75 protein-coding genes and 3 pseudogenes are annotated in these 87,139 nt (G+C 71.7%); 45 read left to right on the top strand and 33 right to left on the bottom strand.

Features of this window, described 5'->3' with window-relative positions:
* Window positions 1–121: 121 nt before the first annotated feature.
* Window positions 122–1,162, bottom strand: coding sequence for a medium chain dehydrogenase/reductase family protein (locus ABZ904_RS23735; protein WP_359396541.1), 1,041 nt, complete (start codon window positions 1,160–1,162; stop codon window positions 122–124).
* A gap of 198 nt (window positions 1,163–1,360) precedes the next feature.
* On the opposite strand from ABZ904_RS23735, the gene ABZ904_RS23730 reads away from it, so the two are divergent.
* From ABZ904_RS23730 to ABZ904_RS23720, 3 genes are all read left to right on the top strand, one after another.
* The gene (locus ABZ904_RS23730; protein ID WP_359396538.1) at window positions 1,361–2,011 is read left to right on the top strand and encodes a TetR/AcrR family transcriptional regulator; all 651 of its coding nucleotides are present in this window, start codon (window positions 1,361–1,363) and stop codon (window positions 2,009–2,011) included.
* A gap of 91 nt (window positions 2,012–2,102) precedes the next feature.
* Window positions 2,103–3,332 carry a sensor histidine kinase gene (locus ABZ904_RS23725; RefSeq protein WP_360993950.1) on the top strand — a complete coding sequence of 410 codons (1,230 nt, stop codon included), beginning with the start codon at window positions 2,103–2,105 and terminating at the stop codon, window positions 3,330–3,332.
* On the top strand, window positions 3,329–3,994 hold the full coding sequence (locus ABZ904_RS23720) for a response regulator transcription factor (protein WP_359396534.1): 666 nt from the start codon (window positions 3,329–3,331) through the stop codon (window positions 3,992–3,994). The genes ABZ904_RS23725 and ABZ904_RS23720 overlap by 4 nt, the downstream gene beginning before the upstream one ends.
* Here ABZ904_RS23720 and ABZ904_RS23715 read toward each other — a convergent pair.
* Window positions 3,955–4,265: pseudogene (locus tag ABZ904_RS23715) on the bottom strand (DUF6332 family protein). The gene ABZ904_RS23720 and the pseudogene ABZ904_RS23715 overlap by 40 nt on opposite strands.
* Before the next feature lie 72 nt (window positions 4,266–4,337).
* Window positions 4,338–5,816, bottom strand: a complete 1,479-nt coding sequence (locus tag ABZ904_RS23710) for an MFS transporter (protein WP_359396532.1) — start codon at window positions 5,814–5,816, stop codon at window positions 4,338–4,340.
* 85 nt (window positions 5,817–5,901) lie between these two features.
* Here ABZ904_RS23710 and ABZ904_RS23705 point away from each other — a divergent pair, with 85 nt between their 5' ends.
* The gene (locus ABZ904_RS23705; RefSeq protein WP_359396530.1) at window positions 5,902–6,294 is read left to right on the top strand and encodes a MarR family transcriptional regulator; all 393 of its coding nucleotides are present in this window, start codon (window positions 5,902–5,904) and stop codon (window positions 6,292–6,294) included.
* 226 nt (window positions 6,295–6,520) lie between these two features.
* Here ABZ904_RS23705 and ABZ904_RS23700 read toward each other — a convergent pair whose 3' ends face one another.
* The 4 genes from ABZ904_RS23700 to ABZ904_RS23685 form a co-directional block, all read right to left on the bottom strand.
* The gene (locus tag ABZ904_RS23700; protein ID WP_360993946.1) at window positions 6,521–7,261 is read right to left on the bottom strand and encodes a maleylpyruvate isomerase family mycothiol-dependent enzyme; all 741 of its coding nucleotides are present in this window, start codon (window positions 7,259–7,261) and stop codon (window positions 6,521–6,523) included.
* Window positions 7,262–7,421: 160 nt separating this feature from the next.
* Window positions 7,422–8,588, bottom strand: coding sequence for an MFS transporter (locus ABZ904_RS23695; protein ID WP_359396577.1), 1,167 nt, complete (start codon window positions 8,586–8,588; stop codon window positions 7,422–7,424).
* A gap of 211 nt (window positions 8,589–8,799) precedes the next feature.
* A complete protein-coding gene (locus tag ABZ904_RS23690; protein WP_360993943.1) occupies window positions 8,800–10,635 on the bottom strand; it encodes a glycoside hydrolase family 15 protein in 1,836 nt (611 codons plus the stop codon).
* 387 nt (window positions 10,636–11,022) lie between these two features.
* Window positions 11,023–12,165, bottom strand: coding sequence for a methyltransferase (locus tag ABZ904_RS23685; protein ID WP_360993940.1), 1,143 nt, complete (start codon window positions 12,163–12,165; stop codon window positions 11,023–11,025).
* A 196-nt stretch (window positions 12,166–12,361) separates the two neighbouring features.
* On the opposite strand from ABZ904_RS23685, the gene ABZ904_RS23680 reads away from it, so the two are divergent.
* The 5 genes from ABZ904_RS23680 (at window position 12,362) to ABZ904_RS23660 (ending at window position 18,393) form a co-directional block, all read left to right on the top strand.
* Window positions 12,362–13,051 carry an alpha-ketoglutarate-dependent dioxygenase AlkB gene (locus ABZ904_RS23680; RefSeq protein ID WP_359396520.1) on the top strand — a complete coding sequence of 230 codons (690 nt, stop codon included), beginning with the start codon at window positions 12,362–12,364 and terminating at the stop codon, window positions 13,049–13,051.
* Window positions 13,048–14,289, top strand: a complete 1,242-nt coding sequence (locus ABZ904_RS23675) for an ROK family protein (RefSeq protein WP_360993935.1) — start codon at window positions 13,048–13,050, stop codon at window positions 14,287–14,289. Before ABZ904_RS23680 ends, ABZ904_RS23675 begins: the two co-directional genes overlap by 4 nt.
* Window positions 14,290–14,714: 425 nt before the next feature.
* A complete protein-coding gene (locus ABZ904_RS23670; protein ID WP_359396515.1) occupies window positions 14,715–15,008 on the top strand; it encodes an SHOCT domain-containing protein in 294 nt (97 codons plus the stop codon).
* Window positions 15,009–15,109: 101 nt separating this feature from the next.
* On the top strand, window positions 15,110–15,835 hold the full coding sequence (locus tag ABZ904_RS23665) for an ABC transporter ATP-binding protein (RefSeq protein ID WP_360994140.1): 726 nt from the start codon (window positions 15,110–15,112) through the stop codon (window positions 15,833–15,835).
* Window positions 15,832–18,393 carry an ABC transporter permease gene (locus tag ABZ904_RS23660; RefSeq protein WP_360993932.1) on the top strand — a complete coding sequence of 854 codons (2,562 nt, stop codon included), beginning with the start codon at window positions 15,832–15,834 and terminating at the stop codon, window positions 18,391–18,393. Before ABZ904_RS23665 ends, ABZ904_RS23660 begins: the two co-directional genes overlap by 4 nt.
* A gap of 51 nt (window positions 18,394–18,444) precedes the next feature.
* Here ABZ904_RS23660 and ABZ904_RS23655 read toward each other — a convergent pair whose 3' ends face one another.
* On the bottom strand, window positions 18,445–18,969 hold the full coding sequence (locus ABZ904_RS23655; RefSeq protein WP_359396510.1) for an ATP-binding protein: 525 nt from the start codon (window positions 18,967–18,969) through the stop codon (window positions 18,445–18,447).
* 241 nt (window positions 18,970–19,210) lie between these two features.
* On the bottom strand, window positions 19,211–19,534 hold the full coding sequence (locus tag ABZ904_RS23650; RefSeq protein ID WP_360993929.1) for a hypothetical protein: 324 nt from the start codon (window positions 19,532–19,534) through the stop codon (window positions 19,211–19,213).
* 408 nt (window positions 19,535–19,942) lie between these two features.
* On the opposite strand from ABZ904_RS23650, the gene ABZ904_RS23645 reads away from it, so the two are divergent.
* Window positions 19,943–21,067, top strand: coding sequence for a PLP-dependent cysteine synthase family protein (locus ABZ904_RS23645; protein ID WP_359396506.1), 1,125 nt, complete (start codon window positions 19,943–19,945; stop codon window positions 21,065–21,067).
* Here ABZ904_RS23645 and ABZ904_RS23640 read toward each other — a convergent pair.
* Window positions 21,035–21,547 (bottom strand): SRPBCC family protein, encoded by a 513-nt coding sequence (locus ABZ904_RS23640; protein ID WP_360993925.1) that lies wholly within the window; start codon window positions 21,545–21,547, stop codon window positions 21,035–21,037. The genes ABZ904_RS23645 and ABZ904_RS23640 overlap by 33 nt on opposite strands.
* Before the next feature lie 81 nt (window positions 21,548–21,628).
* A complete protein-coding gene (locus tag ABZ904_RS23635; protein ID WP_360993922.1) occupies window positions 21,629–22,459 on the bottom strand; it encodes a DeoR/GlpR family DNA-binding transcription regulator in 831 nt (276 codons plus the stop codon).
* A 394-nt stretch (window positions 22,460–22,853) separates the two neighbouring features.
* Here ABZ904_RS23635 and ABZ904_RS23630 point away from each other — a divergent pair, with 394 nt between their 5' ends.
* The gene (locus ABZ904_RS23630; protein ID WP_360994137.1) at window positions 22,854–25,130 is read left to right on the top strand and encodes a hypothetical protein; all 2,277 of its coding nucleotides are present in this window, start codon (window positions 22,854–22,856) and stop codon (window positions 25,128–25,130) included.
* Here ABZ904_RS23630 and ABZ904_RS23625 read toward each other — a convergent pair.
* The 4 genes from ABZ904_RS23625 to ABZ904_RS23610 form a co-directional block, all read right to left on the bottom strand.
* Entirely contained in the window at window positions 25,100–27,538 is a 2,439-nt protein-coding gene (locus ABZ904_RS23625) for a right-handed parallel beta-helix repeat-containing protein (protein ID WP_360993919.1), read from the bottom strand. The two genes, ABZ904_RS23630 and ABZ904_RS23625, sit on opposite strands and share 31 nt — an antisense overlap.
* A 119-nt stretch (window positions 27,539–27,657) precedes the next feature.
* Complete coding sequence (locus ABZ904_RS23620; RefSeq protein WP_360994134.1) at window positions 27,658–28,263, bottom strand: hypothetical protein; 606 nt, start codon at window positions 28,261–28,263, stop codon at window positions 27,658–27,660.
* Between the two features lie 233 nt (window positions 28,264–28,496).
* Window positions 28,497–29,324 (bottom strand): MOSC N-terminal beta barrel domain-containing protein, encoded by an 828-nt coding sequence (locus tag ABZ904_RS23615; protein WP_360993916.1) that lies wholly within the window; start codon window positions 29,322–29,324, stop codon window positions 28,497–28,499.
* Between the two features lie 48 nt (window positions 29,325–29,372).
* Complete coding sequence (locus tag ABZ904_RS23610; RefSeq protein ID WP_359396494.1) at window positions 29,373–29,819, bottom strand: DUF6643 family protein; 447 nt, start codon at window positions 29,817–29,819, stop codon at window positions 29,373–29,375.
* Window positions 29,820–30,112: 293 nt separating this feature from the next.
* Here ABZ904_RS23610 and ABZ904_RS23605 point away from each other — a divergent pair, with 293 nt between their 5' ends.
* Window positions 30,113–31,501 carry a TerD family protein gene (locus tag ABZ904_RS23605; protein WP_360993913.1) on the top strand — a complete coding sequence of 463 codons (1,389 nt, stop codon included), beginning with the start codon at window positions 30,113–30,115 and terminating at the stop codon, window positions 31,499–31,501.
* A 33-nt stretch (window positions 31,502–31,534) separates the two neighbouring features.
* Here ABZ904_RS23605 and ABZ904_RS23600 read toward each other — a convergent pair whose 3' ends face one another.
* Window positions 31,535–32,710, bottom strand: a complete 1,176-nt coding sequence (locus ABZ904_RS23600; RefSeq protein WP_360993910.1) for a glycosyltransferase — start codon at window positions 32,708–32,710, stop codon at window positions 31,535–31,537.
* 57 nt (window positions 32,711–32,767) lie between these two features.
* On the opposite strand from ABZ904_RS23600, the gene ABZ904_RS23595 reads away from it, so the two are divergent.
* Both ABZ904_RS23595 and ABZ904_RS23590 read left to right on the top strand, forming a co-directional pair.
* A complete protein-coding gene (locus ABZ904_RS23595; protein WP_359396488.1) occupies window positions 32,768–33,556 on the top strand; it encodes an aspartate/glutamate racemase family protein in 789 nt (262 codons plus the stop codon).
* Window positions 33,557–33,648: 92 nt separating this feature from the next.
* Window positions 33,649–34,182, top strand: coding sequence for a hypothetical protein (locus tag ABZ904_RS23590; RefSeq protein WP_359396486.1), 534 nt, complete (start codon window positions 33,649–33,651; stop codon window positions 34,180–34,182).
* Between the two features lie 114 nt (window positions 34,183–34,296).
* On the opposite strand, the gene ABZ904_RS23585 is transcribed toward ABZ904_RS23590, so the two are convergent.
* Window positions 34,297–35,283 carry an O-antigen ligase family protein gene (locus ABZ904_RS23585; protein ID WP_361825366.1) on the bottom strand — a complete coding sequence of 329 codons (987 nt, stop codon included), beginning with the start codon at window positions 35,281–35,283 and terminating at the stop codon, window positions 34,297–34,299.
* A gap of 296 nt (window positions 35,284–35,579) precedes the next feature.
* On the opposite strand from ABZ904_RS23585, the gene lnt reads away from it, so the two are divergent.
* The 4 genes from lnt (at window position 35,580) to ABZ904_RS23565 (ending at window position 40,564) form a co-directional block, all read left to right on the top strand.
* The gene (lnt, locus tag ABZ904_RS23580; RefSeq protein ID WP_360993902.1) at window positions 35,580–37,241 is read left to right on the top strand and encodes an apolipoprotein N-acyltransferase; all 1,662 of its coding nucleotides are present in this window, start codon (window positions 35,580–35,582) and stop codon (window positions 37,239–37,241) included.
* A gap of 9 nt (window positions 37,242–37,250) precedes the next feature.
* Window positions 37,251–37,730, top strand: a complete 480-nt coding sequence (locus ABZ904_RS23575) for an NUDIX domain-containing protein (protein ID WP_360993899.1) — start codon at window positions 37,251–37,253, stop codon at window positions 37,728–37,730.
* A gap of 54 nt (window positions 37,731–37,784) precedes the next feature.
* Window positions 37,785–38,567: a 3-hydroxybutyrate dehydrogenase gene (locus ABZ904_RS23570; protein WP_359396477.1), complete on the top strand. Its 783-nt coding sequence runs from the start codon at window positions 37,785–37,787 to the stop codon at window positions 38,565–38,567.
* Between the two features lie 68 nt (window positions 38,568–38,635).
* Window positions 38,636–40,564, top strand: a complete 1,929-nt coding sequence (locus ABZ904_RS23565; RefSeq protein WP_359396475.1) for a helix-turn-helix domain-containing protein — start codon at window positions 38,636–38,638, stop codon at window positions 40,562–40,564.
* 125 nt (window positions 40,565–40,689) lie between these two features.
* Here the strand turns inward: ABZ904_RS23565 and ABZ904_RS23560 are convergent, their stop codons facing one another.
* Together ABZ904_RS23560 and ABZ904_RS23555 are read right to left on the bottom strand one after the other, a co-directional pair.
* Window positions 40,690–42,075 (bottom strand): MFS transporter, encoded by a 1,386-nt coding sequence (locus ABZ904_RS23560; protein WP_360993894.1) that lies wholly within the window; start codon window positions 42,073–42,075, stop codon window positions 40,690–40,692.
* Between the two features lie 134 nt (window positions 42,076–42,209).
* Window positions 42,210–43,013 (bottom strand): CAP domain-containing protein, encoded by an 804-nt coding sequence (locus ABZ904_RS23555; protein ID WP_361825362.1) that lies wholly within the window; start codon window positions 43,011–43,013, stop codon window positions 42,210–42,212.
* Window positions 43,014–43,733: 720 nt separating this feature from the next.
* Between ABZ904_RS23555 and ABZ904_RS23550 the strand changes: the two genes are divergently transcribed.
* Window positions 43,734–44,177: a Fur family transcriptional regulator gene (locus tag ABZ904_RS23550; RefSeq protein WP_359396469.1), complete on the top strand. Its 444-nt coding sequence runs from the start codon at window positions 43,734–43,736 to the stop codon at window positions 44,175–44,177.
* Window positions 44,178–44,201: 24 nt separating this feature from the next.
* Window positions 44,202–46,424, top strand: a complete 2,223-nt coding sequence (gene katG / locus ABZ904_RS23545) for a catalase/peroxidase HPI (RefSeq protein ID WP_359396465.1) — start codon at window positions 44,202–44,204, stop codon at window positions 46,422–46,424.
* A 101-nt stretch (window positions 46,425–46,525) separates the two neighbouring features.
* Here the strand turns inward: katG and ABZ904_RS23540 are convergent, their stop codons facing one another.
* The gene (locus ABZ904_RS23540; RefSeq protein ID WP_359396463.1) at window positions 46,526–47,980 is read right to left on the bottom strand and encodes a glyceraldehyde-3-phosphate dehydrogenase; all 1,455 of its coding nucleotides are present in this window, start codon (window positions 47,978–47,980) and stop codon (window positions 46,526–46,528) included.
* 274 nt (window positions 47,981–48,254) lie between these two features.
* Complete coding sequence (locus ABZ904_RS23535) at window positions 48,255–49,253, bottom strand: NAD-dependent epimerase/dehydratase family protein (RefSeq protein WP_359396461.1); 999 nt, start codon at window positions 49,251–49,253, stop codon at window positions 48,255–48,257.
* A 277-nt stretch (window positions 49,254–49,530) separates the two neighbouring features.
* Here ABZ904_RS23535 and ABZ904_RS23530 point away from each other — a divergent pair.
* From ABZ904_RS23530 to ABZ904_RS23515, 4 genes and pseudogenes are all read left to right on the top strand, one after another.
* Window positions 49,531–50,043 (top strand): annotated as a pseudogene (locus tag ABZ904_RS23530) (hypothetical protein); the annotation flags it as partial.
* 154 nt (window positions 50,044–50,197) lie between these two features.
* Complete coding sequence (locus tag ABZ904_RS23525) at window positions 50,198–50,839, top strand: DUF308 domain-containing protein (RefSeq protein ID WP_360993888.1); 642 nt, start codon at window positions 50,198–50,200, stop codon at window positions 50,837–50,839.
* Between the two features lie 14 nt (window positions 50,840–50,853).
* Window positions 50,854–51,003, top strand: coding sequence for a hypothetical protein (locus tag ABZ904_RS23520; protein WP_361825376.1), 150 nt, complete (start codon window positions 50,854–50,856; stop codon window positions 51,001–51,003).
* A 136-nt stretch (window positions 51,004–51,139) separates the two neighbouring features.
* Window positions 51,140–51,616, top strand: a complete 477-nt coding sequence (locus ABZ904_RS23515; RefSeq protein WP_359396455.1) for an SHOCT domain-containing protein — start codon at window positions 51,140–51,142, stop codon at window positions 51,614–51,616.
* 188 nt (window positions 51,617–51,804) lie between these two features.
* On the opposite strand, the gene ABZ904_RS23510 is transcribed toward ABZ904_RS23515, so the two are convergent.
* The gene (locus ABZ904_RS23510) at window positions 51,805–52,740 is read right to left on the bottom strand and encodes a Ku protein (protein WP_361825359.1); all 936 of its coding nucleotides are present in this window, start codon (window positions 52,738–52,740) and stop codon (window positions 51,805–51,807) included.
* Between the two features lie 289 nt (window positions 52,741–53,029).
* Between ABZ904_RS23510 and ABZ904_RS23505 the strand changes: the two genes are divergently transcribed.
* The 6 genes from ABZ904_RS23505 (at window position 53,030) to pqqB (ending at window position 60,689) form a co-directional block, all read left to right on the top strand.
* Window positions 53,030–54,232, top strand: a complete 1,203-nt coding sequence (locus tag ABZ904_RS23505) for an EfeM/EfeO family lipoprotein (protein ID WP_359396451.1) — start codon at window positions 53,030–53,032, stop codon at window positions 54,230–54,232.
* A complete protein-coding gene (gene efeB / locus ABZ904_RS23500; protein ID WP_359396448.1) occupies window positions 54,229–55,461 on the top strand; it encodes an iron uptake transporter deferrochelatase/peroxidase subunit in 1,233 nt (410 codons plus the stop codon). Before ABZ904_RS23505 ends, efeB begins: the two co-directional genes overlap by 4 nt.
* A 175-nt stretch (window positions 55,462–55,636) precedes the next feature.
* Window positions 55,637–57,478 carry an alkaline phosphatase family protein gene (locus ABZ904_RS23495; RefSeq protein ID WP_360993876.1) on the top strand — a complete coding sequence of 614 codons (1,842 nt, stop codon included), beginning with the start codon at window positions 55,637–55,639 and terminating at the stop codon, window positions 57,476–57,478.
* A gap of 616 nt (window positions 57,479–58,094) precedes the next feature.
* Complete coding sequence (locus tag ABZ904_RS23490) at window positions 58,095–58,496, top strand: SseB family protein (protein ID WP_359396444.1); 402 nt, start codon at window positions 58,095–58,097, stop codon at window positions 58,494–58,496.
* 135 nt (window positions 58,497–58,631) lie between these two features.
* Complete coding sequence (locus tag ABZ904_RS23485; protein WP_361825356.1) at window positions 58,632–59,744, top strand: hypothetical protein; 1,113 nt, start codon at window positions 58,632–58,634, stop codon at window positions 59,742–59,744.
* Between the two features lie 60 nt (window positions 59,745–59,804).
* The gene (pqqB, locus tag ABZ904_RS23480; RefSeq protein WP_359396440.1) at window positions 59,805–60,689 is read left to right on the top strand and encodes a pyrroloquinoline quinone biosynthesis protein PqqB; all 885 of its coding nucleotides are present in this window, start codon (window positions 59,805–59,807) and stop codon (window positions 60,687–60,689) included.
* Here pqqB and ABZ904_RS23475 read toward each other — a convergent pair.
* Window positions 60,679–61,098 (bottom strand): MarR family transcriptional regulator, encoded by a 420-nt coding sequence (locus ABZ904_RS23475; RefSeq protein ID WP_360993869.1) that lies wholly within the window; start codon window positions 61,096–61,098, stop codon window positions 60,679–60,681. The two genes, pqqB and ABZ904_RS23475, sit on opposite strands and share 11 nt — an antisense overlap.
* 95 nt (window positions 61,099–61,193) lie before the next feature.
* Window positions 61,194–61,544: a VOC family protein gene (locus ABZ904_RS23470; RefSeq protein WP_359396435.1), complete on the bottom strand. Its 351-nt coding sequence runs from the start codon at window positions 61,542–61,544 to the stop codon at window positions 61,194–61,196.
* Between the two features lie 275 nt (window positions 61,545–61,819).
* Between ABZ904_RS23470 and ABZ904_RS23465 the strand changes: the two genes are divergently transcribed.
* From ABZ904_RS23465 to ABZ904_RS23430, 8 genes are all read left to right on the top strand, one after another.
* Window positions 61,820–62,107: an ArsR family transcriptional regulator gene (locus tag ABZ904_RS23465; protein ID WP_359396433.1), complete on the top strand. Its 288-nt coding sequence runs from the start codon at window positions 61,820–61,822 to the stop codon at window positions 62,105–62,107.
* Between the two features lie 314 nt (window positions 62,108–62,421).
* A complete protein-coding gene (crcB, locus tag ABZ904_RS23460) occupies window positions 62,422–62,898 on the top strand; it encodes a fluoride efflux transporter CrcB (RefSeq protein ID WP_359396431.1) in 477 nt (158 codons plus the stop codon).
* Between the two features lie 35 nt (window positions 62,899–62,933).
* On the top strand, window positions 62,934–63,314 hold the full coding sequence (locus tag ABZ904_RS23455; RefSeq protein ID WP_359396568.1) for a DUF190 domain-containing protein: 381 nt from the start codon (window positions 62,934–62,936) through the stop codon (window positions 63,312–63,314).
* A complete protein-coding gene (crcB, locus tag ABZ904_RS23450) occupies window positions 63,311–63,685 on the top strand; it encodes a fluoride efflux transporter CrcB (protein WP_359396429.1) in 375 nt (124 codons plus the stop codon). The genes ABZ904_RS23455 and crcB (ABZ904_RS23450) overlap by 4 nt, the downstream gene beginning before the upstream one ends.
* Before the next feature lie 85 nt (window positions 63,686–63,770).
* Window positions 63,771–64,604, top strand: coding sequence for an undecaprenyl-diphosphate phosphatase (locus ABZ904_RS23445; protein ID WP_359396427.1), 834 nt, complete (start codon window positions 63,771–63,773; stop codon window positions 64,602–64,604).
* A gap of 137 nt (window positions 64,605–64,741) precedes the next feature.
* Window positions 64,742–65,674, top strand: coding sequence for a glutaminase (locus tag ABZ904_RS23440; RefSeq protein WP_360993860.1), 933 nt, complete (start codon window positions 64,742–64,744; stop codon window positions 65,672–65,674).
* Between the two features lie 148 nt (window positions 65,675–65,822).
* The gene (gene mptB / locus ABZ904_RS23435; RefSeq protein ID WP_360993857.1) at window positions 65,823–67,211 is read left to right on the top strand and encodes a polyprenol phosphomannose-dependent alpha 1,6 mannosyltransferase MptB; all 1,389 of its coding nucleotides are present in this window, start codon (window positions 65,823–65,825) and stop codon (window positions 67,209–67,211) included.
* The gene (locus ABZ904_RS23430; protein WP_360993854.1) at window positions 67,208–68,572 is read left to right on the top strand and encodes a glycosyltransferase family 87 protein; all 1,365 of its coding nucleotides are present in this window, start codon (window positions 67,208–67,210) and stop codon (window positions 68,570–68,572) included. Before mptB ends, ABZ904_RS23430 begins: the two co-directional genes overlap by 4 nt.
* A 35-nt stretch (window positions 68,573–68,607) precedes the next feature.
* On the opposite strand, the pseudogene ABZ904_RS23425 reads toward ABZ904_RS23430, so the two are convergent.
* Both ABZ904_RS23425 and rho read right to left on the bottom strand, forming a co-directional pair.
* Window positions 68,608–69,483, bottom strand: a pseudogene (locus ABZ904_RS23425) (serine hydrolase); the annotation flags it as partial.
* A 109-nt stretch (window positions 69,484–69,592) separates the two neighbouring features.
* A complete protein-coding gene (gene rho / locus ABZ904_RS23420; protein WP_360993851.1) occupies window positions 69,593–70,732 on the bottom strand; it encodes a transcription termination factor Rho in 1,140 nt (379 codons plus the stop codon).
* A gap of 427 nt (window positions 70,733–71,159) precedes the next feature.
* Between rho and ABZ904_RS23415 the strand changes: the two genes are divergently transcribed.
* On the top strand, window positions 71,160–72,398 hold the full coding sequence (locus ABZ904_RS23415) for a cytochrome P450 (protein ID WP_359396417.1): 1,239 nt from the start codon (window positions 71,160–71,162) through the stop codon (window positions 72,396–72,398).
* Window positions 72,399–72,479: 81 nt separating this feature from the next.
* On the opposite strand, the gene ABZ904_RS23410 is transcribed toward ABZ904_RS23415, so the two are convergent.
* On the bottom strand, window positions 72,480–73,607 hold the full coding sequence (locus ABZ904_RS23410) for a glycoside hydrolase family 19 protein (RefSeq protein ID WP_360993848.1): 1,128 nt from the start codon (window positions 73,605–73,607) through the stop codon (window positions 72,480–72,482).
* Between the two features lie 313 nt (window positions 73,608–73,920).
* Window positions 73,921–75,507 carry an alpha-amylase family glycosyl hydrolase gene (locus ABZ904_RS23405; RefSeq protein WP_360993845.1) on the bottom strand — a complete coding sequence of 529 codons (1,587 nt, stop codon included), beginning with the start codon at window positions 75,505–75,507 and terminating at the stop codon, window positions 73,921–73,923.
* A gap of 128 nt (window positions 75,508–75,635) precedes the next feature.
* Between ABZ904_RS23405 and ABZ904_RS23400 the strand changes: the two genes are divergently transcribed.
* Window positions 75,636–76,388, top strand: a complete 753-nt coding sequence (locus ABZ904_RS23400; RefSeq protein WP_360993842.1) for a class I SAM-dependent methyltransferase — start codon at window positions 75,636–75,638, stop codon at window positions 76,386–76,388.
* A 223-nt stretch (window positions 76,389–76,611) separates the two neighbouring features.
* On the opposite strand, the gene ABZ904_RS23395 is transcribed toward ABZ904_RS23400, so the two are convergent.
* From ABZ904_RS23395 to ABZ904_RS23385, 3 genes are all read right to left on the bottom strand, one after another.
* The gene (locus ABZ904_RS23395) at window positions 76,612–77,346 is read right to left on the bottom strand and encodes a GntR family transcriptional regulator (RefSeq protein ID WP_361825350.1); all 735 of its coding nucleotides are present in this window, start codon (window positions 77,344–77,346) and stop codon (window positions 76,612–76,614) included.
* 209 nt (window positions 77,347–77,555) lie between these two features.
* On the bottom strand, window positions 77,556–78,521 hold the full coding sequence (locus tag ABZ904_RS23390; protein ID WP_360993839.1) for an acetylxylan esterase: 966 nt from the start codon (window positions 78,519–78,521) through the stop codon (window positions 77,556–77,558).
* 111 nt (window positions 78,522–78,632) lie between these two features.
* The gene (locus tag ABZ904_RS23385) at window positions 78,633–79,217 is read right to left on the bottom strand and encodes a hypothetical protein (protein WP_359396404.1); all 585 of its coding nucleotides are present in this window, start codon (window positions 79,215–79,217) and stop codon (window positions 78,633–78,635) included.
* 635 nt (window positions 79,218–79,852) lie between these two features.
* Here ABZ904_RS23385 and ABZ904_RS23380 point away from each other — a divergent pair.
* Window positions 79,853–80,779 carry an NADP-dependent oxidoreductase gene (locus ABZ904_RS23380; protein WP_359396402.1) on the top strand — a complete coding sequence of 309 codons (927 nt, stop codon included), beginning with the start codon at window positions 79,853–79,855 and terminating at the stop codon, window positions 80,777–80,779.
* A complete protein-coding gene (locus ABZ904_RS23375) occupies window positions 80,776–81,492 on the top strand; it encodes a GNAT family N-acetyltransferase (RefSeq protein ID WP_359396400.1) in 717 nt (238 codons plus the stop codon). The genes ABZ904_RS23380 and ABZ904_RS23375 overlap by 4 nt, the downstream gene beginning before the upstream one ends.
* A 50-nt stretch (window positions 81,493–81,542) precedes the next feature.
* Here the strand turns inward: ABZ904_RS23375 and ABZ904_RS23370 are convergent, their stop codons facing one another.
* Window positions 81,543–81,962 carry a MarR family winged helix-turn-helix transcriptional regulator gene (locus ABZ904_RS23370; RefSeq protein ID WP_359396565.1) on the bottom strand — a complete coding sequence of 140 codons (420 nt, stop codon included), beginning with the start codon at window positions 81,960–81,962 and terminating at the stop codon, window positions 81,543–81,545.
* Window positions 81,963–82,325: 363 nt separating this feature from the next.
* Here ABZ904_RS23370 and ABZ904_RS23365 point away from each other — a divergent pair, with 363 nt between their 5' ends.
* The 3 genes from ABZ904_RS23365 to ABZ904_RS23355 all read left to right on the top strand — a co-directional run bounded on the left by ABZ904_RS23365 (window position 82,326) and on the right by ABZ904_RS23355 (window position 85,840).
* Window positions 82,326–83,102: a putative protein N(5)-glutamine methyltransferase gene (locus ABZ904_RS23365; protein ID WP_360993832.1), complete on the top strand. Its 777-nt coding sequence runs from the start codon at window positions 82,326–82,328 to the stop codon at window positions 83,100–83,102.
* A gap of 139 nt (window positions 83,103–83,241) precedes the next feature.
* Window positions 83,242–85,257, top strand: coding sequence for an NADPH-dependent 2,4-dienoyl-CoA reductase (locus ABZ904_RS23360; protein WP_360993829.1), 2,016 nt, complete (start codon window positions 83,242–83,244; stop codon window positions 85,255–85,257).
* Window positions 85,258–85,288: 31 nt separating this feature from the next.
* Complete coding sequence (locus ABZ904_RS23355; protein WP_360993826.1) at window positions 85,289–85,840, top strand: PadR family transcriptional regulator; 552 nt, start codon at window positions 85,289–85,291, stop codon at window positions 85,838–85,840.
* A gap of 35 nt (window positions 85,841–85,875) precedes the next feature.
* On the opposite strand, the gene ABZ904_RS23350 is transcribed toward ABZ904_RS23355, so the two are convergent.
* Complete coding sequence (locus ABZ904_RS23350; RefSeq protein WP_360994131.1) at window positions 85,876–86,838, bottom strand: fibronectin type III domain-containing protein; 963 nt, start codon at window positions 86,836–86,838, stop codon at window positions 85,876–85,878.
* Window positions 86,839–87,139 lie beyond the last annotated feature (301 nt).

Genomic DNA, 87,139 nt, shown 5'->3' with positions numbered 1-87,139 from the left:
CGTTTCGTACCTTCAGCAGTCGAAACGTATCCCGGGTACGGCGTGTTCTCTGCATCAGCCCTGGTCAGCGACCCACGGAAGCGACAGGAGAGCCATTTTTTTTGAGTGGACCCAGGCTGATCTACGAAGAGGCGGGGATCAGGACGACCTTTCCGGCGACCGTGCCGGACTCGGCCAGCCGCATGGCCTCGGCGACGTCGGTGAGCGGGAGCTGGGCGGCGATCCGGGCGGTGACCTCACCGCGCTGAAGGGCACCGAACACCGCGGTGAGGTCGTCGCGCAGCCGTGCCCGGAAGCGGTCCTTGCTGAGGGCGCGGCCCGCCCAGACGTTGAAGAAATACGCGTGGCGGCCGTTGGGCAGCGCGTTCCACCACCACACCCGGCCCAGGATCTTCAGTACCGGCCACTGCTTCGAGCCCGTGTCGTCCCTGGTCGCGGCACTGCCGTAGGAGACCAGCGTGCCGCCGGGGGCGAGCAGCCGCCATGAGTCGATCACGCTTCGGCCCCCGACGTGGTCGAAGACCGCGTCCACTCCGCCCGGAGCCAGCGCGCGGACCCGGGCGGGAACGTCCTCGGTGCGGTAGTCGACGGGAATCACTCCCATCTCCCTCAGCGCGTCGTGGTGGCGTGCGGACGCGGTACCGATCACCGTCAGGCCCGCCGCCTGGGCGAGCTGTACGAGGGCGGTGCCGACACCGCCGTTCGCGCCATGGACCAGGACTGTCCCGCCGGTGCTGACGCGGGCCTTGCGGTGCAGCATCTGCCATGCGGTGATGCCGTTGACCACCAGGGTCTCTGCCTCCGCCGCGCCGACACCGACGGGCACCTCCACCGCGTCGGCCGCGTCCAGGAGCACATGGCTGGCCCAGCCTCCGACCTTGACCAGCGCCGCCACCCGCTTCCCGACGAGTCCCGGCCCAACCCCCGTACCGGCCGCGAGCACCGTCCCCACGAGGTCGTACCCGGGCACGAACGGGAAGGGCGGCTGGTCGTAGTACCGGCCGCGGCGCATCTGCTGCTCGGCGAAGGAGACCCCGGTGGCCTCCACCCGGACCACGATCTGGCCGGCACCCGGGTCCGGAACGGCCCGGCGCCGGAACTGAAGCCCCTCGGGCTCGACCGTTCCCGGCAGGACGACCTCGACGAGTTCCTTGCTTCCCATGACGACCTCCGCTTGGTGACTTCGTGTGGCTCGGTGGGTGAGCCGGCTTGTCTGCTTATCAACTCTCGCTAGCGTTAGAGCTTATAACGAAAATGACGCACTCTCGCGCCAGTGTCAAGCGCTCGCGAGGTTCGCTGTTAGTGGCTCTTACGAAGGTGATACCTTGGAACAACCCGGTCGTAGAGGAGCGTTGAGGTGATGGCGGCAGGCGCGGCAAGTCCCCGTGAGCGGTACCGCAGTCAGGTACGCGAGGAGATCAAGGCGCGGGCGTGGCAGCAGATCGCCACCGCGGGAGCGTCCGGGCTCTCCCTCAACGCCATCGCCAAGGAGATGGGCATGAGCGGCCCGGCGCTCTACCGGTACTTCGCCGGCCGGGACGAGCTGATCACCGAACTGATCCGTGACGCCTACCGCGGCCTGGCCGACACGATCCGCGCCGCAGCCGATTCGGGCTCCGGCCTGACCGGTCTCGCGCACGCGATGCGTGGCTGGGCGCTCGAGGACCCTCAGCGGTACTTCCTGATCTACGGCACGCCCGTCCCCGGTTACCACGCGCCCGACGACATCACCTCGATCGCCCGCGAGATCATGGCTGCCTTGCTCGAGGTGTGCGCGGCGACATGGACCAGGACCTCGGCCGCCGACCCGTTCGATGCCCATCTCGCCGACCACCGGCAGTGGGCCGAGGGCCATCCGGCGCCTCCCGCGGTCCTGCACCGGGCGCTGTCCTTCTGGACCCGTCTGCACGGGGTGCTGTCACTGGAGCTCGCCGGCCACTTCACCGGCATGGGGTTCGATCCCGCCCTGCTGTTCGCCGCCGAGGCCGACGCCCTGGCCGCCGAGCACTGAGAACGGCGGCGGACGTACTCCCAGGGGAGTACGCGTGATCACCTCGCCGGGCCGACGCCGCTTCCGGCCGGGGACGTCTAGCGTGAACCCCATGGAGGAGCAGCGCGCAGACGTCCCGTGGCGGTGGCACGGACCGCCGTGGTGGAGCAATGCGTCCCGCTCCTCTCATCTGCCCTGGCGGTCCACGCTGTTGTTCACCGTCTTCGTGGTCTTCGGTACGCACGTGGCGTCCGTCAACCAGAAGAGCGACCGCGCTCACCTCGACGCCTTGGCCTACATCCTTCTGCTCGTGGCTTCGGGGGCGCTGCTGTGGCGGCAGCGGTATCCGGTGCCGGTGGCGTTCGTGACCGCCGCGGCCGCCACGGTCTACCTGGGTGCCGGCTACCCGTACGGTCCGGTCTTCCTGACTGTCGCCGTCGGCTGTTTCAGCGCGCTGGTCGCCGGGCGCCGCAAGGCCGCGTGGGCGGCCGTCGGGATGTTCTGGGCCGGGCACGTCCTGGTGTCGCACTGGTTGTACCGATGGCTGCCACCGGCCGGGGATTCGGCGACTTCCTGGGGAGGGGAGCTGGTCATCGCCGCCTGGGTGGCGGCGATCGTCGCCGTGGCGGAACTGGTGCGGGTGCGGCGCGAGCAGTGGGCGCGTGAGCGGGCCGAACGGGCGCAGGCCGCGCGCCGGCGCGCGGACGAGGAGCGGCTGCGGATCGCCCGCGAACTCCATGACGTGCTCGCCCACAGCATCTCCGTGATCAATGTCCAGGCGGGTGTGGGCCTCGCACTCCTCGACTCGGACCCGGAGCAGGCGCGTACGGCGCTCACCACGATCAAGGCCGCCAGTAAGGAGGCGCTCGGAGAGGTACGGCAGGTGCTCGACACCCTGCGCACGCCCGGCGAGGCGCCGCGCACCCCCGCGCCCGGGCTCGACCGGCTGCCGGAACTCGTCGAGCAGGCCGCGAGCGCCGGTCTCACGGTCACAGTCGAAGGCGGCGCGCCGAAGCTCGCGCCGGCAACGGACCTTGCCGCGTTCCGCATCGTGCAGGAAGCGCTCACCAACGTCGTACGGCACTCGAGGTCGCGGCAGGCGCGTGTGCACGTCGACAATGCCGAGGGGGCGCTGCGCCTTCGTATCGACGACGACGGGCCGGCGACCGGCGCCGACGCGGGCGGCAGCGGCAACGGCCTGGCGGGGATGCGCGAGCGTGCCACCGCCCTCGGCGGCACCATCGAGGCCGGCCCGCGCGCCGACGGTGGTTTCAGCGTGCTCGCGGTCCTGCCGCGGAAGGCGTCGTCCCACGAGTTGATCGAGCGCAAGGAGGACGTGTGATCCGGGTACTGCTCGCCGACGACCAGTCGCTCGTCCGGGCGGGGTTCAAGGCGCTGCTCGACGCCCAGCCGGACATTGAGGTGGCCGGGGAGGCCGCCGACGGCGAGCAGGCGTTGCGCCTGGTGCGCGAGCTGCGGCCAGACGTGGTGCTGATGGACATCCGGATGCCCCTGCTCGACGGGCTGGCCGCGGCCCGCCATATCGGTGAGGACCGGGAACTCGAGGGCGTGAAGGTGGTCATGCTCACCACCTTCGAACTGGACGAATACGTCTTCGAGGCGATCCGCGCGGGCGCTTCCGGCTTTCTCGTCAAGGACACCGAGCCGGAAGAACTCCTGCGCGCGGTACGGGCGGTGGTCCAGGGCGACGCCCTGCTCTCGCCCAGTGTGACCCGGCGGCTCATCTCGGAGTTCGCGGCGCGTTCCAAGGAGCCCTCGGCCGCCGCCTCGCTCGCCGCACTCACCGAGCGGGAACGCGAGGTGATGGCCCTGGTCGGCATCGGCCTGTCCAACGACGAGATCGCCCGCCGCCTGGTGGTGAGCCCGCTCACGGCCAAGACCCACGTCAGTCGCACCATGGTGAAGCTGGGCGCCCGCGACCGGGCCCAACTCGTCGTCCTGGCCTATGAGTCGGGGCTGGTACGGCCGGGCTGGCTGGGCTGAGTCCCGGTACCGAGCCCGAAGCGGAACAGTACGGCGACGACACGTGCGACGAAGATCAGGGCGGCCACCGCCACCCCGGCGGCGACGAACGCAATCCGCGTGCCCCCGAGAGGCCGAAGGCGAACGCCGGCCCCGCCACGGCCCCCAACGCGAGCGCAGCCGCGACGGTCGCGCTCAACAGGGCGTATCCGATCTCGACGGTGATCGCGTCGCGTTCGGCCTGACTGCGCCGGGCGCGGGCACGGAGTGAACGTCTCCACGGCTTCGCCATGCGCCGAGTCAAACAGGCGTGCGCCCAGCCGGGCAAGGAAGCCCGCCGGGCGCACGCGTGGAGGCGTCCTCCTCAGTCGCGGACCGCGACCGGCTCCGCGTCCGCCTCCTGAGGAAGGGACCTCGCGACCACGAGGGACCTCTGGACCCGGCGCGTGCGCAGTCCGGTGAGCGTGAGCAGGAGCCCCACCAGCGCGATACCGGTGACCACGACCAGGCCGGGCCGGTAGCTGTCCAGGACCGCCTGCGGTGAGGCGTGCGCGGGCGCGTGTGCGGTCACCACCGCCGTCACCACCGCCAGGAAGATCGCGCCGCCCACCTGGACCGAGGTGTTGAGCAGACCGGAGACCATGCCCTGCTCGTGGTCCTCGACACCGTTGGTCGCCTGGATGTTGAGCGAGGGGAAGACCAGGGCGCAGGCCGCGCCGATCAGCAGCATGCTCGGCAGGATGGCCGCGGCGTAGGAGGGGTTCAGGCTGACGCGCAGGAACAGCCCGTATCCGACGGCCATCAGCGTGAAGCCCACCGCGATCAGCCGGGCGGTGCCGAAGCGGTCCACGATCGCGCCCACCTTCGTCGAGGACACGGCCACCAGCGCGCCGGCCGGCAGGAAGGCGAGCGCCGTGTGCAGCGCGGACCAGCCGAGCAGGGACTGCATATAGAGCGTGGCCAGGAACTGGAAGCCGACGTAGGAGCCGAAGAACGCCATCGCCCCGAGCTGGGCACGGATCTGGTTGCCGGAGCGGAGCACTCCGAGGCGGATCAGCGGGCCGGCCGAGCGCCGCTCGACACGGACGAAGACGGCGAGGAGCACGGCCACGGCGAGGAAGGACAGCAGCGTCCGGGCGGACGCCCAGCCGGCCTGCGGCGCCTGGACGACGGTGAAGACGAGCAGCAGCATCGAAGCGGTGCCGAGGACGGCGCCGGGGATGTCGTAGCCGTTGTGGTCCTTCTCCCGTTCGCTGCGCGGCAGCAGCTTCAGGCCCGCGAGCAGGGCGATGAGGGCGATCGGCGCCGGCAGCAGCATGGTGAGGCGCCAGCTGGCCTCGGTGAGCAGACCGGACAGCACCAGGCCCATCGAGAAGCCGGTGGCCGCGCAGGTGGTGTAGATCGACAGGGCGCGGTTGCGCAGCGGGCCCTCGGCGAACGTCGTGGTGATGATGGACAGTCCGGCGGGCGCGGTGAACGCGGCGCTCAGACCCTTGATGAACCGGCTGGCGATCAGCAGCGGACCGGAGTCCACGAGTCCGCCGAGCACTGAGGCGAGCGCGAAGATTCCCAGCGCCACCAGGAAGACCTGACGGCGGCCGAGCAGGTCCGCGGTGCGTCCGCCGAGGAGGAGCAGCCCGCCGTATCCCAGGATGTAGCCGCTGACGACCCATTGCAGGGTCGACGTCGTCAGGTGGAGGTCGGAGCCGATGGACGGCAGCGCGACGCCGACCATGGAGACGTCGAGAGCGTCCAGGAACATCGCGGCGCAGAGCACCAGCAGGGTGCCCCACAGCCGGGGAGTCCAGCGTTCGGACAAGGGGGTGGTGAGCGGAGAGGTCATGCACCAGAGGCTACATGCACTTGCATTCAATGCAAGCGCATTTAATTCGGATGCATCGATCGCGGATCTTTGCTACGGTGCGGCCATGGCGGCTGTGGAAAGGGCCGAGCGGGCGCTCGTGGACCAGTGGCGCGACATCCTGGGGCTGCACGCGCGCATCCAGTGCGAGCTCGACCGTGCCCTGCATCCCCATGGTCTGTGCGCCAGTGACTTCGAGGTGCTCGACCTCCTCTCCGAGGCGGAGGCGCAGGGCTCGTGTTCCTGTCGCGTGCAGGAGATCTCCGAGCGGGTCCATCTGAGTCAGAGCGCGCTGTCGCGGCTCATCGCCCGTCTGGAGAAGGACGGCCTCGTCGACCGGGCGATGTGCGCGGAGGACCGGCGGGGTGTGCGTGTGGCGCTCACGGCGAAGGGACGCACGCTGCACGGCGAGATGTTGCCGGTACAGCGCGCGGTGCTCGGGAGAATGCTGGAGGGCTGACACCTCGGCCGCGACCCGAGTCATGTCGCCGGCTACGGCCCAACTCCGAGTGGCTTGGCTCGACTCCGGTTGGCCCAGGCGCAATTCAGATGGCCCAGGCCCGACTCGGGGTGGCCGCGGCCCAACTCCAGACGGCCCCGGCCCAACCCCGGATGGCCCAGGCCCGACTCGGGGTGGCCCCGGCCCAACACCGGACGGCCCCGGCCCAACCCCGGATGGACTCGGCTCAGCTCCAGGTGACGGCGGACTTCTCGCGCCACAGTGCCGCGACCGCGGCGTCACCCGTGACTTCCGGGAACGGCGCCCGGTTCCACAGCGACAGGTACAGCCGCGCCGCCGGTCCGCTCACTTCGCAGTCCGCCTTCCCGGCGGCGCCCCGCTCGGTGACGGGCGCCTCGGTGGACAGCCGTACCGTCCATACGGCGTCGTCGGCATCCGTGGCCCGCAGCCGTAGGACGCGCGGCTCCTCGCTGCGTACCCGGCTCCGGTTGCGGGCGTGGAAGCCGCCCAGCAACTCGTCGATGCCGTCGAGGGCGACGTCCTGGTCGATGCCGGTGGGCGTGCCGCCGCGCGCCGACTCCGCGTCGCTCCGGTGCACGGTCGTCTCGTGCGCCTGCCGGCGGGCCCAGAAGGCGAGCGGCGAGGGCGCGGGCAGGAAGTGCCAGCACCGCACGTCGGGCGCTGCCGAGGAAAGGCTGTCGACCAGGTGCTGGTGCCCCTCCCGGAACCACCCCACCAGCTCGGCACCGTCGAGGTCGGGCAGCCCGTCGTCGGGGTGGTACGCGGTGTGCCCGTCGACGACGAAGGCCGCGGCCCAGCGGTGCACCATGCCCGTGTGTCGCAGCAGGTCCCGTACCTGCCAGTCCGGGCAGCACGGTACGTCGGCTTCGGCGCCCGCCTCCTCGGCCGCGGCGGCCAGCAGCCGGCCCTCACGGTCCAGGACCTTCACGAACTCGGCAGTCTCCATGAGGCGAGTGTGCCGGATGTGGTGCGGCCTACGGGAGAGCGGGGACCGCACCGGGCAGAGCCGGGCGATGTTTCGTCTCGGCCGCCCTGGTGCCCGGTTCGAAGCCGCACCGCAATCAGCGGCAGGTGGACGCCGCATCGGTTGGTCTCTCCCCGTGGCGTCACCGGGGGCCTGAGGACGCGTGGCGCGTTCCGTAGCCGATGGCCGAGGCGATCGCCGCCAGGACGGCCACACTGGTGAGCGCCACGGGCAGCGAGTACCACTCCGCCATGAACCCGATCGCGGGCGGGCCGAGCAGCATGCCGCCGTAGCCGAGCGTCGAGGCGACCGCCACCCCGCTGGGCCCCGCGAGCGCGCCGGCGCGTTCCACCGCGACCGGGAAGAGGTTGGCGAGGCCGAGCCCGGTGATCGCGAAGCCGAGCAGGGCTCCCCACACGGAGGGCGCGAGCGATCCGAGCAGCATCCCGGCCGCGGCCGTGGCGCCGCCCGCCACCACCGTACGGACCCGCCCGAGGCGTTCCAGCAGTCTGGTCCCGCCGGCCCGGGCCACCGTCATGGCGAGCGCGAAGCACGAGTAACCGGCCGCCGCCACACCCGGGTGGGCGTGGAGATCCTGCGCCAGATGCAGCGCACCCCAGTCGGCCATGGCGCCCTCGCCGTACGCGGTGCAGAGCGCGATCAGGCCGAAGACGGTGACCAGGCCGCGGGTGCGTATGTCCGGGTGGTGCGATGTGCGTTCGGGCCGGGCGCGCTCGGGCGGCACCGCAGGCTCCTCCCGAAGGAGCGTGCGCCCGGCGACCGCGGTCACCAGTAGACCGATCACGGTGAGGCCGAACAGGTGCACGGTGGGGGACAGGGATCCCGCGACGAGGCCGCCGAGCCCGGCGCCCACCATGCCGCCCAGGCTGAACGCGGCGTGGAAGCCCGGCATGATCGGCCGGCGGAGCGCCGCGACCAGATCGACGGCGGCGCTGTTGAAGGCCACATTGATGCCGCCGTAAGCCGCTCCGAAGACCAGCAGTACGAGCCCGAGCGTGAGCACCGAGTGCGTCAGAGGGGGCAGGGACACGCTCAGTGACAGCAGGACGGCGCAGACCACGGTCACCGGATGGCTGCCGAAGCGGCGGCAGAGCCGTCCGGTGAGCGTCATGGTGATCACCGCGCCGGCGGAGACCCCGAGCAGTGCGAGCCCGAGGGCCCCGGCCGAGGCGCCCGTCTGCTCCTTGACCGCCGGAATGCGGACGACCCAGCCCGCGAAGATGAAGCCGTCAAGGGCGAAGAAGGCGGTGAGGGCGATGCGCAGACGGGTGAGGTCACTGCCCGGCACGGCGCTGTGCGGGGTGAGTTTGTTTAGTAGCGGCACAAATGCAGGTTAGGTGGCTGTCCCGAGTGGTGCAAGGGAGCTGACAGAGCGCGGGTGCGGGCACCCGGAATCCCGAATCCCGGATGACCCGTCCCGCCGGTCGTGTGGTCGCGGCGCATGTCAGTGGTCGCGGTGCATGCCAGGGAGACACGGGTGCCGGGCGCGACGCGTGCCCTCAGCCCAGCGCCCGGTCCAGATTGAACGCCGCGCTGATCAGCGACAGATGCGTGAACGCCTGTGGGAAGTTGCCCTGCTGTTCGCCGGACTGGCTGATCTCCTCGGCGTACAGGCCCAGGTGGTTGGCGTAGGTGAGCATCTTCTCGAAGGCCAGCCGTGCCTCGTCCAGGCGCCCGGCCCGTACCAGCGCCTCGACGTACCAGAACGAGCAGATGGAGAACGTGCCCTCGTCGCCCCGCAGCCCGTCCGGACTCGCCTGCGGGTCGTAGCGGTAGACCAGCGAGTCGGACACCAGGTCCTGGGTGAGCGCGTCGAGCGTGGACAACCACTTGGGATCGGTGGGCGCGATGAACTTGGCCAGCGGCATCATGAGCAGCGCCGCGTCGAGCACGTCGTCGTCCTCGTGCTGGACGAAGGCGGAGCGTGCCTCGGACCAGCCTCGTTGCATGATCCGCCGGTAGATCGTGTCACGGCACTGCCGCCACCGCGGCAGGTCGGCCGGCAGCCCCCGGTGGGTGGCGATCCGGATGGCGCGTTCGATCGCCACCCAGCACATCAGCCGTGAGTAGAGGAACCTCTTGCGGCCGCCGCGGGTCTCCCAGATGCCCTCGTCGGACTGTTCCCAGTGGGCGCAGACCCAGTCGACCAGCTTGCAGACGTCGTCCCACTGGTCGCTGGAGATGGGCTGCGCCCACTTGTCGTACAGATAGATCGAGTCGATGAGCGCGCCGTAGATGTCCAGCTGGAGCTGGTCGGCGGCGGCGTTGCCGATCCGTACCGGCGCGGATCCCTGGTGACCCTCCAGGTTGTCCAGTTCATACTCGGGCAGGTCGGTGCGGCCGTCGATGCCGTACATGATCTGCAGCGGGCCCGAGGGACCGCCGTCGCCCGGAATGATGTGCCTGGTCACGAAATTCATGAAGGCCGCCGCCTCGCCCGGGAAGCCCAGGCGCAGCAGGGCGTAGACGCAGAAGGCCGCATCGCGTACCCAGACGTACCGGTAGTCCCAGTTGCGCTCGCCGCCGAGCTTCTCCGGCAGGCTGGTGGTGGGCGCGGCCACGATGGCGCCGGTCGGGGCGTAGGTGAGGAGCTTCAGCGTGAGGGCGGAGCGGTGCACCATCTCCCGCCACCGGCCGCGGTAGCGGGACGCGGACAACCAGCGCCGCCAGTACTCCACCGTGGTGGCGAACTGCCGCTCCGCCTCGGCGCGCGCACACATGCGGGGTGCCAGATCAGCGGCGACCTGGTCGAGCGCGAACACCGCCGACTCGCCCTCGGACAGCTTGAAGTCCGCCCATACGTCGACGTCGTCGCCCTCGAGGGGGATGGTGGAGGTCAGCGCCAGCGACAGATCGGCGGACTCGAAGACGGCCACGTCGCCGAGCAACTGGACGGTGTGCGGCTGCCTGCCGTAGTCGAACCGCGGAGCCACCCGGACCCGGAAGGGCAGGGAGCCGCGCACGCACAGGACTCGGCGGATCAGGCGGTGCCGCTCGCACTCGACACAGTTCTCGCCGACGGGCATGAAGTCCTGTACCTCGCCGACGCCGTCCTCCGTGAAGAACCGTGTGATCAGGACGTTGGTGTCGGGGAAGTAGAACTGCTTGGTCCGCGCGGGTACGGTCGCGGCCAGCTCGAAGCATCCGCCCCGATCGGCGTCCAGGATCGCCCCGAAGACACTGGGGCGGTCGAAGGCCGGGCAGCAGTACCAGTCGATGGTGCCGTTGGTCCCCACCAGGGCCACCGTGCGCAGATCACCGATCAGCCCGTGGTCCGCGATCGGCAGGTAGCGGGAGCCCCCGGGGACATACTGTTCGAAAGTCGTCTCGGCCATTTCAGCCTCCTGTGCGCCCGCTCAGCCTCCTGTGAGCGCCCGGCGCGGGCACCGCACGTACAGCTTAGGCGCAGGGGAAGAGGGGGGCACGGGAAGCGAGGTGCTCGTGGGACGGCCCGCCTCGGTGCGTACGGAGCGGCCGTCGCCGGGTGTCGTGACGCTGATCCTCTGTCCTGGCCATGGGCGCCGGCTCGATCGGTACAGATCGTCGTGGGCCGAGATCGGCGGGTTCCGGGAGGAGATGGTCGCGGCTGGAGCACCGGGGACGGGCGGATACCGGGGGACGGGCCGATACCGGGGACGGCGGACACGTCCGGCCGGAGGCGGGGCGCGTCGCGTCCAGCGCGCCGTCGCGTGCCGTACGGGGTGGCCCGGTCGACGGACCGGCTACTTCTTGACGGCCTTCAGGACCACGAACTTCGCGTCGCTCGCGACCAGTTCGCTGTTGCCGAAGAGGCGGCGCAGCTTCACGTGGTAGCCCAGATGGCGGTTGCCGATCACCCAGAGCTCGCCGCCCGGGCGCAGGGCGCGCCGTGCTCCGGTGAACATGCGCCAGGCCGTGGCGTCCGTCGTCGCCTGGTGGGAGTGGAACGGCGGGTTGTTCAGGACCAGGTCGACGCTCGCGGCCGGCACCCCGGCCAGGCCGTCGCCGACGCGGAACTCCGCCGGCCGCCCGGCGTTGTCCCGGTATGTCTCCTCCGCCGAGGCCACTGCCTGGTAGGACTCGTCGACGAACACCAGCTCGGCTTCCGGGTTGGCCAGCGCGACGGCCAGCCCCACGACCCCGTTGCCGCAGCCCAGGTCCACGACCCGCTCGGCGCCCCGGCTGCGCGGCAGATGGCGCAGAAAGAAACGGGTTCCGATGTCGAGGCGGTCGGCGCAGAAGACCCCCGCGTGGTTGGTGACGGTGCGGCCGGACAACAGGCCGATGTCCCCGGGGAGTTCATAGCGGTACGGCCATGGGTCGGCACCCCGGCCGAGTGCCGGGTCGGGGGTGCAGAAGACGAGCCGGGCCTTCTGCTCGGCCAGCGAGGTGCGCGTGGGGCCGATGATCCGCTCGAACAGCCGCAGCGTCGAGGTGTGAATCTCCTTGACCATCCCGGCGCCGACGACCACCGACTTCTCGTGCAGCGCGGGCGCCAGTCGGTGCAGCTGGTCCTCCAGGAGCGCGAGGCTCTTCGGCACCCGGACGAGGAGCACGTCGATCCGGGCGGGCGGTGTGTCGCGCGTGGTGAGCAGCCGTACCGCGTCGGCGTCGACGCCGTTGCGTGACAGATTCTCCCGGGTCGCCTCGTGGGCCAGGAACGAGTCGGTGATCTGTGTCGGGCGATGCGTCGCGAGCGCCGTGGTGAGGGCCCCCCATCGGTCTCCGAGGACCACGACCGTGCCGCCCAGCGGGGTGCCGTTCGCCGCGAGGTGCCGCAGCAGATACGCGTCCGATGCGTCCCAGGCGCGCAGCCGGTCGCGGGGATCCTCGGGGAAGCGGGTCAGCGCGTACTCGCCCCAGGGCGTGGTCAAACGGTCGTTCATCGTGCGTCCAGGCTAGCCGAGCAGGTCGCGGGTCCCGGTCGTCGGCCGATGTGTGGGGGCAGCCGGGCTCGCGCTGTGGTCCTGGCCGCCGCCCGCCGGACCCCCCGCACGAGCCGCCGGACCGCCGCGGCTCGGCCGCGCCAGGGGACCCTGTCGACCCGGTCTCCGTCCGCGCTTGATGCGTGATGATGGGGCCATGGACGCCGAGCTGTTCCCGCGAAGCCGGAGCGAGGTCGTGCCCGGCGCGGTCCATGTGCCCGACTGGCTGGGCGCGGATCGCAGCCTCCGGCTCCTCGCGGCCTGTAGGGAGTGGGCCCGGCCGCCCGCGGGACTGCGGACCGTGCGCACCCCCGGCGGCGGCACGATGACCTCGCGGCAGGTCTGCCTCGGCCGGCACTGGTACCCGTACGGCTATGCCCGCACGGCGGTCGACGGCGACGGCGCCCCCGTGAAGCCTCTGCCGGACTGGCTGGCCGACCTCGGCCGTGAGGCGGTGACCGCCGCCCTCGGCCCGCGGGAGGCGCCGTCCGAGCCGTACGACATCGCGCTGATCAACTTCTACGGCGCCGGAGCCCGCATGGGCATGCACCGCGACAGCGACGAGAAGTCCGACGCTCCCGTCGTCTCGCTGAGCCTCGGCGACACCTGTGTCTTCCGCTTCGGCAACACCGAGACCCGGACGCGCCCTTACACGGACGTGGAGCTGCGCAGCGGGGACCTGTTCGTCTTCGGCGGCCCGGCACGGCTCGCCTACCACGGGGTGCCGCGGGTGCAGCCGGGGACGGCGCCGCCCTGGCTGGGGCTGACGGGGCGGCTGAACATCACGCTGCGGGTCGGCGGCTGGCGGACCGGCCCCGAGCGGATCATGGGAGACTCCCCTTCATGACTGGCAAGGCGGCCCCCCGGACGTCAGGGGAAGGGAACACACGGACGCGGCTGGACCGGGGGCGCGGGGCGCTCGGCCCCGCGCTGGAGCTGGTGCACACCGGACGTGCGCCGACGCGTGCCGTGCTCACCTCCGAGCTGGGTGTCACCCGGGCGACCGCCGGAGCGGTGGCGGCGGAGCTGGAGGCGCTGGGGCTGATCAGAGTGGACGCGCACCCGGGTGCCGCCGCGGGTGCGCAGGGCCGGCCCTCGCACCGGCTGGAGGTCGCCGAGGACGGCCCTGTCGCGCTCGCCGCCCAGGTGCACGCGGACGGCTTCCGGGCCGCGCTCGTCGGGCTCGGCGGCCGGATCGTCGCCACCGCGCCCGGCTGCGAGACCGTGGACGCCGATCCGGCGAAGGTGCTGCGCTCGGTGGTCGAGGCGGGCGCCGGTCTGCTGCACGAGACGGGACGACGCTGCGTGGGCGCAGGGCTCGCCGTGCCGTCCGCGGTCGCGGAACCCGAGGGACTCGCGCTCAACCCCCTCCACCTGGCCTGGCCGGTGGGTGCTCCGGTGCGGAAGATCTTCGCCGAGTGCGTGCGCGCCGCGGGCATCACCCGATCCGCCTTCGCCGCGAACGACGTCAATCTCGCCGCGCTCGCCGAGCACCGGCACGGCGCGGGCCGCGGCTCCCGGGATCTGCTCTGCGTGGCCACCGGGCACCGGGGCGTCGGCGGTGCGCTGGTGCTCGACGGTCGGCTGCACACCGGCAGTTCGGGGCTCGCGCTCGAGGTGGGGCACCTCACCGTCAACCCCGAGGGACGGCCCTGCCACTGCGGCAGCCGAGGCTGCCTCGACGTGGAAGCGGATCCGCTGGCGTTCCTGCAGGAGGCCGGCCGCGACGCCGGCCCGGAGGTCTCGCAGCTCCAGCAGGCCGACGACCTCATCCGCACCGGTTACCCTGCCGACCCTGCCGTGCGTACCGCCGTCGAGGTACTGATCGACCGGTTGGGCCTCGGTCTTGCCGGACTGGTCAACATCCTCAACCCGGACCGCATCATCCTCGGCGGGCTCCACCGCACGCTCGTGGAGGCCGACCCCGAGCGGCTCCGCGCGGTGGTCGCCGACCGCAGTCTGTGGGGCCGCAGCAGCGGCGGAGTCCCCATCCTCCCCTGCACGCTGGACCACAACAGCCTGGTGGGCGCGGCGGAGCTGGCCTGGCAGCCGGTACTGGACGATCCGCTGGCGGCGCTGGCCTGACCGCGGCCGCCGACGTCCGGGGCGAGCATCACCGCGAGTGGCCGTCCGCACCGTCGCCGGTGTGATGGTCTCCGCCGTCCCGCGCGCGATCCCGGCGGCCGTGTCCTTCCCCGGGAGACTGCGCATGACCCCGCGCCACCGGTCGAGGAAGAAGGCCGGGAGGCGGCTCTCGGGCACGGAAACAGAGGGCGGGGCCTGCCGACCTCGTACGGCGGCCGGTGGCTCTGCCCGCCGCTCCCTGCGAAGTGCTCGGTGAGGACCGCCCGTTGCCGTCCACGTCGAGGCCGGGAGTGGGAGCAGGGACCGAGCGCTCGCGTACTCCCCGGGCGGTATGCGCACTGCCGCTGGCCGTACGACGACCCGGACCCCCTTCCTGCCCGAGTCTCGAGTCATCACCGCAGAACCCACCGAGGAGATGACCCGAGATGCAGACCCTGGCCCACTGGGACGGCGGCCCCGGCCCCGGCCCCTGGATCCTGTTCTTCCCGCTGATCTGGGCGGCCGTCGTGCTCGGCGTCGTGACCGTCCTGCGCCGCACCGCCTGGCACCGCCGCGGCGCACCCTGGCGCGGCCTGGAGGGTCGTACGGCGGGCGACTCGCCGATCGCCGTGCTCGGCCGCCGTTTCGCCTCCGGGGAGATCGACGAGGACGAGTACTGGCGCCGGCTCTCCGTCCTGGACGAGCAGTTCGGCCGCACGGGCAAGGGCGGTGCCGCATGACCTCCCGCCCGACGCCCACCGCCACTCCGGACGAGGCTTTCCCCGGGCACCATGTCTCGAGGGACTCCCAGCGCGCCGCCTCTGCGACCACGGCCCCCGGCATGGCCGCCCGGGTCGTCGACGCCGTCAAGGTGTACGGCGCCGGCGAGACCGCCGTGCGGGCCCTGGACGGGGTCAGCATCGGTTTCCCGGCCGGCCGCTTCACCGCGATCATGGGACCTTCCGGCTCCGGCAAGTCCACCCTGATGCACTGCGCGGCCGGCCTCGACACGCTCACCTCGGGCTCCGCCTTCATCGGCGACACCGATCTGAGCCGGCTCGACGACCGCCGCCTCACCCTTCTGCGCCGCGACCGCATCGGCTTCGTCTTCCAGGCCTTCAACCTGGTGCCGACACTGACCGTCGCAGAGAACATCACCCTGCCCGTCGACCTGGCCGGCCGCCGGGGCGACCAGGAGTGGATCGACGCCCTCATCGACGTCGTGGGACTGCGGGACCGGCTGCACCACCGGCCCGCCGAGCTCTCCGGAGGCCAGCAGCAACGCGTCGCCGTGGCCCGTGCGTTCGCCGGCCGGCCCGATGTCGTCTTCGCCGACGAACCCACCGGCAACCTCGACTCCCGTACCGGCGAGGAGGTGCTGGGCTTGCTCGGCAGGGCGGTGCGCGGGATGGACCGCACCGTGGTCATGGTCACCCACGACCCGGTCGCCGCCTCCCATGCCGACGAGGTCGTCTTCCTCGCCGACGGGCGCCTGGTGGACCGCATGGAGTCACCGACGCCCGAGAAGGTCCTCGACCGTATGAAGGCCTTCGAGGTGAGGTCGTGAACGCGTCCGTGTGCCTCGGCGCCTCCTCGCTGCGCGCCCACAAGAGGCGCTTCGCCGGTACGTTCGCCGCGGTGTTCCTCGGCGTCGCCTTCCTCGCGGGCACGCTGGTGATGGGCGACACGCTGCGCGCGAGCTTCAGCACGATGTTCGGCGACGCCACCGCGGGGACCGACGCCGTCGTGCGCAGCGCCGGCACCATCACCACGCCCGGTGAGAGCCAGGGCGCACGACAGCCCGTCGACACCTCGCTGGTCCGCACCGTCGAAAAGGTTCCCGGCGTGGCCGCGGCGGCAGCGGGCATTCAGGGCCGGGGCCAGCTCGTCGGCGCCGACGGCAAGCCCATCGGCGGCCAGGGTCCGCCCACCCTCGCGGGCAACTGGATCACGGACGCGCAGCTCAACCCCTATCGACTCGCCGAGGGCAGGGCCCCGGCGAAGAGCGGCGAAGTCATCGTCAACCGAGGGGCGGCCAAGAAGGGGCACCTGCGGATCGGCGACACCACGACCCTGCGGACGCCCGATCCCGTGCAGGTCAGGATCGTCGGCCTCGCGACCTTCGGCGGCCAGGACGGCATGGCGCAGGTGACCTTCACCGGAATGATCGAGGCAGACGCCGAGAAGTACCTCACCGCGAGGCCCGGTCAGGCCGCGAGCATCCAGGTGCGTGCCCGTCCCGGGGTCAGCCAGACGGAGCTCGTGGCCCGACTGACGCGTGCGCTGCCCAAAGGAGTCGAGGCCATCACCGGCCAGGAGTCGGCCCAGGAGAACACGGACATGATCTCCAGTCAGTTCCTGACCCTCTTCACCACCTTCCTCCTGGTGTTCTCCGGTGTCGCACTGCTCGTGGCGACCTTCTCCATCCACAACACGTTCGCGATCGTCGTCGCTCAGCGCACCCGGGAGAACGCCCTCCTGCGGGCCCTCGGCGCGGCGCGCCGTCAGGTCACCGTCGCCACTCTGCTCGAGGCGAGCGCCGTCGCCGTCGTCGCGTCGGCCGCGGGGCTGGCGGGCGGCCTCGGCATCGCGGCGGGGCTCCAGGCCCTCTTCCCGGCCATCGGGTTCCCCTTCCCCGACGGCGATCTGGTGATCAGTGGCCTGTCCTTGGTGCTGCCGCTGGTGGTCGGTGCCGTGGTGTGCCTCGGCTCCGCCCTGCTGCCCGCCGTACGGGCCGGGCGCACCGCGCCGCTGGCCGCGCTGCGCGAAAGCGCCGTCGACCGGTCCGGCGCCTCGCGCACTCGTGCGATCGTGGGCGGCGCACTCATGGCGGTGGCCGTCGTGAGCACCCTGACCGGGGTACTGGTGAACTCCTCGCTGTGGCTGGCGGGTCTGGGCGCCGTGCTCGCCCTGGCCGCCTTCGTGGTCCTCGGACCGGTCGCCTCTCGTGCGGCCGTGCAGGTCCTCGGCGCCCCGCTCGACCGGCTGCGCGGCGTCACCGGCGGCCTGGCCCGCCGCAACGCCTTGCGCAGCCCGCGGCGGACCGCGGCCACCGCGAGTGCGCTGATGATCGGCGTCGCCGTCGTCTCCCTGTTCACCGTGTTCGGCGCGTCCCTGAAGGCCACCATGGACCAGACCGTGTCCCGGTCCTTCGCCGGAGATGTCGCCGTCAGCACCCCGTCGTTCGGTGCGGGCGGCAGCGGGCTGAGCCCGGGGCTGGCCTCCGCGATCGCCCGCCAGCCCGGCGTCGAGGACGCCGTGGGCCTCGGCCGCGGGGTGGCGAAGGTGGACGGCAGTGGACGGGCGCTGACCGTCACCGACCCCGTCGCCCTCGGCAGGGTCTTCGGTCTCGCACCCGTACACGGCTCTCTCGGCCATCTCGGCCGCGACGGCATCGCGATCAGCGAGCAGGAGGCCGACAAGCAGCACCTGACCCTGGGCACCACCGCGCGGCTCACCTTCACCGACGGCACCACGCGCCTGTTCACGGTCCGCGCGGTCTACGGCCGCTCCGAACTCGCCGGCGACTACGTGATCACCCGCGCCGCCTGGGCTCCGCACCGCACCCAGGACTCCGACACGCTCGTCGCCGTGTCCTTCAAGCCCGGTGTCGCCACGGCCGAGGGGAAAGCCGCGGTGCAGAAGGTCGCCGCCCGGTACGGCAATCCCTCGGTGCAGACCCGGGACGAGTTCGCGCAGTCGTCGGCCGGTGGCATCGACATGATGCTCACCCTGGTCTACGCACTCCTCGCGTTGGCCGTGCTCATCGCCCTGCTCGGCATCGCCAACACCCTGACCCTGGCGGTCCACGAGCGCATCCGTGAGCTCGGCCTCCTCAGGGCGGTGGGCCAGACCCGGTCCCAACTGCGGGCCATGGTCCGCTGGGAGTCGGTCCTCGTGGCCGCCTTCGGCACGGCGGGCGGCCTTGTCCTGGGCGCCTTCCTCGGCTGGGTGCTGGTGAAGTCGTCCGACGGAGCCTCCGCCACCGCGTTCGCCTTCGCTCTGCCGCCCGCACAACTCCTCGTGGTGGCGCTGGTGGGCCTCGCGGCCGGTGCGCTCGCCGGGCTGCGCCCCGCCCGGCGGGCCGCCCGCCTGGACATCCTGCGCGCCATCGCCACGGAATGATCCGCGCGAGGCCCGCGTCAGGAACGCACCGAAGGAGGGCTCACCGCCCGGTCAGCCTGCAACGGCGGACCGGGCGGGAGTGTGTGGTGTGCCGTGCTCGTCGACCGCGAGCGTGTGGGCCGACGCGTCGAGCGCCTTCTCGTACGGGGCCAGGCCGTGCACCGGCCGGGGCGGTGCCGAGGACGGCGCGGGAAGCGTGAACCACACGACCTTGCCCACGTCGCCGTCCGGGCGCGCTCCCCAGCTGTCGGACACCGCCGCGACCATCGCGAGACCCCGTCCGCTGGTGGCGGAGACACCCGCGTCGCACAGCTCCGGCAGGCGCGGATCGTGGTCGTGCACCGAGACGGTGAGGCGGTCGAGCAGGAGCTCCATCTCCACGGTGCAGGTCTTGTCGGGCTGGGCATGGAGGTGGACGTTGGTCAACAACTCCGTCACACCCAGTGCGGCCCGGTCTATCAAGGGATCCAGATGCCAGTAGCGCAACTGCGCCGATACGATTCTGCGGACCTGACCGATCCGCCACGGCAGGGCTTGGAGCTCCACCGTGCAGTGCCTGCTTGGCTGGCTGATCACGGCTGCGACTCCCCGAATTGAGGTCCGGAAGAAGACGGAGATCGGATCCAGCAGGAGGGCCGGTCGTACCGCCGCCTGCTGTGCGGCTGAGTACTCCGGCCGCCTGGTGCGGTACGGCTTCGTACGGGGGCCGCCCGCGTCGTGACCGGCGGGCTGGTTCTTCAGCGTGATCGCCGGTAAACCCAGAGTGATGTGAGACCAGCGTGACTCAGGGGGTGCCTTCCTGCAACTCGCGCCGCGTTCAGCCGTCGCGACCTGCCGCCCTGCGGACCGCGTCGACGAACCGGCGTGCCGACGGGGGCCCCGGCTGCCCGGGGGCGGGGTCGTGGTCGCCGAGGATCAGTGAATAGCGGGTGCCGTTGACATCGGCTGACGCCCGGTCATGCGGCGCGAACCACGGCCTGGAGACCCGTACCGCCTGCACCGGCGCGCTGTCGATCTCGCTGCCGTAGCTGGTGAGCAGCCGCAGTCTGCCGTCGCTGATCCGGACCTGTCCGGCCCGGGTGAGTGACCGTAGCCCCTTTCCGATGCGCACGCCCATGGCCGTGAACTCTGGCTCCGCCATGATGTCCCGCCCCTTCGCTGCGTTCGGCTGTGCCCGGTCCGGATCGCCCGTGGTAGCGATCCGGTGTGGCCCTGATCGAGTTCGGTCGTGATCCAGTGGCTGTGTCATCCAGGTTGCCGCGCCTCAGGGGTCGGCGTCCGCGCGGTGCCCGACCGCGGCGATCGGCGTCCCCGCGGTGCAGTCTGCCTGCCCCCGGCGCCTCGCACCAGTGTGCACGGTGGGGTCGCGCAGGGTATCCGGCGCACTCGCGCGGATGCGCCCCCAACGTTTTGCGTCGTCCTCCCCAGGGAGCCTTTGAGCAGCTCAAAGGGGTGTTTATGCAGGTGAGAAGCGTGCCGAAGATGTCTATCATCGAGGCGTCCGACCGTGTGAACGAGGCGTCGGAGCACCCCGGTAAGGAGCCCCGCGGTGAGCACTCCGCAGATCACCCGCCCCAGTGGGACGTACGACGTCGACCGCACCGATGCCGAGTACCGCGCCTGGCTCAAAGAGGCTGTCCGCAAGGTCCAGGCCGACGCCAACCGCTCGGCGGACACCCACTTGCTGCGCTTCCCGCTGCCCGAGCAGTGGGGCATCGACCTGTATCTGAAGGACGAGTCGACCCACCCCACCGGCAGCCTCAAGCACCGCCTCGCCCGGTCCCTCTTCCTGTACGGCCTGTGCAACGGGTGGATCCGCCCCAACCGCCCGGTGATCGAGGCGTCCAGCGGTTCGACCGCCGTCTCCGAAGCCTATTTCGCCAAGCTCATCGGCGTGCCCTTCATCGCGGTCATGCCGCGCACGACGAGCGCGGAGAAGTGCCGGCTCATCGAGTTCCACGGCGGGCGGTGCCACTTCGTGGACGACTCGCGCAAGATGTACGAGGCCTCGGCCGCCCTCGCGGCGGAGACCGGCGGCCACTACATGGACCAGTTCACCTACGCGGAACGGGCCACGGACTGGCGCGGCAACAACAACATCGCCGAATCCATCTTCCGTCAGATGGAGTTGGAGCGGTTCCCGGTGCCGACGTGGATCGTCGCCACGGCGGGCACCGGAGGCACCTCGGCGACCATCGCGCGGTATGTGCACTACATGCAGTACGACACCCGGGTCTGCGTGGCCGACCCGGAGAACTCGTGTTTCTTCGAGGGGTGGACGACCGGCGATCCGGACGTCACCTGTGACTGTGGCTCGCGCATAGAGGGCATCGGGCGGCCCCGGATGGAGCCGAGCTTCGTGCCCGGCGTCATCGACCGGATGATGAAGGTCCCGGACGCGGGCGCCGTCGCCGCCGTACGGGCCCTGGAGGGAGCAATCGGCCGCAAGGCGGGCGGCTCGACCGGCACGGGCCTGTGGAGCGCGCTGAAGATCGTCGCCGAGATGGTGGCCGAGGGGCGCACGGGCAGCGTGGTGACCTTGCTGTGCGATCCCGGCGACCGCTATCTGGACAAGTACTACTCGGACGCGTGGCTCGCCGAGGAGGGGCTGGACATCGCTCCGTACACGGCGGTCATCGAGTCACTGCTGGCGACCGGGGTGTGGCCGGGCTGATCCTGGGCCCACCCTCGTCAGCCTCCGGTCCAGTGCCGTGACCGCGCCGCGGAACGCGTGTCCCAGACCCGCGCGGGCGCCCTTCAGCGCGAACCGGAGGACCGCGGGCCCGTCGGCCGCGAAGGTCCACTGAACCCGGGTGCCCGGGCCGGCGGGCGTGAGCCGCCACTCCTCGAGGAGCGCACGGATCCCGGGCACGCCCGTCTCGTCGACCCGGTACGCGTACACCTCGTCCGGCTCGGCCGCCACGACCGTCTCCAGGAAGCGGGCGCCGCCCGTCAGACGCACATCACGCCGGGCGCCTTCGTCGAGGGGCCGGGCGAGGGTCACGGCGGAGAACCAGTCGCTCCAGCCCGGGACGTCGTCGGCGAGGGCCCCGAAGACCGCCTTGGGAGGTGCCGTGATCTCCCGCGCGAACACCAGCCGCACGGGAGCGGTCACCAGGAAGTCGAGCCCCACCGGGCGCAGCTGACGTGCCATGGACGCAACCTCCTCGAGGGAAGCGCAGTTCCCGAACGGAAGCGGGGGTGCCGGGCCGGCGTCACCATAGCCGGTGAGCTGTCAGATGTCTGTATGCTCTTCGGTTTCCCCGGCCACCACCAGCCGCCTGAGGTGCTCCGCGATCTCCCTGCGCGCCTCGGCGGGCATCCCGCCGTCGGTCACCAGTGTGTCCACCTGCTCCAGTGCGGCGAACGAACTCAGTCCCACCGTCCCCCACTTGGTGTGGTCGGCGACCACCACGACCCGGCGTGCGGACTGCACGAGCCGCCGGTTGGTCTCCGCCTCCGCCAGGTTCGGCGTCGACAGGCCCGCCACCACGGATATGCCGTGGACGCCGAGGAAGAGCAGGTCGAAGTGGAGCGAGGCGATCGCCTGATCGGCCACGGGCCCCACAAGCGAGTCGGAGGGAGTCCGCACACCGCCGGTCAGCACGACGGTGGCGCCGCCCTGCCGCCGGCCGGACGTGCGCTGCGCCGAGTGGAAGACGTCGGCCACGCGCACCGAGTTGGTGACGACGGTCAGATCCGGCACATCGAGGAGATGGTGGGCGAGCGCGTATGTCGTCGTACCGCCGGACAGAGCGATCGCCGAGCCCGGTGCGACCAGCTCGGCCGCGGTCCGCGCGATGTCCTCCTTGGCCGTCAGCTCCAGACCCGACTTGGCCTCGAACCCCGGCTCGTGGGTGCTCGCCTCCACCACCGGCACCGCGCCGCCGTGCACCTTCTCCAGTACGCCCTGGCGGGCGAGCGCGTCGAGGTCGCGCCGGACCGTCATGTCGGAGACGCCGAGCTTGCGGGTCAGCTCGTTCACACGAACCCCGCCGCGCCGTCGTACCTCGTCCACGATCAGGGCGCGGCGCTGTTCCGCGAGGAGGTTCTGATTCTCACTCACGTCCGCTTCGCTCCCTTTCGCCCGATCTGCTGCGACTTGGCGTCCACACCGGCTCCGACAAGGCCATTCTCCCGCCATGAGTGCCGGGGACGCCTCATCCTCGCATGGGTCGCCGCCGGTGGCGCCACCCCCCGTACCGCAGGAATCACCATCCGCTGTCCGCAGGAGTCACCCGTATCGGGGAGATTCCGTGACAACGGGTGTGCGCACCCATGACAGAGGAGATCATCTGCCTGCACATGACACACGGTAGGCGGCGCGGGGGAAGTGCGGAACAGTGGAGCGTGCACGGGAACACGAGGGGGAGCGCGGCGACACCGGCCGGCGGACCGCGCGGCCCGGAACGGCCCTGGAACTCCTGGTTCATGGGGTCGGTGGCACCACACCCGAGGAGATGCTGGGCGATCCTCGGACGGTCCGGATCACCGGCGACGAGACGGCCGCCGTCTACCGGCGCACCGCCGACGCCGACGCCGAACGCAACCCAGGGGAGCGCGGGGACCAGCCGGTGCCCGAGGCGTATGTGTGGTGCAACCTCACTTCCGGCAACGCCGCCCGTGCCCTGTGGCTGTTGCTGCTGCCTTTCATGGTGGCCAACCTCGCGCACTGGATGCACCCCACGACGACAGGCCGGCAAAGAGCCGTGCGCCTGTACGGCCTGATCGTGCGCCTCATCGGGCTCACCCTGACCGTGCTGCTGGTCGCCGCCGCCTGCGAGGTCGCCCTCGATCTGACTGCCTGGCAGTGCGCGGGCACCCGCGCGTGTGCCGCGCGGCACTCGTGGCTCGGCTTCCTCTCGCCCGCCCTGTCCGACCATGGCTGGTGGAGCCAGCCGGGGCGGCGCCTGGTGCTGGCGGCGCTGGTGCCCGCGGCACTGACCGGCCTGCTCTGGTATCTGTCGCGCCGGACCTGGAGCGCGTACGAGTCGCAGCAGCCCATCGCCGACGAGACGGAGCCGGACGAGGAGCAGCACCGCATCGCACTCGGCCGCCCCGGGTTCTGGTACGGACGCCGCCTGGTGGCCCGGCTGCGCGCCGCGCACACCGCCGCGGGCCTCCTGACCGTCGCCGCCGCCCTCGGCACCTGCGCCGTGCGGTACGACCTCCACTACGGTTCCGCCGGACTCGAGGTCGTCGGCCGGCTCCTGGGTGCGGGCCTCCTCGTCGGCACGGTGGTCGTGGTGTGGGTGGTGTGCCGCCGGGGCCGCACCGAAGAACGGCTCGACACGGATCTCGACGGGACAGTCGTGCGGCTGCTGCCGGCCGGCGCGCTCGCTCTGCTCGTGGCGACCGCGGTGTACGCCGGCTGGTCGCGGCCGGACTGGAGGTCGACGGGACTGCTGCCGGGTGACGCCACCTTCGGCACGCTCGCCCTGATCCAGGGACTGCTCGTCCTGGTGCTCGGCGTGGTGGCCCAGGTCCTCCACCGGGCCCGCCCCGACGCCCGCACCGCCATGCGCGGACTGGCCGGACCCGCCGTCGCGCTGCTGGCCTGTGCGCTCGGCGGGGTGATGTCCGGCGGCGTGGCCCAGCGGGTGGCCGACTGGCTGGACGGCACCGTGCACAGCATCGCGGGCCCGCCCGTACTGCTCACCTGGCAGGCGTCCACCATCCCTCCGCTGCTGCTCGTGCTGCTCGGCGTCGGCGCCTGGCTGGCGCGGCGCACCGTGATGCTGCGACGTGCCGAGCAACTCGCGGTCGAACTCGACTACCCGGGCCAGCCCGAGGACGACGCCCGCACCGCGCAGATCGCCGGCACGCGTGCCATGGCCGCGCTCACCGACCGGGCCCCGCTTCTCGTCGCCTTCACGGGCGCCACGACTCTTCTCCTCGGCGCAGCCGCCCTCGTGGGGGCCCTGGCCACCGGAGCCACCCCGGACCGGGCCGCAGAGGGCACCCCGCCCTTCGTCAGCGGCGCCGCCGAGACCGCCCAGACGCTCGGCTCCTGGCTGATCGGCGTCGGCTTCCTCCTGTTCGTCACCTGGGGGCGCCGGGCGTACAAGGACGCCTCGGCGCGGCGCACCATCGGCATCCTGTGGGACGTGGGCACCTTCTGGCCGCGCGCCGCCCACCGCTTCGCCCCGCCCTGCTACGCCGAGCGCGCGGTGCCCGACCTGACCTGGCGCATGGCCACCTGGACGAGTACCACCGGCGGACGCCTGGTCCTCTGCGGCCACTCGCAGGGCAGCGTGCTGGCGGCGGCCGCCGCCTGGCAGCTCAAGCCCTCCGTGCGCAGGCACGTGGCCCTTCTGACCTACGGCTCGCCCCTGGAGCGGCTGTACGGGCGCTGGTTCCCGGCGTATTTCGGCCCGGCAGCGCTGACTTCACTGCACCGCGAGGTCGCCTGCTGGCGCAATCTCTACCGGCTCACCGACCCCATCGGCGGTCCGATCGGGCTGCCCGGCGAGTGCGGCCCGCAGGTGGACCGGGCACCGCTGAAGGACCCGCGCGCCTACGGCCGCACCGAACAGCACCCGCTGCCCGCGCCGATCCTCGGACACGGGGGCTACCCGACGGACCCCGCGTTCGCCGAGGAGCGCGAGCACCTGCTGGAGCGGCTGAGGCCGGGCATCCCGGGACCGAGGCCGGCCCAAACGCCTCCAGGGCCGGGCGTGCAGCCCGGGAGCACCGGGAGCCCGGATCAGGGAAGCTCCGGCAGGTCCTCCGGGTAGAGCAGGGTCAGATCGTCGGTGTTCGCCTCCACCAGCTGGGCGACCCGGCCGGCGTGCCGTTCCACCATCGCCTCGAAGGTCTGGCGTGCGGTGCGGCCGTTGCCGAACGCCGGTCCCTTGGGGATCGCCGTGAAGTACTTCAGCAGCGCCTCGCCGGTCCCGGGCCCCAGCCGGTACTCGTGCTCCTCGGCCTGCTGCTCCACGATCCGCAGCAGCTCCTCGGGGCCGAAGTCACCGAAGGTGATGGTCCGTGAGAAACGGGACGCCACACCGGGGTTGACGGACAGGAAACGCTCCATCTCGGTGGTGTAACCCGCCACGATCACCACGACCGCCTCGCGGTGGTCCTCCATCAGCTTCACGAGTGTGTCGATCGCCTCGCGGCCGAAGTCGCGCCCGGAGTCCTCCGGCGACAGCGCGTACGCCTCGTCGATGAACAGCACCCCGCCACGGGCCCGGTCGAAGGCCTCCTGGGTGCGGATGGCCGTGGAGCCGATGTGCTCGCCGACCAGGTCGACCCGGGACACCTCCACGAGATGACCCTTCTCCAGGACACCGAGCGAGGCCAGGATCTCCCCGTACAGCCGGGCGACCGTCGTCTTGCCGGTGCCGGGGGAGCCCGTGAACACCAGATGCCGCCGCACCGACGCCGCCTTGAGCCCGGCCTCCTGCCGCCGGCGCCCCACCTCGATCATGTCGATCAGGGCGCGTACCTCGCGCTTGACGCTCTCCAGGCCGACCAGCGCGTCGAGTTCGCCGAGCACGGCCTTCGAGGTGCGCGTCGGCTTGTCCGGTTCGGGGAGGGGCGCAAGGAGCGGCTCCTGTTCGGTCGTGCGCTGGCCGGGGATGGAGCCCAGCAGCCCGGGGGACCGGTCCGCCGTCTGCACGGCGGTCTCCAGTGCGGCCGTCGGACGCACTCCGGCGCTCTCGTCGCTGGTGCAGTCCTCGACGATCGCGCCGCCGTCGGACGCTCCCGGGGCGCCGTCCGTGAACTCGTAGCCCTTGCGTGCGCATCGCTCCGTGCGGCACTTCCTCAGGGTGGCCCGGCAGCCGTCGATCACATGGAAGCCGTAGCCACCGCTGCCGGTGACGCGGCAGTTCAGGAAGCTGCCCCGGCCGCCCGCCGAGACGTAGAAACCCGCCTCCGCCGGGGAGGTCACCGAGCACCGCTCGATGGTGGGATCGGCGCCCTTGGTGACGATGACACCGGTCTGGGTGCCGTCGATGGTGCAGCCGGACAGCGTTCCGCCACTGCCGTGGTCCCGGAACCAGGCGCCCGTCGCCGCGTCCCGGATCCGGCAGTCGTCCAGCTGCGCGGTGGCACCGTCGCTCACCGACACCGCCGTGTTGCGCACCTGTGTGAGGTCGCTGTCCACGACGTCCGCGCGGGAGCCCCGGTCGAGGACGAACAGGGCGTCCGGCACGTCGTGCACCCGGCACGACTCCAGGACCGCGGTCGCGCCGTCGCTGATCCACACCGCCGGATAGTCGCCGGTGCTGTCGAAGATCTCGCACTGGTTGGCGTCCACCCGGGTGCCCGGGTCCCACACGGACAGGCCGTTGCGCCCGAACTCGCGCACCGTCGTGCGGGTCAGCGTGAGGACAGAGCGGGACCTAAGGTCGACCGCGTTCTCCGGGATGTCATGGATGCGGCTGTCGGCGAGCGTCAGTACCGCGTCCGTGTCGAGCGTGACGCCGTCCGCGGTCGTGCGGTGCACATCGCAGTCGGTCAGATGCGCCGTGGCCCGCGTGGTCACCTGCACACCGGAGCCCCGGATCTCGTACACCTCACAACCGACGGCCTCCAGCGAGGAGTTCTCCCCGGTCGCCGAAAGGCCCGCGCCCGAGGTGTGATGAACCCGGCAGCGCTCCAGCCGCGGGCGTCCGCCGCCGCGGACCGCGACGCCGGACTGCGCGGCCGCCACGACCTCGCACTCCTCGAACACACCGCCACCACCGTCCACGACGGCGATGCCGATGCCGGCCGGGTTGTCGACCGTGCACCGCCGCACCGTGGGGCGCGCGCCGCCGCGGACCTCGATCCCGGCCGCCGACCGGGTCATGATGCGCAGGTCCGTCAGTTCGGGCGTGCCCTCCTCGACCAGCAGCGCGGGCGCTGCCGCGTCTTGGCCCTCGACGTGCAGGTCCTGGACCACGGCGGAGGCCCGCACGGTCAGCGGCACTCCGTCCACCGGAGCGATGCGCACGGAGCCGGGGGAGCCTTCGGGGCCGCGCAGGGTCACCGCCCGCTGGACGACGAGGTTCTCCCGGTAGGTGCCGGGGGCGATGGTGAGCACATCTCCGTCGCCCGCGGCCTCCAGGGCGGCGGCGAGCGACGCGTACTCACCCGTGCGGCGCCGCCACCGTGATGTGCCGGTGTGCGTCACCTGGACCGTGCCCTGTGCCATGGCGATGCTGTGCCCCCACCTCGTACTCACGCGGGTCTCGCGAAGATGCCGGACAGCGGACCGGTCCGGCCGGTCCACCGTAGCGTGCGCGGACACGGCCGGTTGACCGGAGGCGGAGCTCAACTGCCCGTTCCGGTGCGGCCCCAGTCCGGGCCCGCCCTGTCCCATGCCTGGTCCCAGCGCGCGTACCGGCGAAGGACCATGCGCCAGACGATCAGCCGGCGGCACCCCTCGATGAGACCCGCGGTCATCGCGGCCGCGCCGATGCCCGCCAGCACGGCGTGCGTCGTCGCGCTGGCCCTGTCCAGCGGACGGCCCGTTATCCGCCCGTGGCCGTCGGTCCAGAGGGGGAAGTGGTCACCCCGGTGCGGGGACTTGAGGTCGGCGATGACCGCGCCGTGCTGTGCGGTGCCGTCCGGCGCGGTCCAGTCGGCGAGGACGCGGCTGTGTGTGTCCCGCGCCGCCGTGGACTCCGGGTCCGCGTCGATGGGGGCGGGGCCGAGCTTCCTGACCACGGTGGCCGCCACCAGGTGTCTGGAGCGCTGCTGCTCACGGACGGCCCGCTGCAGGGAGCCCTGGGCGACGGATCCGGTCACGGCCCCGACGAGGGGAGCCGTGACGAGTATCAGGAAGAGGACGGTCAACGCCAGCCAGGCCTCGGCCAGATCGGTGCCACGGCGCAATGGATTGCGCCGCCAGTGCCACAGGCCGCTGATCGCTCGCACAGTGGCCACCCCCTCACGCCTCCGTGATAACCCCCGCATCCCGCCGTCCGCCTCCGAGGCCGGGTAAGAGAGAGCCAAATCACCTCTCCCCTGCCTCCCACCTCTCTCACGGACTTCTCACACCGAGTCAACGACCGTGTCAGCCGGCCGGGTTCCCGCCCTAGCGGTGAATCGCGGAATTTCGCCGGCCGGCGGTGCGGCCGGCCGGGGGACCACCGATCTCTCGCCTCGCCCTATTCGAGGATCGTGACCGGATCGCCGATGCGGACGCTGCCGGTCGTCTCCGGCACCAGGTTCTGGCCGAAGATCAGCTTGCCGCCGAAGCGGCGATGGCGGCCCAGGGTGCGCAGCGGCTCCTTGCCGCGTTCGACGGTCTGCTGGTCCGTGGTGGTCACGACGCAGCGCCCGCACATCTTGGCGACCCGGAAGGTCACCTCTCCGACGGCGATCCGCTTCCAGTCGTCCTCGGCCCAGGGTTCCGTTCCGGCGATGACGAGATTCGGCCGGAAGCGGTTCATGGGCAGCGGGCCCTCGTCCGGGTGATCGCCCTGCTCGATCAGGGAGTTCAGGGCATCCAGGGACGCGACCGTGGTGAGCAGCAGGGGGTAGCCGTCGGCTAGGCTGACGCGCTCGCCGGGGCGGCCGTACGGCGGGTCGTCGATGGGTCGGCGGACGGCGGGGTCGTCGAGGTGGACGAGGGTCACGTCCTCACCGAGGTAGGCGCTGAACCACGCACGTGCCTCGGCGCCCGCGGGCACCGTCTCGATCTTCTCGCCCGACCATCTCGCGATCGTGGTGGCCGCCGGTTCGGGCACGGCCACGGTCAGCGGCTCCAGGCCGGAGGCGGACACACGGACGCCGCCGCCGGGCAGGAGCTCGGCGGCGGCCAGTGCCAGTCGCGGGTGCTCGCGTTGCGTGACCACCTTGCCGGCGTCGTCGATCAGTGCCCAGCGCCGGTCCCCGGCCAGCCCCCATGGCTCCACCACGGCCTCGCGGGGTGCCTGCCCCCGCAGTGCCTTGACCGGGTGGACGTGAATCGAGTGCAGCGCTGGATTCGGCATGAGGCCATCGTGCCATCGCAGATCGAAGGCCTCATGCCGTGACGTGGATCAGTAGCCGCGGTACTGCTGACCGTTGTTGTACGGGTCCTGGTACGGAGTCGGGACCGGACGCGGTGCCGCGGGGCGCATCGCCTCGTAGCCCGTGCCCGCGGCCATGGGGCGCGGCTGCTGCATCTGCTGCGGGCCCGGGTAACCACGCGGGCCGACGGCCTGCTGCGGAATGTACGCGGTCGGGGCCTGCTGCAGCGGCGCCGGCTGGGGAGCCTGCGGGTAGCCGTAGGACGGGACATGGGGGGAGGGTGCAGCCGGCAGCGCGGGGAGCGCGGACGGCAGTGCCGGCAGGTTGCTGCCCGGCGTCTCGTACGCGGAGGGGACCCGGATCGGAGCGATCTGCGGGGTGCCCCGCTCGGCGACGAGCCTGTCGTAGATCGGAGTGTCCGGGAAGGGCGACGCGGAGTAGTAGCCGCCGCCATAGGTGGAGCGGGGGGAGGTCATGGCACATAAGTTAAGCCCACGATGTGCTGGTTGGGGAGACCGATAAGAGGGTTGTTTTCCGTGTCCGGGGTGACGTGGGATCCCCAATGCGAGCGAACTTGGCAAAAAAGGGCAGCAAGAGGTGTTTGGATCGTGTAAAGGCCGAGTTCCCAGCGGGTTACCGGCGGTTGACCAAGCGTCTTCGCGTACGGCTCATGGGAGTTTGCACCCCGGGGGAATAGGTTGGCCGGAACGGTTGCAACCCGCTGCCCGGGCTCGGTCCCGGTGCGGCGACACCCGATGGGGGGGCGGACATGTCAATGCCGAAGGGGTCGAACCTTCCGGTTCCCACGAAGGCGCTGCGCGTCGAGTTGGGATGGCGTTCGGGGCCGGGCGTGCCCGACGCGGACGCCTCGGCGCTGCTGCTGGTCTCCGGCAAGGTCCGTACCGACGGTGACTTCGTCTTCTACAACCAGCCCGATCACTCCTCAGGAGCGGTGCGTCACGAGGGGAAGCGGGGCGTCGGCGGTCACGTGACGGACACGCTGCTCGTGGACCTCGCGCGCGTGGAGCCGGCGATCGAGTCGGTGGTGCTGGCCGCCTCCGCCGACGGGGGGACGTTCGGGCAGGTGAACGGTCTCTACATCCGCGTGCTGGACGCCGAGCAGGGTGCGGAGGTCGCGCGCTTCGACCCCGCCGCCACCGTCGAGACCGCCTTCGTGCTGGGGGAGTTCTACCGCCGTCAGGGCGCCTGGAAGTTCCGCGCCGTCGGTCAGGGCTACAGCAGCGGGCTCGAGGGCCTGGCGACCGACTACGGCATCACGGTGGACGAGCCGCAGCACACGGCGCCGCCCGCCGCGCCCGTCACGCGCGTCGACTGGCCCAACGCCTCGGCACCCGTGCCCGCTCCCGCGGCGCCACCGGTCGCCCCCCCGGTCACCGCGCCGCCTCCCACCTCCCCGTACGGCGCACCGCCGCCGCCCCCTTCCCCGTATGCGCCGCCGTCCCCGGCCGCCCCGTACGGTGCGCCCACGCCCTCTGTTCCGTCGCCGCCCCAGGCTCCGGTCCGGCTCACCAAGGTCACACTCACCAAGCAGGCCCCCTCGGTCTCCCTGACCAAACAGGGTGGAACGTCAGGTGTCATGCGGGTGAACCTCAACTGGCAAGTACACAAGCAGTTCTCGGGCTGGGGCAGCAAACGCGGCCGCGCGGTGGCGATGCACGCGGACCTCGACCTGGATCTGTGCGCGCTGTACGAACTGTCCGACGGCAGCAAGGGAGTCGTCCAGGCGCTGGGCAACGCCTTCGGGTCCGTGCACCAGCCGCCGTACATCCACCTCGACGGCGACGACCGCACCGGCGCTGTCGAGAGCGGCGAGAACCTCACCGTCAACCTCGACCACAAGCAGCGCTTCCGGCGCATCCTCATCTTCGTGACGATCTATGAAGGCGCCCGCTCCTTCGCCGATCTGCACGCCACGGTCACGCTCCAGCCGCAGCACGGCGCACCCATCGAGTTCTCCCTCGACGAGTGCACGGTGCCCTCGACCGTGTGCGCACTCGCCCTCATCACCAACACCGGCGGCGACCTGGTCGTCCAGCGAGAGGCGCGCTACCTGGTCCCGGAGCGCGGCGTCAGCCCGCAGCGCACCATCGACCACGCCTATGGGTGGGGCATGAACTGGACCCCCGGCAGGAAGTGACCCAGTGGGCCGGTCGCGCCGCGACCGGCCCGGTCACTGCTCGTCGAACGCCGCGTCCGGGCGGGCGTAGGTACGGCCCTTCCAGGCCGCGCCGCGCCCCCGGTAGTGCTGCACCGCCGAGTCGACGGTCATGAGCAGGTACAGCGACGCGGTGACCGGCAGCAGCACGGCGAGCCACGTCGGCTGGCGGTAGTAGCGCAGCATGGGCACGTACGTGGCTGTCATCACCAGTTTCGCGAGTCCGCCGATCACCACCGCCGCGACGTTCCCCGTGACGAGACCCGCGACGAGTGCGGCGGACGGCACCACATACACGAGGATGAGGCCGAGCACGGTACCGGCGAGCAGCAGCGGGTTGTGCCGCAGTTGGGCGTAGGCGCTGCGCGAGACCATCCGCCACAGGTCGTGCAGCCGTGGATAAGGGCGCACGCTGTCGACGCGGTCCGCGAGCCCCAGCCAGATGCGGCCGCCGCTCCTCTTGACCGCCCGCGCGAGCGCCACATCGTCGATGACGGCCTGACGGATGGCGTCGGGAATGCGCGCCCGTTCGGCGGCCTCGGTGCGCAGCAGCACACAACCGCCGGCCGCGGCAGCCGTCCGCGATCCCCGCACCGCGATCCAGCGGAAGGGATACAGCTGGGCGAAGAAATACACGAACGCGGGTACGACCAGCCGCTCCCACACGCTCTCCACCCGCAGCCGGGCCATCTGCGAGACGAGGTCGAAGCCTCCGGTGTGCGCCGCCGCGACTAGTTCCCGCAGGCTGTCGGGGGCGTGGGCGATGTCGGCGTCCGTCAGGAGCAGATACTCGGGGGCACGCGCCTGTGCGAGAGAGATCCCGTGACGCACCGCCCACAGCTTGCCGGTCCAGCCCGCGGGGGGCTCGCCCGGGGAGGCGACGGTCAGCGGCAGTCCGCCGTGCCGCTCGGCCAGGTCCCGCGCCAGGTCCCCGGTGCCGTCCGAACTGCCGTCGTCGATGAGGAAGACCTCGGCGCGACCGGGATAGTCCTGCACAAGCAGCGACGGAAGACTGTACGGCAGCACCGTGGACTCGTCCCGTGCCGGCACGACGACGCACACGGACGGCCAGTCGCCGGGATCCGCCCGCGGCGGCAGCCTGACGTCCGTGCGCCAGAACAGGCCCTGAGCGAGCAACAGCCACAGCCAGGCGGCGAGCGATACCGCGGCGATCCACACGATGGCGTTCACGCGCGCAGTCTGCCCCACCCGGAGGGCCGATCGAGGCACATCGTCTATCGTGACCGGGTGAAGATCGCGCTCATGGACTCCGGAATCGGCCTGCTCCCCGCCGCTGCCGCGGTACGGCGTCTGCGGCCCGACGCGGATCTCGTCCTGTCCTGGGACCCGGACGGAATGCCCTGGGGGCCGCGCACGCCGGAGGACATCACGGCGCGCGCCCTGGCCGTTGCCGAGGCCGCCGCGGCACATGACCCCGACGTCCTGATCGTCGCCTGCAACACGGCGTCCGTGCACTCCCTGCCCGCCCTGCGTGCCCGTTTCGAACCGGACCTGCCGATCATCGGCACGGTTCCGGCGATCAAGCCCGCCGCGGCGGGCGGCGGACCCGTCGCGATCTGGGCCACGCCCGCCACCACGGGGAGCACCTACCAGCGCAATCTCATCCGGGACTTCGCCGACGGGGTGACCGTCGCCGAGGTGCCGTGCCCCGGGCTCGCGGACGCCGTGCACCACGCCGACGACCCGGCGGTGGACGCCGCCATCGCGGCTTCCGCGGTGCTCACCCCCGAAGACGTCACCACCGTCGTTCTCGGCTGCACCAATTACGAACTGGTCGCCGACCGTATCCGCGAGGCCGTGCAGCAACCCGGCCTTGCGCCGCTCATCCTGCACGGAACGGCCGGGGCGGTGGCCGCCCAGGCGCTGCGCCGGATCGGAGCGGACGCGGTGGCGCCGCAGGATGCCGCGGAAGGCGGACTCGTGGTGCTGCTCAGCGGTCGCGAGGGTGTGCTGCCGCCCGAGGCGCTGGCCTACCCCGAGGGCCGGGCCCTCCAGGCGGTCAGCCCCGCACGCTGAGAGGCCGGCCCACGCCCCACGGGGCGGGCCTCCGACCCGGTGACCGTGCGCGACCCCGTGCCCGCGCTCCGGAAGCTGGGTACTCTCGATGCATGAGGGACCACGCCCAGCGCGACCCCGATATCTGGACCGGACGCGCGACCAACCGGGCCCAGTGGCTGCTGGCGCTCGGCGGTGCCGCGTGCATGGCACTCGGTATCGAACTGGCCGTCGACTCCGCGTGGACGTCCGGCGTCGCCCCGCTCGTCATGTCCGTCGTCGGCTGTATCGCGGCCGGACTGCTCGTCCTCTTCGGGACCCTCGCGTTCGTCCACGTCGCGGTGAAGGTCGACGGAGAGTGCCTCGAGGTGCGCTGCGGCCACATCGGCGTACCGCGCCGCCGCATCCCCCTCTCGCTCGTCGCCGGTGCCGAATTCGTCCCCCGGGTCACACCACGCCAGTGGGGCGGCTGGGGTTATCGCTGGCGGCCGGAGAAAGGCACCGCGGTGGTCGTCCGGCGCGGTGAGGGCGTCGTGCTGCGCCTCTGGGACGGTCACACCTTCACGATCACCGTGGACAACGCCGAGTCGGCGGTACGGGTCATCCGGGCCCGGCTGCACTCGAGCCTGCCCGGTGCCACGCACTGACCTGCGCCCGCACGTGACGGAGCAGGCGGCGAACGGCCGGCGGATCAGACGGCCGGCGCCCGGCCGAGCGAGTGATCCGCGACTGACAGGCCCTTCCTCACAACGCTGACCCCTTCAGCCCGCCTCCTGCTCTGCCCGCCGCCCGTCCGTCAGCGGACGCACCGTCGCGATGCCCGCCAGCAGTCCCGCGCCCGCGGTGACGATGGTGAAGCTCAGCGCGTTGCCGACCGAGGCGATCACTGCCAGTGCCGTCAGAGCGGCGCCGGCCGTGAGGGCGATCGGCGTGGGCCGCTGGGTGCGCCACAGTGCGTACAGAACCCAGCAGAAGGCCGCCGCGAGCAGGGCCATGCCGACCACTCCCTGTTCCGCCGCCTGCTGCAATGCCGCCGAGTGGGGCTTGCCGTCGGGCATGAGGGACTGCGCGGCGGTGGGGCTCAGCTCCCCGAAGCGGCCTGGTCCCGCGCCGAACGCCGGATCCCGGTGGACCAGGGTGAGCGCGTCGCGCCAGAGCATGACCCGGTGCCCGCTGAGCTGTTCCTCCAGGAATGCGCTCAGTCCGTCCGGCAGCACGTTCTCGGCGACTGCCCAGCTCGTCCCTGCCGCCAGGGCCGCGACGAGCGCGAGGACGGCCAGCGCCGGGCCGCGGTGGCGCATCCGGCCTGCGGCGAGTGAGCAGAGCAGTACGCCGGCGCAGGCCAGGAGACCCGTCGTCGAGTCGAGCGCCGCCGCGGCCACCGTGATCCCCGCGGCCGCCAGGTGCAGCGCGAGCCGCTGTGCCGGAGTGCGGGCCGCCCAGGCGGCACAGCACGCCGCCCCTGAGGAGAGGGTGAGCAGTGCGGCGACCGCGCCGGTGTGTCCCAGCGGCGTCACGAACTGCGGGTTCGCCCTGACATACGGAGCGGCGACCGCGAGCCCGAGACCGGCCAGGGCGCCCGCGGTCGGCGCCGCGACGGGCAGAAGGGCCCCGACGATGCGCCCGGACGCATAGCCGGCGGCGACCGCGAGCACCGCGAGCAGATCGCCCTCGGGCCGGCCGCCGTGCGCGGCGGCCGTGATCAGCGACCATGCCGCGCAGGCGCCGAGCACCAGGACACCCGTCACATCCGAAACGTTTCGTCTGTCGTCGTCCGCGTCCGTGACCCCGCTCGCGGACGCCGTCCCCGTGGATCCCACCCCGCCGCCCCCCTGTGCCGGGCCCCGGCCGACTCGGCCGGTTCGGGCCGGTCGCCGGAGGCTCGCGCACACGCTAACGGCTGATGCGCCGGTTTGTGGATGAGTTGCGCAGGAACCATGGAGCGGAACGTCCGGTCCAAGGGGCACAGGACCAGGCAGAACGGCCGGAGCGCGGGAGCGGATCGAACTGTCCGCGGTTCGGTCACGCGCCGTAGACTCCCCGGGTGACCGTCACCGCAACTTCCGTGGGCGAGCCGGAACGGCTCGAACCCCAGGCAGCGCCCGCACCCCGTGGTGTCCGCCGGGTTCGGCGCCTCGTCCCGGCCGCCGCCGCGGCCCTCTCCGGAGTGCTGCTCTACGTCAGCTTCCCGCCCCGGACCCTGTGGTGGCTCGCCCTCCCGGCCTTCGCCGTCTTCGGCTGGGCGCTGCGCGGCCGCACCTGGAAGGCCGGCCTCGGTCTCGGTTACCTGTTCGGTCTCGGCTTCCTGCTGCCGCTGCTCGTGTGGACCGGGGTCGAGGTCGGCCCCGGCCCGTGGCTCGCCCTCGTCGCGGTGGAGGCGATCTTCATCGCGCTGGTGGGCGCCGGCGTCGCCCTGGTCTCCCGGCTGCCCGGCCGGCCGGTGTGGGCGGCGGCCGTGTGGATCGCCGGGGAGGCGGCACGCGCGCGTGCGCCGTTCGACGGCTTCCCCTGGGGGAAGATCGCCTTCGGCCAGGCCGACGGCGTCTTCCTGCCGCTCGCCGCGGTCGGCGGCACTCCCGTGCTCGGTTTCGCCGTCGTGCTGTGCGGCTTCGGGCTGTACGAGGTCGTGCGCGTCGTCGTGGACGCACGGCGCGCAGGCGGCGTACTACGCCGCGGGGCGGCCGCTGTCGCGCTGATCGCCGTGGCCCTCCCGGTGGTGGGCGCCGTCGCCGCCCGCTCCCTGGTCAGCGACAAGGCCGAGAACGGCACGGCGACCGTCGCCGTCATCCAGGGCAATGTGCCGCGCTCCGGGCTCGAGTTCAACGCGCAGCGGCGTGCCGTGCTCGACTACCACGTGCGGGAGACGGAGCGCCTGGCGGAGAGGGTCAGGGCGGGCAAGGTGCCGCAGCCGGACCTGGTGCTCTGGCCGGAGAACTCCTCCGACGTCGACCCGTTCGCCAACCCTGACGCCGCAGCCGTGATCCACGCGGCCGCGAAGGCCATCGGCGCACCGATCTCGGTCGGTGGAGTCGTCGAGCGCGACGGCAAGCTCTACAACGAGCAGATCCTGTGGGACCCGGACAAGGGCCCCGTGGACACGTACGACAAGCGGCAGGTGCAGCCGTTCGGCGAGTACCTCCCCCTGCGCTCGCTCCTCGGTGCCATCAACCAGAACTGGACGGCGATGGTGCGCCAGGACTTCAGCCGGGGGCACAAGCCGGGCGTTTTCACCATGGCGAACGCCAAGGTCGGGCTCGTCACCTGCTACGAGGCCGCCTTCGACTGGACCGTGCGCAGCACCGTCACGGACGGCGCCCAGCTGATCTCGGTACCCAGCAACAACGCGACCTTCGACCGCAGCGAGATGACCTACCAGCAGCTGGCCATGTCCCGCGTCCGGGCCGTCGAGCACAGCCGGACCGTCACCGTGCCGGTGACCAGCGGCGTCAGCGCGATCATCCTGCCGGACGGGAAGATCACCCAGCGGACCGGGATGTTCGTGGCGGACTCCCTCGTGCAGAAGGTGCCGCTGCGTTCCTCCTGGACACCCGCCACGCGGCTCGGCACCCTGCCCGAGACACTGCTCGTCCTCGTCGCGGCCGGCGGGCTCGGCTGGGCCGTGCTGTCGGCCGTCCGTGGCCGCCGCGACCGCGACATTCAGGACGTCCGGGCCGACGCGCCGGGAGTAACGGAACCGGCCCGTTAGGGTCTGGCCATGGCTACTCCCGATTTCATCCGGACCATCCGTGCCGACGCCGGTCATCAGCTGCTCTGGCTCCCGGGCGTCACGGCCATCGTCTTCGACGACGACGGCAGGGTGCTGCTGGGGCGCCGCGCCGACACCGGAAGGTGGTCGGTGATCGGCGGCATTCCGGAGCCGGGGGAGCAGCCCGCGGCCTGCGCCGAGCGCGAGGTGTACGAGGAGACGGCGGTGCGCTGCGTCCCCGAACGGGTCGTGCTGGTGCAGGCTCTGGAGCCGGTGACGTACGCGAACGGCGACCAGTGCCAGTACATGGACATCACGTTCCGCTGCCGGGCCGTCGGCGGCGAGGCGCGTGTCAACGACGACGAGTCGCTGGACGTCCGCTGGTTCACGGTGGACGCGCTGCCGGAGCTGAACGAGTTCGGACTGCTTCGGATCAAGCAGGCGCTGTCGGATGCACCCACATGGTTCAGCCCCACCAATTCCTTGTGAAGTATGGGTGGTGACCATATGGGGTGGGGGAGGGGCGGTGTCTAGGGTCGACCCATGACCGCGCCCCACTTCACCACCCTCGACCTCCGCGGACGCACCGCCCTCGTCACCGGTGCCGCCGGCGGCATCGGCCGCGCCTGTGTGCTGCGGCTGGCCGCCGCCGGGGCCAAGGTGAGAGCGGTCGACCGGGACGCCGCCGGACTCGACGACCTCACCGGCGCCGCCCACGGCCTCCCGGGCGGCGTGGAACCGCAGGTCCTCGACCTGACCGACCTGGACGCGGCCGAAGTCGCCGCGGCCGGCACCGATGTCCTCGTCAACAACGCGGGACTGCAGCTGGTCCGCCCGCTGGAGGAGTTCCCGCCCGACGTCTTCCACACCGTGCTGACGGTCATGCTGGAGGCTCCGTTCCGGCTCATCCGCGGGGCGCTGCCCCATATGTACGGACAGGGCTGGGGCCGCATCGTCAACATCTCGTCGGTCCACGGACTGCGTGCCTCGGCGTTCAAGTCCGCGTACGTCGCCGCCAAACACGGACTCGAGGGGCTCTCGAAGACAGCCGCGCTGGAAGGCGCCCCCCATGGAGTCACCTCGAACTGTGTGAACCCGGCGTACGTGCGCACGCCCCTCGTCGAGAAACAGCTCGCGGACCAGGCCCGGGCGCACGGAATCCCCGAAGAGCGCGTGCTGTCCGAGGTGCTGCTCCAGGACAGCGTCCTCAAGCGGCTGATCGAGCCGGAGGAGGTCGCCGAGGCGGTGGCCTATCTGTGCAGTCCACCGGCCTCCTTCGTGACCGGCACGTCCATGGTCCTCGACGGCGGCTGGACGGCACACTGAGCGGGGGCATGCCAGAAGTTGTCCACAGGGCAGGCCGGGGCGGGCCGACGGTGGTCCATCCTGGGGGCATGTCTCGCGATCACGTACAGTCCCCGGAGCGTCCCGGCACCTGTGCCGAGGCGCCGTTCCTGGAGCTTCTGGCCCGCGGCGCGTCGGCCGACGCGTACGAGCAGCCGGCGCTGCTCGCACGCGCCGAGGGCCTGCCCGCGGAGCGGGTCGAGGCGCTGGAGCAGGCCAAGCGGCTGGCACTGCGCGTGCGCGCGGAGATGGAGGGCAGACGCCGCCGTGAGGCGGAGCTGTCCGCGCTCTTCGAGACCGCCCACGACCTGGCGGGACCGAGGGACGTCGACGGCGTCCTCCAGGCGATCGTGCAGCGCGCCAGGTCTCTGCTGAGCACTGATGTCGCCTATCTGACGCTGCACGACGAGAAGGCGGGCGACACCTATATGAGGGTCACCGCGGGCTCGGTCGCCGCGCGCTTCCAGCAGCTGAGGCTCGGCATGGGGGAGGGGCTCGGCGGGCTGGTCGCCCAGACCGCCCGTCCCTATGTCACGCCGGACTACTTCAACGACGGCCGCTTCCAGCACACGCGGACCATCGACGGCGGCGTGAGCGACGAGGGGCTCGTGGCGATCCTGGGCGTCCCCCTGATGATCGGCCCCCAGGTGATCGGCGTGCTCTTCGCCGCCGACCGGCGTGCCCGGGTCTTCGAGCGCGAGGAGATCGCGCTCCTCGGCTCGTTCGCCGCGCTGGCCGCCGCCGCGATCGACACCGCGAATCTGCTCACCGAGACACGGTCGGCCCTGGACCGGCTCGCCCGCGCCCACGAGATCATCCGCGACCGCAGCGCGGCCATCGAGCGCGCCTCGGACGTCCACGACCGGCTCGCCGAACTCGTGCTGCGCGGCGGCGGCGTGCATGACGTGGCAGCGGCCGTCTCCCAGGTCCTCGCCGGCACGGTCGAGTTCGGCGAGGCGGGCACCGCCCCCACTGCCGCCCTCGAGGCCTCCCGCGCCGAGGGCCACGCCGTGCGGCACGGGGACGACTGGATCGCCGCCGTCGCGGCCGGCGGAGAGCTGCTCGGCGCGCTCGTCCTGCGCGGGCATCCGCTGCTCGATCCGGTCGACCAGCGCACCCTGGAGCGTGCCGCGATGGTCACCTCCCTGCTGCTGCTCGCCCGCCGCTCGGCCGCCGAGGCCGAGCAGCGCGTGCGCGGTGAGCTGCTGGACGACCTCCTCGACGCCCGCGACCGCGACCCACGGGTGCTGCGCGAGCGCGCGGCACGGCTGCGCGCCGACCTCGACGCCACCCATGTGGTGCTCGCCGCCCGCCTCGACGGCGCGCCGGCCGACGCCGACCAGGAAGCGGCCGCTCGCCGCCGTCTGTGGTCCGCCGCGTCCCACCTGGCGGCCACCCGGCAGGGACTGGCCGCCGCCCGTGACGGCGGTACGGTTCTGCTGCTGCCGCTGGAGCCGGGCGACACGGCGACGGACGTCGCCCGCCGCACCGCCGGACAACTGGGCACGGCGGTCCACGAGAAGGTCACCGTCGGCGCGTCCGCACCCTTGGAGGGCCTGGCCGGCCGCCCCGAACTGGTGGCTGCGGCCTACGCGGAGGGGCAGCGCTGCCTCGACGCGCTCCGCCTGCTGGGCCGCGCCGGGGACGGGGCCGCCGCCGAGGACTTCGGCTTCCTGGGACTGCTGCTCGCCGGGGACCGGGACATCGCAAGTTATGTCGAACGCACGATCGGTGCGGTCGTCGCCTACGACGAGCGGCGCGGCACCGACCTCGTACGCACCCTCGACGCGTACTTCGCGTGCGGGATGAGCCCGGCACGCACCAAGGACGAACTGCACGTCCATGTGAACACCGTGGCGCAGCGTCTGGAGCGGGTGTGCCGGCTCCTGGGCGACGACTGGCAGAGCCCGGCCCGCGCCCTGGAGATACAACTGGCCCTGCGGCTGCACCGGTTGTCGATGTCCCCCGCCGCCCGCTGACCCGAGCGCCTGTCCCCGCCGTTCAGGGCGCGGCCCGTGTACGGGCCCGGGCCTGGGCCCGCGGCAGCCGACGCGGACCGGCCCCGCACGCGCAGGCGCACGGGGCCGGGCTCACGAGCTGGAGGTCAGACGGTACGCGCGTCCGCCGCAGGTGCCTCCACGGGCTCCGCTCCGAAAACGGAGTCGACGCGGGCCAGATCGCGGTTCCGTGTCTCCTTCGCGACGCCCACGGCGATCAGGGTGAGCACCGAGGCCGCTATGACGTACAGCGCGATCGGAGTGGAGCTGCCGTAGTCGGACAGCAGCGCGGTCGCGATGAGCGGAGCCGGCGCGCCGGCCGCCACCGAGGCGAACTGGGCGCCGATGGACGCGCCCGAGTAGCGCATACGGGTCGCGAACATCTCCGAGAAGAAGGCCGCCTGGGGCGCGTACATCGCTCCGTGCAGCACCAGGCCGACCGTCACCGCGATGACCAGATTCCCGAAGCCACCCGTGTCGATCAGCGAGAAGAAGGGGAACATCCACAGGCCGATCCCGGCCGCGCCCAGCAGATAGACGGGCCGGCGGCCGATCCGGTCCGAGAGCGCGCCCCAGGCCGGGATGACGGCGAAGTGCACGGCGGAGGCGATGAGGACGGCGTTGAGCGCCGTCTGCTTGGAGACACCGGCCGACGTGGTGGCGTACACGAGGATGAACGCGGTGATCACGTAGTAGCTGATGTTCTCCGCCATGCGCGCGCCCATGGCGATGAGCACGTCCTTCCAGTGATGGCGCAGCACGGCCAGCAGCGGCAGCTTCTCCGTATTTCCCTCGCCGGCCGCCTTACGGGCCTCGGCCTGCGCCAGCGACTGCTGGAACAGAGGCGATTCATCGACAGACAGACGAATCCACAAACCGATGATCACCAGCACACCGGAGAGAAGGAACGGAATGCGCCATCCCCAGGAGCCGAACGCGCTGTCGGAGAGCTCGGCGGTCAGCAGCGACAGCACGCCTGTGGCGAGGAGCTGCCCGGCCGGGGCGCCGGTCTGCGGCCAGGAGGCCCAGAAACCGCGCCGCCGCTTGTCACCGTGCTCCGACACCAGCAGGACGGCGCCGCCCCACTCGCCGCCGAGCGCGAAGCCCTGCACCAGGCGCAGTGCCGTGAGCAGGACGGGCGCGGCGCTGCCGACTGTGGCGTGTGTGGGCAGCAGTCCGATGGCGAAGGTGGCCCCACCCATCAGCAGCAGGCTCAGCACCAGCAGCTTCTTGCGCCCGAGGCGGTCGCCGTAGTGCCCGAAGACCAGGGCGCCGAGCGGCCGGGCGGCGAAGCCCACCGCGTACGTCAGGAACGACAGCAGGGTGCCGACCAGCGGGTCGGAGTCGGGGAAGAAGAGCTTGTTGAAGACCAGCGCGGCCGCGGACCCGTAGAGGAAGAAGTCGTACCACTCGATGGTGGTGCCGATGAGGCTGGCGGCGACGATGCGCTTCAGGTTGGCGGTTGTTGGGGGAGCGGATGCTGCGGAGGCCATGTGCGCCACTTCCTCGTGTGCGGTGGGGACGGGTACGTGTCGGCACACCGTAGGAAGTTGCAGGTCAGGCGCACATGTGGCGGGACTACATAGTTCGGGGATGGTCTATCCATGCAGCCCCTATGCCGGCCCCCTTACCGGGCCGCTCCGAAGTCCTGGGTCCAGTAGCTGTCGGGCTGTGCCAGACCGACGCCGATCTCCTTGAACGAGCAATTGAGGATGTTGGCCTTGTGACCCGGGCTGGACATCCAGCCCGCCATGACCTCCTCGGGCGTGGCGTAGCCGTAGGCGACGTTCTCGCCGTAGGTGCTCCAGTTGTAGCCGGCGCGCGTGATCCGGTCGCCCGGGGAAGACCCGTCCGACCCGGTGTGCGACATGTTGCGGTGGGCCGCCATGTCCTCGCTGTGTGCCTGGGCCACCTTGGTCAGGGTCGCGTTCAGGGTCAACGCCGAGCAGCCGACCTTGCTGCGCTCGGCGTTGACGAGTGCCAGGATGCGGGCGACGGTCGCGGGCGCCGTGGCGGTCGCTGCCGCGGGGCTCGACGGTGTGGGGGTCGCGGCCGGGGCGGCGGTGGTCTTCGGAGCGGAAGGGGCGGTGGTCCTCGGCGCGGGGGCCACGGTCTTCCTGGGGTGCGTGGGCGCGGTGGCCTTGCGCTGCGGAGCGGTGGTCCGGGGGGCGGGCGCGGTGGCGGTCGGAGTGTTCGACGCCGCCGCGGTGGGCTGGCTGTGCCCGTCGGCCGTCCAGTCGTGGTACCAGTCGGAGCCGTTCCACCAGCCCTTGACCTCGGCCCGCTGCTTCGGGGCGCTGGAGACCTGGTGTCCTCCGCCGTTCCCCCAGTCGGCGCAGGCCACCGCGACGGACGGCACCCCCACGGCGGCTATGGCGGCCGCGGCGATGGCTATCCGCCGGAGACGCTTCTCTTTGCGATGCTTGCTCATGCGTGACCTCACTCGGTAGTCGCCGAGCGCCCCTTGTGCGGCTGGCTCTGCGCAGACTCCGCTGACGAACTGCGGAGACGTAGTCCGGGGTCGCCATTCTTAGGACCGGTTCACATCGAGCGCAAAGGGCCTTCCCGCCCCTTCCACTACCTCGCTTCGTAGGTTCGGGCGGGCCTTGCCGCGCGTGCGGGAGCATGCTGGCGGGCTCGTCCGGGCGCATCGAAATCCTGTCGGCCCGTCAGAAGTCTTTGGGCGGCGACCACGAGGGAGAGCGCCGTCGCGCCGGGACCACCCCGAGCCCGGCGCGACGGGTCGCAACGCCAAGCCGGACAAATCCCATATGTCGTCGGGGATGCGTCTACTACCCGGCACCCCTAGTTCCCGAAGCGGTGTGGCGGATATCACGGAACAGCACCCTCCGGTTCCTGCCGGGCGCGGGCGGGAGGGGGTCCGGGGAGCGTCGCGTGTGCGCGTGTGAAGCCCTGGCGCCCGGGTGATGCGACTGCCCGTCTGACCACCGGGGGCTACGTGCACTCGTTCTTTCATCGTGACGAACGGACCGCCGGGATCAGTACGTGTTCCTCAGCGGATGCCCGGCACTCTCGACATGCGAGCGGAATCTCAAGGTCAACAAGACCCGGCAGGCGCCCTGACTGACCACCAGACTTGAACCATTCGTTTGCTTGTGACTCTCGTGTTTATGGGACTAGGTTGAGCGTCATGACCGCATCCCAGCCCCCGACCACCGCCGAGGAGCTGCGCGGTGCCGGCCTGCGGGTGACAGCGGCCCGTGTCGCGCTGCTCGAGACCGTCCGGGACGGCGACCACCTCGGCGTCGAGGCCATCGCCTCCGGGGTGCGCGATCGTGTGGGCCACATCTCGCTTCAAGCCGTCTATGAGGCCCTCCACGCGCTCACCGCCGCGCGACTCGTCCGCCGGATCGAACCGGCCGGGAGCCCGCCGCGGTTCGAGGGACGCGTCGGGGACAACCACCACCACGTCATGTGCCGGTCGTGCGGTCTCGTCGCCGACGTGGACTGCGCCGTCGGCGAGGCGCCCTGCCTGACCGCGTCCGACGACCACGGCTTCTCGATCGACGAGGCCGAGGTCATCTACTGGGGCCTGTGCCCCGACTGTTCCACCGCCCGCAATTCAGCACCGTGATCCGCCCAGCTCGGAAGGATTTCCATGTCTGAGAACCACGACGCCATCGTCACCGACGCGAAGACGGAGGACGGAGGTGGCTGCCCGGTCGCGCACGGGCGCGCCCTGCACCCGACCCAGGGCGGTGGAAACCGCCAGTGGTGGCCGGAGCGGCTCAACCTGAAGATCCTCGCCAAGAACCCGGCCGTGGCCAACCCGCTCGGGGAGGAGTTCGACTACGCCGAGGCCTTCCAGGCCCTGGACCTCCCGGCTGTGAAGCGGGACATCGCGGAGGTGCTGACGACCTCGCAGGACTGGTGGCCCGCCGACTTCGGCAACTACGGCCCGTTCATGATCCGGATGGCCTGGCACAGCGCGGGCACCTACCGCATCAGCGACGGCCGCGGCGGCGCCGGTGCCGGTCAGCAGCGCTTCGCCCCCCTCAACAGCTGGCCGGACAACGGGAACCTGGACAAGGCCCGCCGTCTGCTGTGGCCGGTCAAGAAGAAGTACGGCAAGAGCCTGTCCTGGGCCGACCTCATGATCCTCACCGGCAACGTCGCGCTGGAGTCGATGGGCTTCGAGACCTTCGGTTTCGCCGGCGGCCGTGCGGACGTCTGGGAGTCGGAGGAGGACGTCTACTGGGGTCCCGAGACCACCTGGCTCGGCGACGAGCGCTACACCGGCGACCGTGAGCTGGAGAACCCCCTCGGCGCCGTCCAGATGGGCCTCATCTACGTCAACCCGGAGGGCCCCAACGGCACCCCGGACCCCATCGCCGCGGCCCGCGACATCCGTGAGACGTTCCGCCGGATGGCGATGAACGACGAGGAGACGGTCGCCCTGATCGCGGGTGGTCACACCTTCGGCAAGACCCACGGCGCGGGCCCGGCGGACAACGTCGGCCCCGACCCGGAGGCCGCCTCCATCGAGGAGCAGGGCCTGGGCTGGCGGAGCACGTACGGCACCGGAAAGGGCGCCGACGCCATCACCTCCGGTCTGGAGGTCACCTGGACCACCACGCCCACCCAGTGGAGCAACGGCTTCTTCGACAACCTCTTCGGCTACGAGTGGGAGCTCACCGAGAGCCCGGCCGGCGCCAAGCAGTGGAAGCCGAAGGACGGCGCGGGCGAGGGCACGGTGCCGCACGCCCACGACGCCGCCAAGAAGATCGCGCCGTCGATGCTCACCACGGACCTGGCGCTGCGCTTCGACCCGATCTACGAGCCGATCTCCCGCCGCTTCCACGAGAACCCCCAGGAGTTCGCGGACGCCTTCGCCCGCGCCTGGTACAAGCTGACCCACCGCGACATGGGCCCGAAGTCGCTGTACCTGGGTCCGGAGGTCCCGGCGGAGACCCTGCTGTGGCAGGACCCGCTGCCGGAGGCCGAGGGTGAGGCCCTGGACGCCGCGGACATCGCGGCGCTCAAGGCCAAGCTCCTCGACTCGGGGCTGACCGTCGCGCAGCTGGTGTCCACCGCCTGGGCGTCGGCCTCCACCTTCCGTGGCAGCGACAAGCGGGGCGGCGCCAACGGTGCGCGCATCCGTCTGGAGCCGCAGCGCGGCTGGGAGGTCAACGACCCCGACGGTCTGGCGCAGGTGCTGCGCACCCTGGAGGGCATCCAGCGGGAGTTCGAGTCCGGTGCCAAGAAGGTCTCCCTGGCCGACCTGATCGTCCTCGGCGGTGGCGCGGCGATCGAGAAGGCCGCCAAGGACGCCGGGCACGAGATCGAGGTGCCGTTCGCCCCGGGCCGTGTCGACGCGACCGACGAGCACACCGACGTGGAGTCCTTCGCCGCCCTCGAGCCGACCGTGGACGGGTTCCGCAACTACCTCGGCAAGGGCAACCGGCTGCCGGCCGAGTACCTGCTGCTCGACCGGGCGAACCTGCTGACCCTGAGCGCCCCCGAGATGACCGTCCTCGTCGGCGGCCTGCGTGTCCTGGGCGCGAACCACCAGCAGTCGCAGCACGGCGTCCTCACCGAGACGCCCGGGGCCCTGACGAACGACTTCTTCGTCAACCTGCTCGACCTGGGTACGACCTGGTCGTCGGCGAACGGCGACGGGAACACCTTCGAGGGCCGCGACGCCGCCACGGGCGAGGTCAAGTGGACCGGCACCCGTGCCGACCTCGTCTTCGGCTCGAACTCCGAGCTGCGCGCGCTCGCGGAGGTCTACGCGAGCGACGACGCGAAGGAGAAGTTCGTGGCCGACTTCGTCGCCGCGTGGGTCAAGGTCATGAACCTCGACCGGTTCGACCTCGTCTGACCGTACCGGCCATGACGTCCGGGCCGGGCCTGTGCCGGCCGGCCCGGACGTTCCCGGTCCTGACGAAGGCCCCACCCGCCCGGGTGGGGCCTTCGTCCTTGTCAGACCGCCGGCGCCGGGTACGTCGGGTACTCGACCCCGGAGACGTGCTGGACGACGCGGATGACCTGGCAGGAGTAGCCGAACTCGTTGTCGTACCAGAGGTAGAGGATCGCGTTGTCGCCCTCCACCTTGAGAGCACCCGCGTCCACGATCGAGGCGTGGCGGGAGCCGATGAAGTCGCTGGAGACCGCGTCGGGAGCGCTGATGAAGTCGATCTGGCGGCGCAGCGGCGAGGTCAGCGATACCTCACGGAGGTGGTCGAGGACCTCCTGGCGGGTCGTCTCGCGCGCCAGCTGCAGGTTGAGGATGGCGATCGAGACGTCCGGCACGGGGACGCGGATCGAGCTGCCGGTGATCTTCGCCTTGAGGTCGGGCAGCGCCTTGGCGACGGCGGAGGCGGCGCCGGTCTCGGTGATGACCATGTTGAGCGGCGCGGAGCGGCCGCGGCGTTCCGACTTGTGGTAGTTGTCCAGCAGGTTCTGGTCGTTGGTGAACGAGTGGACGGTCTCCACGTGCCCGCGCAGCACGCCGTACTCGTCGTCCATCGCCTTCAGCGGCGGGACGATCGCGTTGGTGGTGCAGGACGCGCAGGACAGGATCCGCTCGTCCGGCTTGACCATGTCGTGGTTGACGCCGTGCACGATGTTGGGCACGTCGCCCTTGCCGGGCGCGGTCAGCACGACCTTGTCGATACCGGGACGCAGATGCTGCGACAGGCCCTCGCGGTCGCGCCACTTGCCGGTGTTGTCGATGAGGATGGCGTCCTTGATGCCGTACGCCGTGTAGTCGACCTCGGCCGGGTCGGCGGCGTGGATCACCCTGATCGCGTTGCCGTTGGCGATGATCGTGCTGTTCGCCTCGTCCACGGTGATCGTGCCCTGGAACTGGCCGTGGATCGAGTCGCGGCGCAGCAGCGAGGCCCGCTTGACGAGGTCCTCGCCGGCCCGGTCGCCGCCGCCGCGCACGACGATGGCGCGCAGCCGCAGACCGTTGCCGGAACCGGCCTTCTCGATCAGCAGACGCGCGACGAGGCGGCCGATGCGGCCGAAGCCGTACAGGACGACATCGCGTCCGTCGCCGCCCTCGAGCTTGTTGGCACCGCTGGCGCCCGCGACGGCCCTGGCGGTGAACTCCGCGACGGACAGACCGCGGTCGTCGGCCTTGTGGGTGGCGGCGAGCATGCCGATGTCGATCTGCGAAGGGCCGAGGTCGAGCGTGCTCAGAGCTTGCAGGAACGGCAGCGTCTCGGTGACCGAGAGCTCCTCACCGGCGATCTGCCGGGCGAATCGGTGGGTCTTGAGGATGCTGACCACCGACTTGTTCACCAAGGAGCGGCTGTGCAGCAGGACGGTGACGTCCCGCTCGCGGTGCAGCTTCCCGATGATCGGGATCATCGACTCCGCGATCTCCTCGCGGATCTTCCAATTGGTGAACGAGTCGTCATTGACAGTCACAGGTTTATCTTTCGAGCTAGGCGGTGCTCATATGGTAGCCGCCCGCTTTTTCGATCTTCAGATGGTGTCCCCAGCTGATCAGTGGCCAGGTGCCCGCGCGCTTCCGGGGGCGTTCGTCGATGTCCAGGGAGCCGGTCTCGGCGAGCAACAGGCCTCGCGGCGCAAGGAGCTGGGCGCGCCGCCGTCCGCACCATCCCCCTGAGGCTGCCGCGTCGAGGTGACGCTGCCCGCGGCCGAGGGACGACGAGTTCCGCCCGCCACCGGTCCAAGGCGCCTACCCGCGAAGTCCCGCCCGCGCGAACTCGCGCATGCCCTCGTCAAACCCGACCGACGGCTTCCAGCCCAGCTCGGCGCGCAAGCGCGAGGAGTCAGCGGTGATGTGGCGTACGTCGCCCAGCCGGTATTCGCCGGTGACCACCGGCTCCGGACCTCCGTGGGCGGCGGACAGGGCCCGCGCCATCTCCCCGACGGTGTGCGGCTCGCCGCTGCCGGTGTTGTACGCCGTGAGCACACCCCCGGGCGCGTCCGCCTCCAGCGCCGCCACGTTGGCCGCCGCCACGTCCCGTACATGCACGAAGTCGCGCCGCTGGCGGCCGTCCTCGAAGACGCGTGGCGCCTCCCCGCGGGCCAGCGCGGAGCGGAAGAAGGAGGCGACGCCCGCGTAGGGGGTGTCGCGGGGCATCCGGGGGCCGTACACGTTGTGGTAGCGCAGCGACACGGCGGAGCCGCCCGTGGACCGGGCCCAGGCGGCCGCCAGATGCTCCTGGGCGAGCTTGGTGGTCGCGTACACGTTTCGCGGGTCGGCCGGGGTGTCCTCGCCGACCAGCCCGGGGGACAACTCCTGTCCGCACGCCGGGCACAGGAGCTCGAAGCGCCCGGCCGCGAGGTCGGCGACGGCCCGCGGGCCCGGCCGTACCGCCGCGTGCCGCGGACACTCGTAGCGCCCCTCGCCGTAGACGACCATCGACCCGGCCAGCACGAGACGCCGTACGCCCGCGTCCGCCATCGCCGTCAGCAGCACCGCCGTGCCCAGGTCGTTGCTGGAGACGTAGTCGGCCGCGTCGGCGATTCCGTTGCCGAGACCGACCAGGGCCGCCTGATGACAGACGGCGTCGACGCCGGGCAGGGCACGCGCGACCGCGTCCCCGTTCCGCACGTCGGCTCCTGCGCCCTCCCGCACGTCGAACACCACCGGCTCGTGGCCGCCCGCCCGGAGCGCCTCGACGACATGGGACCCGATGAAACCGGCACCGCCGGTGACCAGTACACGCATACGCCCACGCTAGGTCCGTCGCGGTGCCAGAACCCCCGTGCCGCCCACCACGTCACCGCTCCGTAAGACCGAGGGGTGCGGACGCGGTCGCCGTTCGGAAGCGGCCGGCGCGCCTCTTGGTCCGGTGAGGTGAACAGCCGGCCCGTGGCTGGCCGGGATCGTGGGCTGCGCTGCCGTCCTGCCAACGGACTTTCAGCCGGCCCCCGGCAGAGGGAACGACCCGGCCAGGAAGGCTCACTCCGTCGGCTCGGCACTCCGATCCCACCGGGAGGCTGCGATGTCCGACGCGCACGACGGCGGGGCGAAGGCGTGCATCGCCGAGCGCCGGGCCTGGACGGACTGCACCGGCGGTGTCTACGGATTCCTGCGCGCCGCCTCCGTGGTGGTGGGTGTCGGCGCGGCCGGCTCGTTTCCCCGCGTCGAAGTGGTGGTGCTGCCGGTGTGCACCGGCGTGGTGTTCTGGATCGCCCATGTGCACGCCCAGTTGTTCGGTGCCCGTCTGGCGCAGCGGGCCCTGAACCGCCGCGTGGTGCTGCACGTCTGCCGTGACGAGTGGCCGATCGTCAAGGCCGCCGTCCCGCCGGCCGTCGCCGTGGCCGTCGGCCCGCTGCTGGGTCTGGACGCGCAGGGCGGTTTCTGGCTCGCACTCGCCGTCGCCGTGGCCGGACAGGTGGGGTGGTCGGCGGCCGCGGCACGCCGTGCGGGCGACTCGTGGCCCCTCGTGGTCGTCAGCGCCGCGGTCAATCTGGTGCTCGATCTGCTGATCGTCGTGTTCAAGTTGGTCCTCAAGGAGGGGCCGGGACCGGACCGGCGGCGGCCCACGACCTCACCCGTCAGGGGTGACCCGGCACCCGACTCCGAGCGGGACTCTGATCTGTACGGGTCCCGGCCGCCGTGCTGTCGGCGCTCTCCGGTGACCTGCACCGATCGCGCGAGGAGGAGCCATGACCGTATCGCGGGGTCCAGCGGCGCGAAGTGCGCACGAGCACCTTTCCGGCGACTCCGTCACCGGGGACGACTCCGCGGGACTGTCGGCCAGGCTGGCCTCCTCGTGGACGTTGATCCTCGGATCGGCGCTCGCGACCCTGATACCGGGCATCCTGGTGCTGGTCTGGCCGCACGAGACCCTGCACGTCCTGGCGGTCCTCATCGGGCTGTACCTGCTGGTCACCGGGGCGTTCCGGTTCGTCGGGGCCTTCTCCCGGGCGGAGCACGACGAGCGGCTGCCGCGCCTGCTCGTGGCGCTGCTGCTCGTCCTGGCCGGGGTGCTGTGCCTGAGGCACCCGCTGCAGACCATCGCCGCGCTCTCGCTCGTCGTCGGGGCCGTGTGGCTCGTATCCGGCATGCTCACTGCCTATACGGCCTTCGCCGACCGCGACCTGCCGCACCGGGCCTTCGTCCTCGGCGCGGGCGCCCTCGGTATGGTCGCCGGGCTCGTGGTGCTGGCCCTGCCGGCCCCGTCGGCGGTCGTCCTGACCCGGCTGCTGGGCCTGTGGCTGGTGCTGCTCGGACTGGCGGAGCTGATCGTCGCTCTTGCCTGGCAGGACGCACTCCGCAAAGTGGGCGTCACCGGCCGATCCGGTTGAGCGCCGTCCGCGACGTGCTGAGCCGTGGCCCGGGAATCCAAGGCCGGCTGATCTCCCTGTTTCTGGTGGCCATCGCGGGTCTGGCCCTCGGCGAAGCCGTCGCGTCCTCGTCCTGGTACCGGCAGAAAGCCGGTCTGTCCAGTGGCCCGACGCGCGAACGGTGAACGCCCGCCTCGCGGGCCGCTCGGAGGACCGGCCAGGAACACCAGGCTCACCCCCGCCGGGTGAGGCCGCAGCCGCGTGCCGCGCGCAGGGTGGATTCGGCAGCCGTCGGGCGGAAGCCCGGAACGGAGGAGCGAAATGGCCGAGCGGACCTACCTTGCCTACGACTACCCGCTGCTGAGCGCCTTCTGGACGATGCTGTGGTTCTTCCTGCTGGTCATGTGGTTCGTGCTGCTCATCCGGGTGGTCGTCGACATCTTCCGCGACGACTCCCTGGGCGGCTGGGCCAAGACCGGCTGGCTGGCCTTCGTGATCGTGCTGCCGTTCCTCGGCGTCCTCGCCTACGTCGTCGCCCGCGGCAAGGACATGGGCCGCCGCGAACTGGCACAGAGGCGTGCCCAGCAGGAGGCCCTGAACTCCTACATCCGGGAGACGGCGAGCGGGCGGGGCAGCCCGAGCAGTACGGAGGAACTGGTCAAGCTCTCGGAGATGCGGGGCCGCGGCGACATCACGGACGAGGAGTTCCGCAGGGCGAAGGAACTGGTCCTGTCGGGCCACGGGCCGTCGGGTTCGCCGACCGTGTCGCCTCAGGTCCCCGGATCGGCCAGGCCGTGATCGCACAGGCCGGCTCATACCTCAGGGACGCGTCGCACGGCGCGGCACTGCGGGGCGTCGGCGTGCTTGACACGGGGCGGGGACCGGCGAGCAGACCGGCCCGGTGACCCACGAGACCGGTCGCGCGACGGGCGGGAACCAGCTGGTTCCCGCCCGGTCCGGCCGGCGGACCACCCGGCCGGGCCCGGTCAGGCGCTGCGCGGCCGGCGGGCGGTCTTCTTCGCCGTCTCCTTCGCGGTCTTCCGGCCGGCGGCCTTCTCGGAGGGCGCCTTCTTCGCCGCGGCCCTGGCGGCGGCCTTCTTCTTCGGGAGTTCGTGCACCTCGGCCCGCGTGTCCTCGCCGCGGGACGCCCTGGCCTGCGCAACTGACGCCTGGAGCGCGGACATCAGGTCCAGCACCTTGCCGGGCTCGGCCTCCGGATCGGGTGCCTCGGGCGGTGCCTGACCCTCCCGCTTGGCTTCGATCACCTGCTCGAGCGCCTCGGTGTAGCGATCGGCGAAGTCGGGACCTTCGAGGTCGTCGCGGGTCATGCGCTCGATCAGGTGCTCGGCCTCGGTGATCTCGTCCTCGGACAGCCGCACGTCCGGCGGCACCAGCTCGGAGGGGTCGCGGACCTCGTCCGGCCAGCGCATCGCGTGCAGTACGAGCGCCTCGTCCCGCACCCGCAGCAGACCGAGCCGCTCCCTGCCGTGCCAGGCGAACTTGGCCACCGCGACCTTCGACGTCCTCGCAAGCGCCTTGTGCAGCAGGGCGTACGGCTTCTCGGCGACCGTGCCGGAGGCCTGGAGGTAGTAGCCCTCGCCGATGCGGAGCGGATCGATCGACTCGGCCGGCACGAACCCCTCGATCTCGATGGCCCTCGCAGTCGGCAGAGGCAGCGCCCGCAGCTCCTCGTCGAGCACCGGGACGACCTGGTCCCTGGAGATCTCGTAGCCCTTGCCGATCTCCTCCTGCGAGACCTCCCGATCCTCGACCTCGCAGTATTTCCGGACGCGAACGCGGCCCATGTCGCTCAGGTGGTACTGGTGGAACCGGACGCTGTGGTCCTCGGTGGCCGGGACCACGTCGATCGGGATCGTGACCAGACCGAAGCTGATCGCTCCCGACCAGATGCTCCGGGGCATCGCGGACCTCCTGACGTGCACCGAGACCACCCAGCCTACGGAGCGCCCCCGTGCACGGCATGGTGAAGGCGTCCACCGGGAGGAGGGCCGTCGGCCGCGGGCACGGCGGGCCGGTCGGCCGCTCGCGGTCCGTTTGCGCGGCAAGCACTCGGTTAACCGTGAGGGAAATCTTGGTGATCATCCCCCGTGCGGGGCTGTCCGGGCCCGCGCCGCTGCCTAGCATGAGGTGCTCGCGCCCGGTTCAGGGCGCGTCAGTACGTTCGTACGTCGTCCGGGGAGGCGCGGAGGAATGCCGGTGTCCGGCCTCACCTCTCGACGGGGCCGCATCTGGGCCGCGGGCGGGATCCTGCTCATCCTGGCCCTGGTGGCGGCGCTGCTGGTCACCACGCTCGGCGGGACCCATCGGGCGCGGGCGGCGGCAGACGGACTGCCGCGCACCACGGTCGAGGTGTCCCCGAGCGGCTGCGGTCGCGGATGGAACGAGCCGGTGTCCGGTCTGCAGGTCTTCGACCTGCACAACACCTCGGACGGCCCGGCGGAGGTCTATCTGGAGGACCCGCGCAGCCGGGCCCTGTACGGGGAGATCGAGGGTCTCGCACCCGGGACCACCCGGTCGCTGACCGTCCGTCTCGGCACGGGTTCGTACGCGTTCACCTGTCTGCCGGACGACGCCGGCGCGGTCACCGGACCCACCGTCCGCATCACCGGCGGGACGGCCGGGCCCGCGGCGGCCCCGGTCACCGAGCACGATCTGATCCCCCTCGCGATCGATTACCAGAAGTGGGTCGCCGGAGGCCTGGACGAATTGGCCGGGCTGACCGGGCGGCTGAGGAGTGCGATCGACCGGGGGGACCTCGCCGGGGCCCGTACGGCCTGGCTCCCGGCCCATCTCGCCTATGAGCGGCTCGGCGCGGCGTACGACGCCTTCGGCGACGCGGACGGGCGGATCAACGGAACCGACGCGGGGCTGCCCGGCGGCGTCCACGACCCGTCCTTCACCGGCTTCCACCGCCTCGAGTACGGGCTGTGGCACGGCCAGAGCGCGGACGCCCTGCGCGGCCCCGCGGCCACCCTCGTCAAGGACGTCGGCGCCCTGCGCACCGGCTGGGCACAGGCCCGTATGGACCCGGCGCAACTGGGCCTGCGGGCGCACGAGATCCTGGAGAACACGGTGCAGTTCGAGCTGACCGGGCGGACCGACTACGGCAGCGGCAGCAATCTCGCCACGGCCCGTGCGGGCATCGACGGGACCCGCGCCGTCCTGTCCCGGCTGCGCCCCCTGCTCACCACCCGGTACCCGGACCTGCCCGCCCTCGACCGGGAACTCGACCGGGCTCAGCGCACCCTGGACGGCTTCCACCACGGCGGCACCTGGACACCGCTGAACCGCCTGGACCGTACCGGGCGCGAGCAGGTCGACGCGGTCCTCGGCGACCTGGTCGAACGGCTGGCCTCGGTGGCGACCATCTGCGATCCGCGGAGGACGGTATGAGCACCTCCTCCGAGGCGAGCGGAGTCGGCCGCCGCGGCTTCCTGCGCGGAGCGGCCCTGGCCGGTGCCGGGCTCGCCGCCGGTGGCGCCGCCGCTCCGGCGGCCGGCGCCGACCCCATGGGCCCGCCGCCGATCGCCCCCTTCCACGGCACCCGTCAGGCCTCGGTGCTCGCGGCCCCGCGCCGGGTCACCGCATTCGCCGCTCTCGACGTGACCGCGGGGAACCGCGAGGAGCTCAGCGATCTGCTGCGCACCCTCACCGCCCGCGCCCGCTTCCTGACTTCGGGCGGAACGCCGCCGGCCGTCGGGATCACCGGTCCGCCCACCGATTCCGGCATCCTGGGCGAGGAACCACCCGCCGACGCGCTCGCGGTGACCGTCGGCGTGGGCGCCTCGCTCTTCGACCACCGGTTCGGCCTGGCCGCCCGCCGCCCGCGCAGGCTGACGGCCATGCCCGCCTTCCCCGACGACGACCTGCGCGCCGAGTGGTGCCACGGAGACCTCAGCCTCCAACTGCATGCCGACGACTCGGACACGGCGCTGCACGCGCTGCGTGACATCGCCCGGCACACCCGCGGCGCCATGCAGGTCCGCTGGCGCCTCGACGGGTTCAGCAGCCCGCCCCGTCCCGTCGGCACCCCGCGCAATCTGATGGGCTTCAAGGACGGCACGGCCAACCCCGACCCCACCGACGCCCGCGAGATGAACCGCCTGGTGTGGGTGGGCAGGGGCATGGGCGAGCCGGACTGGGCGGTGGGCGGCAGCTACCAGGTCGTACGCCTGATCCGGATGTTCGTGGAGTTCTGGGACCGGGTCTCCCTCAGCGAGCAGGAGCGGATGTTCGGCAGGGCCAGGGGTACCGGTGCCCCCCTGGACGGGAACGCCGAGCACGACACCCCCGACTACCCCAGCGACCCCAAGGGCGACGTCATCCCGCTGGACAGCCACATACGCCTGGCCAATCCGCGCACGGCGGCCACGGCCGGCCAGCGGATCCTGCGCCGCGCGTACAACTACGACGCGGGCCTGGACAGCAACGGGAACCTCGACATGGGACTGCTGTTCTGCTGCTACCAGCAGGACCTTGCCCGCCAGTTCGAGACCGTGCAGCACCGCCTCGCGGGCGAGCCGCTCACCGACTACATCAAGCCGTTCGGCGGCGGCTACTTCTTCGCGCTGCCGGGAGTGCGGGACGGCGCGGACTGGTTCGGACGCACGCTCCTCGGCTGAACCTGTCTAGACAACTTACCGAGTTGTTGGTCAATACACGGTCAAGACTTCTTCTGGCTTCCCTGACCCGCTGTTCATGTGCACGCCATCACCGCTCCAGCGAAGTGCCGCCCGCCCGGCGAAACATCCCTGACCGTACGGCGCAACGACGTTCGTGTCCGGAAGGTGAAGCATCATGGCGAGCAAGGGAAGACGAGCAACGATGAGGAGTCTGGGAGCACTCCTGGGTGCGGCCGCGCTCACGGCCCTCGGCGCGAACGCGCCGGCCTGGGCCGCCGCTCCGAACGGGTGGCCCCACTCCTCGACCGCCACGCCCATCAAGCACGTGGTCGTCCTCTTCGACGAGAACGTCTCCTTCGACCACTACTTCGCGACCTACCCGCAGGCCGCGAACACCGATGGCACGAAGTTCACGGCGTCCAAGAAGACCCCGAAGGACGTCGACAACCTGCGTACCGCCGGGCTGCTGACGAAGAACCCCAACCAGTACGCGCCCAAGCGGCTCACCCCGTCCCAGGCACTGACCTGCGACCAGAACCACGCCTACGGCCCCGAGCAGTACGCGTACAACGGCGGAAAGAACGACCAGTTCGTCCAGAACACGGACTCGGGCAAGTGCTCCGGCAACCTGTTCGGCGAGCCCGGCCTGGTCATGGACTACTACGACGGCAACACCGTCACCGCGCTGTGGAACTACGCCCAGCAGTACTCCATGAGCGACCGTTCCTACAGCTCCGTCTACGGCCCGTCCACGCCCGGCGCGCTCAACCTGGTCTCCGGTCAGACGCACGGCGTCGTCTCCGTGGACCCCGCGACCGGCACCGAGAACCCCAAGCAGACGACGACGCCGGACTCGTACACCGTCCAGTCGCCCGACGCCAAGGGTGTCGGTACGGTCACCAACGACCCCGACCCGGCGTACGACGACTGCTCCGACAAGGACCACACCAGCAAGAACGCGCTCGCCGCGATGCAGGGCCGCAACATCGGTGACGTCCTCAACTCCAAGAAGGTCAGCTGGGGTTGGTTCCAGGGCGGCTTCCGCCCGTCCACCGCGTGGGACGGCAAGCAGGGCGACTACGCCAAGTGCGACGCCACGCACACCAACACCGGCGGCGCCGCGGTCGTGGACTACAGCCCGCACCACTCGCCGTTCGAGTACTACAAGTCGACGTCCAACCCGCACCACCTGCCGCCGAAGAACGTCGACGAGATCGGTCACAACGGCCAGGCGAACCACAACTACGACCTGACCGACTTCGACGCTGCCCTCAAGGCGGGCAAGCTCCCTGCGGTCAGCTTCGTCAAGGCCGCCGAGTACCAGGACGGCCACGCCGCCTACTCGGACCCGATCGACGAGCAGCACTTCCTGGTCGACCAGATCAACGCGCTCCAGAACTCGCCGCAGTGGAGCTCGACGGCCGTCGTCATCGCCTACGACGACTCCGACGGCTGGTACGACCACGCCTACGCCAAGCCGCGCAACGGTTCCAAGGACACCACGGTCGGTTCCAACGGCAAGGCCGCCGACAGCCCGGCCTGCCAGGCCGGCCCGGCGGCGTCGGGCGGCTACGCGGACCGCTGCGGCCCCGGCACCCGTCAGCCGCTGCTGGTCGTCTCCCCGTACAGCAAGGTCAACAAGGTCGACCACACGCTGACCGACCAGGCCTCGATCACCCGCTTCATCGAGGACAACTGGCGCACGGGCCGTATCGGCGACCACTCCTTCGACGCCACGGCCGGTTCGCTCTCGGGCATGTTCGACTTCCGGCACCCCAACAACAAGCAGGTGCTGCTGAACGCGGACGGCTCGGTCAAGTCGGTCGGCCGGATCCACCACGTGGCCCCGGTCGCCACCAGCATCACCCCGGGTCCCGCCATGGAGAACGCGGCGGCGACCACGGACGCGTCCTCGTTCCCGGCCCTGCCGGTGGGCATCGCGGCGGCCGCGATCGTCGCGGCCGGTGCGACGGGCACGTACATCACCCTGCGCCGCAGGGAGCGCGCCGGCGCCTGACGCCTTGCGCAGCCTGCGGGCGGTGACTCCGGAGATCCCGGGGTCACCGCCCGCGGTGCGTCGGGCCTCACCCCCGGCCGTACGGTGTCCCACCGCCTGCGCACAGGGCGCCCACCGAATGCGGGTGCAGTCCCGGGGCCGCCGCGAGGCCGGCTCCCGGCGGGCTCGACGCGGTCGGACGGGAGCCGGCGGCACATCCCGCCGTGGCCGACGCCCTCGCCCCGACCGGGGCACAACCTGCCCATAGCCGTGTGGGTGTGCGGGACCTGGCCCACCTCTACCGCGTCCTGACCCGGGACCTGGGCGGTCCTGGCGTCGACGGGGCGGGGGACGGCCATCGTCGGTCAGGCGGTCAAGCGCCCCGGTCGGCCGCCAGGCCCACGGCCGTGAGCGAAGAGGGTTCCGGCTGGGGGCCGGAGACCACCCCAGGGCGCCGCTCACTGTCCAGCACGCCGGTCCTGGCCGGTCCGGGCAGGACCGGCCGGATCCCCGAAGGCCCGGCCTTCGATCCGGACTCCGTGCAAGGAATGGCCCCGCCCCCGTGGGGTACGCGTCGGGGGCCGCCCGGAGCCGGACGTTCCGGGCCGCCCCGCCCGCCACTACCAGGGGATCCGTCATGAACACGCCCAACAAGAACCACCGCTCGACCGCAGCTCAGGAAGCACTGGACACGCTCGCTGTGGATTCCGCGGACTCGACGGCGCTGGACACACTGGCCGGCAGCGATGTGCTGGTCCCCGTGCCGGACGACGTCGACGAGAACGACGCCACCGATCCCTACGCCGTGTCCCTGCCCGTCCTGGAACAACCGGACGGGGAGCAGACGGTGCCCGTGTTCACCTCCGAGACGGAGATGTCCGACCTGCTGCCGTTCGTCTCGCGTTACCGGCTGGTGCCGCTCGGCGCGCTCGCCTCCCAGTGGCCCACCGGCGATCTCACGCTGACCATAGACGCGGCTTCGCCGCACGGGCTGACGCTCAACTCCGACGGAGTGCGCACACTTCTCGCGCGGCCGTAAGGCCCGTACCCACGTCCTGGCCCAGCTGACCGGACGCCCGGCCCGCCGCCCGCGGGCCCGGCGCACCAGCCGCCCATGACGCCCCACAGGGGACGCCGACACGGGGCCGGCCGGGGCGCCCCTCACAATGGTCGCATGAGATGGATCTCCGGCGTGGCCGGCGCACTGCTCCTCGTCGCCGTCTTCGCCAGCATCCTGCGGACCCTGGTGGTCCCGCGCGGCCTGTACTCGGCACTGGTCTACCGACTGTGGTGGGTCCTGCGCCGGCTGCTGCGCCTGGCCGCCCTCCGCGGTGGCTACGAGGCCATCGACCGGGCGCAGACCTGGCTCGGCTCGCTCATGCTGATGGGCATGCTCGCGACCTGGCTGGGCGGAGCCTTCGCGAGCTTCGGCCTCCTCCTGCACGCCCTGTCCTCACTGACCTGGGCCAACTCCTTCCGCGAGGCCGGATCCAGCATGTTCACCCTCGGCTTCGCCAGCGGTCAGCGGCTGCATCTGTCCGCGGTCGACTTCCTGGCGGCGATCACCGGGCCCGTTCTGATCGCCCTGCAGATCGCCTACCTGCCCACCCTGTACGCGGCCTACAACCGCCGCGAACTCGAGGTGACACTGCTCCAGTCCCGGGCCGGAGAACCCGCCTGGGGCCCCGAGATCCTGGCCCGTCAGTGGCTCGTCGACACCGAGACCGCCCTGCCCGAGCTCTTCCGCGCCTGGGAGCGGCTGGCCGCGGACATCGGGGAGAGCCACGCCAGCTACCCGGTCCTGATCGCGTTCCGCTCGCCCGGCCCGTACCGCAACTGGATGGTCGGGCTGCTCGCCGTGATGGACGCGGCGGCCATGCAGCTCTCGCTCGCGCCGCACGCCGCGCCGGCGGAGGCCCGGCTGGTGATCAGGGCCGGGTTCACCTCCCTGCGCGACATCGCCTGCTCGGTGCGCTTCGCGTTCGACTCCGACCCCGTGCCGGACGAACCGGTCCGTCTCACCTTCCGCGAGTTCGAGGCGGCCGTGGCGATGGTGATGGCCACGGGCTTCCCCGCCGAACGGACGGCACGGGAGGCGTGGCCGCACTTCCGCGGCTGGCGGGTCAACTACGAGCCGATCGCGTACGAACTGTGCCGCCGCACCGACGCCGTACCCGCGTTGTGGAGCGGGCCACGCGATTTCCCCTCCGCCCCGATCCCGCCGCGGCGCCCGACGGACCGGCAGCCCCTCGCAGGTCGGCCTGAAGTGCCCCCCGTGGCGGGGTAGTCCGGGCCGGTCCCGCGGGAAGATCCCGGGGGTGAACACCGGCTCGGAAGGGGGATGGTCGTGAGGGTCGTCCTGCTGGGTACGGCCGCCGGCGGCGGCTTCCCGCAGTGGAACTGCGCGTGCGCGCTGTGCACGGCCGCCCGCGACGGCGAACTGCCCACCCGCACTCAGGAGTGCGTCGCCGTCTCCGGCAATGCGCGCGACTGGTGGCTCCTCAACGCCTCACCGGACATCCGTACGCAGGTGACGGCCACCACCGCGCTCCGGCCGGGCCCGGGCCCGCGGGACACCCCGCTCAGGGGCGTTCTCCTGACGGACGCGGAGGCCGACCACATCGCGGGACTGACGGCGCTCCGGGGCGCGGCCGGCCTGAAGGTGTACGCCGCGCCACCGGTCCTGGCCGTGCTGGCACCGCTGCGGGCGGGCCTGGACCGCGGTGCCGTGTGGGAGTGGGTGGACGCCCTGACCGACGGCGGGTTCGTCCTGGCCGGCGGTCTGGTCGTCTCCGCGCATCCGGTGGGCGCCGAGGCGCCCGGGTACGTGGCCGGTGCCGCTCGCGACGACCACTGGGTGATCGCTTACCGCGTCGAGGACCTGTCCACCGGCGGAGTGCTCGTGTACGCACCCCGCGTCGGCGCGTGGTCGCCGGTCCTGGACGAGTTGCTGACCGAGGCGGACTGCGCGCTGCTGGACGGCACGTTCCACACGGCGGACGAGCTGGACGCGGCGATCGGGGGCGGACCCGGGAAGGCGGCGCCGGGCCACCTCCCCGTCGCGGGCGCGCACGGCTCTCTGGCCGCCCTCGCCCGGCACCCGGGACCGCGCCGGATCTACACCCACCTCAACAACACCAACCCGCTGCTCGACCCCGCCTCGGCCGCGCGGCGTCAGGTGACCGAGGCCGGAGCCGAAGTCCTCGCGGACGGCGCCGAGTTCACTCTGTGACCGGCTGCCCCGCGGGAGTCGGGGCGGTGAGCATCCGGGCCAGGACCTCACGCTGCAGCGGCAGCGCCTCGGTGTGTACCTCGCGGCCCTTCTCGGTGAGGGCGACCCACACCCCGCGCCGGTCCTCCTCGCACACGGAGCGGTGGACCAGGCCGTCCTTCTCCAGCCGTCCGATCAGCCGGGACAGAGCGCTCTGGCTCAGATGCACCCGCCCTGCGATGTTCTGCACCCGGCACTGATCGCCGGCCGCCGGCGCCTCGGTGGCGAGGATGTCGAGCACCTCGAAGTCGCTGGCGCCGAGCCCGTACGGGTGCAGCACCCGGTCGATCTCGCACATGGTGTGGGCGTGCACCGACAGGATGTCCCGCCACTGCTCCTCGAGCCGGGCACCGGCCGTTTTCGCTGCCATACTCGCACGGTAACAGAAACGGGCTGCTTTGTTTACCGTGCAACTAGTGCATCTGCAAGCAGCCCGTCGCGCCGAAGGAGGGCGCGCCGGCCCGACTAGGCGGCCGGGTCCTGGAGCAGCCCCACCAGGTTGCCGTCCGCGTCCTTGACGAAGGCGATCAGCCTGCCGCCACCGACGTCCTGGGCGTCCTGCAGCAGCTCGGCCCCGGCGTCCAGCAGCCCCTTGAGGCGGGCCTTGAGGTCGGACACGTGCCAGTAGGGCACGGGTCCGGTCATCCCCTTGGCGTGGCCGTTCGGGTCGAGGCCGACGTCCTGCCCCGCCGCCTTGTAGCCGACGTAGTAGGGCTCGTCGGCGTACGGCTCCACCTCCAGCAGGGCACTGAAGAGGGCCTTCGCCCGGGCGAGGTCCTTGACGGGGTAGATGATCGTCTTGAGTTCGGCGGTCATGAGTGCTCCTCGGCGGTTGCGTGGGCCGACGTGGTTCGTCGGTGGTTCCACGCTAGGGCGGGGAGCCGTCCTGTGGCTTCTTCGAAACTGACCGGTCGCGCGGCGGAGATCAGCCACCGCCGATCCCTCCGGAAGGCGAGGCCCGGCCGCACACGCGGCCGGGCCTCACCTGTGACGGGCCTTTTCGATCAGAGCACTTCGGCCCGTTAACCACCTCGGCCCCGGCACCACAGGCACGCGACAGTGGGTCAGGAGGGCGGTACGGAGGGGACGGCATGCTGAGGACACCGGTGAGCGAGCAGCGGATGTGGATCCTGGAGTGGCTGAAGGAGCCCGAGGCCCACTTTCAGCCGCCCCGCCGCGGCGACCTTGTCGAGGACGGCGTGACCGCGGCGGCCGTCGCCGCGAAACTCGCCGTGCCCCGGTCCGTCGCCGATACCGATCTGCGTCTTCTCGCCGCCATCGGCCTGTTGCGCACGAAGAGGATCCGGCGGCACACCCACTACCGCCGCGACGAGGTCCGTATCGCCGAGGTTGCGCGCATGTTCGAGAAGGGGTGGTAGTCGGCCGCGGCGCGGGCAGGCCGCCTCCGGGAGCGGTGCAGCAACGGCACCGCGTCCGCCGCCCCGGATTCCGGAGGGTGACCCGCGCCTGCGAGTCGGCCCGTGGGAACGGTGCCGCGGCCGTGGCCCGGTGGGCGACCTGGGTGCGCAGCGGCCCCGGTCGGGGTTACCCTTGCTCGGGCCGCGATCATGTCTTGCGGCGCGGCGGTGGGGCCCGCCGTCCACGAACCGCGGCAGTTCTGCCGCCAACGGTCCCTACTTGCGATGGAGCGTGCCCGTCCAGCAGGGTCGCGGCGAGTAGGAGAAGTACACCGATGAGAGTCCCGCACCCCAAGAGTGCCGACCGCGCCAGTGCCGCCACGCCCGAGCCCGTCCGGCGGCCGTCGTCCTGGCAGGGTCAGGGGCCCGTCGTCGCGGTCGTCTCCCTCGGTGGCGTCGTCGGCGCCACCGCTCGGTACGGCGCGTCGCTGCTGTGGCCCGCGGGGGCCGGGGGATTCCCCTGGGCCACCTTCTGGGTCAACGTCGTCGGCTGCGCCGTGATGGGCGTGTTCATGGTCGTCATCACCGACGTGTGGGCGGCCCACCGGCTGGTGCGGCCCTTCTTCGGCACGGGTGTGCTCGGCGGCTTCACCACCTTCTCGACCTACGCCGTCGACATCGAGCGGCTGGTCGACTCGGGGCACCCGCGCACCGCGTTCGCCTATCTGTTCGCGACCCTGCTCGGGGCCCTCGCGGCGGTGTGGCTCGCGATGGCGACCGCCCGCCGGGCCCTGGCGCGGCGGCAACGATGAACGAGACCACCGACCGGCGCCCCGCGGAGGCGGCCATGACACGACTGACCGGCAGGGCCCTCAGGCTGACCGTCTTCATCGGCGAGCACGACCGGTGGCACCACAAGCCCCTCTACGCCGAGATCGTGCACCGCGCGCATGCCGCCGGACTCGCGGGTGCGAGCGTCTTCCGCGGCATCGAGGGCTTCGGTGCCTCCTCCCTCATCCACACCTCGCGGCTGCTGTCGCTGAGCGAGGACCTGCCGGTGGCCGTGGTGCTCGTGGACACCGAGGAGCGCATCCGCGCCTTCCTGTCGCAGCTCGACGAACTCGTCACCGAGGGGCTTGTGACGCTGGACCCCTGCGAGGTCATCACGTACGTCGGGCGGCACGACGCGCCGCCCGCGGCGGACGGGGAAGGTGAGAACTCGTTGTGAATTGGCTGCTGGTGATCGTCGGCGCCATGGTCGGGGCGCCGCTGCGCTATGTCGTGGACCGTGCGGTGCAGTTCAAGCACGACACGGTCTTCCCCTGGGGCACCCTGCTGGTCAATGTCACGGGTTCTCTGGTCCTCGGCCTGCTGACCGGGGCGGCCTCGGCCGGTCATGCTTCCCCGCACCTGCAACTTCTGATCGGTACGGGCCTGTGCGGGGCGCTGACGACGTACTCGACGTTCTCGTACGAGACGCTGCGGCTGACCGGGACCGGGGCGGGGTTCTACGCTGCCGCCAACGTCGTGGCGAACGTGGCGGCGGGGTTGGGTGCAGCCTTTGTCGGGGTTTCGTTCACCCAGGCTCTGTGGCCCTAGGGGGCACGTGACCCGGGCGTAGTAAAACCTTCTTGCAGCACTACCGTCTACAGCACTGTCGACCAACTCCTCAGAACTGGATCCCATGAGTGTCATCAGCGTCGGTCAGGCCGTCGTCCTCGGAGTCGTCGAGGGGGTGACCGAATTCCTCCCCGTCTCGTCGACCGGCCACCTCAAGATCACCGAGGGGCTGATGGGGATCCCCGTCGACGACAAGGCCGTCGTCGGGTTCTCGGCCGTCATCCAGGTCGGGGCGATCGCGGCCGTGCTCCTGTACTTCTTCAAGGACATCGTGCGGATCGTCTCGGCGTGGTTCCGGGGCCTGTTCAACCCGCGGGAGCGGTATCACCACGACTACAAGTTCGCCTGGTGGGTGATCGCCGCGACCATTCCGATCGTGGTGGTGGGCCTGGCCGCGAAGCCGCTGATCGACGGGCCGCTCGCCTCGCTGTGGGTGGTGGCGGCCTCGCTGATCGTCGGCTCCGGTGTGATGTGGGCGGCGGACCAGATGGGCCGGCACAAGCGCGGCGAGGACGACACCAGCTTCAAGGACGCGATGCTGGTGGGCAGCTCGCAGATCCTCGCGCTGCTCTTCCCGGGCTTCTCCCGCTCCGGCGCGACGATGTCGACCGCGCTCATCCTCGACCTCGACCGGGTCGCGGCGACCCGTCTCTCCTTCTTCCTCGGCATTCCCGCCCTCACCGGCGCCGGTCTCTACGAGCTGAAGGACGCCCTGGGGACGGGGGTGGGCGCCGCGCCGCTGGCCGTCGGGACGATCGTCTCCTTCGTGGTCGCCTACGCCTCGATCGCCTGGCTCCTGAAGTTCGTGGCCAAGCACTCCTTCAACGCCTTCGTGATCTACCGGCTCGTCATCGGCGTGCTGCTGCTGGGTCTGCTCGGGACCGGCGCGCTCAGCTGATCAAGGACCTGCTGCCGGCGGCCGGCTCACCGGCCGGCCGCCGCTGTCCGCCAGGGGGCGGGATGCCGGTGCCGCGGCCTCCCGCCCTCTGAACGTTTCGGTGCCCCCTGGAGCGGTCCGCCCCGCCGGGCGGCACGATGGTGACCATGGCCACCTCGCCGCCCTTCCAGGCCGTACTGGACCGCATCGCCGAAGAGATCGAGCAGTTGCCCGGGCGCGGGCGGCCCGCAGACTACATCCCCGCACTCGCCGCCCTGGACCCGCGACGCTTCGGTATGGCGGTGGCCGAGCCGGACGGCGCCGTGTACGGCGTGGGGGAGTGGCGGCAGCCGTTCTCCACGCAGTCCGTCACCAAGGTCTACACCCTCGCTCTCGACCTCGCCCGCGAAGGCGACGCACTGTGGGAGCACGTGGGCCGGGAGCCCTCGGGCAACCCCTTCAACTCACTGGTCCAGCTGGAGTACGAGAACGGGATTCCGCGCAACCCGTTCATCAACGCGGGCGCCCTCGTCGTCACCGACCGGCTGCACACCCGCACCGGGAACGCCGCCGGTGCGCTGCTCGACTTCCTGCGGGCCGAGAGCGGCAACCCGGAACTCTCCTTCGACAAGGAGGTGGCGGCCTCCGAGACCGCACACGGTGACCGCAACGCCGCCCTCGCCCATTTCATGGCGTCCTACGGCAACATCGGCAACCCGGTGCCGGTCCTCCTCGACCAGTACTTCCGTCAGTGCTCCATCCACGCGTCCTGCGCCGACCTCGCGCTCGCGACCGGCTTCCTGGCCCGGCACGGCATCGGGGCCGACGGCTCGCGACTGCTGACCCGCAGTCAGGCCAAGCAGGTCAACGCGGTGATGCTCACCTGTGGCACGTACGACGCGGCGGGCGACTTCGCGTACCGGGTGGGGCTCCCCGGCAAGAGCGGCGTGGGCGGCGGCATCATCGCGGTCGTCCCCGGCCGCTGCACGCTGTGCGTGTGGAGTCCCGGTCTGGACGAGCGCGGCAATTCGGTCGCGGGCGTCGCGGCCCTGGACCGTTTCACCACTCTCACGGGGCTTTCTGTGTTCTGACCGTGCTACCCGTGTGCGGCGCGCCGACCGGGGCCTTTGTGTCTCCGACGACGGCCGATCACATTGCGGCCACATGTAGGCCGCCCGGCCGAGGGACCCGCGTCGCTTTCTCGCCACCCGGCGTTGACACGCTGACCGAGTGTTGGCCATGGCTTTCCCCGTCGATCTCCGCCGCTGCCAGGCGCTCGGACTGGCCGGTACGGCCATTCTCGCGTTGGGCGGTGAGACCGCCGGGGCCCTGCCGGTCGCGGATCTGGTCTCCCCCGAGTCCGGGCGCGCCGCCCTCGGACTTGTGGGGGTGTACTTCGGTGTCGTCCTGCTCATCGCCGCCTGGGCACTGCTCGGCAGGGTGATTCGCGGCCCGGAGCCGCCCACCCCACGTGCCCTGCTGCTCGTCCTCGCCGTGTGGGCGGCACCGCTGTTGCTCGCGCCGCCGCTGTTCAGCCGGGACGTGTACAGCTACCTCGCGCAAGGCGCCATGGTCGACTCCCATATCGACGTGTACGCACACGGGCCCGCGCAACTCGGCGGTCCGCTGGCCGACGAGGTCGCGCCCGTGTGGCGGAACACGGCGGCACCCTACGGGCCGGTCTTCCTCGTCGTCGCCCGCGCGCTCTCCGGCCTGACCCGTGGTGAACTCCCGGCCGGATTGCTCGGCATGAGGCTGGTCGCCCTTGTCGGCGTGGCCCTGATGGCGGCGGCGCTGCCGCGGCTCGCCCGGCAGTGCGGCGCCGACCCGGCCGCCGCGCTCTGGCTCGGCGCGCTGAACCCGCTGGTCCTGCTGCACCTGGTCGCGGGCGCCCACAACGACGCCATCATGCTGGGACTGCTGGGCGTCGGCCTGCTCGCCGCCCGCGGCCGCCTGCACGTCGTCGGCGTCGTCCTGGTCACGCTCGCCGCTCTGGTCAAGGCCCCAGCCGCCTTGGGCCTGCTGGCAGTCATCGCGCTACGGCGCCACGTGGGTCTGGCGCGGGCGGTGGCCACGACCACGGTGACGGGGGTGGCCACCACCGTGGTGGCCACGGCGGTCGCCGGCACGGGATACGGCTGGATAGCCGCCCTGAAAACCCCTGTCTCACCGCACAACTGGTCACCCACCAGCGTGCTCGGCCGGGTCACCGGCCGTCTGCTCGACGGTCTGGGAAGCGACTTCGCGCCTCTCGCCATCCCGGTCTGGCACGCCGCCGGACTTCTCGCGACCACGCTCGCGGTGCTCTTCATATGGCTGAGGCTGCGGCCTGGCCCGATCTACGCGCTCGGTCTGAGCCTTGCCGTCGTCGCAGTTCTCGGCCCGGCGATCCGGCCCTGGTACGCCCTGTGGGGGTTGTTCCTCATCGCCGCGGCGGCCCCGAGCGCTTCCGTGCGCCACCGGGTGGCCGCCGCCACCGCGGTGCTCGCGCTGGGCGTGCTGCCGAGCGGTGGCCCGCCGGACACCGCCCAGGTGGTGCTGGCCGTCTCCGGCGGCGTCCTCGCCCTGGTCGTCCTGTGGCAGGCGCACCAGGCGTCGCAGGCCGCCGTGCTGGGAGGAACCGCGTGAGACCTCCCCGCACCGAGAGGGGACGGCTCGTTCTCGTCCTGTGCCTCGCCGCCGCCGTGGCCGTCTTCACGGCCACGGTTCCGCTGCTGCGCGGCTGGTTCGACCTGCGCGTCTACTACGGGACCGTGGACGCCTGGGTGCACCATGGCGGTCACATCTACGACTACCGGGTGCCGGGGACGACCTACGGCTTCACCTATCCGCCGTTCGCCGCCCTGTGCATGCTGCCGATGGCGTTCGTCGGCCTGAACACAGCCATCGTCTGCGCGCTGCTGCTGAACCTGGCGGCCGTCTCCGTCGTGCTGTGGATCCTCGTGGGTGCGGAGTTGCGCCGGTACGGATGGTTCGGCTGGGCCCTGGCCGCGTGCACGCTGGCGGTGCTGGAACCGGTGCGGGACACCTTCAGCTTCGGGCAGGTCAACCTTCTGCTGCTGGCTCTGGTGCTGGTCGACGCCTGGTTGCTGTCCACCGGCCGCGAGCGCTGGGCCGGGATCGGCATCGGACTCGCGGCGGCCATCAAACTGACGCCCGCGGTCTTCATCGGCCTGCTTCTGCTCGCCCGCAGATGGCGGGCCGCCGCCGTCGCGACCGCCGTCGCGGCGGCCGGCACGCTGTTCGCCTTCCTGGCGGCTCCCAGTGCCTCCCGCTTCTACTGGGGGCACGCCGTGTGGGACACCACCCGCGTCGGGCGCCTCGACTACGTCTCCAACCAGTCGTTGCAGGGCGTCCTCGCCCGGCTCGCGGCACCCGGCGAACCGAGCCATACGGCCTGGGCGGTGACCGCCGTCCTGGTTCTCGCGCTGTGGGTGTGGCGCACCCACCGTGCGCTCAGGGCCGGTGAGTGGCGGGCCGCCTTCGCGCTGACGGGGCTCACCGCCTGCCTGATCAGCCCGATCACCTGGGTGCACCACCTCGTCTGGCTGCTGCCGTCGTTCGCCGTGCTGGTCCAGGCGGGCCGGCTGCGGATCGCGGGCGTCCTCTACGCGGTGCTGTGCAGCAGTGTGGTGTGGCTGTGGTTCGACGACGCATCGGGCATCGACGGCTTCATCGGCAGCAACATCTACGTATGGATCACTCTCGGTCTTCTGTTGTGGCTGCCGGTCGGTCAGCCTCGGGCCGGGCGCCCGTTCTTCAGCCGCATCGCCAGCGCGACCACCGCCCCCACGCCCACCCCGACGGCACCCGCGAGCGCCCCTCTTTCCGGCCAGTCGGTGTCCTCCGCCGCAGAGGCCGCGGGCGCGGGCGCGGGAGAGGGACGGGACCGCGACCCTGCCGGGCGGGCGGGAAGGAGCGAGCCGACCGGCGTGACACGTCCTTCGGCGGCGAACCCCCAGTCGAGCAGCGAGCGCGCCTCCTCGTAGACCGCGTGCGGGCGGCCTCCTTGAGGGTTCATCACCGTCACCACAAGGGTGCGCCCGCTGTGGCGGGCGGCGGCCACGAGAGTGTTGCCCGCATGGCTGGTGTAGCCGTTCTTGATGCCGATCAGCCCGGGGTAGGCCGCCACGCCGTCGCGACCGGTCAGCAGCCGGTTCGTGTTCGCGATCTCGTACGAGGACCCGCCGTCGCCGGGGAATTTGGACTCGACGGTGCCGCAGTAGCGTGTGAAGTCCGCGTTCTGCAGTCCGGCCCGCCCGAACACCGCGAGGTCGTACGCGGACGACACCTGTCCGTCGGCGTCGTATCCGTCGGGGGTGACCACATGGGTGTCGAGAGCGCCCAGTGAGCGGGCCTTGGCCTGCATCTGGCGGACGGTCGTCGGCACCCCGCCGTTGAGTGCGGAGAGCACATGCACGGCGTCGTTGCCGGAGTTCAGGAAGACCCCCTGCCACAGGTCGCTGACCCGGTAGGTGTGCCCCTCGCGGATGCCGACCAGGCTGCTGCCGGGTTCGACGCCCGCCAGGTCGAGCCGGCTGACGGTGTGCTGGGTCGCGCCGGGCAGCGTCGGCAGGACGGTGAGGGCGAACAGGGTCTTCAGGGTGCTCGCGGGAGGCAGCGGGCGGTGCGCGTCGTGTGCGGCGAGCACGGCGCCGGTGCCGGCGTCGGCCACCACCCAGGACAGGGCCGACACCTCGGGCAACGGGGTGGCTCCCGGGCGTGGCCGCACCTGTGTCCCGGACTGGTACAGGGCTGAGGTCCGTGCGGTCGTGGACCCGTCGGTACCGGAATCGGCGCCCGTGTCGGCGACGGCGGGGTGCGGTACGAGGACCGGTGCGGCAAGCACGCCGATCGTGCAGCAGGAGACGGCGACGCGGGATGAGAATCCGATGCTCATACCGGAAACGTTAGGAGCGGTACGGGTGTGTATGTCCGGATGACGTGGGCCGAGTGGGGGGATGGTGCACCCGGATGCCGGAAACCGGGGCCTCGACGGGCCCTGTGGGTCACCCGGCAGGCAGCGTGGGCTGGATCTGGCGCAGGAAGGCCGCGTTGTCGGGGGTGGCCCGCAGCCGTTCCAGCAGGATCTGCAGGTTGGCCTGGCCGTCACCCGACTGCAGGGCACGCCGCAGTCCCCGCACGGCCGTCAGCTCCCGTGCGGACAGCAGGAGTTCCTCGCGACGCGTGCCGGACGGGGCGATGTCCACAGCCGGGTAGAGGCGGTGGGAGGCGAGGGTGCGGTCGAGCCGCAGTTCCATGTTGCCGGTGCTCTTGAGCTCCTCGAAGAAGAAGTCGTCGGCTCGGGAACCGGTCTCCACCAGAGCGGTGGCCAGGATGGTGAGGGAGCCGCCCTCCTCGGCCAGACGTGCGGCGCCGAAGAGCCGCTTGGGGCCTTGCAGGGCGGCCGCGTCCACCCCGCCGCTGAGGGTGCGCCCACCGGCGGCGGCCGCGTTGTTGTGCGCCCGGCACAGCCGGGTCAGCGAGTCGAGCAGGACGACCACGTCCTGCCCCTGCTCGACGACGCGCTTGGCGCGCTCGACGACCAGTTCGGCGAGCGCGATGTGCTGCTTCGGGCTCCGGTCGAACGTCGAGGCGTGCACCTCGCCGCGCACCGAGCGCCGCATGTCGGTCACCTCTTCGGGCCGTTCGTCGAGCAGCACCACCATCAGGTGGCACTCGGGGTGGTTGCCGGCGACCGCCGCGGCGATCTGCTGGAGCAGCACGGTCTTGCCGGTCTTGGGCGGCGCGACGATCAGCCCGCGCTGTCCCTTGCCGATGGGCGAGAGGAGGTCGATGACGCGTCCGGACAGGCCGGCCGCCGGGTGTTCCAGGCGAAGCCGCTCGCGCGGGTGCAGCGGGGTGAGGTCGCGGAAGTGCGGACGGCCGCGCAGCTCGTCCGGGGCGCGGCCGTTGATCTGCTCGACCTCGGTGAGGGAGCGCCCGGCACGGGTGCCGACGAGCGTGTCGCCCTTGCGCAGCCCGTGGCGGCGGATGAGGGCAGGGGCGACCTGGGGATCGGCGGGCGAGGCGGCACAGCCGGCGGAGCGCAGATGCCCCTTGCCGTTCTGGTCCACGTCGAGCACGCCGGTGACGGTCTGGGGCGGGGTTTCCTGCCGTGCGGCAGAGCGTTCGAGTGTGGTGGTCATTCGGGGTCCTTTCACGGACGGAGACTCGGTACGGGAGGGGGAGGGGCCGGGGAGGCGGATAGGAACGCGCCTCGCTGCGGCGGAGAACATCACCTCGGGTACGGCGGAAACACACTGCTCGCGAGGTGATGCGGGAAAGCCGATGCGTCTGCGTCGGTCACGGGAAGACGGACGAGTCGACGCTCTGGGAGGAACGAGCACCGGCGCCCAGAAGGGGCGTACACAGGTGCTGATCGCACTGTAGCACTCGACGAGCGGGTGTGGGGCCGGGATGGAGCCGGGCGTCCCGTTCAACGTATCGCGGACGTGGCCTGTTCCGGCCTTCGGCGCGGGGTGCCGGCTTCGCCCAGGTGCTGCGCATCGTGCGGCAAGCGGGCAGAATCGATCGCCGTACGGCGTCAGAGCGACCCCCAGGCAAGGAGTTCCGGTGGACACCTCCTCCGCCGCACCACATCGTATGGACCCCTCAGGTGGATGCCCGCACGCCGACAACGCCAGGCTGCTCGCCCGAGGTGCCGCCACGCCGGTCGTGCTGCCCGGGGAGATCGAGGGGATGGCCGTACTCGGGCACGACGCCCTCAGGGAGTTCCTTTCGCACCCCGATGTCGCCAAGAACGCGCGCCACTTCACCGCGCTGCGCGAGGGGCGGATCGCCGAGGGCTGGCCCCTGATGACCTTCGCGACCGTGCAGGGGATGACCACGGCCGACGGCGAGGACCACCGGCGGCTGCGGTCGCTCGTCAGCCGGGCGTTCACGGCGCGGCGCGTCGAGGAACTGCGCCCGCGCATCGAGCAGTTGACCGCCTCCCTGCTCGAGGATCTGGCCCGCGCCGCCGCATCCGCCGACGGGGTGGCCGATCTCAGGCGGCACTTCGCGCTGCCCCTGCCGATGGCGGTCATCAGTGAGCTGCTCGGCGTGGACGACCGTTACCGGGACCGGCTGCACCAGTTGTCCAGCCGGGTCGTGGCCACGGACATCGGCCCGCAGCAGGCCATCGCCGCCAACCGGGACCTCGTCGCCGTCCTCGGTGAGATCGCCGCCGCCAAGGCGGAGTGCCCCGGGGGCGACCTCACCAGCGCGCTCATCGCCGCCCACGACGAGGACGGCGACCGGCTCAGCGGGCCGGAGCTGATCGGCACGCTGGTGCTGATGATCATCGCCGGGCACGAGACCACCCTCAACCTGATCACCAACGCCGTCCGGGCGCTCTGCGGCCATCGCGAGCAGCTCGAACTCGTGCAGAAGGGCCAGGTGGGGTGGGGCGATGTCGTGGAGGAGACCCTGCGCTGGGACGCGCCCGTGAGCTTCTTCCCCTTCCGCTACCCCGTACGGGACCTGATCGTGGACGGGACCGTCATACCCAAGGGCACCCCCGTGCTCGCCGGATACTCCGCCGCCGGGCGCGATCCGGCCGTGCACGGAGCGGACGCCGACCGGTTCGATGTCACCAGGCCGGGACGCAGTGGCGCGGTACGCAGTCTGTCGCTCGGGCACGGTGCCCACTACTGCCTGGGCGCTCCGCTGGCCCGTATGGAGGCAGGGATCGCACTGGAGCGCCTGTTCACCCGTTTCCCGGAGCTCGAACTCGCCCTTGCGGAGCCCGAGCTGACCCCTCATGCGAGCTTCGTGGGCAACAGCGTGCGGACGCTTCCCGTACGCCTGTGAACCCGCGCCCACAGCGGTCGTAGGAGTCTACGGTCACCGCGGGGCACGCCGGAGTCCCGGACCCCGGCGTGCCCGGTGCGCTCAGCAGTAGAGGTTGGAGCCGGGGCTGACGCCGAGGAGCGCGGTGAACCGCTGGTAGGCGTCCACACGGCTCTGCACCTGGGCGGGGTTCCTTCCGTCGCACTCCAGGGAGCCGTTGATGCTGCGGATGGTCTGGCCGAAGCCGGCCTGGTTCACCATCGCGTTGTGCGGGGTCATGGTGCCGGGACCGGACTGCGTGTTCCAGTACCAAAGGCCCGTGCGCCAGGCCACGGCGGCGTCGTTCTGCACCAGCCACGGATTGTCGAGGAGGTCGATGCCGAGCGCGTCCCCGGCGGCCTTGTAGTTGAAGTTCCAGCTGAGCTGGATGGGGCCGCGGCCGTAGTACGCCGCCTGCCCGGCCGGGCAGCCGTAGGGCCGGCCCCAGTCGCAGTAGGTCGGGTAGTTGGCGGTGTTCTGCTCGACCACGTACACCAGGCCGCCGGTCTCGTGGCTGACGTTGGCCAGGAACGCCGCCGCCTCCTGTTTCTTCACGGTGTCGCTGCCCGTGTTGGCGAACCCCGGGTAGGAGCTCAGGGCCTGGACGAGACCGCTGTAGGTGTAGAAGGAATTCCGGTTCGGGAACATCTGGTTGAACTGGGCTTCGCTGACCACGAATCCGGACGGGTTGGAATTGCCGCCACCGCTCGCGGGAGCGTTCCACTTCTGGTTGGCCGCACCCGTGCAGGTCCAGATCTGCAGCCGGGTGGCGTTGGCGGAGTTGTTGTCACGGACGTCCAGGCACTTGTTCGCGGCCGGGTTGACTATGTCGTGGGCGCCGGTGACCACCCACTGCTGGTTGGCGCCGCCCGTACAGTCCCAGAGCTGCACCGCGGCGCCGTCGGCCGTGCTGCGGTCGACGACGTCCAGGCACTTGCCGAGCGCCCGAAGGGTGCCGTCCCCCGGGTTGGACCAGAGCTGGGCGCCGGTGCCGTTGCAGTCGTAGAGCTGTACGGCTGTTCCGTTCGCGCTGTTGGCTCCGGCGACATCGACGCACTTGCCGGCGAGCCCGGTGATCCGGCCGTCGGCGGCGCGGGCGGGCGCGGTGGTGAAGAGTGCGGCCAGCACGGCGGCGAGGACGGCGCCGATCATGAGCCTGAGTGGGAAACGTCTGAAGTGGGGGGTGGACATCACGGAGTTCACTCCTCGTCGGTTCAGGACGGTCTGCGTGGCGACACCGCGACCGGCCCGGGAGCTGCTTCGCTCAGCGGAACTCCGGTCGCGCAGAAGGGACTTGACGGCGGGGAACCTAAAGGTCTGAACCAATCGCGTCAAGAGGTGAAGCGCCACAACGTTGTCATCCCGGCCAATTGCTCAGGAGTCGAAACCGGACCCGTGGTGAGGTACGCCGAGGTGGGGCGTGTACCGGGGAGTCGGTCGCCCTCACGGCGTGGAGGAAAGGACGCGTGGGATGCCCGGGACCCGTCCCGGGCATCCCACCGCTCTAGCCGTCGAGTTCGAAGACGCCGTAGCCGAATCCGCGGGCCGTGATCACGCCGTCGGTGAGCTCCACTCCCGAGGACGCCAGCGGGCGGCCGGTAGCGGCGTGGGGATGGCGGGCCTCGTCGCGCCGCGGGTTGACGACCACCAGATAGCGGCCGCCCCGGACGTACACGAACGGGTACCCGGTGTGCAGCACCTCCAGCGAGGCGCGCGGGCCGAGTTCCGGAGCGGATCTGCGCAAGGCGATCAGTCGGCGCACGAGGTGCAGCAGGGAGGCCTCGTCGGCGCGCTGCGCGGCGACGGTGGGACGGTCGGGAGAGGGGTCCAGGGGGAGGTACAGACGGTCCTCGGCAGCCGTGGAGAACCCGGCGTTCGAGCCCTCGTCCCACTGCATGGGGGTGCGCGAGCCCGCCCGGTTGTACCGCGGCCCGAGCACGCTGCCCTCCTTGTCCGGCAGGCCCGGGACGTAGCGCATGCCGATCTCGTCGCCGTAGTAGATCGCGGGCAGCGTCGGCCAGGTCAGCTGGAACGCGAAGGCGGCGGGCAGCTGCTCCGCCGTGCGGGGCCCGCAGTTGAGGCGGGAGAAGTCGTGGTTCGAGGTCGGCAGGGAGATGAAACCGGAGGTTCCCAGCGCCGCGGCCGCCTTGTCGTAGGCCTCCACGAAGGGGCGCGCGGAGCCCTGGCCGTTCGGGTCGAAGAAGCAGTCCAGCGGGTCCCAGCGCGCGTCGACCGTGCCCTCGCCGTTGCTCCACAGCGAACGCAGGGCCAGACCGTCCGTGGAGCCGCCGAAGTGCAGGAAGAAGTCCGTGTGGAAGCCGGCCGGGACGGAGACCTCGGGGTCGCCCCACTCCGACAGCAGCACTGCCTGCGGATGGGCCCCGTCCAGCCAGTGCCGCAACTCGGTCCAGACCGCGGCCGTCTCCGTCCGGTCCGGGTCGTCCTTGACGAGCGAGGCCGCCATGTCGACGCGGAAGCCGGAGAGTCCCAGCCGGAGCCAGTGGTCCATGATCTCGCGCAGCGCGGCCCGGTTGGCGCGCGGGCCCTCGGCATCCACCGGCTGACGCCAGGGCTCGTCCGGATCCTCCCGCGCATAGCCGAAGTTGAGGGCGGGCTGGACGTCGAAGAAGTTCGGCAGATACGAACCCGGGCGGGTGCCGGGAGAGGCGACGAAGCCCTGCGGGCGGCGGCCCTGGGGCGCCCAGATGTAGCGGTGGTCGTCGGGGTCGTCCGCGGATGCCCTGAACCACGGATGCCGGTCGGAGGTGTGCCCGGCCACGAGGTCGAGCAGGATGCGGATGCCCCGGCGGCCCGCCTCGTCGACGAGTTCCGCCAGATCTTCGGCGGACCCGTAGCGGGGCGCGATGCTCAGGTAGTCGGCGACGTCGTACCCCGCGTCGCGGAAGGGGGAGACGAAGCAGGGGTTGAGCCACACGGTGTTGACGCCCAGCCACGCGAGGTGGTCGAGGCGCTCGGCGACCCCGTTGAGGTCGCCGATGCCGTCGCCGTCGGAGTCGGCGAACGACTGCGGATAGATCTGGTAGAAGACAGCGTCGGCCAGCCAGGCGGGGGCGGGACGGAACGTGGTCACGGAGGGGACCATACGGGAGCACGCGCGGCCTCGTCGCCGTCCGTCGTTCCTTGAACGAAGTCGATCCGGTCCGAACGATCCGGGGTGATCGGGTCCCCGTGCGCCCCGCTGCGCCTAAGCTGGCCGTGATGTTCTCCCCGCACGGTCCCACCCTCCGCGAGCTGGCCGTTCAGGCGCTGTCGTCGGTCGAGCACGGCTACGACCTGCTCGCGCCCAAGTTCGACCACACCCCCTTCCGCACCCCCGACCCCGTCCTCGAAGCGGTCGAAGCGGCACTGGCGCATCTCGGTCCGTTCGAGCGCGGACTCGATCTGTGCTGCGGCACCGGCGCGGGGATGGAGGTGCTGCGCTCCGTCTGCCGTGAGAGCGTCACCGGCGTCGACTTCAGCGCCGGGATGCTGACCGTCGGACGCGAGCAGGTGTCCTCGGGCGGCTCGCCGCGCGTCGACTGGGTGCGTGCCGACGCCCGCGCCCTGCCCTTCGGCCCGGTCTTCGACCTGGCCGTGAGCTTCGGGGCGTTCGGCCACTTTCTGCCACGCGAGTTGCCCGGACTGTTCGCGCAGGTCCACTCGGTGCTGCGGCCGGGCGGACGGTTCGTGTTCCCGATCGGGGCCCCGCCAGGACCGGTCTCGCCCTGGTACTGGGCGCTGCTCGGCTTCGACACCGTGATGCGCGTGCGCAACGCCGTCCGGCGGCCGCCGTTCGTCATGTACTACCGGACGTTCCGCTTCGATGACGTCCGCCGTGAGCTGGCGCGTGCCGGTTTCACCGTGGCCCATGGGCCACTGCCCGGCTTCGGCCGAAGGCCCGACGGCAGCCCGCGCTGCAGGCTGATCGTGGCCACGCGGGACAGTGGTACACCGCAGGTCCGAGCGCAGTGACGGCCGCGGGGTGGCAGGGCAGGTCCCAGCACGCGGTCGCGCCCGAGCTGAGTGTGTAGGTCCCGGGCCAGGAGCAGGGTGACGTCGTCACGCGGTGCCCGCGTGGGCAGCGTCTCGATCACCGACGAGCAGAGCTTCTCCAGGGACCAGCCGGGATGTGCCAGGACGCCGCCCAGTTGCTCCATCCCGACGTCGACGCCCTGGTCGCGGCGGTTCCGGGCGGTCAGCCGGCCGCCGGCAGCGTGAACTCGTAGACCAGGGCGTCGCGTTGGGTCTCCACCACGAGTTCGGTGATCTCCAGCGGCCGGTCCCACTGGTCGTGCACATGGCGTGTCACCCGCACGGACGGCGGCAGCGGGGTGATCGCGTCGCGGTGGTGCAGGGTCAGTCCCGCCGTGCGCATCCAGTCGTAGGCGCGCCACAGCTCGGCGGCGGCCCGCCCGTCCGCCCGGTCGCGGTAGCGGGCCAGCTCCGGCACCTCGGTGACCGCGACCGGGGAGAACGAGGTGACGGCCGACCGTGTCCCGGAACCGTCCGCCGCCGCCGACGCGTACCGGTGCACGAGAGTGGGCCTCCGGGGCGCGAGGCCGAGCGCCCGGGCGTGCTCGGGGGAGGGGACCTCCCAGCTGACGGTCGCCCGGGCGGGATCCGCGTCCTGCGCCCCCACCGGGAACACCAGCGAGGGGGCGTGGTCGGCCGTGGCGCCGGACAGCACCGCATGACTGCCGCGCCGGTCCGTGGCGACCAGCCCTCCGCGGCGCAGCATCTGCAGGGCCTGGCGTACGGTCTCCCGGCTGACGCCGAAGTGCGCCGCCAACTGCCGTTCGCCGGGGAGTCGTTCGCCCGGCGGGATGACGCCGTCACGCAATTCGCCGAGCAGCTGGGTGGCGATCCGCCAGTAGAGCGGGTCCTCCTGCGGGCGGGGTCGAGGGTGGTCGGGTCGGGTGGAGCGGGCCATGTCCGCGCCTCCTGGTGACAAGACGTAGCCGTGCGGGATCAGTGCGCGACCAGATCTAGCATTGGTCTAAACCACCAGGGAAGGGCGGTCCGGAAGATCGGCCGAATCCGGCCCGTGGCGCCCCACAGGGCCCGCGACGCGGCGACGTTCACCAAGGGTGTGTCCCCGGTCCCGTGGACGGGCCCGGCTCGGCGTCTCCTCGCGGCTCGTCAGAAACGGGCCGCCAGCCAGCGCAGTTTGACCGCTTCCTGGTAGGGGCCACCGCCCTCGTGGTCGTTGAAGTCGTAGACCTCGACCTTCTTGTCGTCGTGCGCCCACGCGTTGAAGGCGGCGAAAACCGTGGACGGGGGGCAGGTCTGGTCCTCCAGCGCGGCCGAGAACAGCGCGGGAGCCCGGCCGCGGGCGGCGAAGTGCACACCGTCGAAGTACGACAGCGTCCGCATCACCCGCTCGGTGCGGCCGCGGTGGGTCTTGAGGTAGTTGCCGATCTCCCGGTACGGCTGCCGGTCCGTGAGCGTCGTCGCGCGCGGGAAGTCGCACAGGAAGGGCACGTCCGGGGCGACCGCCACCAGATCCGGTACGAGACCGCCGACCGCGAGCGTGATGCCGCCGCCCTGGCTGATCCCGACGGCCGCGGTGCGGGAGGCGTCGGTCAACGGGTGCGCACGGGCCGCCTCGACGGCACGCACACCGTCCGTGAACAGCCGACGATAGTAGTACGTCTCCGGGTCCTCGACGCCGCGCGTCATGAACCCGGGAAAGGCCGGAGCGCTGCCCACCGGGTCGGGCGTCCCGCCGCCGCCCCATGCGCTGCCCTGCCCCCGTGTGTCCATCACGAAGTGCGCGAAGCCCGCCGACGCCCACAGCAGATGCACATGCGGAAGGCCGCGTCCGCCGCCGTAGCCGACGAACTCCACCACCGTGGGCAGCGGCCCGTCCACGGATGCCGGAACGGTCAGCCAGCCCTTGACCGGATGGCCGCCGAACCCGGCGAACGTCACGTCGTACACCTGGAGCGTTTTGAGACCGGTGTCGACCGGCTCGAAGCGGGCGTCCAGTTCGTGCTCGCGGGCCTCCTGCAGCGTCTTCGTCCAGAACGCGTCGAAGTCGGCCGGTTCGACCGAGACGCTGCGGTATGCCCGGAGTTCGTCGGGCGGCAGGTCGAACAGGGCCATGAGGAACCACCTTTGACGACAGGAGCACGGATGATCGAGATGATCACACCGTACGGTCGTCGCGGCAGCCCACGCCAGACCTCGATCGCGCCCCGGGAGGGGCAAGGCCCGTCATGCCGTGCGCCGCCTCCAGTCGGGACCCGTCCGGGCCCACTCGGCCTCCCACTCCGCCATGCGGTGGCGTTCGGCGACCCGGCGGTTCACGGCGCGGGCCAGGAGGACGGCTCCGGCTGCTCCGCCCGCGGCCCAGACACCCGACGTCAGGGCGTGCTGCCACACCGCCGCGTCACTCGGCGGGGCGGCGACGCCATGGTCCCTGGCGTCCAGCCACACATCGGTCCGTTCGCCGCGCCGCGAGCCCGCGGGGACCTGGGCCACCGTGGTGCGCGTGCCCCTGCCGGGTTCCTTCCAGCGCACCTTCACGTCGTACAGGGGCTGCCTGGTGCCCTGCGTCGAGGGAGCAGGGCTCGGGGCGTCCTCGACGAGCACCGCGGACACCTGATGGCGCTGGGCGCGCTGGCTCACCTGGGTCGAGTGCGCGTCGTCGTACGCCGTCCAGGCCGCGACCGTACCGGCGAGCGGCGCTCCGACGCACAGCAGTACGGCGACGAGCAGGGCCGTCCACGCCTCGATCACATCGGAGCGGCGGCGCAGCGGATTGCGTCGCCAGCGCCAGCCGCGCACCCGGGTTCGCATGTCGACCTCCTTGCCGCCACGTCCCGCTCGTGGAGGGCCCGGCCGTTCCCCGCGCGGGCCTCTGGCACCCGCGTCCCCGCCCCGGCAACGAAGAACCCCTCGGCGGGACACCGCCGACGGCGGTGCGGCGAATCGCCCGCCACCCGGGGCCGGGCCGTCAGACACCCCGGTCCGCACCCGCACGGCGTCGGTCCGGGCGCCTCCCGCGCCCGGGACCGGGTCATGCCGTGTACCGGCCGTGTCCGCCGACCTCCGGGCGACGGACGGCCGCTCAGGGCCGCGTGCGTACGCGGCCCGGGATGCTTCCGACATGAAACGGCTTTTGTGCCAATTCTCCTCCCGGGCGAGGTTCCCGGCCATTTGGCCCCGGAACCCGCGCCCGCGTCGGCCGGGGCGTTCGAGCACGAAGCGTGCCTCCGAACCGTCCGGACCAGGCCCGCAGCCGTGTGTGATCGATTCCCGCGCGCACCCGAGTGCCCTGCTTCCCGTCTCGTCGAGCCGGAACATTGCGGACGTATGAACTCTCCGCAGGCCCGGGAATAGCCGGTCCGTGATCTTCCTTGCCGTGTAGTGGCCGGCGTCGGTGGCTTCCGCGACGGGTGGTCCGGCGACAGCGAAGGAGAGTGAGACGGGACATGCCCAAGGCGTACGCGTACACGCGGTACGGCGGTCCGGAGACCGAGGCGTTCATCGAGGTGGACCGGCCGAGCCCGGGCCCGGGACAACTGCTTGTGGCGGTACGCGCGGCGGGCGTCAACCCGATCGACTGGAAGCTGCGCTCGGGCTACCGCCGTCCCGGCGAGACGGGCTCACCCGCGTTCCCGCTGGTGTTCGGCAGCGAGGCCGCAGGCGTCGTGAAGGAGGTGGGCGAGGGCGTGACCGGCTTCGCCGTCGGTGACGCGGTCTTCGGCAACACCGTGGCCGGAGGCTACGCCGAGTACGCCCTGCTCCAGGCCGCGGTGACCGCGCAGGTGCCGGACGGGCTGCCCTTCGTGGACGCGGCGGCCCTGCCGGTCGCCGCCGCCACCGCGTACGACGGGATCCGCCAGCTCGGCCTGCCCCGGGGCGCGACCTTGCTGGTCACCGGCGCCGGCGGGGGAGTGGGTGTCGCCGCCCTGCAGATCGCCCGCGCTCTCGGGCTGCGCGTGATCGGCACGGCGAGCGAGGGCAAGAAGGACTTCGTGGAGCAGCTCGGCGCCGTGCACGTCCCGCCGGGTCCGGACCTGGCGTCGCGGGTGCGGGCGGCCGCTCCCGACGGCGTCGACGGTGTGTTCGACCTGGTCGGCGGCGATGTGCTGGCAGAGGCTGCGACCCTGACGGCCGACCGTTCGAAACTGATCACCGCCGGGGCACCGGCCCAGGAGGTGGAGCGGCTGGGCGGCGCGCGTGTCGTCCGGGCCCGGACCGCGTCCGTGCTCGAGGAACTGGCGCGCATGGCGGACGACGGGGAGCTGATGCCGTACGTCACCCTGACCTTCCCGCTCGAACGGGCCGGTGACGCGCTGCGCGCCGTCGAGGACGGCCACGCCCGCGGCAAGGTCGTGATCGAGGTCGCCGAATGAGTACGGAACGGCACGTCCTCGACAACCCCGCGCTCGCCTCGCTGACCGGCCCGCACGCCCACTTCGCCGAGCGCCGCGGCCGCGTCCTGCGCTACCTGCACGACGTGTCGCCATGGGTGGGCCTGCCCGATGAGCCCGACGCCGACGACTGGGCCGACCTCGCGGCGCTCGCGGGCCCCGGCGCGGAGGCCCCGATCCCCGGTTTCCGCGGGCAGCTCCCGGCGGGCTGGGAGATCACCTTCGCCGTCGACGGAGTACAGCTCGTCGACGAAGGACTCGCCGCCGCGCCCGATCCGGAGGCCGTACGGCTCACCCCGGCCGACGTGCCCGAGATGCTGGACCTGGTGGAGCGCACCCGGCCCGGCCCGTTTCTGCCGCGCACCATCGAGCTGGGCACCTACCTCGGTATCCGGCGGGACGGCGCCCTGGTCGCCATGGCGGGCGAGCGGCTGCACCCGCCGGGCTGGACGGAGATCAGCGCCGTGTGCACCGCCCCTGAATTCCGGGGCCAGGGGCTGGCCACCCGGCTGATCCTGGCGGTCGCGCACGGCATCCGCGAGCGCGGCGAGACCCCGTTCCTGCACACCGGCGCGGGCAACACGGACGCCATCCGGCTCTACGAGTCCCTCGGTTTCCGGCTGCGCCGCGCCACCAAGTTCCTCTCGGCGCGGGTTCCGCAGCACGCGGGGGACGAGCAGGCCGTGGGGATCTGAGGAGGGAACCGGCAGCGCGCCGAAGAGTCCGCCCGCCCGCGGAGCGCCGGTCAGCCGGCCGGTTTCGCGGACGGTCCGTCCACTACGGTGCCCGCCGCCTTGTTGTAGCGCGTCAGATACGTCGCGAAGCGTTCCAGGTCCGCCTTCGGCCAGCCCGCGAGGCGTTCCCGGAAGGCCTCGCGGCGGCTCTCGGTGACCTGCGCCAGGATCCGCGTCCCCGCGTCGGTCAGACGCAGCACCTGCACCCGGTGGTCGTCCGGGTCGGGCTGCCGCCCGATCAGTCCGGCCCGTTCCAGCGCGGCGACCTGACGGCTGACGGTGGACTTGTCGAGCGCGTAGTGCGCGGCCAGGTCGGTGGCGCGGCAGCCGCCGCTCTCCTCCAGGTGCCCGAGCAACGTGTACGAGACCAGCGACAGTTCCGGATGCATCCGTCCCGCCGAGGCGCGGGCGCGGCGGGCGAACGCCGTCATCTCGCGGTGAATGGCCTCCAGGGCCGCTTCAGCCCCGCCCGGACCGGCGCCGCGGTCCGCGGCGGTGGTCTCGCCGGAGCTCTGGGCTGCCTTCACCGGACCTCCTCGCACTTCAAGTTGCACTGTACAACTCGAAGGAGGGGGTGCAGGAGTCCGCATGGGCGGGAGGAACCCGTCGGCAGCGCAGTCCCTCCTGCTAAGGTGACCGTCCCGGCTCGGATCGCCCCGGCCGGTCGTGGCCGAGGAGGTGAGACCCATTACCGCTGTGTCGGCTCGGGTGCTCTCGCCTCACGACAGCGCGGATCACCGCCGGTAGGTGACCGCGAGGGTGCCCTTCGGTCAACCGGAAGGCTTCCCGGCTCCATGCCACCACTTTCGCTTCCCCACGTTGTTCTCACGCTCCGTTCCGCCGGCTGTGTCTTCGCCGAGGACGAGGCCGAGTTGATTCTCGCCACCGCCCGCACTTCCGACGAGGCCGCCGCCATGGTCGACCGGCGCGTCGCGGGTCTGCCCCTCGAACTGGTCCTCGGCTGGGCCGAGTTCCACGGACTGCGGGTCGCCGTGGAGCCGGGCGTCTTCGTGCCCCGCCGCCGCACCGAGTTCCTCGTCGACCAGGCCGTCGCACTCGGGCGCGGCGCCGCCCTGGTGGTGGACCTGTGCTGCGGCTCGGGCGCGCTCGGCGCCGCGCTCGCCGCGGCGCTCGACGGTCCCGAACTGCACGCCGCGGACATCGATCCGGTCGCCGTGCGCTGCGCCTGCCGCAATCTCGCCCCGTACGGCGGCCGGGTGCACGAGGGGGACCTGTTCGCGGCGCTCCCGGACGGGCTGCGCGGGCGCGTCGACATCCTGACCGCGAACGTCCCCTATGTGCCGACCGAAGAGGTGGCGCTGCTGCCGTCCGAGGCGCGTGACCACGAGCCGCTCGTCGCCCTCGACGGCGGCTTCGACGGCCTGGACGTCTTGCGCCGGGTCACCGCCGAGGCGTCCAGATGGCTGGCCCCGGGCGGCTTCCTGCTGGTCGAGACGAGCGAGGGCCAGGTGCCCGCGGCCGTCGATGCGTTCACCCGGGGCGGGCTCGACGTGCGGCTCTCCGCCTCGGAGGAGCTGTACGCCACCGTGCTGATCGGTGTGAAGCGATAGCGGACCCCGTTGCGCCGCCCGGCCGCCCGGTGACGGGGAAGCGGACCGGCGCCGCTCTCCCGCCCCATTGTGCAACTAGTTGCACAATGGGGCGGTCGTCGTCTACAACGGAGGAACGACACGCCGTACGGAGGGCCCGATGAGCCGCTACCCGCATCTGCTGACCCCGCTCGACCTGGGCTTCACCACCCTGCCCAACCGCGTGCTCATGGGCTCGATGCATGTGGGCCTGGAGGAGGCGGAGCGCGGCTTCGAGCGCATGGCCGCCTTCTACGCCGCCCGGGCGCGCGGGGGAGTGGGGCTCATCGTCACCGGAGGCATCGCGCCCAACGAGGCCGGACGCCCCTATGAGGGCGGTGCCAAGCTCACCACCGAGGCGGAGGCCGAGCAGCACTCCGTCGTCACCGGGGCCGTGCACCGCGAGGGCGGCAGGATCGCGATGCAGATACTCCACTTCGGCCGGTACGCCTACCACCAGGACCTTGTCGCGCCCAGCGCCATCCAGGCCCCGATCAGCCCGTTCGTGCCGCACGCGCTCACCGACGCCGAGGTCGAGCAGACCATCGACGACTACACACGCGCGGCACGACTGGCCCGGCAGGCCGGGTACGACGGCGTCGAGATCATGGGCTCCGAGGGCTACCTCATCAACGAGTTCATCGCGGCGCAGACCAACCGGCGCGAGGACCGCTGGGGCGGCTCGTACGAGAACCGGATGCGGTTCCCCGTGGAGATCGTGCGCCGGATCCGCGAGGCGGTCGGCGAGGACTTCATCGTGGTCTACCGGCTGTCCATGCTGGACCTCGTTCCCGGCGGCTCCTCACTCGACGAGGTCGTCACGCTCGCCAAGGCGGTCGAGGCGGCGGGCGCGACGATCATCAACACCGGGATCGGCTGGCACGAGGCCCGAATCCCGACCATCGCGACCTCCGTGCCGCGCGGCGCCTACACCTGGGTGACCAAGAAGCTCATGGGTGCCGTGTCCGTCCCCCTGGTGACGACCAACCGCATCAACACCCCCGAGCTGGCAGAGCAGTTGCTCGCCGACGGATGCGCGGACATGGTGTCGCTGGCCCGTCCGATGCTGGCCGACCCGGACTTCGTCGCCAAGGCCGAGGCGGGACGCCCCGAGGCCATCAACACCTGCATCGGCTGCAACCAGGCCTGTCTCGACCACACCTTCAGCGGCAAGATCACCTCGTGTCTGGTCAACCCGCGCGCATGCCACGAGACGGAGCTGGTGCTGTCCCCGACCCGGCTGCGCAAGCGCGTCGCCGTGGTGGGCGCCGGCCCCGCCGGGCTCGCCTGCGCCGTCTCCGCCGCCGAGCGGGGCCACGAGGTCACGCTCTACGACGCCGCGGACGAGATCGGCGGCCAGCTCAACATCGCCCGGAAGGTGCCCGGCAAGCAGGAGTTCGACGAGACGCTGCGCTACTTCCGCACCCAGCTCGAGTCGTACGGCGTGGACGTCCGGCTGAACACCCGCGTGGCCGCCGCCGACCTCGAAGGTCACGACGAGATCGTCGTCGCGACCGGCGTCACGCCCCGCACCCCCGAGATCCCGGGCATCGACCACCCGAGCGTCGTCGGCTACCTCGACGTGCTGCGCGACGGCGCCCACGTCGGCGAACGGGTCGCCGTCCTCGGCGCGGGCGGCATCGGCTTCGACGTCGCCGAGTACCTCACCGACGGCGGGGAGAAGGCGAGCGAGGACCCCGCGACGTACTTCCGGCACTGGGGCGTGGACATGGACTACCGCGCCCCCGGCGGCCTGGCCGCGCCCGAGCGGCCCGCCCCGTCGCGCACCGTCCACCTCCTGCAGCGCAAGACCACCAAGGTCGGCGCCGGGCTCGGCAAGACCACCGGCTGGATCCACCGCACCGAGCTGAAGCACCGCGGTGTGACCATGGTCCCCGGTGTGCGCTACGACCGGATCGACGACGCCGGGCTGCACATCACCGTGGACGGCGAGAGCCGGGTCCTGGAGGTCGACACGGTGGTGCTGTGCACCGGACAGGAGCCGCGTCGCGGCCTGTACGAGGAACTGCTGGCCGCCGGCCGGACGCCGCACCTGATCGGCGGTGCCGACGTGGCGGCCGAGCTGGACGCCAAGCGGGCGATCAAGCAGGGCACGGAGGTTGCGGCGGCGCTCTAGGAGCGTCGCGCGGCCTCCTTAGGATGACCCCATGTCACTCCCGCACGCGATCCTGACCGCCCTGCTGGAGAAGCCGTCGTCCGGACTGGAGCTGACCCGCCGGTTCGACCGGTCGATCGGCTACTTCTGGTCGGCGACCCACCAGCAGATCTACCGGGAGCTGGGGCGGCTGGAGAGTGACGGACTGATCCGGGCCCTGCCCACCGAACAGCCGGCCCGCGGGCAGAAGAAGGCCTACGAGGTCCTGCCCGCAGGCCGCGCCGAACTCGAGCGCTGGGCGGCGGCGCCGCAGGACCCGAGGCCGATGCGCGATGTGCTGCTGCTGCGGCTGCGGGCGGCGGCCGTCGTCGGAACCGAGGGTATCGAGGCGGATCTGCGCCGCCATCTCGCCCTGCACCAGCAGCAGTTGGCGGAGTACCAGGACATCGAGCAACGTGACTTCGGGCCCGGAAAGGACTCGGAACAGGACCGCCTCCAGCACCTCGTGCTGCGAGCGGGCATCGAGGTCGAGACCTTCTGGATCCAGTGGCTGACCCATGCCCTGGAGGAGTTCGGGCAGCTGTCCGGGCACGAAAAGCGGTGACCGGAAGGCGCTGACCGGAGGGCGACCGGAGCGAGTCAACCGCCCGTCGTCACCGTCCGCTCCGCCGAGTAGCCGCCCCAGGTGCCGTCCGGCAGCTTCGCCCGGATCCGCACCCTGTATGTCACGCCTGCCTCCCGGCCCACATAGAAACTGTAGGTCGCCTCGGCGCGCGGCGCCGTTCCGCCCCAGACGAGCGAGGTGGCGGGCTGTCCGTCCAGGTCGATCCGGTACTCGGTGACGAGACCGTCCACCCGCGGCGGGACCCAGGCCAGGTCCAGGTGGTACGCCCCTCCGGCGCGGTGGGTCGTGGCACCGAACCGGGCGGGCGCGGTGCCCCGCCCGTCGCCGGCACCGGCCGGAGTGGTCAGCCGTACCGCCTCGCTCGCCGGTGAGAGGTTGTCGGCCGCGTCCCGGGCGCGCACCGTGAACGAGTAGCGGGCCCCCGGCCGCAGCCCGGTGACCACGGTCGCCGTCTGCGCGCCGCCCACACTGTGGATCTTCGAGCCGCCCTGGTAGATGTCGTACGAGACCACCCCGCGGTCGTCCGTCGACCGGCTCCAGGCCAGCTGGACCGCCCGGCTGCCGACGGCCTTGCCGGACGGGCGTCCGGGGCGGGACGGCGGCCGCTCGTCGGCGGTGACCGCGGCGGGGGTGGTGGCACGGACCGCCTGGCTCGCCGGACCGACGGCGCCGTCGGCGCTCCGCGCCCGGACCGTGAAGACGTAGGACGTCGCGGGGTCGAGCCGGGTGACGTCCACCATGTGCTCGGCGCCCGGCACCTCCTGCACCTCGGCAGAGCCGCGGTAGACCTCGTACGCGGTGATGTCCGGGCCCCCGGCCACCTGGTTCCACATCACGTGCACGCTGGTCGCACTGCCCGCCACGGCCGTCACCCCCAGGGGGGCGGAGGGGACCCCTTTGCCTTCGCCGGCGTGCTGCCCGCCCCAGGCGCAGGACGCGAGCAGCAGGACGGAACCGCAGATCACCAGCCCGGGCATGCGTCGCACGGCCTGCCTCCCCTCGAGGGATTGGTCTGTACCTGTATGCCACGGCTGCCGTGATCGCATCAAGAGAAGGGGATGTGTTCGCCCGCCCGCGCCCGGCTACGTATGCTGGTCCCGGAGGCGGCGTGAACTCGCTTGTCTTGCAAGGTAGTTCGTGCTGGCCGCGCGGTCCGCTGTCGTCGCTGATGCCGCGTCGGCGAGCGCGGCCGGGGGTCGAAATCGTGGGTCTGCTCGGCCCGCCATCGTGCCGGTTCGCTGATCGGGTAGAGGACCGTACCCGCGCAGAAGACGTCGG

This window comes from Streptomyces sp. NPDC046900, from assembly GCF_040644975.1.
Taxonomy (GTDB): domain Bacteria; phylum Actinomycetota; class Actinomycetes; order Streptomycetales; family Streptomycetaceae; genus Streptomyces.
This window is presented reverse-complemented; position numbering and strand designations above follow the sequence as displayed.

Excerpts from the sequence above, each read along its gene's own strand:
- ABZ904_RS23735 (WP_359396541.1), bottom strand. The coding sequence starts at position 1,162 with ATGGGAAGCAAGGAACTCGTCGAGGTCGTCCTGCCGGGAACGGTCGAG.
- ABZ904_RS23730 (WP_359396538.1), top strand. The coding sequence starts at position 1,361 with ATGGCGGCAGGCGCGGCAAGTCCCCGTGAGCGGTACCGCAGTCAGGTA.
- ABZ904_RS23725 (WP_360993950.1), top strand. The coding sequence starts at position 2,103 with ATGGAGGAGCAGCGCGCAGACGTCCCGTGGCGGTGGCACGGACCGCCG.
- ABZ904_RS23710 (WP_359396532.1), bottom strand. The coding sequence starts at position 5,816 with ATGACCTCTCCGCTCACCACCCCCTTGTCCGAACGCTGGACTCCCCGG.
- ABZ904_RS23705 (WP_359396530.1), top strand. The coding sequence starts at position 5,902 with ATGGCGGCTGTGGAAAGGGCCGAGCGGGCGCTCGTGGACCAGTGGCGC.
- ABZ904_RS23700 (WP_360993946.1), bottom strand. The coding sequence starts at position 7,261 with ATGGAGACTGCCGAGTTCGTGAAGGTCCTGGACCGTGAGGGCCGGCTG.
- ABZ904_RS23690 (WP_360993943.1), bottom strand. The coding sequence starts at position 10,635 with ATGGCCGAGACGACTTTCGAACAGTATGTCCCCGGGGGCTCCCGCTAC.
- ABZ904_RS23685 (WP_360993940.1), bottom strand. The coding sequence starts at position 12,165 with ATGAACGACCGTTTGACCACGCCCTGGGGCGAGTACGCGCTGACCCGC.
- ABZ904_RS23680 (WP_359396520.1), top strand. The coding sequence starts at position 12,362 with ATGGACGCCGAGCTGTTCCCGCGAAGCCGGAGCGAGGTCGTGCCCGGC.
- ABZ904_RS23675 (WP_360993935.1), top strand. The coding sequence starts at position 13,048 with ATGACTGGCAAGGCGGCCCCCCGGACGTCAGGGGAAGGGAACACACGG.
- ABZ904_RS23670 (WP_359396515.1), top strand. The coding sequence starts at position 14,715 with ATGCAGACCCTGGCCCACTGGGACGGCGGCCCCGGCCCCGGCCCCTGG.
- ABZ904_RS23665 (WP_360994140.1), top strand. The coding sequence starts at position 15,110 with ATGGCCGCCCGGGTCGTCGACGCCGTCAAGGTGTACGGCGCCGGCGAG.
- ABZ904_RS23650 (WP_360993929.1), bottom strand. The coding sequence starts at position 19,534 with ATGGCGGAGCCAGAGTTCACGGCCATGGGCGTGCGCATCGGAAAGGGG.
- ABZ904_RS23640 (WP_360993925.1), bottom strand. The coding sequence starts at position 21,547 with ATGGCACGTCAGCTGCGCCCGGTGGGGCTCGACTTCCTGGTGACCGCT.
- ABZ904_RS23630 (WP_360994137.1), top strand. The coding sequence starts at position 22,854 with ATGCTGGGCGATCCTCGGACGGTCCGGATCACCGGCGACGAGACGGCC.
- ABZ904_RS23625 (WP_360993919.1), bottom strand. The coding sequence starts at position 27,538 with ATGGCACAGGGCACGGTCCAGGTGACGCACACCGGCACATCACGGTGG.
- ABZ904_RS23615 (WP_360993916.1), bottom strand. The coding sequence starts at position 29,324 with ATGCCGAATCCAGCGCTGCACTCGATTCACGTCCACCCGGTCAAGGCA.
- ABZ904_RS23610 (WP_359396494.1), bottom strand. The coding sequence starts at position 29,819 with ATGACCTCCCCCCGCTCCACCTATGGCGGCGGCTACTACTCCGCGTCG.
- ABZ904_RS23605 (WP_360993913.1), top strand. The coding sequence starts at position 30,113 with ATGTCAATGCCGAAGGGGTCGAACCTTCCGGTTCCCACGAAGGCGCTG.
- ABZ904_RS23590 (WP_359396486.1), top strand. The coding sequence starts at position 33,649 with ATGAGGGACCACGCCCAGCGCGACCCCGATATCTGGACCGGACGCGCG.
- ABZ904_RS23575 (WP_360993899.1), top strand. The coding sequence starts at position 37,251 with ATGGCTACTCCCGATTTCATCCGGACCATCCGTGCCGACGCCGGTCAT.
- ABZ904_RS23570 (WP_359396477.1), top strand. The coding sequence starts at position 37,785 with ATGACCGCGCCCCACTTCACCACCCTCGACCTCCGCGGACGCACCGCC.
- ABZ904_RS23565 (WP_359396475.1), top strand. The coding sequence starts at position 38,636 with ATGTCTCGCGATCACGTACAGTCCCCGGAGCGTCCCGGCACCTGTGCC.
- ABZ904_RS23560 (WP_360993894.1), bottom strand. The coding sequence starts at position 42,075 with ATGGCCTCCGCAGCATCCGCTCCCCCAACAACCGCCAACCTGAAGCGC.
- ABZ904_RS23555 (WP_361825362.1), bottom strand. The coding sequence starts at position 43,013 with ATGAGCAAGCATCGCAAAGAGAAGCGTCTCCGGCGGATAGCCATCGCC.
- ABZ904_RS23550 (WP_359396469.1), top strand. The coding sequence starts at position 43,734 with ATGACCGCATCCCAGCCCCCGACCACCGCCGAGGAGCTGCGCGGTGCC.
- katG (WP_359396465.1), top strand. The coding sequence starts at position 44,202 with ATGTCTGAGAACCACGACGCCATCGTCACCGACGCGAAGACGGAGGAC.
- ABZ904_RS23535 (WP_359396461.1), bottom strand. The coding sequence starts at position 49,253 with ATGCGTGTACTGGTCACCGGCGGTGCCGGTTTCATCGGGTCCCATGTC.
- ABZ904_RS23525 (WP_360993888.1), top strand. The coding sequence starts at position 50,198 with ATGACCGTATCGCGGGGTCCAGCGGCGCGAAGTGCGCACGAGCACCTT.
- ABZ904_RS23515 (WP_359396455.1), top strand. The coding sequence starts at position 51,140 with ATGGCCGAGCGGACCTACCTTGCCTACGACTACCCGCTGCTGAGCGCC.
- ABZ904_RS23510 (WP_361825359.1), bottom strand. The coding sequence starts at position 52,740 with ATGCCCCGGAGCATCTGGTCGGGAGCGATCAGCTTCGGTCTGGTCACG.
- ABZ904_RS23505 (WP_359396451.1), top strand. The coding sequence starts at position 53,030 with ATGCCGGTGTCCGGCCTCACCTCTCGACGGGGCCGCATCTGGGCCGCG.
- efeB (WP_359396448.1), top strand. The coding sequence starts at position 54,229 with ATGAGCACCTCCTCCGAGGCGAGCGGAGTCGGCCGCCGCGGCTTCCTG.
- ABZ904_RS23495 (WP_360993876.1), top strand. The coding sequence starts at position 55,637 with ATGGCGAGCAAGGGAAGACGAGCAACGATGAGGAGTCTGGGAGCACTC.
- ABZ904_RS23490 (WP_359396444.1), top strand. The coding sequence starts at position 58,095 with ATGAACACGCCCAACAAGAACCACCGCTCGACCGCAGCTCAGGAAGCA.
- ABZ904_RS23485 (WP_361825356.1), top strand. The coding sequence starts at position 58,632 with ATGAGATGGATCTCCGGCGTGGCCGGCGCACTGCTCCTCGTCGCCGTC.
- ABZ904_RS23475 (WP_360993869.1), bottom strand. The coding sequence starts at position 61,098 with ATGGCAGCGAAAACGGCCGGTGCCCGGCTCGAGGAGCAGTGGCGGGAC.
- ABZ904_RS23470 (WP_359396435.1), bottom strand. The coding sequence starts at position 61,544 with ATGACCGCCGAACTCAAGACGATCATCTACCCCGTCAAGGACCTCGCC.
- ABZ904_RS23465 (WP_359396433.1), top strand. The coding sequence starts at position 61,820 with ATGCTGAGGACACCGGTGAGCGAGCAGCGGATGTGGATCCTGGAGTGG.
- crcB (WP_359396431.1), top strand. The coding sequence starts at position 62,422 with ATGAGAGTCCCGCACCCCAAGAGTGCCGACCGCGCCAGTGCCGCCACG.
- ABZ904_RS23455 (WP_359396568.1), top strand. The coding sequence starts at position 62,934 with ATGACACGACTGACCGGCAGGGCCCTCAGGCTGACCGTCTTCATCGGC.
- ABZ904_RS23445 (WP_359396427.1), top strand. The coding sequence starts at position 63,771 with ATGAGTGTCATCAGCGTCGGTCAGGCCGTCGTCCTCGGAGTCGTCGAG.
- ABZ904_RS23440 (WP_360993860.1), top strand. The coding sequence starts at position 64,742 with ATGGTGACCATGGCCACCTCGCCGCCCTTCCAGGCCGTACTGGACCGC.
- mptB (WP_360993857.1), top strand. The coding sequence starts at position 65,823 with ATGGCTTTCCCCGTCGATCTCCGCCGCTGCCAGGCGCTCGGACTGGCC.
- rho (WP_360993851.1), bottom strand. The coding sequence starts at position 70,732 with ATGACCACCACACTCGAACGCTCTGCCGCACGGCAGGAAACCCCGCCC.
- ABZ904_RS23410 (WP_360993848.1), bottom strand. The coding sequence starts at position 73,607 with ATGTCCACCCCCCACTTCAGACGTTTCCCACTCAGGCTCATGATCGGC.
- ABZ904_RS23400 (WP_360993842.1), top strand. The coding sequence starts at position 75,636 with ATGTTCTCCCCGCACGGTCCCACCCTCCGCGAGCTGGCCGTTCAGGCG.
- ABZ904_RS23395 (WP_361825350.1), bottom strand. The coding sequence starts at position 77,346 with ATGGCCCGCTCCACCCGACCCGACCACCCTCGACCCCGCCCGCAGGAG.
- ABZ904_RS23390 (WP_360993839.1), bottom strand. The coding sequence starts at position 78,521 with ATGGCCCTGTTCGACCTGCCGCCCGACGAACTCCGGGCATACCGCAGC.
- ABZ904_RS23385 (WP_359396404.1), bottom strand. The coding sequence starts at position 79,217 with ATGCGAACCCGGGTGCGCGGCTGGCGCTGGCGACGCAATCCGCTGCGC.
- ABZ904_RS23380 (WP_359396402.1), top strand. The coding sequence starts at position 79,853 with ATGCCCAAGGCGTACGCGTACACGCGGTACGGCGGTCCGGAGACCGAG.
- ABZ904_RS23375 (WP_359396400.1), top strand. The coding sequence starts at position 80,776 with ATGAGTACGGAACGGCACGTCCTCGACAACCCCGCGCTCGCCTCGCTG.
- ABZ904_RS23370 (WP_359396565.1), bottom strand. The coding sequence starts at position 81,962 with ATGACGGCGTTCGCCCGCCGCGCCCGCGCCTCGGCGGGACGGATGCAT.
- ABZ904_RS23365 (WP_360993832.1), top strand. The coding sequence starts at position 82,326 with ATGCCACCACTTTCGCTTCCCCACGTTGTTCTCACGCTCCGTTCCGCC.
- ABZ904_RS23360 (WP_360993829.1), top strand. The coding sequence starts at position 83,242 with ATGAGCCGCTACCCGCATCTGCTGACCCCGCTCGACCTGGGCTTCACC.
- ABZ904_RS23355 (WP_360993826.1), top strand. The coding sequence starts at position 85,289 with ATGTCACTCCCGCACGCGATCCTGACCGCCCTGCTGGAGAAGCCGTCG.
- ABZ904_RS23350 (WP_360994131.1), bottom strand. The coding sequence starts at position 86,838 with ATGCCCGGGCTGGTGATCTGCGGTTCCGTCCTGCTGCTCGCGTCCTGC.